General features: G+C 32.0%; 99 protein-coding genes, 5 tRNA genes, 3 rRNA genes, 2 pseudogenes and 1 riboswitch (2 of these 110 only partly in view). Of the genes and pseudogenes, 53 read left to right on the forward strand and 56 right to left on the reverse strand.

Annotation, left to right across the window (positions count from 1 at the left end; translation table 11 throughout):
• The 5 genes in view from AC2I98_RS05655 to cysD are tightly spaced (at most 57 nt apart) and all read right to left on the reverse strand, a layout consistent with a single transcriptional unit that may run on beyond the window.
• Nucleotides 1-1,376: the 5' portion of an NADPH-dependent assimilatory sulfite reductase hemoprotein subunit gene (locus tag AC2I98_RS05655; protein WP_486413653.1), read on the reverse strand. 277 nt of this gene lie to the left of the window's left edge; 1,376 of the gene's 1,653 nt are visible here — the first part of the coding sequence; it begins with the start codon at nucleotides 1,374-1,376; the stop codon falls past the left edge of the window.
• Nucleotides 1,377-1,391: 15 nt separating this feature from the next.
• Nucleotides 1,392-3,050 (reverse strand): diflavin oxidoreductase, encoded by a 1,659-nt coding sequence (locus tag AC2I98_RS05660; RefSeq protein WP_486413654.1) that lies wholly within the window; start codon nucleotides 3,048-3,050, stop codon nucleotides 1,392-1,394.
• Nucleotides 3,040-3,852: a uroporphyrinogen-III C-methyltransferase gene (cobA, locus tag AC2I98_RS05665; RefSeq protein WP_486413655.1), complete on the reverse strand. Its 813-nt coding sequence runs from the start codon at nucleotides 3,850-3,852 to the stop codon at nucleotides 3,040-3,042. Before cobA ends, AC2I98_RS05660 begins: the two co-directional genes overlap by 11 nt.
• A gap of 51 nt (nucleotides 3,853-3,903) precedes the next feature.
• Nucleotides 3,904-5,136: a sulfate adenylyltransferase subunit 1 gene (locus AC2I98_RS05670; protein WP_486413656.1), complete on the reverse strand. Its 1,233-nt coding sequence runs from the start codon at nucleotides 5,134-5,136 to the stop codon at nucleotides 3,904-3,906.
• A 57-nt stretch (nucleotides 5,137-5,193) separates the two neighbouring features.
• Entirely contained in the window at nucleotides 5,194-6,102 is a 909-nt protein-coding gene (gene cysD / locus AC2I98_RS05675) for a sulfate adenylyltransferase subunit CysD (RefSeq protein WP_486413657.1), read from the reverse strand.
• A gap of 399 nt (nucleotides 6,103-6,501) precedes the next feature.
• On the opposite strand from cysD, the gene rlmD reads away from it, so the two are divergent.
• Genes rlmD through AC2I98_RS05690 form a run of 3 tightly spaced genes read left to right on the forward strand, consistent with a single transcriptional unit; the run spans nucleotide 6,502 to nucleotide 9,164 of the window.
• The gene (gene rlmD, locus AC2I98_RS05680; protein WP_486413658.1) at nucleotides 6,502-7,920 is read left to right on the forward strand and encodes a 23S rRNA (uracil(1939)-C(5))-methyltransferase RlmD; all 1,419 of its coding nucleotides are present in this window, start codon (nucleotides 6,502-6,504) and stop codon (nucleotides 7,918-7,920) included.
• A 16-nt stretch (nucleotides 7,921-7,936) separates the two neighbouring features.
• On the forward strand, nucleotides 7,937-8,524 hold the full coding sequence (locus AC2I98_RS05685; protein ID WP_486413659.1) for a DUF6452 family protein: 588 nt from the start codon (nucleotides 7,937-7,939) through the stop codon (nucleotides 8,522-8,524).
• On the forward strand, nucleotides 8,478-9,164 hold the full coding sequence (locus AC2I98_RS05690; RefSeq protein WP_486413660.1) for a DUF6048 family protein: 687 nt from the start codon (nucleotides 8,478-8,480) through the stop codon (nucleotides 9,162-9,164). Before AC2I98_RS05685 ends, AC2I98_RS05690 begins: the two co-directional genes overlap by 47 nt.
• Nucleotides 9,165-9,216: 52 nt before the next feature.
• Here AC2I98_RS05690 and AC2I98_RS05695 read toward each other — a convergent pair whose 3' ends face one another.
• The 5 genes from AC2I98_RS05695 to AC2I98_RS05715 all read right to left on the reverse strand — a co-directional run bounded on the left by AC2I98_RS05695 (nucleotide 9,217) and on the right by AC2I98_RS05715 (nucleotide 17,763).
• Entirely contained in the window at nucleotides 9,217-10,995 is a 1,779-nt protein-coding gene (locus tag AC2I98_RS05695; protein WP_486413661.1) for a WG repeat-containing protein, read from the reverse strand.
• Between the two features lie 85 nt (nucleotides 10,996-11,080).
• The gene (lon, locus tag AC2I98_RS05700; RefSeq protein WP_486413662.1) at nucleotides 11,081-13,519 is read right to left on the reverse strand and encodes an endopeptidase La; all 2,439 of its coding nucleotides are present in this window, start codon (nucleotides 13,517-13,519) and stop codon (nucleotides 11,081-11,083) included.
• A gap of 202 nt (nucleotides 13,520-13,721) precedes the next feature.
• Nucleotides 13,722-14,858 carry an N-acetyl-alpha-D-glucosaminyl L-malate synthase BshA gene (gene bshA, locus AC2I98_RS05705; RefSeq protein WP_486413663.1) on the reverse strand — a complete coding sequence of 379 codons (1,137 nt, stop codon included), beginning with the start codon at nucleotides 14,856-14,858 and terminating at the stop codon, nucleotides 13,722-13,724.
• A 23-nt stretch (nucleotides 14,859-14,881) separates the two neighbouring features.
• The gene (locus tag AC2I98_RS05710) at nucleotides 14,882-15,964 is read right to left on the reverse strand and encodes a serine hydrolase domain-containing protein (RefSeq protein ID WP_486413664.1); all 1,083 of its coding nucleotides are present in this window, start codon (nucleotides 15,962-15,964) and stop codon (nucleotides 14,882-14,884) included.
• Between the two features lie 50 nt (nucleotides 15,965-16,014).
• On the reverse strand, nucleotides 16,015-17,763 hold the full coding sequence (locus AC2I98_RS05715) for a glycoside hydrolase family 3 protein (RefSeq protein ID WP_486413665.1): 1,749 nt from the start codon (nucleotides 17,761-17,763) through the stop codon (nucleotides 16,015-16,017).
• Nucleotides 17,764-17,877: 114 nt separating this feature from the next.
• On the opposite strand from AC2I98_RS05715, the gene AC2I98_RS05720 reads away from it, so the two are divergent.
• A complete protein-coding gene (locus AC2I98_RS05720; RefSeq protein WP_486413666.1) occupies nucleotides 17,878-18,957 on the forward strand; it encodes a TerC family protein in 1,080 nt (359 codons plus the stop codon).
• 68 nt (nucleotides 18,958-19,025) lie between these two features.
• Here AC2I98_RS05720 and AC2I98_RS05725 read toward each other — a convergent pair whose 3' ends face one another.
• The 5 genes from AC2I98_RS05725 to AC2I98_RS05745 form a co-directional block, all read right to left on the reverse strand.
• Nucleotides 19,026-19,271 carry a hypothetical protein gene (locus AC2I98_RS05725; protein WP_486413667.1) on the reverse strand — a complete coding sequence of 82 codons (246 nt, stop codon included), beginning with the start codon at nucleotides 19,269-19,271 and terminating at the stop codon, nucleotides 19,026-19,028.
• Nucleotides 19,272-19,446: 175 nt separating this feature from the next.
• A complete protein-coding gene (locus AC2I98_RS05730) occupies nucleotides 19,447-19,962 on the reverse strand; it encodes a c-type cytochrome (protein WP_486413668.1) in 516 nt (171 codons plus the stop codon).
• 111 nt (nucleotides 19,963-20,073) lie between these two features.
• Nucleotides 20,074-20,988 (reverse strand): 23S rRNA (adenine(1618)-N(6))-methyltransferase RlmF, encoded by a 915-nt coding sequence (gene rlmF / locus AC2I98_RS05735; protein WP_486413669.1) that lies wholly within the window; start codon nucleotides 20,986-20,988, stop codon nucleotides 20,074-20,076.
• Between the two features lie 67 nt (nucleotides 20,989-21,055).
• Nucleotides 21,056-21,313, reverse strand: coding sequence for a chaperone modulator CbpM (locus AC2I98_RS05740; RefSeq protein ID WP_125349027.1), 258 nt, complete (start codon nucleotides 21,311-21,313; stop codon nucleotides 21,056-21,058).
• Between the two features lie 4 nt (nucleotides 21,314-21,317).
• The gene (locus tag AC2I98_RS05745) at nucleotides 21,318-22,205 is read right to left on the reverse strand and encodes a DnaJ C-terminal domain-containing protein (RefSeq protein WP_486413670.1); all 888 of its coding nucleotides are present in this window, start codon (nucleotides 22,203-22,205) and stop codon (nucleotides 21,318-21,320) included.
• Between the two features lie 210 nt (nucleotides 22,206-22,415).
• Here AC2I98_RS05745 and AC2I98_RS05750 point away from each other — a divergent pair, with 210 nt between their 5' ends.
• Genes AC2I98_RS05750 through AC2I98_RS05760 form a run of 3 tightly spaced genes read left to right on the forward strand, consistent with a single transcriptional unit; the run spans nucleotide 22,416 to nucleotide 24,020 of the window.
• Nucleotides 22,416-23,360, forward strand: coding sequence for an ADP-ribosylglycohydrolase family protein (locus AC2I98_RS05750; protein ID WP_486413671.1), 945 nt, complete (start codon nucleotides 22,416-22,418; stop codon nucleotides 23,358-23,360).
• A gap of 52 nt (nucleotides 23,361-23,412) precedes the next feature.
• Complete coding sequence (locus AC2I98_RS05755) at nucleotides 23,413-23,634, forward strand: VF530 family protein (RefSeq protein ID WP_486413672.1); 222 nt, start codon at nucleotides 23,413-23,415, stop codon at nucleotides 23,632-23,634.
• Nucleotides 23,634-24,020, forward strand: coding sequence for a hypothetical protein (locus AC2I98_RS05760; protein WP_486413673.1), 387 nt, complete (start codon nucleotides 23,634-23,636; stop codon nucleotides 24,018-24,020). The genes AC2I98_RS05755 and AC2I98_RS05760 overlap by 1 nt, the downstream gene beginning before the upstream one ends.
• Nucleotides 24,021-24,075: 55 nt before the next feature.
• On the opposite strand, the gene purD is transcribed toward AC2I98_RS05760, so the two are convergent.
• From purD to AC2I98_RS05795, 7 genes are all read right to left on the reverse strand, one after another.
• Nucleotides 24,076-25,368: a phosphoribosylamine--glycine ligase gene (gene purD, locus AC2I98_RS05765; RefSeq protein ID WP_486413674.1), complete on the reverse strand. Its 1,293-nt coding sequence runs from the start codon at nucleotides 25,366-25,368 to the stop codon at nucleotides 24,076-24,078.
• The gene (locus tag AC2I98_RS05770; protein ID WP_486413675.1) at nucleotides 25,355-25,477 is read right to left on the reverse strand and encodes a hypothetical protein; all 123 of its coding nucleotides are present in this window, start codon (nucleotides 25,475-25,477) and stop codon (nucleotides 25,355-25,357) included. The genes purD and AC2I98_RS05770 overlap by 14 nt, the downstream gene beginning before the upstream one ends.
• Nucleotides 25,478-25,485: 8 nt before the next feature.
• Nucleotides 25,486-25,725, reverse strand: coding sequence for a four helix bundle protein (locus AC2I98_RS05775; RefSeq protein ID WP_486413676.1), 240 nt, complete (start codon nucleotides 25,723-25,725; stop codon nucleotides 25,486-25,488).
• A 57-nt stretch (nucleotides 25,726-25,782) separates the two neighbouring features.
• Nucleotides 25,783-27,294, reverse strand: a complete 1,512-nt coding sequence (gene purH / locus AC2I98_RS05780; protein ID WP_486413677.1) for a bifunctional phosphoribosylaminoimidazolecarboxamide formyltransferase/IMP cyclohydrolase — start codon at nucleotides 27,292-27,294, stop codon at nucleotides 25,783-25,785.
• Nucleotides 27,295-27,382: 88 nt separating this feature from the next.
• A complete protein-coding gene (gene purN / locus AC2I98_RS05785; RefSeq protein WP_219034718.1) occupies nucleotides 27,383-27,943 on the reverse strand; it encodes a phosphoribosylglycinamide formyltransferase in 561 nt (186 codons plus the stop codon).
• 157 nt (nucleotides 27,944-28,100) lie between these two features.
• Entirely contained in the window at nucleotides 28,101-28,601 is a 501-nt protein-coding gene (locus tag AC2I98_RS05790) for an FKBP-type peptidyl-prolyl cis-trans isomerase (RefSeq protein WP_486413678.1), read from the reverse strand.
• A 135-nt stretch (nucleotides 28,602-28,736) separates the two neighbouring features.
• Nucleotides 28,737-30,416 (reverse strand): AAA family ATPase, encoded by a 1,680-nt coding sequence (locus tag AC2I98_RS05795; RefSeq protein WP_486413679.1) that lies wholly within the window; start codon nucleotides 30,414-30,416, stop codon nucleotides 28,737-28,739.
• 174 nt (nucleotides 30,417-30,590) lie between these two features.
• On the opposite strand from AC2I98_RS05795, the gene AC2I98_RS05800 reads away from it, so the two are divergent.
• Genes AC2I98_RS05800 through AC2I98_RS05820 form a run of 5 tightly spaced genes read left to right on the forward strand, consistent with a single transcriptional unit; the run spans nucleotide 30,591 to nucleotide 34,228 of the window.
• Entirely contained in the window at nucleotides 30,591-31,574 is a 984-nt protein-coding gene (locus AC2I98_RS05800) for an SPFH domain-containing protein (RefSeq protein WP_486413680.1), read from the forward strand.
• A gap of 18 nt (nucleotides 31,575-31,592) precedes the next feature.
• Complete coding sequence (locus AC2I98_RS05805; protein ID WP_486413681.1) at nucleotides 31,593-31,793, forward strand: hypothetical protein; 201 nt, start codon at nucleotides 31,593-31,595, stop codon at nucleotides 31,791-31,793.
• A gap of 6 nt (nucleotides 31,794-31,799) precedes the next feature.
• On the forward strand, nucleotides 31,800-32,048 hold the full coding sequence (locus AC2I98_RS05810; protein ID WP_486413682.1) for a hypothetical protein: 249 nt from the start codon (nucleotides 31,800-31,802) through the stop codon (nucleotides 32,046-32,048).
• The gene (locus tag AC2I98_RS05815; RefSeq protein ID WP_486413683.1) at nucleotides 32,048-33,064 is read left to right on the forward strand and encodes a hypothetical protein; all 1,017 of its coding nucleotides are present in this window, start codon (nucleotides 32,048-32,050) and stop codon (nucleotides 33,062-33,064) included. Before AC2I98_RS05810 ends, AC2I98_RS05815 begins: the two co-directional genes overlap by 1 nt.
• An 18-nt stretch (nucleotides 33,065-33,082) precedes the next feature.
• Nucleotides 33,083-34,228, forward strand: a complete 1,146-nt coding sequence (locus AC2I98_RS05820; protein ID WP_486413684.1) for a DUF6620 family protein — start codon at nucleotides 33,083-33,085, stop codon at nucleotides 34,226-34,228.
• A 60-nt stretch (nucleotides 34,229-34,288) separates the two neighbouring features.
• Here the strand turns inward: AC2I98_RS05820 and purM are convergent, their stop codons facing one another.
• The 5 genes from purM to AC2I98_RS05845 form a co-directional block, all read right to left on the reverse strand.
• Entirely contained in the window at nucleotides 34,289-35,281 is a 993-nt protein-coding gene (gene purM / locus AC2I98_RS05825) for a phosphoribosylformylglycinamidine cyclo-ligase (RefSeq protein ID WP_486413685.1), read from the reverse strand.
• Between the two features lie 83 nt (nucleotides 35,282-35,364).
• A complete protein-coding gene (gene purF / locus AC2I98_RS05830; protein ID WP_486413686.1) occupies nucleotides 35,365-36,870 on the reverse strand; it encodes an amidophosphoribosyltransferase in 1,506 nt (501 codons plus the stop codon).
• 18 nt (nucleotides 36,871-36,888) lie between these two features.
• Nucleotides 36,889-37,611 (reverse strand): phosphoribosylaminoimidazolesuccinocarboxamide synthase, encoded by a 723-nt coding sequence (gene purC, locus AC2I98_RS05835; RefSeq protein ID WP_486413687.1) that lies wholly within the window; start codon nucleotides 37,609-37,611, stop codon nucleotides 36,889-36,891.
• Nucleotides 37,612-38,111: 500 nt separating this feature from the next.
• Nucleotides 38,112-41,819 (reverse strand): phosphoribosylformylglycinamidine synthase, encoded by a 3,708-nt coding sequence (locus AC2I98_RS05840; RefSeq protein WP_486413688.1) that lies wholly within the window; start codon nucleotides 41,817-41,819, stop codon nucleotides 38,112-38,114.
• A 103-nt stretch (nucleotides 41,820-41,922) separates the two neighbouring features.
• A riboswitch (purine riboswitch) is annotated at nucleotides 41,923-42,021 on the reverse strand.
• Between the two features lie 181 nt (nucleotides 42,022-42,202).
• On the reverse strand, nucleotides 42,203-42,448 hold the full coding sequence (locus AC2I98_RS05845; RefSeq protein ID WP_486413689.1) for a hypothetical protein: 246 nt from the start codon (nucleotides 42,446-42,448) through the stop codon (nucleotides 42,203-42,205).
• Nucleotides 42,449-42,638: 190 nt separating this feature from the next.
• Between AC2I98_RS05845 and AC2I98_RS05850 the strand changes: the two genes are divergently transcribed.
• The 5 genes from AC2I98_RS05850 (at nucleotide 42,639) to AC2I98_RS05870 (ending at nucleotide 47,789) form a co-directional block, all read left to right on the forward strand.
• The gene (locus tag AC2I98_RS05850; RefSeq protein ID WP_486413690.1) at nucleotides 42,639-44,603 is read left to right on the forward strand and encodes an LTA synthase family protein; all 1,965 of its coding nucleotides are present in this window, start codon (nucleotides 42,639-42,641) and stop codon (nucleotides 44,601-44,603) included.
• Nucleotides 44,593-45,480, forward strand: coding sequence for a diacylglycerol/lipid kinase family protein (locus AC2I98_RS05855; RefSeq protein WP_486413691.1), 888 nt, complete (start codon nucleotides 44,593-44,595; stop codon nucleotides 45,478-45,480). The genes AC2I98_RS05850 and AC2I98_RS05855 overlap by 11 nt, the downstream gene beginning before the upstream one ends.
• Before the next feature lie 5 nt (nucleotides 45,481-45,485).
• Nucleotides 45,486-46,169, forward strand: coding sequence for a response regulator transcription factor (locus AC2I98_RS05860; protein WP_486413692.1), 684 nt, complete (start codon nucleotides 45,486-45,488; stop codon nucleotides 46,167-46,169).
• Between the two features lie 115 nt (nucleotides 46,170-46,284).
• A complete protein-coding gene (locus tag AC2I98_RS05865; RefSeq protein WP_486413693.1) occupies nucleotides 46,285-47,556 on the forward strand; it encodes a sensor histidine kinase in 1,272 nt (423 codons plus the stop codon).
• 29 nt (nucleotides 47,557-47,585) lie between these two features.
• Nucleotides 47,586-47,789 carry a (4Fe-4S)-binding protein gene (locus AC2I98_RS05870; protein WP_486413694.1) on the forward strand — a complete coding sequence of 68 codons (204 nt, stop codon included), beginning with the start codon at nucleotides 47,586-47,588 and terminating at the stop codon, nucleotides 47,787-47,789.
• Nucleotides 47,790-47,796: 7 nt separating this feature from the next.
• On the opposite strand, the gene AC2I98_RS05875 is transcribed toward AC2I98_RS05870, so the two are convergent.
• Both AC2I98_RS05875 and AC2I98_RS05880 read right to left on the reverse strand, forming a co-directional pair.
• On the reverse strand, nucleotides 47,797-48,225 hold the full coding sequence (locus tag AC2I98_RS05875) for a cold shock domain-containing protein (protein ID WP_486413695.1): 429 nt from the start codon (nucleotides 48,223-48,225) through the stop codon (nucleotides 47,797-47,799).
• A gap of 706 nt (nucleotides 48,226-48,931) precedes the next feature.
• Nucleotides 48,932-49,573 (reverse strand): DUF6266 family protein, encoded by a 642-nt coding sequence (locus AC2I98_RS05880; RefSeq protein WP_486413696.1) that lies wholly within the window; start codon nucleotides 49,571-49,573, stop codon nucleotides 48,932-48,934.
• Between the two features lie 780 nt (nucleotides 49,574-50,353).
• Here AC2I98_RS05880 and AC2I98_RS05885 point away from each other — a divergent pair.
• The 3 genes from AC2I98_RS05885 to AC2I98_RS05895 all read left to right on the forward strand — a co-directional run bounded on the left by AC2I98_RS05885 (nucleotide 50,354) and on the right by AC2I98_RS05895 (nucleotide 54,690).
• Nucleotides 50,354-51,067, forward strand: a complete 714-nt coding sequence (locus tag AC2I98_RS05885; RefSeq protein WP_486413697.1) for a hypothetical protein — start codon at nucleotides 50,354-50,356, stop codon at nucleotides 51,065-51,067.
• Between the two features lie 204 nt (nucleotides 51,068-51,271).
• Nucleotides 51,272-51,895: a hypothetical protein gene (locus AC2I98_RS05890; protein ID WP_486413698.1), complete on the forward strand. Its 624-nt coding sequence runs from the start codon at nucleotides 51,272-51,274 to the stop codon at nucleotides 51,893-51,895.
• Nucleotides 51,896-52,101: 206 nt separating this feature from the next.
• Nucleotides 52,102-54,690 carry a T9SS-dependent M36 family metallopeptidase gene (locus AC2I98_RS05895; protein ID WP_486413699.1) on the forward strand — a complete coding sequence of 863 codons (2,589 nt, stop codon included), beginning with the start codon at nucleotides 52,102-52,104 and terminating at the stop codon, nucleotides 54,688-54,690.
• Between the two features lie 69 nt (nucleotides 54,691-54,759).
• Here the strand turns inward: AC2I98_RS05895 and AC2I98_RS05900 are convergent, their stop codons facing one another.
• Nucleotides 54,760-55,821 (reverse strand): 3-oxoacyl-ACP synthase III family protein, encoded by a 1,062-nt coding sequence (locus tag AC2I98_RS05900; protein WP_486413700.1) that lies wholly within the window; start codon nucleotides 55,819-55,821, stop codon nucleotides 54,760-54,762.
• A gap of 264 nt (nucleotides 55,822-56,085) precedes the next feature.
• On the opposite strand from AC2I98_RS05900, the gene AC2I98_RS05905 reads away from it, so the two are divergent.
• The 5 genes from AC2I98_RS05905 (at nucleotide 56,086) to AC2I98_RS05925 (ending at nucleotide 57,823) form a co-directional block, all read left to right on the forward strand.
• Nucleotides 56,086-56,682: a glutathione peroxidase gene (locus AC2I98_RS05905; RefSeq protein WP_486413701.1), complete on the forward strand. Its 597-nt coding sequence runs from the start codon at nucleotides 56,086-56,088 to the stop codon at nucleotides 56,680-56,682.
• A 3-nt stretch (nucleotides 56,683-56,685) separates the two neighbouring features.
• A complete protein-coding gene (gene bshB1 / locus AC2I98_RS05910; protein WP_486413702.1) occupies nucleotides 56,686-57,387 on the forward strand; it encodes a bacillithiol biosynthesis deacetylase BshB1 in 702 nt (233 codons plus the stop codon).
• Between the two features lie 116 nt (nucleotides 57,388-57,503).
• Nucleotides 57,504-57,579: transfer RNA gene (locus tag AC2I98_RS05915), tRNA-His, on the forward strand.
• 46 nt (nucleotides 57,580-57,625) lie between these two features.
• Nucleotides 57,626-57,701: transfer RNA gene (locus tag AC2I98_RS05920), tRNA-His, on the forward strand.
• A 46-nt stretch (nucleotides 57,702-57,747) separates the two neighbouring features.
• A tRNA-His gene (locus AC2I98_RS05925) sits at nucleotides 57,748-57,823 on the forward strand.
• A gap of 99 nt (nucleotides 57,824-57,922) precedes the next feature.
• On the opposite strand, the gene AC2I98_RS05930 is transcribed toward AC2I98_RS05925, so the two are convergent.
• The 11 genes from AC2I98_RS05930 to AC2I98_RS05980 form a co-directional block, all read right to left on the reverse strand.
• Nucleotides 57,923-58,549 carry an outer membrane protein gene (locus tag AC2I98_RS05930; protein WP_486413703.1) on the reverse strand — a complete coding sequence of 209 codons (627 nt, stop codon included), beginning with the start codon at nucleotides 58,547-58,549 and terminating at the stop codon, nucleotides 57,923-57,925.
• 378 nt (nucleotides 58,550-58,927) lie between these two features.
• Nucleotides 58,928-59,113 carry a hypothetical protein gene (locus AC2I98_RS05935; protein WP_486413704.1) on the reverse strand — a complete coding sequence of 62 codons (186 nt, stop codon included), beginning with the start codon at nucleotides 59,111-59,113 and terminating at the stop codon, nucleotides 58,928-58,930.
• A 162-nt stretch (nucleotides 59,114-59,275) separates the two neighbouring features.
• Nucleotides 59,276-59,384: ribosomal RNA gene (gene rrf, locus AC2I98_RS05940) — 5S ribosomal RNA — on the reverse strand.
• Between the two features lie 216 nt (nucleotides 59,385-59,600).
• Nucleotides 59,601-62,387: ribosomal RNA gene (locus AC2I98_RS05945) — 23S ribosomal RNA — on the reverse strand.
• A gap of 231 nt (nucleotides 62,388-62,618) precedes the next feature.
• Nucleotides 62,619-62,692: transfer RNA gene (locus tag AC2I98_RS05950), tRNA-Ala, on the reverse strand.
• A gap of 16 nt (nucleotides 62,693-62,708) precedes the next feature.
• Nucleotides 62,709-62,782: transfer RNA gene (locus tag AC2I98_RS05955), tRNA-Ile, on the reverse strand.
• Nucleotides 62,783-62,889: 107 nt separating this feature from the next.
• A 16S ribosomal RNA gene (locus tag AC2I98_RS05960) occupies nucleotides 62,890-64,408 on the reverse strand.
• The 16S, 23S and 5S rRNA genes sit together here with 2 tRNA genes alongside, the layout of an rRNA operon.
• An 897-nt stretch (nucleotides 64,409-65,305) precedes the next feature.
• Nucleotides 65,306-66,439 (reverse strand): efflux RND transporter periplasmic adaptor subunit, encoded by a 1,134-nt coding sequence (locus tag AC2I98_RS05965; RefSeq protein WP_486413705.1) that lies wholly within the window; start codon nucleotides 66,437-66,439, stop codon nucleotides 65,306-65,308.
• Nucleotides 66,440-66,463: 24 nt separating this feature from the next.
• Nucleotides 66,464-67,720, reverse strand: coding sequence for an ABC transporter permease (locus AC2I98_RS05970; protein ID WP_486413706.1), 1,257 nt, complete (start codon nucleotides 67,718-67,720; stop codon nucleotides 66,464-66,466).
• The gene (locus AC2I98_RS05975) at nucleotides 67,720-68,949 is read right to left on the reverse strand and encodes an ABC transporter permease (protein ID WP_486413707.1); all 1,230 of its coding nucleotides are present in this window, start codon (nucleotides 68,947-68,949) and stop codon (nucleotides 67,720-67,722) included. Before AC2I98_RS05975 ends, AC2I98_RS05970 begins: the two co-directional genes overlap by 1 nt.
• A gap of 42 nt (nucleotides 68,950-68,991) precedes the next feature.
• Complete coding sequence (locus AC2I98_RS05980; RefSeq protein ID WP_486413708.1) at nucleotides 68,992-69,681, reverse strand: ABC transporter ATP-binding protein; 690 nt, start codon at nucleotides 69,679-69,681, stop codon at nucleotides 68,992-68,994.
• Nucleotides 69,682-69,855: 174 nt separating this feature from the next.
• On the opposite strand from AC2I98_RS05980, the gene AC2I98_RS05985 reads away from it, so the two are divergent.
• From AC2I98_RS05985 to AC2I98_RS05995, 3 genes are read left to right on the forward strand one after another with little or no spacing between them, the layout of a single operon-like run.
• Entirely contained in the window at nucleotides 69,856-70,356 is a 501-nt protein-coding gene (locus AC2I98_RS05985) for a GbsR/MarR family transcriptional regulator (protein WP_486413709.1), read from the forward strand.
• 51 nt (nucleotides 70,357-70,407) lie between these two features.
• The gene (locus tag AC2I98_RS05990; RefSeq protein WP_486413710.1) at nucleotides 70,408-70,755 is read left to right on the forward strand and encodes a hypothetical protein; all 348 of its coding nucleotides are present in this window, start codon (nucleotides 70,408-70,410) and stop codon (nucleotides 70,753-70,755) included.
• Nucleotides 70,756-70,767: 12 nt separating this feature from the next.
• Complete coding sequence (locus AC2I98_RS05995; RefSeq protein WP_486413711.1) at nucleotides 70,768-71,142, forward strand: hypothetical protein; 375 nt, start codon at nucleotides 70,768-70,770, stop codon at nucleotides 71,140-71,142.
• A gap of 42 nt (nucleotides 71,143-71,184) precedes the next feature.
• On the opposite strand, the gene priA is transcribed toward AC2I98_RS05995, so the two are convergent.
• The gene (priA, locus tag AC2I98_RS06000) at nucleotides 71,185-73,644 is read right to left on the reverse strand and encodes a replication restart helicase PriA (protein WP_486413712.1); all 2,460 of its coding nucleotides are present in this window, start codon (nucleotides 73,642-73,644) and stop codon (nucleotides 71,185-71,187) included.
• A 147-nt stretch (nucleotides 73,645-73,791) separates the two neighbouring features.
• On the opposite strand from priA, the gene AC2I98_RS06005 reads away from it, so the two are divergent.
• The 3 genes from AC2I98_RS06005 to AC2I98_RS06015 are packed head-to-tail and all read left to right on the forward strand — an operon-like array spanning nucleotide 73,792 to nucleotide 75,016.
• Nucleotides 73,792-74,103, forward strand: a complete 312-nt coding sequence (locus AC2I98_RS06005; RefSeq protein WP_486413713.1) for a cupin domain-containing protein — start codon at nucleotides 73,792-73,794, stop codon at nucleotides 74,101-74,103.
• A gap of 43 nt (nucleotides 74,104-74,146) precedes the next feature.
• On the forward strand, nucleotides 74,147-74,671 hold the full coding sequence (locus AC2I98_RS06010) for a hypothetical protein (protein ID WP_486413714.1): 525 nt from the start codon (nucleotides 74,147-74,149) through the stop codon (nucleotides 74,669-74,671).
• A 36-nt stretch (nucleotides 74,672-74,707) separates the two neighbouring features.
• Nucleotides 74,708-75,016 carry a hypothetical protein gene (locus AC2I98_RS06015; protein WP_486413715.1) on the forward strand — a complete coding sequence of 103 codons (309 nt, stop codon included), beginning with the start codon at nucleotides 74,708-74,710 and terminating at the stop codon, nucleotides 75,014-75,016.
• 51 nt (nucleotides 75,017-75,067) lie between these two features.
• On the opposite strand, the gene AC2I98_RS06020 is transcribed toward AC2I98_RS06015, so the two are convergent.
• Complete coding sequence (locus AC2I98_RS06020; RefSeq protein ID WP_486413716.1) at nucleotides 75,068-76,240, reverse strand: proline dehydrogenase family protein; 1,173 nt, start codon at nucleotides 76,238-76,240, stop codon at nucleotides 75,068-75,070.
• Between the two features lie 132 nt (nucleotides 76,241-76,372).
• Complete coding sequence (locus AC2I98_RS06025; protein ID WP_180906240.1) at nucleotides 76,373-76,621, reverse strand: type B 50S ribosomal protein L31; 249 nt, start codon at nucleotides 76,619-76,621, stop codon at nucleotides 76,373-76,375.
• Nucleotides 76,622-76,932: 311 nt separating this feature from the next.
• On the opposite strand from AC2I98_RS06025, the gene AC2I98_RS06030 reads away from it, so the two are divergent.
• The gene (locus AC2I98_RS06030) at nucleotides 76,933-78,306 is read left to right on the forward strand and encodes a hypothetical protein (protein ID WP_486413717.1); all 1,374 of its coding nucleotides are present in this window, start codon (nucleotides 76,933-76,935) and stop codon (nucleotides 78,304-78,306) included.
• Between the two features lie 43 nt (nucleotides 78,307-78,349).
• On the opposite strand, the gene AC2I98_RS06035 is transcribed toward AC2I98_RS06030, so the two are convergent.
• From AC2I98_RS06035 to AC2I98_RS06050, 4 genes are all read right to left on the reverse strand, one after another.
• Nucleotides 78,350-78,814 carry a hypothetical protein gene (locus tag AC2I98_RS06035; protein WP_486413718.1) on the reverse strand — a complete coding sequence of 155 codons (465 nt, stop codon included), beginning with the start codon at nucleotides 78,812-78,814 and terminating at the stop codon, nucleotides 78,350-78,352.
• Between the two features lie 53 nt (nucleotides 78,815-78,867).
• The gene (locus tag AC2I98_RS06040) at nucleotides 78,868-79,326 is read right to left on the reverse strand and encodes a LexA family protein (RefSeq protein ID WP_486413719.1); all 459 of its coding nucleotides are present in this window, start codon (nucleotides 79,324-79,326) and stop codon (nucleotides 78,868-78,870) included.
• A 10-nt stretch (nucleotides 79,327-79,336) separates the two neighbouring features.
• Complete coding sequence (locus AC2I98_RS06045; protein WP_486414062.1) at nucleotides 79,337-80,593, reverse strand: Y-family DNA polymerase; 1,257 nt, start codon at nucleotides 80,591-80,593, stop codon at nucleotides 79,337-79,339.
• A gap of 97 nt (nucleotides 80,594-80,690) precedes the next feature.
• Nucleotides 80,691-81,119, reverse strand: coding sequence for a CC0125/CC1285 family lipoprotein (locus AC2I98_RS06050; protein WP_486413720.1), 429 nt, complete (start codon nucleotides 81,117-81,119; stop codon nucleotides 80,691-80,693).
• 271 nt (nucleotides 81,120-81,390) lie between these two features.
• Here AC2I98_RS06050 and AC2I98_RS06055 point away from each other — a divergent pair, with 271 nt between their 5' ends.
• Complete coding sequence (locus AC2I98_RS06055) at nucleotides 81,391-84,684, forward strand: cytochrome c biogenesis protein (protein ID WP_486413721.1); 3,294 nt, start codon at nucleotides 81,391-81,393, stop codon at nucleotides 84,682-84,684.
• A gap of 201 nt (nucleotides 84,685-84,885) precedes the next feature.
• On the opposite strand, the gene AC2I98_RS06060 is transcribed toward AC2I98_RS06055, so the two are convergent.
• Entirely contained in the window at nucleotides 84,886-86,931 is a 2,046-nt protein-coding gene (locus AC2I98_RS06060) for a M16 family metallopeptidase (protein ID WP_486413722.1), read from the reverse strand.
• 14 nt (nucleotides 86,932-86,945) lie between these two features.
• The gene (locus tag AC2I98_RS06065; protein ID WP_486413723.1) at nucleotides 86,946-88,268 is read right to left on the reverse strand and encodes a M16 family metallopeptidase; all 1,323 of its coding nucleotides are present in this window, start codon (nucleotides 88,266-88,268) and stop codon (nucleotides 86,946-86,948) included.
• 220 nt (nucleotides 88,269-88,488) lie between these two features.
• Between AC2I98_RS06065 and AC2I98_RS06070 the strand changes: the two genes are divergently transcribed.
• The 4 genes from AC2I98_RS06070 (at nucleotide 88,489) to AC2I98_RS06085 (ending at nucleotide 92,057) form a co-directional block, all read left to right on the forward strand.
• Nucleotides 88,489-89,292: a sulfite exporter TauE/SafE family protein gene (locus tag AC2I98_RS06070; protein WP_486413724.1), complete on the forward strand. Its 804-nt coding sequence runs from the start codon at nucleotides 88,489-88,491 to the stop codon at nucleotides 89,290-89,292.
• A gap of 8 nt (nucleotides 89,293-89,300) precedes the next feature.
• On the forward strand, nucleotides 89,301-89,888 hold the full coding sequence (locus tag AC2I98_RS06075; RefSeq protein WP_486413725.1) for a methyltransferase domain-containing protein: 588 nt from the start codon (nucleotides 89,301-89,303) through the stop codon (nucleotides 89,886-89,888).
• A gap of 138 nt (nucleotides 89,889-90,026) precedes the next feature.
• A complete protein-coding gene (locus AC2I98_RS06080; RefSeq protein WP_486413726.1) occupies nucleotides 90,027-91,466 on the forward strand; it encodes an MBL fold metallo-hydrolase in 1,440 nt (479 codons plus the stop codon).
• A gap of 78 nt (nucleotides 91,467-91,544) precedes the next feature.
• The gene (locus tag AC2I98_RS06085; RefSeq protein ID WP_486413727.1) at nucleotides 91,545-92,057 is read left to right on the forward strand and encodes a hypothetical protein; all 513 of its coding nucleotides are present in this window, start codon (nucleotides 91,545-91,547) and stop codon (nucleotides 92,055-92,057) included.
• A gap of 13 nt (nucleotides 92,058-92,070) precedes the next feature.
• On the opposite strand, the gene AC2I98_RS06090 is transcribed toward AC2I98_RS06085, so the two are convergent.
• Nucleotides 92,071-93,312, reverse strand: a complete 1,242-nt coding sequence (locus tag AC2I98_RS06090) for a glycosyltransferase (protein ID WP_486413728.1) — start codon at nucleotides 93,310-93,312, stop codon at nucleotides 92,071-92,073.
• Between the two features lie 100 nt (nucleotides 93,313-93,412).
• Here AC2I98_RS06090 and AC2I98_RS06095 point away from each other — a divergent pair, with 100 nt between their 5' ends.
• From AC2I98_RS06095 to AC2I98_RS06115, 5 genes are all read left to right on the forward strand, one after another.
• Nucleotides 93,413-93,835 carry a hypothetical protein gene (locus AC2I98_RS06095; protein WP_486413729.1) on the forward strand — a complete coding sequence of 141 codons (423 nt, stop codon included), beginning with the start codon at nucleotides 93,413-93,415 and terminating at the stop codon, nucleotides 93,833-93,835.
• Between the two features lie 92 nt (nucleotides 93,836-93,927).
• Nucleotides 93,928-94,509 (forward strand): MiaE family protein, encoded by a 582-nt coding sequence (locus tag AC2I98_RS06100; protein WP_486413730.1) that lies wholly within the window; start codon nucleotides 93,928-93,930, stop codon nucleotides 94,507-94,509.
• Nucleotides 94,510-94,634: 125 nt separating this feature from the next.
• On the forward strand, nucleotides 94,635-95,666 hold the full coding sequence (locus tag AC2I98_RS06105) for an LLM class flavin-dependent oxidoreductase (RefSeq protein ID WP_486413731.1): 1,032 nt from the start codon (nucleotides 94,635-94,637) through the stop codon (nucleotides 95,664-95,666).
• Between the two features lie 70 nt (nucleotides 95,667-95,736).
• Nucleotides 95,737-96,402 carry a DUF2490 domain-containing protein gene (locus AC2I98_RS06110; protein ID WP_486413732.1) on the forward strand — a complete coding sequence of 222 codons (666 nt, stop codon included), beginning with the start codon at nucleotides 95,737-95,739 and terminating at the stop codon, nucleotides 96,400-96,402.
• Nucleotides 96,403-96,432: 30 nt separating this feature from the next.
• Nucleotides 96,433-96,888 carry a hypothetical protein gene (locus AC2I98_RS06115; RefSeq protein WP_486413733.1) on the forward strand — a complete coding sequence of 152 codons (456 nt, stop codon included), beginning with the start codon at nucleotides 96,433-96,435 and terminating at the stop codon, nucleotides 96,886-96,888.
• Between the two features lie 82 nt (nucleotides 96,889-96,970).
• Here the strand turns inward: AC2I98_RS06115 and AC2I98_RS06120 are convergent, their stop codons facing one another.
• Nucleotides 96,971-97,210: a hypothetical protein gene (locus AC2I98_RS06120; protein ID WP_486413734.1), complete on the reverse strand. Its 240-nt coding sequence runs from the start codon at nucleotides 97,208-97,210 to the stop codon at nucleotides 96,971-96,973.
• Between the two features lie 130 nt (nucleotides 97,211-97,340).
• On the opposite strand from AC2I98_RS06120, the pseudogene AC2I98_RS06125 reads away from it, so the two are divergent.
• The 8 genes and pseudogenes from AC2I98_RS06125 to AC2I98_RS06160 form a co-directional block, all read left to right on the forward strand.
• A pseudogene (locus tag AC2I98_RS06125) lies at nucleotides 97,341-98,416 on the forward strand (IS3 family transposase); the annotation flags it as partial.
• A gap of 136 nt (nucleotides 98,417-98,552) precedes the next feature.
• Nucleotides 98,553-99,068 (forward strand): hypothetical protein, encoded by a 516-nt coding sequence (locus AC2I98_RS06130; protein ID WP_486413735.1) that lies wholly within the window; start codon nucleotides 98,553-98,555, stop codon nucleotides 99,066-99,068.
• Nucleotides 99,069-99,227: 159 nt separating this feature from the next.
• Nucleotides 99,228-100,529, forward strand: a complete 1,302-nt coding sequence (locus AC2I98_RS06135; protein WP_486413736.1) for a GEVED domain-containing protein — start codon at nucleotides 99,228-99,230, stop codon at nucleotides 100,527-100,529.
• Between the two features lie 150 nt (nucleotides 100,530-100,679).
• The gene (locus tag AC2I98_RS06140; RefSeq protein ID WP_486413737.1) at nucleotides 100,680-101,126 is read left to right on the forward strand and encodes an HYC_CC_PP family protein; all 447 of its coding nucleotides are present in this window, start codon (nucleotides 100,680-100,682) and stop codon (nucleotides 101,124-101,126) included.
• Between the two features lie 129 nt (nucleotides 101,127-101,255).
• Entirely contained in the window at nucleotides 101,256-103,502 is a 2,247-nt protein-coding gene (locus AC2I98_RS06145) for a TonB-dependent receptor (RefSeq protein ID WP_486413738.1), read from the forward strand.
• Nucleotides 103,503-103,522: 20 nt separating this feature from the next.
• Nucleotides 103,523-103,888 (forward strand): heavy-metal-associated domain-containing protein, encoded by a 366-nt coding sequence (locus AC2I98_RS06150; protein WP_486413739.1) that lies wholly within the window; start codon nucleotides 103,523-103,525, stop codon nucleotides 103,886-103,888.
• Between the two features lie 184 nt (nucleotides 103,889-104,072).
• Nucleotides 104,073-104,600, forward strand: coding sequence for a tRNA methyl transferase PRC-barrel domain-containing protein (locus tag AC2I98_RS06155; protein ID WP_486413740.1), 528 nt, complete (start codon nucleotides 104,073-104,075; stop codon nucleotides 104,598-104,600).
• Between the two features lie 10 nt (nucleotides 104,601-104,610).
• Entirely contained in the window at nucleotides 104,611-106,395 is a 1,785-nt protein-coding gene (locus AC2I98_RS06160) for an endonuclease (protein ID WP_486413741.1), read from the forward strand.
• A gap of 66 nt (nucleotides 106,396-106,461) precedes the next feature.
• Here the strand turns inward: AC2I98_RS06160 and dnaJ are convergent, their stop codons facing one another.
• Together dnaJ and AC2I98_RS06170 are read right to left on the reverse strand one after the other, a co-directional pair.
• Nucleotides 106,462-107,586 (reverse strand): molecular chaperone DnaJ, encoded by a 1,125-nt coding sequence (gene dnaJ, locus AC2I98_RS06165; RefSeq protein WP_486413742.1) that lies wholly within the window; start codon nucleotides 107,584-107,586, stop codon nucleotides 106,462-106,464.
• 14 nt (nucleotides 107,587-107,600) lie between these two features.
• The gene (locus AC2I98_RS06170; RefSeq protein WP_486413743.1) at nucleotides 107,601-108,158 is read right to left on the reverse strand and encodes a nucleotide exchange factor GrpE; all 558 of its coding nucleotides are present in this window, start codon (nucleotides 108,156-108,158) and stop codon (nucleotides 107,601-107,603) included.
• A gap of 199 nt (nucleotides 108,159-108,357) precedes the next feature.
• Here AC2I98_RS06170 and AC2I98_RS06175 point away from each other — a divergent pair, with 199 nt between their 5' ends.
• On the forward strand, nucleotides 108,358-108,858 hold the full coding sequence (locus AC2I98_RS06175; protein WP_486413744.1) for a hypothetical protein: 501 nt from the start codon (nucleotides 108,358-108,360) through the stop codon (nucleotides 108,856-108,858).
• 117 nt (nucleotides 108,859-108,975) lie between these two features.
• Nucleotides 108,976-110,174 (forward strand): annotated as a pseudogene (locus AC2I98_RS06180) (IS256 family transposase).
• A 126-nt stretch (nucleotides 110,175-110,300) separates the two neighbouring features.
• Here AC2I98_RS06180 and AC2I98_RS06185 read toward each other — a convergent pair.
• Together AC2I98_RS06185 and AC2I98_RS06190 are read right to left on the reverse strand one after the other, a co-directional pair.
• Nucleotides 110,301-112,739, reverse strand: coding sequence for a TonB-dependent receptor (locus AC2I98_RS06185; protein WP_486413745.1), 2,439 nt, complete (start codon nucleotides 112,737-112,739; stop codon nucleotides 110,301-110,303).
• On the reverse strand, nucleotides 112,687-114,378 hold the full coding sequence (locus AC2I98_RS06190; RefSeq protein ID WP_486413746.1) for a M23 family metallopeptidase: 1,692 nt from the start codon (nucleotides 114,376-114,378) through the stop codon (nucleotides 112,687-112,689). The genes AC2I98_RS06185 and AC2I98_RS06190 overlap by 53 nt, the downstream gene beginning before the upstream one ends.
• 235 nt (nucleotides 114,379-114,613) lie before the next feature.
• Between AC2I98_RS06190 and AC2I98_RS06195 the strand changes: the two genes are divergently transcribed.
• Nucleotides 114,614-115,343: the 5' portion of a hypothetical protein gene (locus AC2I98_RS06195; RefSeq protein WP_486413747.1), read on the forward strand. It continues 95 nt past the right edge of the window; 730 of the gene's 825 nt are visible here — the first part of the coding sequence; its start codon is at nucleotides 114,614-114,616; its stop codon lies beyond the right edge, outside the window.

The raw sequence follows: 115,343 nt of genomic DNA on the forward strand, positions 1-115,343 counted from the left end.
TTTTGCAGCTGATGTTTCTCTAAAAGTGGTTCTATTTTCGTCACCAATTCTGGTAAATAACGTTGCGCCTCTGCCAAAGCAAGCGGACAAGTTGGTAAAGCCACACAAGCCATCGAGTTTTTTCTTAACTCACTAATATTTTTATGGATTGAATATTTTTCGATTAAATCTTCGATTTTAGCTTTATTTTCGGTCGAAATTTCACCTAATAATAAGTTTTGATTAGCTGTAAAAATGAAGTTATTGATTTTCAATTGAGCTAATTCGTACAAAAAATCTTTTTGATTTGGCTGTACAACACCATTTTCTACAAAAAGTGTATAATACCACATTCCGTTATTCACTTGATGCCAATCATAATTATCCGAACGTTCTGTAAACTCATAAGATTTAGCTGGTTCGAGATCAAAACCAATTCGTTTTTCTAATTCTTTTTTGAAACCATCTACCGTTAATTTATCCACTGTATATTTCAGACGAGCTAATTTTCGATCACCTCGATTTCCATAATCACGTTGAATAGTCAATACTTCATAAGCAACTTTCAATACTTTTTCTTCCGAGTCTACAAAACCAATCTCTGTCGCCAATCTCGAATAGGTATTTGGATTACCATGAGTTGTCGATAACCCTCCTCCTACAGCGATATTGAAACCTTTCAGTTCATCATTTTCGATAATGGCAATTAATCCTAAATCGTTCGCAAAAACGTCTACATCATTTGTTGGAGGAATAGCAATTGCAATCTTAAATTTTCGAGGCAAATAGCGGTCTTCGTACAAATCATCTTGTTCTGTTTCGCGTTCATAAATTTTTTCACTGTCTACAAAAATTTCATAATACGCCTGTGTTTTAGGCAAAAGATGTTTTGATAATTTGTCTGCATACGCATGAATTTGAGCATGAATTGGCGAAACCAAAGGATGTGAACTTACAATTACATTTCGATTAACATCTCCACAAGCAGCGATGGAATCTAACTTCGCTTGATCGATCGATTGCAATGTTGGACGTAATTCGTGTTTCAAAATTCCATGTAATTGAATCGTTTGACGTGTTGTTATTTTCAAAACTCCAGTTCCGTATTCTTCGGAAGTTTCATGAATCGCTAACCATTTGTCTGCATCAATAATTCCACCCGGAATACGCAAACGAATCATAAACGAATACAATTTATCCAACTTTCTCTGTGCTCTTTCCTCTCTTCTATCGCGATCATCTTGCACATACATTCCGTGAAATTTCACCAATGCTTCATCGTCAGAACGCACATTACCAGTATGATTATCTAACTCGATACTTTCTTTTAACGTTCCACGTAAACCGTCACTTTTTATTTTAATTTCTTCAATAGGAGATAATTTTTCTTCGCTCATTTTGCTTGTTGTATTTTAGTAGACATCTTTTTGATAACGACCCTCTTCTTCTAATTTTTCTAAAAAATCTCGTGCAAAAATTTCATCGTTATTGGCTTCTTGTGCAATTAATTCCAACAACGTATTTTCGACATCTGTACTCATCCCATCTTTTTGTCCACAGATGTATAAATAAGCACCATCTTTCAGCCAATTGTACACTTCTTTTCCTTTTTCTTTCACACGATCTTGAACATAAATCTTTTGTTTTTGATCACGCGAAAAAGCTGTATCCAACTGATTCAGAACTCCTGTTGAAAGCCATTCTTGAATATCCGTTTGATAATAGAAATCCGACACAAAATGTTGTTCTCCAAAAAACAACCAGTTTTTACCTTCTGCACCAATTGCATCTCGATGTGCTAAAAAACTACGGAAAGGCGCAATTCCTGTTCCCGGACCAATCATTATGACAGCTTGATCTTCTTCTGGAAGTTTGAAATTTTTATTCTTATGAATATAAAAATCAATTGATTGATTAATTTCAAAATCGGCTAAAAACTGAGAACACAAACCTGTTTTTTGATTATTATCTACCTGAAAAGTATTCAAGCTAACCGTTAAATGAATTTGATTTTCATGCGCTTCATTTGAAGATGAAATTGAATATAATCGTGGAGATACTGAATGTAAAATAGATAAAATATCATCTAATTTTAATCCTAAATCAACAGTATAGTATTTATTCAATAAATCAATTAAATCAGCTTTTGTTTCTGAAATTTCAGTCTTCAAAATTTCACTCAATTGTTCGATTGACTTTTTAGTTAGGCCTCTTATATTTTTAATTTCTAATTCGCTTGCACGATTTTCTTCTCCGAAAATTGTTGCAATTTGAATTGTTTCTTTTTCGTTATTTTTTGGATACAAACCTAAAGCGTCTCCTGGTTCGTAATCAACTTGTTCATCTAACTCAATTTCGATGTGATAAGTTTCTTTTTTAGAACCTCTATCATTCAAAATCACTTTATGTTTTACAACGCCTTGATAAGATTTTTTATGAGTAGAAATCGTCGATTCATTCTTTGATTGAATTTGAACAGTTGAACCTGTATTTTGAACGATTTTCACTAAATTCTGAAACCAATTTTCAGCTAAATATTGGTAATCCAAATCGGCTTTTATCACATCTAAAACTCGATTTGCGTCTAATTTCTGAAACAATAAATCGATGTCTTCTCCTGATTTGCAAAAAAATGGATATGATGTGTCACCCAAACCAAAAACAGCAAATTTTGTATTGCTCAATTTGATGTCCAAATTATTTAGATTATCATAGAATTTTTGTGCATTCTGAGGTAAATCACCGTCGCCTTGCGTACTAAAAATCAACACAATAAACTCTTCTTTTTCAATTTTTTCTAATGGATATTGAAATGCATCAATCGCTTTTGCTTGAATTTTATTTTTCTTGAAAATACTTTGCAATTGCGTTGCTAATTTCTTCGCATTTCCTGTTTCAGTTCCATAAATAATTGTAGGTTTTATCGAAGTTAATTTCGTTTCTTCTTTTGTTTCTTCTTCTAAATTACTTGCAACCAATCCCGCTAAATAACCATTCGTCCAAATAATTTCATCTCGAGATAAATCTCTAACCAGATTTTTTACTAAAGTCAATTTTTCGTTAGCTAGCATAGGAAATTGTTGTTTTGTGGTTATCGAAATACGAATTAGACGTTTGTTGTTCATCAATCCATGCAAACGATTGATGAAGATTGACAACATGACCAACGATAATCAAAGTTGGAACAAAATCGAAGGTTGGTAATTGGTTTTCCGCAATATTCTCGAACGTAAAAACAGTTGTTTTTTGATCGGGAGTCGTCGCTTGTTGTACAACAGCTAAACCTTTTGTCAAATCAATTCCATTTGCAATTAACTGTTCAACCAATGTTTGCAATCGTTGTCCACTCATGTAAAACACTAAAGTATCTTCGGTTGTTGACCAATCCATCCATTGATTTTGTTTTACATTTTTCAAATCACAAAGTGTTAACAAACGCAAACCTTTTGCATAATTTCTTGCCGTCAAAGGAATTCCAGTATAAGCAGCCGAACCAAATGCAGCCGAAATTCCTGGTATAATTTCGTACGAAATTTGATGTTGTTTCAATGTTTCTAATTCATCCAAAATATTAGAAAAAAGTGATGCATCGCCACCTTTTAGGCGAACAACTAATTTTCCTTGCATTGCAAACTCAACCATCAACCCATTAATATCTTTTTGTGGTGTATGAATTCCTTTCGAACATTGTTTTCCGACGTAAATGACAATTGATTCTTTCGAAGCATATTCATCAATTAAAACTGGAGAAACCAAACGATCTGTTAAGATAACATCAGCGATTTTGATATAATTTAATGTTTTGAGTGTAACTAATTCTGGATCTCCTGGACCAGCACCAGCCAAAATTACTTTTCCTATAGTTGTTTGCATGTGTTGACTATTTATGTATGATTTAGAATGATTTTTTTTGAGATAATATTTTTACAAAAACATCAAAGCTGCGACTGTATTTTTTGTCGTTTCATCAATTAAAATGGCATTTCCTGTCGAAATATTATCTTCGAAAGCATCAAAAAATAAAGGTTGATTGGTTTTGAGTACCACTTGTCCGATATCATTCAGTTTGATTTCTTCTGAAGGAATAAATTCCCAATTATTAATATCCCATTGTTGTTGAATTGCTTTGATTTTTGTTCGAACCGAATGAAAACGATGTTGTAAAATATATGTTTTACCTTGTTGTAAAGCGGTATGATCCAACCAACAAATCCATGCACTTGGTTCATTTGTCGATTTCAAGTCTTCGATTACTTTTATAATAGAATCTCCACGACTGATATCAATATTATTTTCGAGGTGAATCACGACATTTTCTCCGGCAAAAGCTTCATTTACTTCTTCCAAATGACGTTCAATTTTCACGATTTTAGATTCTATATGAGATGGGAAAACTTTTATTGCATCACCAATTTTGTAACTTCCGCTCAAAATTTGTCCCGCATAACCTCTGTAGTCATGGTGTTCTTCATCTTTCGGACGAATAACCCATTGCACCTGAAAACGGGCTGGTAGATGATGATTTGTTTTAATTTCGATTGTTTCTAACGTATGCAACAAAGTTTTACCATTATACCAAGGTGTATTTGTTGATTTATCCACAACATTGTCTCCAACTAAAGCCGAAACTGGAATAAAAGACACTTCATCGTAATTCAATTGATTTTGAATTTCTTGAAAATTGGTTTTAATCGATTCAAAAATTTCTTGCGAGTAATTAACCAAATCAATTTTATTGATCGCAATAATTGCTTTTTTAATTCCCATCAACGAACCAATACTCGCATGACGTTTCGTTTGAGCTGTAATTCCTTTTCGGGCATCAACTAGAATAATAATCAATTCTGAATTTGAAGCTCCAGTAATCATATTCCGAGTATATTGCTCATGTCCAGGCGCATCTGCAATGATAAATTTGCGTTTTGCAGTCGAAAAATATTTGTACGCCACATCTATCGTAATTCCTTGCTCGCGCTCAGCACGCAAACCATCGGTAATCAATGACAAATCGATTTCGTCTTCATCATTGGATTTACGTTTTTCTAAAACACCCAATTGATCGGTGTGAATACTATTAGAATCGTAAAGTAAACGACCAATCAAAGTACTTTTACCATCGTCTACATTCCCTGCTGTTATAAATTTTAGTGTGTTCATTTTTATACTACTTAATACCTATAGTTTTTATAGAGTTTTGTTTAAAAAAATTTTGATTTAGAAATAACCTTGCTTTTTTCGATCTTCCATCGCTGATTCTGACAATTGATCATCCAATCGAGTTTGTCCTCTTTCGCTAATTCTCGTATTAATAATATCTGTAATAATATCATCAATAGTAGATGAATTGGATGGTACAGCAGCTGTACATGTCATGTCACCAACCGTTCTATAACGTACTTTTTCTATTCTTACTTCATCATCTGCATTTGGTTTGATAAAATCTGACGTCGCAATCAATTTATCGTTGTAAACAATAACTTCTCTATCATGAGCAAAATACAAGTTTGGCAATTCAATATTATTATGTTTGATGTAATTCCAAACATCCAACTCTGTCCAATTACTTATTGGAAAAACACGAACATTATGTCCCTTTTCAATTCGTCCGTTTAAGATATTCCACAATTCTGGACGTTGTAATTTCGGATCCCACTGACCAAAATCATCACGAACAGAGAACACACGTTCTTTTGCGCGTGCCTTTTCCTCATCACGACGTGCTCCACCAATACATGCATCAAATTCATTTTCTTCAATCACATCTAACAATGCATACGTTTGTAAAGCATTACGCGAAGGAAAACGACCAGCTGTTTCTTTTAAATTATATTTTTTAATTGCATCCTCTACAGAAGCTATTATCAATTTTTCTCCAATTTTATCAACTAAATAATCACGAAACTGAATTGCTTCTGCGAAATTATGACCTGTATCAACATGAACTAAAGGAAAGGGAAACTTTCCTGGACGAAAAGCTTTCAATGCTAAATGAATCAAAACAATTGAATCTTTACCACCCGAAAAAAGCAAAGCAGGACGTTCAAACTGAGCAGCAGTCTCTCTCAAAATATAGATAGCTTCGTCTTCTAATTGATTTAAATAATTTTTTTCTTGACTTGACATTCTTTTCTAACTTAATTTTTTAACAAATAAAAACTCCTCAATCATAAAAGGAGTTTTTTAATATATTTTATTCAATTTTAACAATATACTTCTCTTAAAAAAGATGAATCATACACGTTAAACTCTTGAATTTATATTCTTTCATTTCTGCTTATTAATACAATTCAAAATTATACTATTTTTCTAAATAAGCACTATATACAGAATAATTTAAATAACAAACCTAATTTACGTGTTATTTTAAGAAAAATATTCTAAATAAATTTATTAAACAAAATAATAATCTATAAAACCTATAGATTTAATTATTTAAAATTAATTATAAAATAATTAAACAAAGTTTTAATTACTAAAAGGATAAAAAATTGAATATTTCGGGGACTTCCTTACCTTTGCAAAATGTCAAGAAAAGCAAAGCAAAAAATCATATTAAATAATATAGAAGTTTTACGTGCTGGTGCAAAAGGTGTATCGGTTGGTAAAACAGAGGAAGGTAAAACTGTTCTGATAAAAGGTGCGATTCCTGGAGATGTTGTAGATGTACACGTTTTGAAGAAAAAAAGCAGCTATTTAGAAGGACAAGCGATAGAAATTCATACAAAATCTCCTTATCGTGTTCAGCCAGAATGTGAGCATTTCGGTGTTTGTGGCGGATGTAAATGGCAAGATATGAGCTACGATGCCCAACTTAAATTTAAACACGACGAAGTGGTTAATAATTTAGTTCGTATTGGAGGTTTCAAAGATTTAGAAGCTGAAATTGTTCCTATTTTAGGATCTAAAGAAAAATATTTTTACCGCAACAAATTAGAATTTACTTTCTCTAATGCACGTTGGTTAACATTAGAGGAAATTCAATCTGGAAAAGAGTTTGATAACCGTGATGTAGTAGGATTTCATATCCCTGGAGCTTGGTCTAAAGTTTTAGATGTTACGAAATGTCATTTACAACGTGATCCTTCGAATGCGATTCGTGTCGAAGCAAAACGTTTTGCATTAGAACATAACTTAGATTTCTTCGATTTAAAAAATCAAGAAGGTTTATTGAGAACGTTAATGATCAGAACTTCTCAAAATGGGCAAGTAATGGTTTTAGTTCAATTTTTCCGCGAAGAAAAAGAGAATCGTGAAGCTTTCTTACAAAACTTAAAAGATAAATTCCCTGAAATTACATCATTATTATACGCGATTAATCCAAAGCAAAACGATTCTGTTTATGATTTAGATATTGAAGTTTTTGCTGGGGAGGATCATATCATGGAAAAGATGGAAGATTTGAATTTCAAAATTGGTCCAAAATCTTTTTATCAAACAAATCCAGAACAAGCATACGAATTATACAAATTAACGCGTGATTTTGCTGGTTTAACAGGAAATGAATTAGTTTACGATTTATATACAGGTACAGGAACAATTGCACAATTCGTTTCGAAAAATGCCAAAAAAGTAGTTGGTGTAGAATCTGTTCAAGAAGCTATTGATGCGGCAAAAGCTGCAGCAAAATTCAATGGTATTGAAAATTGTGATTTCTATTGTGGTGATATGAAAGATGTCTTGAATCAAGATTTTATCAACGAACATGGAATTCCAGATGTTCTGATTACTGATCCTCCACGTGATGGAATGCATAAAAAAGTGGTTGAAAATATTTTGTTCATGAATCCTAAACGCATTGTTTACGTTTCTTGTAACTCTGCAACACAAGCAAGAGATTTAGAATTGATGAAAGATCAATATAAAATTGTTAAAGTTCAGCCAGTTGATATGTTTCCACAAACACATCATGTAGAAAATATTGTACTTTTAGAGCGAATTTAAAATTCAATCCTTGAAAATGAAAAAATTTCAAACCATCTTATCCTTTTCAATCATCGCCATTTTAACAAGTTTTGTTATCTATAGTTGCGAAGATGATGACATTTGTACAGACGAAGGCGAAGTGCCACGTATGGTTGTTGACATGTATTATAATATTGATAAAACAACAAAATTAGAAGATACAATTTTCTATTGGGCTTATGTTCTAAAAGATTCTATCCCAACTGGAACAAGTAAAGATACTGTATTAATTGACCAAGGTTCTGTAAATATGAAATCTTCTTTTGCTGCTCCGATCCGTAATAATAAGAAAAAAGAAATTTATTATACTGTAGCAAGAGGTAGAGATGTTCCGATTACAGACCCAACGAATAACAATCAAGTGATCCGAACAATTTATGCAAAACGAGATCGTTTGATTTTAACATATGATACAATAGGAAATACCTATACATCTAAAGCATGTGGTTTTGGGTTAACTTTTCAAGGTGCGAATGTGAAATTGGTGACTAATAATTGGATTAAAGAAATAGAAACTGTAAATACTGAAATAAAAGATGGTTCGACAACTGTTATTAAGCTTTTTGCTGACGAGCGCAACTAGTTTTGCTTTTGCGCAAGTAAATAAAACTGACTCAACAAAAGTCTCGGTTACAGATTCTATCCCAAAGAAAAAAAATCATGATATTTTTATTGGTATAGACGTTTTCAATCCTATTGTTACAGCTTTTAATGATAAAAAAGGAGTTAGCGCTTTTGCTTCTTATCAAATTAATAATAAATGGCATGCAGTTGTAGAAGCTGGTTTCGAGAAAAATAATTTCAATGAAATCAATTGGGATGTAGATGTTGACGGTGTTTTCGCAAAAGTTGGTGCAAATTGGTTTGTGACACAAGATGTCGAAAATCAATCGAACGGAATTTACATTGGTGGACGAATTGCCTATTCTAAATATTCGCAAACAATTAATAGCTATGCGATTCGTGATTTACAATCAAATGAAATTATCGATACCGGAAGTTTACCTAAAGCAAATGTAAGTAGTTATTGGATAGAAGCTGTTGTTGGTGGACGTGTAGAGATTTTCAAGAATTTTTATGGTGAATTATCTTTGCATCCTGCAGCGTATATTGGAGGTAAAAAAGATCAAGGAATTGATCCTTTGGTTATTCCTGGTTACGGGAAATATAGCGGACCGTTTAATATGCCTGTTTTCTGGGGAATTTCTTATAAAATAAAATAAATTACTATTTATAAAATAAACATAAAAGGAACTCTAAATTGAGTTCCTTTTTTTAATTATATTTAAAAAATTCATTCCATTCTTCTTTTGTTAAATTATCTTTTACAATATTATTTTTAAGGTCAATTAACATTCTCTTTCCCTTTTTTATAACTGCAACTCTAATTGATCTATTTTCATAATTAAAATAAAAATCACCCCAATCAAACTTCATCCCATCATAATCAAAAGGTATTATTATATTATTCTTTTTATCTACGACACCATATTTTCCTTGCTTACTAACAAAAAAATAAATACTCGCATAACGAAAGTCTTTATAAATAGTCGGAATTAAAACCTGACCTTCTCGAGTTATTAAACCAAATAATCCGTTTTTAGAAACAATGTGTTCATCTGGTCCATATTCTACCCAATTAGAAATAGAAGAATATTCTAAAGGAATAATTGTTTTCTGATTAATATCTATGATTCCAAATTTATTATTTTTCTTCACAATAAAATTATTTTTTCTATCGTAAACAGCTTCTATATCCTGATAAATTGGTGGAATTATAACAGTTCCCAAAGTGTCTACAACTCCAAATAATTTTCCTTTTTTCAATATAATATTTCCATCTTTGGTTGAATGATAAAAATCTGTAAAACCAGTCTTAATCACTAAATTTTGATTAGTATTTTGTATATTAATCTTATTATCTTTTTTTAAAACAGCAGTTTTGTTATCATTAATTAAAAATACATTTTCGTTTTCTATTTTAACATATTCTTTTCCATCAGATGTCAAAACACCAATTTTATTGCTAAAATCTTCTACTTTAAACAAAAAAACATATTTATCATCTTGTACAACACCACTCTTATATTCAATATTTTTCAACCATTTATCTCCCGTAACAGATATTAAATTTTCAGTAAGTAATTTTAATTTTCCATCTTTTTTAACGACAAATGTTTCTAATTTTTTGGTATAAGGTTCTTCATTAGAAATGGAATCATAAATAATATCTACTACAATTTTTCCTTTAGAATCTATCACACCAAACTTCAACTTATCTTCAACTATCGCAAAGCCTTTTTGATTAAATGTTAAAATATTATCATATTTCCCAAATTCAAAAACTTCTTCTAAGTTTCTATTCAAAAACCCTATTTTACCATTCTTTGATAACTTTATCGCTCCATCAATAAAATACGTTGTTCCTTTACTTTTATATTTAGGTTCTATAATAATATCTTCTCCTTGATTATCAAAAATAAAATCAGTTAATTGTTTTCCTTGGTTATTAAAAATTGCCCATTTTTCATTATTTTTTACAAATACAATACTATCATTCATTGACTGATTTACAGAAGTATAAATAGGAGGAATAATTTCTTTTGCTGTTTTATTAATAAATCCATATTTCCCATTTTTTATAATTATTGCTAAACCTGATTTATAAAAATAATCCAAGCGCTCATAAATAAACGAAATTACAACTTCACCTTTCCTATTTATTGCTCCGAACTTATCTTTAATTTGAGCTAAAGCCAAACCCTTATCAGAGAAAACACTCAAATCATCATAAATAAAAGGAATTAAAATATTATCATTAATATCAATATAACCATCCTTACCATCTTTCTTCGCAAGAATCATATTTTCTTGATCCATGGGATTCATGAACGAATATTTACCAAATGGTATTTTTATTTCTTTTGTTCTGTTATCAATAAATCCCCAAGAATCATTTTTAGAAACTCTTGAGTAAACTTTTGTTTGATTTTCTACTTGAGACAAACATAATTTAGAAAAGAATAGTATAAACAATAATAAACTTAATCGCATATAAAAGAGTTAATTATTTGATTAATATACAAAAAAAAAAGAACTCTAATTGAGTTCCTTTTTTAGTTTTTGAGAAGATTTCAGTTTAATCTAAAACCTTTGCTCCTTTTACTTTTTGATTCGTTAAAGCAATATCCAAGACTTCTTTCATTTCTTTTACGAAATGGAATGTCATTCCTTTTACGTATTCTGCTTTAATTTCTTCGATATCTTTTCGGTTGTCTTCGCACAAAATAATTTCTTTGATATTTGCACGTTTCGCCGCTAAAATCTTTTCTTTAATTCCGCCAACTGGTAATACTTTTCCACGAAGTGTAATCTCACCTGTCATTGCTAATTTCGCTTTTACTTTTCGTTGTGTAAAAGACGAAACCAAAGACGTCAACATCGTAATTCCGGCAGATGGCCCATCTTTTGGCGTTGCTCCTTCTGGAACGTGAATATGAACTTTATAATTCTCGAAAACTTCTGGTTTTATACCTAATTCATCTGCATGCGATTTGATATATTCTAATGCAATTGTCGCCGATTCTTTCATCACAGTTCCTAAATTTCCTGTAATAGAAAGTCCACCATTTTTCGCTTTCGATAAAATAGATTCGATGAATAAAATATCTCCACCAACACTAGTCCAAGCTAAACCTACAACAACTCCAGGAACCTCATTATTCTCATATTGATCTGGTGTGATAGAAGGTCCTAAAATCTTCGAAATATCTTCGATTGAATATTTAGCATTAAATTCTTCCTCTAAAGCTACATGTTTAGCAGCTGAACGAACCAATTTTGCAACTTTTTGGTTAAGATTACGAACACCCGATTCGCGCGTATAACCTGTGATTAAATATTCGATTTCTTTTTTTCCTAAAACAACATCTTTTTCATTCAAACCATGATCCAACAATTGTTTTGGTAAAAGGTGACGTTTTACAATTTCCGTTTTCTCTTCGATTGTATAACCTGCAATATTTATCATCTCCATACGATCACGTAAAGGACTTGGAATATCACCAATATTATTGGCTGTCGCAATGAAAAATACTTTCGATAAATCGTATCCAATTTCTAAGAAATTATCATAAAAATTCGAGTTTTGTTCAGGATCTAAAACCTCTAACATTGCAGAAGATGGATCACCATGCGCACTTGCAGTCATTTTATCAATCTCATCTAATACAAAAACAGGATTCGATGATTCAGATTTTTTGATCGATTGCAAAATACGACCTGGCATTGCTCCAATATACGTTTTACGATGACCACGAATCTCAGATTCGTCGTGTAAACCACCCAAAGACATACGTACATATTTACGACCAATCGCATCTGATATAGAGCGACCCAACGATGTTTTACCAACACCTGGAGGACCATATAAACAAAGAATTGGCGAACGCATATCTCCTTTCAATTTCAAGACTGCAAGATGTTCTAAAATACGTTCTTTCACATCTTCTAAACCATAATGATCGTGATCTAAGATTTTCTTCGCATGTTTGATATCAAAGTTATCTTTCGTCAACGTATTCCAAGGTAAATCCAACATAAATTCAAGATAATTACGCTGAATATTATGCTCTGGCATTTGCGGATTAAGACGAGAAAGACGGTTGATTTCTTTATCAAAATGATTGACTACATCTTCGCTCCAACTTTTCGTTAAAGCACGTTTGCGCATTTCATTGATTTCTTCTTCTGTCGAATTCCCTCCTAACTCTTCTTGAATAGATTTGATTTGTTGATTTAAGAAATATTCTTTTTGTTGTTGATCTAATTCCTTGCGAACTTTATTTTGAATGGTATTTTTCAACTCTAATTTCTGAAGCTCAACATTCATAAAACGCATCACTTCCATTGCGCGAAGTTTCATATCAGAAATTTCTAACAACAATTGTTTTTCATCTAAACTCAACGTTAAGTTAGATGCCACAAAGTTGATTAGAAATGTATTACTTTCGATACTTTTTATCGCTCCTGCTGCTTCTGAAGGCAACATCGGATTTTCTTCTACAATTTGAAAAGCTAAATCACGAATTGACTCAATAATAATTGGATATTCTTTGTTACGAGAAGTCGGAACTTTTTCATTCAAAATTTCAACTTCAGCCTTAAAATAAGGATCGTCCGTTACAAATTCTTTCACTTTAAAGCGTTTCATACCTTGTAAAATCACCGTGATATTTCCATCTGGTAATTTTATCATTCGCATAATTTTCGCTACAGTTCCTACTGTATATAAATCGTCTTGTGTAGGATCTTCGACAGCAATTTCTTTCTGTGAAAGTACTCCAATAATACGATCTTCTTTGTAAGCTTGTGTTAAAAGCTGTATAGATTTATCTCTACCTGCTGTAATTGGCGCAACAACACCAGGAAATAAGACAGTGTTTCTTAACGATAAAATAGGCAATACCGAAGAAATATCTTGCTTATTTAGCTTACTTTCTTCGTCTTTACTCATCAAAGGAATTAATTCTATTTCTTCTTCCATTACTTGTGCTAATGACAAATTGTCTATGTTCATAATTTTTTTGTACGTTCAAAGTGTCAGTAAAACTATTTTTAACTGACGTTGACTTTTCTTATAATCCGAAAAACCACATAATAGTTCTTAATTAAAGTGTTTAGAAAAGTGAGTATAAATAAGTCAAACGTTATGCCAATAAAATATATTGTCAGTTTTTCAATAAAGGTTTTGAATGAGAATAAATAAAAAAAATCGGGATTTACCCGATTTTAGATTTTGCGATTACTTTACGATATAATTCTTCATATTGTGGAAGAATATTCGTTTTATCAAATCGTATAGCTTGTTCTTTTGCCTGATGACTAAATTCTGCCAAACGTTTTTCGTCTTCTAAAATATAGATTGCTTTTTGAGCCATCATTTCTACATCTCCAACAGGACAAACAAAACCAGTTACACCATCAATGTTTACTTCCGGAATTCCTCCCGCATTCGATGAAATAACAGGCACACTTGCTGCCATTGCTTCTAACGCTGCCAAGCCAAAACTTTCTTGTTCGGAAGGTAAAATGAATAAATCTGCTGCTTTCAATACATCATTCAAATCACTGACCATTCCAAGACTTTTCACTTTATCTTGAATACCAAAATCTTGAATCATTTGATCTGCCATATCCCATTCAGGACCTTCTCCAGCAATAATCAATTTAGACGGAATTTGTTTCTGAATCAAATTAAATGCTCCGATAACATCTTCTATACGTTTTACCTTTCTTAAATTAGAGGTATGTAAAATAACTTTCTCTTTTGGTTGCGCAAAATTATTACGACAACACACACATTTTTCTGGTAGATATTGCTCGTTATCAATAAAATTTGGAACAACCTCGATTTCATTTGTAATATCAAATGCTTTTAAGGTATCTTGTTTCAAACTTTCAGAAACTGAAGTTACCGCATCCGATTCATTGATTGAAAATTCAACAGCAGTTTTATAAACAGGATGCTTTCCTACTAACGTAATATCTGTTCCGTGCAATGTTGTCACAATTGGTAACTTATACCCTTTTCTTGCCAACATTTGTTTTGTAAAATATGCTGCATACGCATGCGGAATTGCGTAATGTACATGCACCAAATCTAATTCGTAATGTAAAACTTTATCGTATAAAATTGTACTTAACGCCAAATCGTATGGTTGATATTGAAACAATGGATAAGTCTCAACATGAATACGATGAAAGTATATATTTGGTAATTTAATGTTTAATCTTGCAGGTACATTTGTGCTAAAAAAATGTACTTCATGACCTTTTTCCGCTAAATCCATCCCCAGTTCTGTTGCTACAATTCCACTACCTCCGTAGGTTGGATAGCATACAATTCCTATTTTCATTCGCGATTTTTATTTAGACAAATTTAAGGTAAAATTGCGTCATAAATTACTTGTCGAATATTTTCTCTCACTTTTTTTATCGATAAATAATTTGGTTCGACTGTTTCATTTACACGATTCGAAAGAAAAATATAAACGATATTATATTTAGGATCAGCCCAAACCATTGTTCCAGTAAAACCTGTATGACCAAAACTTTCAGCTGATGGACCTTTCGTCGAAACTTGTTGCATTTTATCAAAACCTGCACCACGATGATTTCCTTTGAATTGTTGTTTCGTAAATTCTGCAACAACTTCTGGTTTTAAATAAACCTCATCACCATATTCGCCGCCATTCAGATAGAGTTGCATCAGTTTTGCTAAATCAATCGAGTTAGAAAACAAACCTGCATGACCAGCAACCCCTCCCATCATCGCTGCGCCTTGATCGTGTACAAAACCATGCACCAATTGATTTCTGTAAGTTTTATCATATTCCGTTGGAATAATATCTTCTAAAGAAAATTTTTCCTTTGGATTATATGTTGTTCGATACATTCCAAGATTTTGATAAAATTTTTCTTGCGTCAGTTGATTTAAATCTTTTCCGAAGTCTTTTTCTAATTTCTTCTTGAAAATATAATAACCTAAATCTGAATATTCGTATGACTTACGACCAAGTGGTGATTTGTAAATATCTTCGTAAATCGTATCTTTTATAGAATTGATGATATAAATATTGTCGGTAACTTTTATTTGATGTTCCTCATCTTGTTTTCGTGAATAAAAATCCAAATAAAGACGCGCATTTTTCACATTTACAGTTTCATTGTAAAAACCAATCCAAGGTTTTAGACCAGCCTGATGCGCCAGAACTTCACGAACTTTTAAAGAAGATTTGTTCGTATTTTTAGCGTCGGTATCAATTTCACCAATTGTTTGATCGAGGTTTAGCTTTCCTTCGTTAACCTCCAACATCAACAAAGGCAACGTTGCCGTCACCTTTGTTACAGAAGCGACATCGTATAAATCTGTCCACTTCACTTTTTTTGAAGAATTTTTATCTTGTGTTCCAAAGCTTTTATCATACACGATTTTTCCATCTTTCGCAACTAAAATTTGCATTCCAGGCGTGTAACGATTTGCTATCGCTTCTTCGGCAAGTCTATCTATTTCTAAGAGTTTTTTTTTCCTAAATTCACATTTTCAGGCGCTGTAAATCCTAATCGTTTGATATGTTTTGTTACAATTCCTTGACTTTCTTTCAAATTTTGATTGATATCTACAGGTAAAGTTCCATCAGAGTCGATTGCACCAAAAATAATTTGAGCTGCAGCAGATTGCGCATCTTTCGTATTTTGATAATGAACCGTAACTGCATCTAAATTTGATAAATCTAGATCTTTCAATCCATAAGGACTTGTAAACAACGAAAATATTTTCTTTTTGTCTTTTGGTAACGCTTTCAAAATTGCTTTCGAATTATCTGACAATTTATATGGTTTGTAAACTGTTTCGTTTGATAAAAATGCACCAGAAATAACAACATCATAATCATTTAGTAAATTGATTTGATTTGGATTTGAAATCTTAACCAACTCAACATTTGTATATTTTTGTAAATGTGTCAAAAACTGATCATAATCTGTTTGTTCAAGCGGAACAAAAGCTATTTTTTGATTTAATTTTTTAATTGGTAAAAGTTTGTGTTCATTCTTTACAACTGTCGAAGCTTTTTCAAAAATCTTTGTTGTTAAAGCTAAACTCTCTGCAGGATTAAGATCTTCCAACACATTCGCAGGATTCAAAGTTTTAATCTCATTTAAACCAGTAATGTATTTTGCCATCAAGATTTTCTTTACACTTTCTTCTAAACGCGCTTCAGAAATTTCTCCTTTGCTAATCGCATCAATTATTTTTTGTTTTCCGATATGTACATTTTGAGAAAATAATAAAATATCATTACCCGCAACAAACGCTCTATAATCTACATCACCAGCAGGAAACATTTTCGCAACACCATCCATATTTAATGCATCTGTAATCACAATTCCTTTAAATTGTAATTCACCTTTCAAATAATCTGTAATAATTTTTTTAGATAAAGTTGAAGGCATTTTTGGATCTGGTTCCAAAGCAGGTACATTAAGATGAGCAACCATAATCGACTGCACTCCTGCATCAATCATTTTCTTGAAAGGTGCAATGTGATATTTCTCTAAATCAGCTTTATTATCTGGAATTAAAGGTAAAACTTTGTGCGAATCTTGGTCTGTATTTCCATGTCCAGGAAAATGTTTTGCAGAAGACAATACGTTTTGTGTACGCATTCCTTCCATATATGCAATTCCTTTTTCAGCCACACGAGATGGATTAGAACCAAACGAACGATTTCCAATAATTGGATTATTTGGATTTACATTAACATCAACCGAAGGTGAAAAATTAAACTGAACACCCATTCTGTTTGCTTGTAAACCAATTTGTTTTCCGACTTGATAAACCAAATTATTATCTCGTAATGCTCCAAGCGTCATATTCCATGGAAAACGCTCTACATCTTTTAAACGCATTGCAAGTCCCCACTCAGCATCCATTCCAATTAATAAAGGAGTTTTAGAAATTGATTGAAATTTATTTGTCAATTCGATTTGATGAGCTGCTTGATCTTGCATAAAAATCAATCCACCGATATGTTCTTCTTCAATTAACTTTTGAATATCATTTTCATGTACAGCGTCTCTATTGGTGTAAGCAGCAACAATAAATAATTGTCCAACTTTTTCCTCCAACGTCATCGAATTATATTTTTCATCAACCCATTTCATTTGAATTGAATCTTTATACAATGGAGAAACTTGTTGTGCTTTTGAAGCGATAGGTAAAATAATTGTTAAGAATACGTATGCGATAACTCTTTTCATGCTAGAATAAATTAATTTTGCGTGTTTTTTCTTTTGTAAAAACATTTTTTTATATGTATCAGTTCAGTTAGGATTGGTAAATTTATAGTAAATTGTCAAATTAAATAGAATTATATGAGTATTTTCAGTGTTGTACAGGATAGTATGTTAAATCATCCTGGACTAATAACTGTTTTTGGAGTCGCAGTCATTATTATGTTGCTACTAGATTTGGGTGTTTTCAATAAAAATGCGCACGCAGTTTCGAACAAAGAAGCACTTAGTTGGACAATTGTCTGGATATCTTTAGCAATGGTTTTTAGTGGTGTAATCTATTTTGTCTTTAAAGAAGCCGATGGACATGCATTTGCCCTCAACAAATTCTCTCAATTTCAGGCTGCTTATTGGATCGAAAAAGCACTATCCGTCGATAATTTATTCGTTTTTATATTAGTTTTCGGATTCTTTAAAATTCCGAAAGAATACCAACACAAAGTTCTTTTTTGGGGTATTTTAGGTGCTTTGTTATTTAGAGCAATCTTTATTTTTGCTGGAGTAGAATTAATTAAAATGACCTATTTACCTTCATTCTCTATTGGTGATTGGCATTTTAATTTAGGAGATGAAGCTACTCATGCAAACTTTGTAACAAAAGAATTTTTCCGCCCGAATGTTGTTTTGACTCTTTTTGGATTCTTCTTAATTGTTGCTGGTATCAAGTCTTGGAAATCGAGTAATGATGATGAAAACCAAGATTTATCTCAGAACTTTGGAGTTAAGTTAGTTCACAAGTTTTTTAAAGTTACGCCAAATTTTGATGGCGATAAATTCTTTAGTGTACAAAACGGAATCAAAATGGCAACACCTCTTTTTGTTGCTTTGATGGTGATTGAAATAACAGATTTAGTTTTTGCTGTAGATAGTATTCCAGCCATTTTTGCTGTTGCACCAGATGATCCTTTTATATTATATTCGTCTAATATTTTTGCTATTTTAGGATTACGTTCGTTGTATTTCTTATTAGCTAACTCGATGGATAAATTCAATAAATTGCATTATGGTTTGGCAATTATTTTAAGCTTTATTGGAATTAAAATGATTATTATGCCTTTTTATCATTTCGAATCAACTATCTCACTTTCGATTATTGGTGGAGTTTTATTAACAACCATTATTTGGTCACTCATTTCGAATAAATCAGAAATTAAGAAGTAGATTATTCCTTCGAAATAAATTTAAAAAAAGCCATTCTTAAGAATGGCTTTTTTTAAATTTTATAAATCTCACTTTTTATCTTCAATTGATAAATTAATAACTTTTTCTAAATCTCCATTTTCATTGTAATTATAAATAAATCCAAATTCAAAATTTTGATGAAGATATTTTTCAATCTTGATTAATCGATTATCTCTATAATATCCAATACAATAAGCATTTTTAACATTAGTTGAATCTTTCATTTCAAATTCATCATATAAATATAAAGGATGAGAATATTTTCCAAAACCATGATAATATTTTTTTACCATTAAGTCTTGAGAACCTGTTTTTGTAACCGAGTCATTTGGAAAACTTCTTTCTGCTTTATTGCAACTAAATATTGATAAAGCAACAAGAATGCATAAAAATTTAATTATACCAACAATGTTAACAAGTTTAAATTTATAAAAAAAGCTCCAAAAATGGAGCTTATATTTCTATTCTTTATTTTTTCTCAACTTTCGCCGAACCAGATGCCGGAGCTAATTTTTCTTTTGCAACATCTTTCACGTTTTTTAACTCAGCATTTATAGGCTCAATCAATGATTTTGTAGGACTTTCGTTTCCTCTGTGACACATTACACATGTTACAACATTTATCATTTCAGGATTTTTTGCATTTTCCCAATTGAAATTCTTTGCATTTAATTCACGTGTCATTACAATCATATGACGAGCAAAGTCTTTTTCCTTTTTAGCATCACTTGCAAAATCCATCTTTTTTGTTTCTGGATTTTCAGCGTGGCAAAAATTACATTTTACTCCTAATGCAGCATTGTACCCTCTCATCAACCCTTTTAGACTATCTTCTGAAATGTTTTGTGGTAATACTTTCAAATTTTTCCATTGAGGATCAGAAATTTCTTTTCCTGTATCAATATGACGCGCTGTTGTAAAAGAAAAGATACTAAACATTAACGCCACTGCTCCCAAAGAAGCTATAATTTTATTCGTTTTCATTTTGTGTTACTTTTGTAGACACAAGGTAAAACAATAATTAAACCTAAAGTATTGCTAATAAAAATTTGGAATAATTTTAAATAAATGATTTTATTTTATTAATCAAACTTATTAAAACCTCCAAACCAATAAACGAGAAACTTTATTTCCTTGTTGCATGTTTACAATTCTGTAATCTCTCACTTTTTCTCGTTTCAAAATTCCTTCTAAAATTCGAACATTTTCTTTCTTAGAAACCAATGTTGTAAACCATTTTACTTGATGTTTGAACTCAGCACTTTCTTTGATCATTTTCGTAATAAATAAACGCTCTCCACCTCTGCACCAAAGCTCAGAATTATTACCTCCAAAGTTTTGAATTGGTTTTTGATCTGTTTTTTGACCAAGATTTTTCAATTTGCGCATTGTTTGTTCCATTACTTCTTGATTCGATCTAAAAAATGGTGGATTACAAATTGTAATGTCAAATTTTTCGCCTTGTTTAATAATATTCTTAAAAATATTATTTGGATTAAATTGCATTCTAATTTCAACCTTGTTACGCAAACGCGGATTTTTCTTTACAATTTCTTCTGCATTTTTAAAAGAAGCATAATCAAGTTCTGCTCCAACAAAATTCCAATCATATTCATGGTTTCCAATTATCGGATAAATACAATTCGCACCAACACCAACATCCAATACTTTTACTTCTTTTCCACGTGGAATAACTCCGTCAAAACTTTCGCTCAAAATATCAGCTACATAATGGATATAATCTGCACGACCAGGAATTGGCGGACACAAATTATCTTTTGGTAATTCCCAATAATCGATATCGTAATACGTTTTTAATAATGCCTTATTTAACGCTTTTACAGCTTCTCTATCTGAGAAATTAATTGTTGGTTCGTTTTCTTTATTTGGTTTGATATATTTAGAAAGTGGCGAATAGATCGCACACAATTTTTCGAAATTATAGGGCGCTAAATGACGATTGCGCGAATGTAATTTTTTCAATTTACTCTTCTTTTCGGGAGTATCCATACAAAAATATTTATGCAAAAATAAGACAACCTTTGCAGTTTTCTGCAAAGGTTGCTTTTGATTTCGATTATTTAAGTTGTTTTTGTAGCGTTTCTATTTGTTTTAAAAGATGATGAATCACTTCTAAACCTTCTAAATTAACTCCCAAATTATAATGAAATTCAATAAATCGTTCAATTAATTTCAAATCATTTTCTTCAATAAAATATTCTTGGTTACGTTCATGCAAAACAACCAAATCATTTTTGTACAAATCAATCACAAATTGAGGTTCAATCTGATGATATTTACTAAACTGAATAACAGATATCGTTACATTTTTCATGGTTTTAAGCTTTTTTAAGTGAACGTAATTTCTCGAATAATTCTTTTTCTTCTGCTGATAAATTAATTGGAGTTTTTATTGAAAATGTCACATAGAAATCTCCATATTGATCATCTTTCTTATAAATTGGTAAACCTTTTCCTTTCAATTTTACCTTTTTATTATTCTCTGTTCCTTCTTTTATCGGAACTTTTACTTTTCCAGAAAGTGTATCAATCATCGCTTCTCCACCCAAAATAGCATCATATAAGTCAATCTCAACAATTGTAGATAAATCTGCACCATTCACTTCATATTTTGTATTATTTACAATATGAAATGTAATGTACAGATCTCCATTCGGACCATTGTTGTAGCCTTTTCCACCATGTCCTTTTATCTTAATTGTTTGTCCATCCTCTACTCCTGCCGGAATTGTAATTCGAATATTTTTTCCATTCACGGCAAAAGTTTGTTTATGAGAAGATAAGGTATCAGTCAAATTTAATGTCAAACTGGCATTTACATCTTGCCCTTTATAACCTGTTGATTTACTTCTACCTTCACGTCCAAACATCGAACTAAAGAAATCTGAATAGCCATCAAAATCTCCAAAGCCTTCTGCACCATTAAAATCACTATATTGATGCTGTTGTTGCTGTTGACGAGCTTTTTCATATTCTTCTCCGTGCTGCCAATTCTCTCCATACTTATCGTATTTTTTACGTTTTTCTGGATCGCTTAACACTTCATTTGCTTCATTTAATTCTTTAAATTTATGTGCAGCTTCTTCGTTATTGGGATTAAGATCGGGATGATACTTACGTGCCAATTTACGATACGCTTTTTTTATCTCATCTTGAGTCGCGGTCTTTTGCAGACCTAATGTTGTATAATAATCTATAAAAGCCATAGTAATTTATAAGTTTGTGACTTAATTTAATCAAAATCAGTTCCAATTTAATTAAAACTGACAATACGACTTATACTTTTCAGATTTTTATCATTTATTAAAAAATCAATCCTAAATAAATAAAATTATTATGATTAATTCACGAAATTTTAAAAATAATTTATAATTTTTCAAAAAAAACAAGTATTTTCAATTCATAATAATTAGGGTATGAATAGAAGAAATTTTTCAAAAAATATTTTAATTGGTTCTGCAGTCGGTGATGCATTAGGTGTTCCAGTTGAGTTTAAAAGTAGAGAATATTTACAAAAAAATCCTGTTTTAGATATGATAGGTTTTGGCACATACAATATGCCGCCAGGGACTTTTTCGGATGATAGTTCGATGATGTTTTGTTTAGCCGAATCTCTATGTAATGGGTATAATGTGAATGATATTGCCGAAAAATTTCAGATGTGGATGCACGAAGGTTATTGGACTGCTGATGGAGAAGTTTTTGATGTTGGTATTTCAACGAGAAAAGCAATTAATCGCTTGCGAGTTGTGAAACATCCGAGCGAAGCTGGTTCTAAAGAAGAAAATGACAATGGAAATGGATCTTTGATGCGAATATTGCCTTTGGCTATTTTCACGAAAGATCTATCGATAGATGAGCGTTTAGAAATAGTCAAAGAGGTTTCATCTATTACACATGCACATGATCGATCTGTTTTAGCTTGTATTTACTATATTGAATTTGCATTGAATGTTTTAGATGCTGAAAATCTTGATGAAGCTTATTTGAATACTAATTTTTGGTTGAAATTATTTCTAGAAGAAAATAAGATTTACCAAAAAGAACTCCCATATTTCGAACGGATTTTAAACGGAAAACTTTCTGATTTAAAAGAAGATGAAATAAAATCAACTGGTTATGTGATTGATAGTTTAGAAGCTTCTATTTGGTGTTTATTGCATACTAATTCATATAAAGATTGTGTTTTAAAGGCTGTTAATTTAGGTCATGACACTGATACTATTGCTTGTATTGCGGGCGGAATAGCAGGTATTTTTTATGGTATAGAGACAATTCCTACTAATTGGGTAGAACAATTGGTTCGTGTAGATGACATTTTAAATTTAGCTGATCAATTAGAAAAAAAATATGAGTTTTAAAAAGGTTATTTTATACTAAATTCAACAAAAACATTTTTTGTAATTTTGTACAATGGAAAATCAAAAAAATAATCCATTACACGGGAAAAGATTAGACGATATTATCGAAGAATTGATCATTTACTATGGTGGTTGGGAAGGTTTAGGAAATCAGATTAACATCAAGTGTTTTAATGATAACCCAAGTTTAAAGTCTTCTTTAAAATTTCTTCGAAAAACAGATTGGGCTCGCAAAAAAGTAGAAGAATTGTACATCAAAAAAATTGCAAAATAATGAGTGCAACAATTCTTGAAGAAAAAATCTTTATTGATTCCGAACTTTTAACGAATATCGAAGAAGAAAGTCAAGTAATTATACATTGTTGTATGACAGCCGACGAATATGCTAATGCAGCGCGTATTTGGCCTTCTACTTTTATTATTGATAATCAATCAGGAAAACGTTGTCAATTGGTTTTTGCAGACGGAATTACGATGTATCCTAATTGGACATATATAGAAGAAGATTCTACGTTAAATTTCACTTTAATTTTCAATGGTTTACCAAAAAGTTGTAAATCCTTTGATCTGGTCGAAATAATTCCGCAAGCTGGTGGTTTTGAATACCGAAAAATAAATCGAAATAAAAGCGATGTTTATCACGTCGAATTTTCAGAATAAATTTAAAAATGCGTTTCAAATGAAACGCATTTTTAAATAATATAAACTGTATTTTTTATTGAATTACTCCAATATCATTTCGGTAAAATTCGTAATCAAAATGTACTTTCTTAATGTTTTCGTAAGCTGTTTCACGCGCTTCTTCTAACGTATTTCCTAATCCAACTACATTAATTACACGACCTCCAGATGTTAAAATTTGTTCTCCTGATAATTTTGCACCAGCAATAAAATTAGGACAAGTAACATTTTCTAATCCGCGAATCTCAAAACCTTTGTCATAATTTCCAGGATATCCTCCCGAAACCATCACCACACAACAAGCATGTTGATTTTTAAAATTCAAATCAAAATCTTCTCCTTTAATTGCTTTATTTACAACCTCAGCCAAATCATTTTCTAACAAAGGTAAAGTTGTTTGCGTTTCTGGATCGCCCATTCTTAGGTTATATTCTAACAAATAAACACCTTTTGTTGTAATCATCAATCCAAAGAAGATAACCCCTGCAAACTCTAATCCTTCTTTGATTAAACCACATTTTGTTGGTTCCATAATTTCTTCTTCGAACATTTTAAAATGCTCATCCGTAAACAATGGATTTGGAGCAATAACGCCCATCCCACCAGTGTTTAAACCAGCTTCTCCTTCACCAATTTTTTTGTGATCTTTTGCTGAAACAAACGGAACAATTTTTTTCCCATTAAAGAAAGATAAAATAGAAGCTTCAAAACCTTCTAAAAATTCTTCGATAACGACTTCGTTTCCTGCATCACCAAAAGTTTTATCTTCCATAATATCTAAGACAGCTTGTTTTGCTTCTTCGAAATCTTGACAGATAATAACTCCTTTTCCTGCTGCTAAACCAGACGCTTTAACAACAATCGGATATTCTTGTTCTTTCAAATAATCAATCGCCAACATTGGTCCTTGAAAATTTTTATATTTTGCCGTTTTCACGCCATATTTATCCATAAAATCTTTTGCAAAAGCTTTAGAAGCTTCTAATTGCGCAGCAGCTTTATGCGGTCCAAAAACGTTTAAATTTTCTTTCTGAAAAATATCTACGATACCTTCTGATAACTCAGCTTCTGGTCCTACAAAAGTTAAATCAATTTGATTCTCTTTCGCAAAATCTTTCATTTCATCAATCGAAGAAACAGAAATATTTGTTCCGATTTGAGCTGTTCCTGCATTTCCTGGAATAAAAAACAATTCTAAATCTTGTTCTTTCTTCTTAAAATCTTCAGCAAACTTCCATCCTATTGCGTGTTCGCGACCACCTGAACCTATTACTAAGATGCGAGTCGTGGTTTGCGAGTCGCGGTTTGCGCTATTATTTTGTTCCATTGTTTTTCTTTGTTAAATAGTTTTGAAAATTTTGATTCATTCTACAATAATGATCAATTAATTCTAAAGCTTCATTTAATTCAAATTCTGAAATATACTTCAATTCCATGGCAATAATTATTTGGGCTTCAACTTCAAAGGCTGACCTTTTGAAATCGATAAAAAATTAATCATTTGTTGATTTGAATTTCTTCCAGAACCTTCAGCGACATTTGAAAGAATTGAAACAACTGCTCTACGTATTTGTACAGTTAATCCAAATTTTTCAGATTCAGGAAATTTATTAGAAAGATTATAAACCAATCTCAAAATTTCCAAACCTTTTTGCCATATGTCTAAATTTCTATAACTCCTCATTTAAACGAAGTTAAACTTAAATTCGCATTTCGCAAAACGAATATCGCACATCAAATTTTAATGCATAAAATGTCTCATACCAGTGAAAACCATTGGAATTTCACGTTCATTACAAGCATCAATTGATTCTTGGTCTTTAATTGAACCTCCTGGTTGAATAATCGCTTTGATTCCATTTTCTGCAGCAAAATCAGCTACATCACGGAAAGGGAAAAAGGCATCAGAAGCTAAAACTAAATCTTCTTCAACTTTTTCTTTTGCACGAGAAATTGCTTGCTGAGCAGCCCAAATACGATTCGTTTGACCACCTCCAATTCCGTATGCTTGACCATTCGTCGCTACAACAATTGCATTTGATTTTACCCATTTTACAATTTTTTGAGCAAAAACTAAATCCGTCATTTGACGTTCTGTTGGTTGAGTTTCTGTTACTACTTTAAGATCTGTTGAAAACTGATTATCCGTAGATTGAACAATTAACCCACCATCAACTTTTACGTAAGTTACTTTATCCGAAACAGGGTTTTTAACTTTGATGATACGTAAGTTTTTCTTTTGTTTGAAAATCTCTAACGCTTCTTCTGTAAATGATGGCGCGATAACAATTTCTAAGAAAATTTTGTTTAATTCTACCGCAGTTTTACCATCAACTTCTCTATTGAATGCAATGATTCCTCCGAAAATTGACATTGGATCACATTCATACGCTTTTTCATAAGCTTCTAAAACATTCTCTCCAATTGCCACTCCACAAGGTGTTGAGTGCTTAACCGCACAACAAGTTGTTTCTTCGAATTCTGAAACCACTTTATAAGCCAAATCCATATCACGAATATTGTTGAAAGAAAGTTCTTTTCCTTGTAAATATTCGAAATCTTTCATTGCTCCATTTTTCGTTTTATCAACGTAATAAGCTGCTTTTTGATGTGGATTTTCTCCGTAACGTAAATCCATTACTTTCTCATAAGAAGACTCCAAAAATTGAGGAAAATCTTCACCTAAAATGTAAGTAGAAATCGCAGCATCATAAGCAGAAGTTAAGTTGAACACTTTACCTGCACATAATTTACGTGTCTCGATAGAAGTTGATCCATTCTCACGAATCTCATTCATCACCACCTCATAATCGTTTACATCTGTTACAACTGTTACATCATAAAAATTCTTTGCAGAAGAGCGTAACATTGATGGTCCACCTATGTCAATAAACTCAATCATTTCTGCTTCAGAAAGACCTGTATTCATTTTTTCGAAGAATGGATAAAGATTTACAATAACGATATCAATTGGATTAATTCCGTGCTCTGCAATAGTTGCCATATGGTTTTCGTCTGCGCGACGAGCCATAATACCACCATGAATAGCAGGATGTAAAGATTTTACACGTCCATCTAAAATTTCTGGAAAACCAGTTACATCTTTTACTTCTGTAACTTCAATTCCATTGTCTTGTAAATGTTTGTATGTTCCTCCAGTTGATAAGATTTTGTAATCTTGCTCAATCAAGAATTTTGCAAATTCTAACAAGTTCGACTTGTCCGACACACTGATTAGCGCTTGTTTTTGCATTGTGTTTAGTTTTTAAAGTTTATTGTTTGTTTACTATTTTATTGGAAATGAAAAACCTCAATGTACATGACATTGAGGCATTCTATATTTATGCTTCGCTAATTTGCTTGATTGCCTTGATGTAGATTTCACTTTCTACCTCAGCAACTTTACGTTGTAAATCTGCTACTTCATCACCTTCTTCGATCTCAAAAGTTCCTTGACAAATAATTTGTCCTTCGTCTACACCAGCAGTTACAAAATGTACTGTAGCTCCAGATGTTTTTTCTCCAGCTTCTAAAACAGCTTTGTGAACTTTTGCACCATACATCCCTTTTCCACCAAATTTTGGTAACAATGCAGGATGAATATTAATCATTTTCGAGCCCCATTTCGAGGTAAATTCTGGAGATAATATGGTTAAAAACCCTGCCAAAACAATCAAGTCGATTTCTTCTCCTTCTAAATTATGTTCGGCATCTTCCGAAAAAGTTTTTCGGTCTAAGACATAAGTTCGGATATCTTTATCCAACGATCGCTCTATTGCATAACAGTCTCGGTCTGCCATTACCATCGAAATCTCGACATTTGGTAACGTTCCGTCTTCAACTGCATCAATAATATTTTGAAGATTTGTTCCGCCTCCGGAAACAAATACAGCTATTTTCATGTTTGTTTGTAAGTAAATCTTGTTTGTTCTACAAAGATAAGATTTTAGTTTAAGAAGGTGTAAAAATATAACGTGGATTTAATCTATTTATTAATGATTTATTCACAATTAAAAACAAAAAAGGCTACTTCGTATTGAAATAGCCTTTGAAATATTTTTAGTGAGATTCTGTTCCGTCAACTCCGTGAGCATGTCCATGAGATAACTCCTCTTCTGTTGCTGGACGTACATTAAGAATTTCAACATCAAATTCTAATGTTTTTCCTGCCATTGGAGGATTTAAATCAGCAATAACAGCTTCTTCTGTCACTTCAACAACTGATGCACGGAATTGATTTCCTGCGTCATCTGTTAAAGGTAAAATTGCTCCAACTGGTGGTAAACCTGATTCTTTGAACATATCTAAAGGTAATTGAGCTACTGCTTCTTCTACACGTTGTCCGTATCCTTCTTCTGGAGTGATTACAAAAGATCTTTTATCACCAACTGCTAATCCTTTTAATTCTTCTTCAAATTTTGGAATCATCATTCCTGCTCCAACTAAAAAAGTTAATGGTTCTTGTGCATTTGATTGCTCTACAAATACTTTTTCACCATTCGCTTCGATGGTATGTAATGAGTAGTTAACTGAAACTACATTGTTGTTTTCTATTGACATAAATTATAAATTATGGATGCTTTCGATATAAAAAGCGTTCATGTTTAATTTTCGTGTATTCAACAACAATTATTCCTTTCAGAAATATGACCAATTTTGTCAGTTTTATATGTAGTCAGAACTGACAATATTCTATTAATTAATAAAAAGTAATGCTTTTTTGATGTCTTCATACCCAATTTCTCCATTGTAATAATCAAAAATTGGTTTTAAAACTTTGTTTTCTTCAAACTCAATTTCACTGTATGCAAAACGAACCTTTTCTAAAATTTTGTCAGAAGGTTTAAATTTCGAATAATCCAAATCAGGTTCAGTTTCTTTGATTTTGCCAATATGATCCACAATTGCAGATGACGTTAAACCTCTCTTTTCTGCAATTTGATCCAAAGACAAACCTTCCTTTACATATTCTAGCGTAATCTCGTATGTCGATTTTTTAGGTCCTTTTTCTTTGGTTTTATTCTTTTCGATATTTTTTGCAATTTGCTTTTTATCTAACGTTCCTCCTGAATATCGTATAAAAGCAGCCCAAGAATTTTGTAATTCGCTTTCTTCTAAAAAATCATCTACTTCATTCGACAAAACTTGAAAACGTTTATCAGCCTTCATCGCCAACGAATCAATTTCTAAAGCCGTTTGATTAAGACCATGTAACATCAATGATTTTAAATCTCGCAAACGTGAAAGTGCTACATACCCTTGACCTTTTTCGAATGCTTTTGATAGATCAATAAAAGCCGAATCCAACGTCATTCCTTGCGATTTGTGAATGGTAATTGCCCAAGCCAAACGCAACGGAACTTGCGTAAAAGAAGCCAATGCTTTCCCACTTTCATCTTCTATTGCCCAAGTTTCTGGCTTCGCTACATAAAATTCTCCATCTAAGGTTTTAATTATTGGTTCGTCTTTTTCTGTATATCCTGATACATTTCCAAGTGTTCCGTTTACAAAACCTACCTCAAAATTATTGCGAACAAACATCACTTTCGCTCCAATTTTTAATTCTAAAATTTCTTCAGCTAAAACTGATTTTTTTAAGACTTCAATCAATGCAGGATTTCCAGCTACTTTTGCTTCAAATGTTTTGGAAGAAGAATCAATATTAATCAACTGACCTTTATTAATTCGATCAACATCCATATTGTGTGTGTACAGACGTGTTTGTGAATCTATTTCATCAGGAAAATATTCGATTCTAGATTCTAACAAATCAACCGTTTTTTGCGTAATATGTCCCGAGCGAATTTCATTCAAAATATCATTCAACGCATTATTCGTTTGACGATATTGCTCTGTCAAATAACAAATATGCACTTTAGATTGGACCCAAGCATCTGACATAAAACAGAATTTATCTTTCGATTCTTCCCATTCTTCACCAATTGGTGGTAGCTGAAAAAAATCTCCCGAAAATATAACTTGCACTCCTCCAAAAGGCTCATCATTTTGTTTGAAAAACTTCAAAACATAATCTACTGCATCCAATTGATTTCGGTGCAACATAGAGATTTCATCAATAATCAAGACTTTTACTTTGTCCATTTTATCTCTGAAATATTTCTTATCACGAAGTGAAGCTAAATATCGATCAGAAACATAATCTTTTATACCAATACCTGCCCAAGAATGTATCGTTTGACCATTCATATGTGTTGCAGCAATCCCAGTAGAAGCGGTAATTGCTACAGGAACACCATGTTGTTTTAGGTATTGAATATATTGATTTAGCACATAAGTTTTTCCGGCACCTGCAGAACCTGTTAAAAATACATTTCGACCAGATTTTAGAATTGCCAAAGCCTTTGATTGTTGCATAACTTATGAATGAGTTTCGAGTTTTTTGAATGAAATACAAAGATACAAAGATTGAATGAGGTAAGGAAATGATAAACTTAATATTAAACACATCCTATTTTAGCTAAAAATAGTGAGTTTTTTTGAGTGACAATTTTACAACTTTGTAAAACAACAACTTAAAAAACTATTACTATGAATTTGTCATCTTCTGGACCTTTTATAGAAGTCATCGAATGGATTGAACAAGATCCAAACTTATTGATGTTAAAATTTCCTGATCAAGACAAGGAAATAAAAAATGGTGCAAAACTAATTGTAAGAGAAAGTCAAGCTGCATTATTCTTAAATCAAGGTGTTTTTGCAGATGAATTTTCAGCTGGAACCTTTTCTTTAGCAACAGAAAATATTCCGATTTTATCAAAATTAAAAGGTTGGAAATATGGCTTTCAATCGCCGTTTAAAGCAGATGTTTACTATTTTTCTACAAAAGATTTTGTCAACTTAAAATGGGGAACTCCTGCTCCAGTTCTACTTCGTGATCCACAATTTGGTCCAATACGAATTAAAGCATTTGGGAGTTATAACATCAAAATTTCAGATGTTAAAAAATTCTTTTCCAAATACGCTGGAACTTTTCCAATCTTAACAGTTTTCGAATTAGAACATCAATTAAGAGATTTTATTGCGCCTATTTTTGCAGAAATTTTGGCTCAAGCAAATATTTCTGCGCTTGATATTGCAGGAAATCTTTCTGCGCTTAATCAGAAAATTCAACCACTTATTTCTCCTCATTTCGAGCAATTCGGAATTGATGTTACTCAATTTACGATTAGTTCAGCGACTTTACCAAAAGAAGTGAACGAAAACATCGACAAAATAAGTAGTATGAATATGATTGATGATATGAACAAATTTCAACAATTCAATACTTCTTTAGCGATAGGAAAAGATGGAAATCCCATGCAACAAAGTATACAAGATGCAGCTGCGCTTGGATTGATGATGCAAGGAATTGCGCAACAAAACAATCAAATGAATATAGCACAACAGCAAATACAAATTCAAGAAGAATCTGTTGTTGATAAACTTAAAAAATTAAAAGAAATTTTTGATTTAGGATTGATTGACGAAACTGATTTTCAGTCAAAAAAATCTGAATTATTAGAAAAATTATAATCACAAAAACTAAATATTATGAAAACTATTGGAACTTATATGGTAATTTTTGGATTCTTAGCAATCGTTTTGAATTTCTTTAACGCTGTACCTCGTCTTTTAGCTTGGATTTACAATTGGGGCGAAGGTGTTGCGTGGGGAATTAAAATCGCATTTGTTGTAATTGGTGCTATTTTGTACTTCGTTGGAAGTAAACAAAACGAAAGTCTTGCAAAATAATTTGATATGAGTGACGAGAAACCAAAATTATCATTGATTGAGAAATTAAAACTTCAGGCAGAAAATCAAACAAATCTTGGTGGAGACTTTATGAACAATCAAGCTAAATTAGAAACTATGGATTGCCCAAATTGCGGTGCTGGACGAGCAAAACAAGATGGCGTTACAAAATGCGCTTATTGCAATTACGAATTTATTAGTGGAAAATTAGATGATGGTATAAATATTAGATCAACAGATAATTCGAGAAGATAATGGATAATCGATTTATAGAATTAGAAAGTTTAATTGACCGTTTCAAAGCCTTTCTAACAAAATTAGAAAATCGCGCATTGGAATTGGAAACTGAAACTGTAGAAGCTGGACAACAGATAAATGATTTTGACGAAATCCGTTTTATCCATTTTAAAGCTGGAATTACAGGTCAATATGATGCACTAAAAGTAAAAGCGAAAGAAGTTTTTAAGGAACAGATTTATAAAAAATCGTTTGCGTATCACTACTCTGAAGAAGATGTAAGATCAGACAATTATATGTCTGCATATGATGCAAAAGTTACTGAAACAGAAGCTTTGTTAGATGTTTTTGATGACAAAATTGATTCGATTCTTGAAAATATTTTCAGTAAAATAAAAGTAGAAAGCGCAGAACAAAAATTGCAACATTTATTAGACGATTATCAAATCAATAAAAATAATTTCTGTTGTTCGCAATGTGGTGCTAATTTAAAAATTGATCAAGTTTACTTTGTTTCAGCTTATGTTACTTGTGAATTTTGTCAAACACAAAACACATTTGTTCCGTCAACCAAAATGTCACTTTTACCAGATTTAGTTCGAGAAGTTGCAACAGAAAAAACAGATGTTTTAGAATATCCAATTCCTGGAAATACAATTTTAGAAAAATTTTTGTCCAACGAAAAACACGCTCGAAAACAGTTTTTTATCAAAATGAAACTTCTACCAGAATTAACGAATTCGTATAAAGAAGTCTATAAAAGAGAGATTAATGATTTTCTCTCAAGTTATGAAAGTGATGAACTACTCGAAAAAGATTTTTACAAAACTATTTTAGATTCGTTTGGAACAAAATTCATCAATCAAAAACCGATTACAAATAGTTTGGAAGCAATAGACCAACTTAGTATAGAAATCCTTTTAAACAAAGAATTACTTGCTATGAATTTTATGAAAGAATCAGTTCAAAAAACTACAATTTTAAATGATTTAGAAAATTATTATCAATCATTAGAACAACAAAAAAATCAATAACAAATAAACTTAAAAACTATGTTCGGAAAAATTAAAAACCTTTTCAATAAAGCAGAAGAAGCTATTGAAAATATAACTGAAAACAATGCTACACAATCTTCAAATTCAGTAAATGAATCTGTTGAAAGTTCTTATCAACCGGAACCTATTTATTTCGAAGATTATATTGATTACAGTAATATTATTCCTGAAATTGATGAGCATTATGTCGATAATTACGAAAATTTCTACAATGCTTTAAATTCAAATAACCGCCAAAAAGTTGAGAAAGCAATTATTGTTTGGAAAAACGATCTTGAAAAATACAAAGAACAAGTTCGTAAAATGGGACCTTATCAAGGTGATGATTCGTTGCAACAACAAGCGATTGCTTATTTTGATGATAAAATAAAAAATATCGAAAATGATTTTGAAAAATATGCCGAAGCTTTCTTAACTGATGCTCCAAATCAGAATGAATTATACGAAAAAGCTGAAAACAATAAAATGGCTTTGTATGACAGAATCAACGATCAATTAGAAAAATTTGTTCAGAAATACGAAGACAAAAATTCTGACATTGGTATCGAACAAATGTATCAACAACACGATGCGAAAGTGCAAGAAGATGCAAAAGATAATCCTTTGTTAGAGCCTATTCATGGAATTTCTTTGTATGATTATGCTGCTGGAATGGTAAAAATTGGTTCTAATGTTCCGGAGGCCGATGTTTTAAGTGCTTTAGGCATTGATAAACCACAATGGGACGAAGCTGGTTTAATTTGGAATCAACGTATGGAACAAGATACAGAAATGACGGTGATGACCTTGTATAGTCAATATTTCTCAAAAGTTGATGAACATCCTAAATTAGGAAATAACTCAACTATTTCTGACAATATTACTACAAATCCAAATTTAGATCGTTTGAAAAATGACGAACATTTCTTCTACGATTTAGCAGCAGAAAGAGATGCTGCTATGGAAGTTGGAAAAGATGGCGCGCAATATATTTTAGATAAATATGGAATTGGAATTATCGATTTCCAATCTCAAGCTATGGTTTGGACTCGTTCTGGAAATTATTCTTCGATGATTACTTACCAATTCGATAAGAAAGAAGAATATTTAAAACAATTTCAAAATGAAATGGGCGGAACAATCGCTGACGATATTGAGTTTTAACATAAAATTAAAAAAACCGGATAAGAAATCTTATCCGGCTTTTTTAAACTATTTAATCTACTATTTCAATATAATTTTGTCCGCACCTTCTTGGATTTCTCCAATAAGAGCACTTCCATCAATAATATTCAATACTTTTTCAGCATCAGTTTGGTCAACGATGACAACCATTCCGACACCCATATTAAATGTTCCAAACATTTCGTCTTCTGCAATATTTCCGCGTTTCGCTAATTCTTGCATTACTGTTGGTACATTTATTTTTGCTTTTTCTATTACAGCAGTCAATCCGTCATTTATAATACGAGGAACATTCTCGATTAATCCACCTCCTGTAATATGAGCAATTCCAGACATTTCGATTCCAGTATCTTTAATTTTGAAAATATCGTTTTGATATAATTTTGTTGGAATTAATAAAGTTTCGAACAAAGGTTTACCTTCAAATTCTTCGTTAAAATCTGGGAAAATTCTACGAACTAATGAAAATCCATTCGAATGAAAACCACTTGATGGTAATGCGATAATTGCTTGTCCAGCTTTTATTTTAGAACCATCAATAATTTCGTCACGCTCTACAACTCCAACACAAAATCCTGCAACATCATAGTCACCAACTTGGTACATTCCTGGCATTTCTGCTGTTTCTCCACCAATTAATGCAGTTCCTGTTTCCTTACATGCTTGTGCAATTCCACCTACAATTTCTGCTGCAATATCTGAATCTAATTTTCCACAAGCTAAATAATCTAAGAAAAATAATGGTTTAGCTCCGTGACACAAAATATCATTTGCACACATTGCGAAACAATCAATACCAACTGTATCGTAAACTTTAGAATCTAAAGCTACGCGTAGTTTAGTTCCTACACCATCAGTTCCTGACACCAAAACAGGATTTTTATATCCTCCTAATTGGTAAAAAGCTCCAAAACTTCCAATTCCATTCAACACGTTTGAATTGTGTGTTGCTGCAACTGCATCTTTAATTTTCGATACCGTTTGATAACCTTCTTCCTTATCTACTCCGGCTTGTTTATATGTATTGCTCATTTTTTTGTTGTATTAGTGTAAAATGTAACAAGTATTAAGTACATTTTACATTAGACTTTTTACATTTTACAATTATAATTTACCTAATCTATATGCAAAGGTTTCTCCTCTTTACATTCTTCATTAGAATAATTTACGGGATATTTTTCTGTAAAACATCCAAAACAATGTTCTTTACTTCCTAATAAATCAATTAGATTATCAACTGTTAAGAAATCTAACGAATCTACATTCAAATATTCTTCTACCTCTTTAATTGACTTGTTTCCTGAAATTAAATCTGCTTTAGAAGGCATATCAATTCCTAAATAACAAGGTGCAATAATTGGTGGTGAAGCAGAACGGAAATGAATTTCTTTAGCTCCTGCTTCTTTTAAGATTTTGATTAAAAGTTTTGAAGTCGTTCCACGTACAATCGAATCATCTAAAACAACCAAACGTTTTCCTTTGATTTTTTCTTTGATTGGATTCAATTTTAAGTTGACCACTCGCTCACGCATTTCTTGTGAAGGAACGATAAACGAACGCGACATATAACGGTTCTTAATCAAAATTGGCTCGTAAGGAATACCCGAAGCTTCTGAATAGCCAATTGCTGATGGAATTCCAGAATCTGGTACACCAATTACAATATCTGCATCAACAGGAGATTGTTCATATAATTTTCGACCAGATTCTACACGTAAGTTATAAATTTCATTCCCTTCAATATTCGAGTCAGGACGCGCAAAATAAATATACTCGAAAGCACAAATATTGCGTTGAGTTGGTTTGTTTAAAGAATACGATTTTAAACCATCTTTATTCACAATAATCAACTCTCCTGGTTCTACATCACGAATGAATTCCGCACCTACAGCGTCTAAAGCACATGTTTCTGAACAGAAAATGTAAGCATCATCTAATTTACCTAAACACAATGGACGAATTCCGTTTGGATCGCGAAAAGCTGCCATTTGATTGTTAGCTAATAATAAAACCGAATAAGCTCCTTTTACTTTTTCTGTCCCTTTTTGTATTGCTTCTACAAGATCTAAATGCGAATATTTTTGAATAGAACGTAATAAAACCTCTGTATCCGAAGTTGCTAAAAATGGTAAACCTTCTGCTTCTAACTCAGCTCTCAATTCATCAACTTCTATTAAATTTCCGTTATGAGCTAATGAAAAGTGAGGTTTTCCATAAATATTGTACGTGTACAATGGCTGAATATTACGACGACTTCCACCTCCGGCAGTTGTATAACGTGTATGTCCAATCGCAGCGTTACCTTGGTATTCTTCGATTTCGGCTTCTATTAACTTGAAAACGTCTAATACCAATCCTGATCTTTTTACAGTTTTGATATTTCCATCTTTCAAGAAAGAAACTCCACATCCTTCTTGTCCACGATGTTGAAGCGCGAATAAGCCAAATTGTGCAATAGAATAAGTATTGATATTATTAGGAGAATAAACTCCAAAAATACCACACTCTTCGTTTACACTGTCCACAGTATCCGCTGCATATTTTTTCAACAAATTTCTTTCATAGAAATTCGTTAAATATTCAGCTTTTAATTGGCTTTTATGTAATTTTTTGTCAATCATTTCGAAAGAGAAAAATGATTATTTTAAAACTTCTGTCAAACGATTAAATACTTCGTGATAAGCTTCTGAAACATCACCTAAATCACGACGGAAACGGTCTTTATCTAATTTTTTACCTGTTTCAACATCCCACAAACGACATGTATCTGGAGAAATTTCGTCAGCTAAAATGATATTACCATCAACATCTTTACCAAACTCAATTTTGAAATCGGCTAAAATTAATCCCGCTTTTAAGAATAATTCTTTTAATGCTTCGTTGATAACATCTGTTTGATCATACATTTCTTTCAACTCATCATACGTTGCAGCACCTAATAAAACTGCGTGATGATCGTTGATCAATGGATCTCCTAATTCATCTTTCTTGTAACAGATATCGAAGATTGTAACTGGAGATTTCCCTCCTTCTTCTAATCCTAAACGTTGAGCCATAGAGCCAGCAACATAGTTGCGAACAACCATTTCAATTGGAATAATAGATACTTTTTTCACCAATTGCTCACGATCATTCAACTGCTCAATAAAGTGAGTTTTTACTCCTTTTTCTATCAAATAGTTGAAAATTAAAGTCGAAATTTTATTATTCATTTCTCCTTTGTCCTCAACAGTTCCACGCTTTTGAGCATTAAATGCAGTTGCGTCATCTTTGTAATAAACAATTACTTTGTCTGCTTCCTCTGTTGAGTAAACTTGTTTTGCTTTTCCTTCGTAAATGAAGTCTTTTTTTGTTAAGCTCATCGTTGTTTGTTTTTTTTTGAAGCTCGATTTTCGAAATTCGAAGTTAAAATTCATCTAACTTCTAGTTTCTAGTTTCTAACTTCATTACATCGTTTTTTTTTGTTTTGTTTGAAATGAAAAAGTCCACTTCGTGTTTGTTGTTTGTTTTGAAAATTAGCTTGTTCAAGGTTAACTTTCGAGATTAATTTCGATTGGTTCAGGATCGAAATATATTGTTTGTTGTTTGTTTCTTTTTATTTAGAATTGAGATTTTAGATTTTTTCTTATTCAAATCTCTAACTCCAAAATTCTTTATTTTATTTCAGCTTCTCAACCTATTTTGATGAGTTCCTGAAACAAGTTTAGGATGACTCAAACTTTATTTTTAATTGTCATTTTGAATGAAGCTTTACCGTAATGAAGAATCTTTTTTAGATTCCTCGACAAGCTCGGAATAACATTTTTATATGTTAGATATTAAATTTTCTCAAATCTAACTTCTAATATCTCAAATCTATATTTTATCCTCTAAAATACTCCACCGCATTTTTAAAAATATTCATGTATCCGTTTTCAGGAATATTTTTGAATAATCCTTCTTCGTAACGCTCTGGATGTCCCATACGTCCATATACTTTTCCACATGGCGATACAATTCCTTCTACAGCAAACGTAGATCCATTTGGATTATATGGCATTTGTCCTGCTAATTTTCCTTCCAAATCCACAAACTGAGTAGCAATTTGTCCTTTATCAATTAACTTTTCTAATTCCACTTCATTTGCAACGAAACGTCCTTCTCCATGCGAAAATGGAATCCAAAATTCTTGTCCTTCCATTCCTTTTAACCAAGGCGAATGAGATTTATTTACTCTCACTTTTGCTAACTGTGTAATGTGACGACCAATTTCGTTGAACGTTAATGTAGGTGTATTTTCTTCTAAATCTTGAATACGTCCATAAGGTAATAATCCTGATTTTATCAATGCTTGGAAACCATTACAAATTCCTAAAACCAATCCATCACGCTCTAATAAATTGTGAATTGCATTTTTGATTTTCTCATTACGTAAAACCGTTGCAATAAACTTACCTGAACCGTCTGGCTCATCAGCAGCTGAGAATCCTCCTGGTACAAAGAAAATATTAGCTTGATTGATTTCATTTACAAAAGCATCTACCGATTCTTCAACATCTTGTTGCGTTAAATTACGGAAAGGTAAAGTCGAAACAATTGCTCCTTCTCTACGGAAAGCTTTTGCTGAATCATATTCTGAATTTGTTCCTGGGAAAATTGGAATAAAAACTTTCGGATTTTCTACTTTATGATCAGCGAATGCAAAACAAATTTGTTCAGCTTTCAAATCTTTTTCTGTTACAACAGTTTCAGAAGTTGATTTATATGGAAATAATGAATTGAATGTTTCTTTCCATTGTTGTTTCAATTCTTTTAAATTGATTTCTTCTCCATTAAATTTAAATGAAGTTGAATCATTCGTCTGACCTAAAACATGATAATTTTGAGCAATTTCAGTCGGAATATTTAAATCTTCTGAATGTTCAATAATAATCGACGCTGGGTAATATTTTGCTAAATCTAAATCAGTTTTGATTTCAAATCCAATTTCATTACCAAAAGCCATATTAGCTACAGTTTCTGCAATTCCACCAAATTTAACCGTCATCATTGATTTTACATCAGAATTAATCGATCCAATAAAATCAAAAATAGCTTTTGTATGTGCTTCGTCGATTAAATAATCAGTTGTTAACGTTGGAATAAAAACAGAAAGTTTAGAATTCTTTTCAACTAAAGTTCCTTGTACAATTTTTTCAGCTTTAGAAGGCGCAACTGCAAAAGAAATTAACGTTGGTGGCACATCAATATCTTGGTAAGAACCAGACATAGAATCTTTACCTCCAATTGCAGGAATTCCGAATTGTTTTTGAGCTTCAATTGTTCCTAATAAAGCCGCAAATGGTTTTCCCCAACGCGTAGCTTCATCACGTAATTTTTCAAAATACTCTTGAAAAGTTAAACGAATATCAGCGTAATTTCCACCAGCAGCAACAATTTTCGTCATCGAATCAATTACCGCGAAATAAGCTCCGTGATAATTTGACCAACGAGAAATTGTAGGATTGTAACCAAATGAAGCAATTGAAACTGCATTTGTAAATCCGTCTGTCGGGAATTTTTGTACTGAAACATCTTCTGGTGTATCCATTGTTTGCCCACCAAAAGCATTCAAAATAGTAGAACGCCCAACGTTATTGTCAAACATTTCTACCATACCTTTTTGCGATGCATGATTTAACTCTTGCATCATTGCGATAAATGCTTCTTTACTGAAAGCTTTATTCTCAAAAGGATTTGTATATTCTTCGTCCGTAACCTCAACTTTCGCTTGTTTACGAACTCCGTTTGTATCTAAAAATTTACGGTCTAATTCAACAATCTTAGTTCCTTTCCAAACTAAAGTCATTTTATCATCTCCCGTTACCTCAGCAACACAAGTTGCATCAAGGTTTTCTTCTTTTGCTAATGCAATAAATGTTTCTACATCTTTTGCTTCAACCGCAACAGCCATACGTTCCTGAGATTCAGAAATCGCTAATTCTGTTCCGTTTAATCCAGCATATTTTAATGGAACTAAATCTAAGTCAACATTAATTCCTCGTGCAATTTCACCAATTGCAACAGAAACTCCTCCTGCTCCGAAATCGTTACATTTTTTTATTAATACTAAAACATCTGGATTACGGAATAAACGTTGAATTTTACGTTCAACGATTGCATTTCCTTTTTGAACTTCTGCAGATAAATCGTCTAATTTTAAACCATCATGTGTTTTAGACGAACCTGATGCTCCACCTACTCCATCACGACCTGTTGCTCCACCTAATAAAATAATTCGGTCACCAGCAACTGGTTCTTCACGACGAACATATTCTTTTTTTACAGCTCCAGCTACAAAACCAACTTCCATGCGTTTTGCTTTGTACCCTTCGTCATAAATTTCTTTCACAAAAGTTGTCGCTAAACCAATTTGATTTCCATATGAACTGTATCCATTTGCGGCTTCTTTCGAAATTTTACGTTGTGGTAATTTACCAGGTAACGTATCTTCAATTTTCTCTAAAGGATTTGCAGCTCCTGTAATACGCATCGCTTGGAAAACGTAAGAACGTCCACTCAAAGGGTCGCGAATTGCACCACCAACACATGTAGAAGCTCCACCAAATGGTTCAACTTCTGTTGGGTGATTATGTGTTTCGTTTTTGAATTGTAATAACCATTCTTCCTCAACACCATCTACATCGATTGGAACGACGATAGAACACGCGTTGATTTCTTCTGAAACATCTATATTTTTAACAACTCCTGTACGAGAAAGATATTTTCCCATTACAGTTGCTAAATCCATCAAACGAATTGGTTTTGTAGTTCCTAATTCTTGACGAACTTGTTGATAATAATCGAATGTTTTTTGAAGTGTTTCGTTAAATTTAGAGTTAAACTTAACATCTGTAATTTCTGTCTCGAAAGTAGTGTGACGACAGTGGTCTGACCAATAGGTATCTAAAACTTTTAATTCTGTTTCAGTTGGATTACGGTTAATTGATTTGAAATAGTCTTGAATAAAAACTAAATCGTCCATCTCTAATGATAATCCAAATTGGTTATAAATTTCTTTTAATCGATTTTCATCAGCAGAAATAAAACCTTCTATAATTGGAACTTCAGTCGCTTCTGGATTGGCTGGAATTTCCATTTTCGAAAGATCTTTCTCGCGCGATTCAATAGGATTGATTAAATAATCTTTTACTTTCTTTAAATCTTCCGCAGACAAATCATCATTGAAAACATATAATAAGCCAGATTTTACTGTCACATTTTCAACATTCATCAAAACTAAACATTGTTCCGAAGAATCATCGCGTTGATTATACTGTCCTGGTAAAAATTCTGTTGCAAAATAGTTTTTTGTATGAGGAATATTTTCAACAATTGCATCTTCTACATATTTGAAAACAACATCCGTCACAGGATCAACAAAAACCTTGTTTTGAACCTCTTGCAACTGGCTTTCTTCTATATTAAATAGATCATAAATAACAAAAACCTTGCACACAATATTAGGTACAAGGTTTTTAAGTTCTATTGTAGTCTTCTGACTGATAACGTCAAAATTCGATTTCTTCTGAATGAAAAGTCTTTGGTTCATTATTTTGTTTGCTGTACTATTTGGTTTAATTTGTTTAAACCATTTGTATCATCTACATCAACAAACAAACTATTTTCTACTTTGAGTGGTTCAAGACTCATTTTGTAGAAAAAAATTCATTTGTAGTGGCAATTTTTTATGGTCTGCCGTAGAGACGCTCAACCTTATTATGAGCTATACAAATGTTGTAAACTTTAAAAACTAAATCACCTTTAAAAGTGAACTGCAAAATTAAACATTTTAATTAGTAAAATCAAATCTAAATCAACAATATTTTATTTAATTTTTTGATCAAATGTTTTCATTAAAATTTGATGGTGATAATCAACGAAGTGACATATTTTTGAAACAAAAAATCCTTATCAAATTGATAAGGATTTTTGTTATCTTGTAATTGTCAAATCATATTCATTGTCTGATTCATCATACTTATACGTCAATTTCATGTTAAAATCTTGCATAAATTTTTTACAAAACGTTTCGATATGTAATGAATCTGGAAAAGTAGCTTTGTTAACTGTCATAAACAAAGTTGTCCAACTTGTATTGTTTTTAAAAATTATTGTGAATCTTTTCTCCCAATAAGTTAAAAACTTTTCTTCTTTCTCATTGATTAATATCTCTTCCATTATACCTACTTTATAAACCAAATACAAATTTACGATTATTTCTATTTAAATCCTCTTTTTTACTAATTATTAACTTTTTTATGAATCAACTCAATTAAGAAAATCGAAACTTAAGATTCGCTTAAGATTTATATCCCAATGTTAACAATCTATTAAATATCAAGACATTTGAACAATAATTCAAAACAAAATGTTTACAAATAATTTAAAAGGACGTTACAGTATTTTACTATTTTTCAGTTCGTTATTTATTCTAATTTCATTTATTTTACGCCTAATTTTTGCGATTTGGGTAAAAGGTGATTTCGATTGGAATATCGGTTCGTTGCTACACACCATTTTTTATGGATTAGTGTATGATATTAGTGTAGTGAGCTGTTTTACACTATTCTTGTCATTTTATTTTATGGTATTGCCTAATAAATTCGTCAATTCATTATTCGATCGAATTTTTGTGTATTTCATATATACTCTTTATTTGGTCATTATTTATTTCACATTTTTTGCAGAAGTTACATTTTGGGACGAATTCAAAAGTCGATTCAATTTCATTGCAGTTGATTATCTAATTTATACCTACGAAGTTGTTAAAAATATTCAAGAATCATATCCTTTACCTGTTTTAATAGGCGGAATTGTTCTGATTACAGGTATAACAATTTTCGCAACAAAAAAAGGGTATTTCTTTTACAATACCTTTCATAATAAACCAACAACTCGTCAAAAAGTTAGCGTTTTTGTGTTCAATTTGTTACTTGCGGTTGGCTCATTATTCCTTTTAAACAACGATACAAGCTCAACATCTGAGAATCGATACAACAATGAAATTTCAAAAGCAGGAATTTTTTCTTTCTTTTCTGCTTTTCGAAATAATCATTTAAAATACGACGAACATTACAAATCTATTCCAATTGAAGATGCTTTTGCAGTGATGAAATCTGAATTACAAGATTCGAAAACCGTTTTTGATCAGCAATTCAAAAATCCATTACGAAGAACCATTTTAGCGAATAATCCATCGCAAGCAGAACAAAAACCAAACGTTATTTTTGTGTTAATGGAAAGTATGAGCGCTTCATTTATGCAAGAGCAATTTAATGGAAAATCAATCACTCCAAACCTGAATGATATTGCAAACAACAGCATCTATTTCTCGAATATGTACGCCAACGGAACACGCACGGTTCGTGGAATGGAAGCTGTTACATTATCTATTCCTCCAACACCTGGAAATAGTATTGTGAAACGTGTAGATAATCAAAATTTGTACACAATTTCTAATGTTTTTAAAGCAAAAGGTTACCACAACATGTTTTTCTACGGTGGCGATGGTTATTTTGATAATATGAATGCGTTTTATGGCGGAAATGGATTTGATATTTACGATCGTGGCAGAGGAAGTGTTTTAAGTGATAAAATCAACACCAATCGTTTCAATATTAATGACGATGAAGTAACTTTTGAAAATGCATGGGGAATTGCCGATGATGATATTTATAGAAAAGTAATAAAAGTAGCTGACGAAAAATACAAAACAAAACAACCATTTTTTGCATTTGTTATGTCAACTTCAAACCACAAACCATATACGTACGAAGAAGGGAAAATTGATATTCCGTCTGGTACTGGTCGTCCTGGCGCTGTAAAATATGCCGATTATGCAATTGGAGATTTAATTGCACAAGCCAAAACAAAACCTTGGTTCAACAATACCGTTTTTGTGTTTATTGCAGATCATTGCGCAAGCAGCGCGGGTAAAGATGCTATTGATGTTAAAAACCATCACATTCCGGCATTTATCTATAATTTAAAATCGCATGCCAACGAAAATGTAACCAAAGAAGTTTCTCAAATTGATATTTTCCCTACGTTATTTTCGCTATTCAATTGGAAATATACGTCGCAATTTTATGGAAAAGATATTTTTGATCCGCAATATAAATCGCGCTCTTTTGTAGGAACGTATATTAAATTAGGAATGAAAAAGGGTGAAGATGTTTCGATTTTATCAGATCAAAAGAAAATCAATCAATACAAATGGGTTGACAAAAACTTGATTGACACGAAAATTGATCCTATTTTCGAGCGTTCTATTATTTCAAATTATCAAACAGCCGATTATTTATTTAGCAATCATTTATTGAATGAAAAGTAATATTGTATTTATCATCAATCCTATTGCTGGAAAGGGAAAAGGACGAATGATTGAAAAGGAAATTCAGCAATTTTTTAATTCTAAATCTGTTCCTGTTGAAACATATCTGACTGAAAAAAGTGGTCATGCAACTGAAATTGCAAATCGAGTACTTTCAGAAAACCCTGAAATCATCGTAGCTTGTGGTGGCGATGGAACGATAAACGAAGTTGCTCAAGCGTTGGTTGGTAGTAATGTTGCGTTGGGAATTATTCCGATTGGTTCTGGAAATGGATTAGCAGCAAATTTGAACATTCCTAAAACAACAGAAAAGGCTTTTGAAACAATTTTGAATGCAAAAATCGATAAAATTGATGCAGGAAAAATCAACGAAAATTACTTTTTTAGCAACATGGGATTGGGAATTGATGCCGATGTGATTAACAACTATGCACAAACTAAAACCAGAAATTTTTTGGGTTATGTGAGCGCCAGCACCAAAGCTATTTTTAATTTCCGTCCGAAAAATTTTAGCATCGAATTAGATAATCAAGCTATTTTAGATGACGATTACTATTTTTTGTTCTGCTCTAATTCTAACGAAGCGGGTTATGGAATTTCGTTTTCACCAAACGCAAAATTAAATGACGGAAAATTAGACTTTCTTGCTGTAAAAAAGCTTAATTTTATCAAACAAATTCAGTTTTCGGCTTATGTTTTAGGAAAAAGAATTGACAAAATGAAGGATGCAAAGGTGTTGCAAGTAAATTCTGTTAAATTCAAAACAAAAGAACCTAAAACCATTGCACAAATTGATGGAGAAGCTGTTATTTTTAACCAAAATTCTATTGAAGTTTCAATTGTTCCGAATGCTTTGAATGTAATTGTTCCGAATTAAAAAAAATGAACAACGCCAAAATTTTAATCGTAGAAGACGAGTTGGGAATTGCCAATTTTATGCTACAAGGTTTAGAAGAAGAAAATTTATCGCCCACACATTGCATAAGTGGTGAAGATGCTTTATTGAAAATTAACAAAGAAACTTTTGATGTTATTCTATTGGATTGGATGATGCTAAACATTTCTGGTTTAGATGTTTGTAAAACAATACGAACGACTGAAAATCTAAATAAAAGAACACCAATTATTTTTATTACTGCAAAAGATACTGTGCAAGATACCATAGAAGGCTTGAATGCAGGCGCGAATGATTACATCAAAAAACCATTTGACTTTAACGAATTAGTAGCGCGAATTAACGTTTATCTTCGTAAAAATGAATCGAATACTATTTTAAATTTCGGAAATATATCTATTAACACAACTACACATCAAACGTTTTTAGATAACAATTTGATTGATTTAACCTTAAAGGAATTTCAACTTTTGGCGTATCTTTTCAAAAATAAAAATAGAATTTGTACACGTAAAGAAATTATTGAAAACGTTTGGAACATTCATTTTGAATACGATACAAGTGTTATTGATGTTTTTATTAACGCGATTCGTAAAAAGTTGAATCTAAAAAAAGACGATCCTCGTTTACATACTATTCGTGGCGTAGGTTATATTTCAAAAGATGATTAAAAATTTATCCGTAACAAATAGAATTGCTCTTTTTTACAGCCTTACATTATCGGTTATTTTACTGATTATCTTTTATTTAATTTATTTTTCTGTTCATCAGGGCGTTAACAAAACCATGTACGAAACCTTAGAAGAAGAAATTAACAGCCATGTAGATTATGTTTTACACGAACCTACATTGAAAAATTTTGTACAAGAGCGTGAGTGGGAAGAAGTAGAACATACAGATATCGCATTAAATCCTGTTTTTATATCGATTTACGATAAAAACTTTAAACTGATTGAAAGCTCGCCCAATATGGTTCAAAATCAATTGGATTGGAACAATGAAGAACCAGAAAAAAAGCCTTTTTATACAGAATACAATCATATACGTTTATTAATATCACAAGCAAAATTAATTCATCATGGCGAAGTAGTAGGCTATTTAGTAGTTGGTGTTTCTACAAAACATAACCAATTGGCATTAGATTATTTAAAAACTGCATTGTTAATTATTTTTCCTATTTCCATTATTTTAACATTTATTGTAGCACGTTTTATTGCTGCAAAATCTATAAAACCAGTGTTTAATGTAATACATACAGCACAATCAATCACCGAAAATAATCTTTCAGAGCGCATTCAATTACCTAAAAATAAAGACGAATTATTTCAACTTTCTACTACACTCAATTCCTTATTAGACCGATTGGAATTTCAAATCGTTAAGGCAAAACAGTTTTCTGCCGATGCATCACACGAATTACGTACCCCATTAGCAATCATAAAAGGAACATTAGAAATTTTGATTCGACGCGAACGAACAGTAGATCAGTACAACGAAAAAATTGATTATACGTTGAAACAAGTCAATCGTTTGGATCGTTTGGTTGAACAATTTTTATTGCTTTCGCGTGTCGAAAATAATAGTTTAGAGTTAAAAACATCTCTCTTTGAAATCAGATCTGAAGTTTTGAAATCTATCGAACGTTTTGATGTTTTATTACAAGAAAAACAGATTAATGTTGTATCAAACGAAATTCAACCATATGAAATCGATAATTATCAAGAGTTTTTTGAGATTATTATTGATAATATTTTATCGAATGCAATTAAATATTCAAACTTAAAAGGTGAAATAATAATATCATCAATGATCAACCATAACGTTTATCAACTAACTATTGAAGATAATGGAATTGGAATGAACGAAGAGGATTTAAAATTTGTAAAAGAACGCTTTTTTAGAGTAAAAAACGATTCTACGATGCACATTTCTGGCTCGGGATTGGGATTAAATATTGCGAACCAATTAGCTAAAATGTCTGCTATTCATATGATGATTGAGAGTCAACAACAAAAAGGCACCAAAATAATTTTAACGTTGAATATTGAAGAATTTTAAGTAATTTCAATAGATTAAAATTCATCAAAATGAGTCAACACGAATACACAAACGGAGAAGTTACTATAATTTGGAAACCAGAATTATGTCAACACGCAGGTATTTGTACTAAAATGTTACCTAAAGTTTACCATCCAAAAGAAAAACCATGGATTAAAGCTGAAAACGCAACCAGCGAAGAAATTAAGAAACAAGTTTCTCAATGTCCTTCCGGTGCTTTAAGTTTAAAATAACTTAGAATTACTTTTTATTAATTTCGATTGCTCTGAAACCTTTTTCAGAAACCTCTTTCTTATAGGTAACTTTGTCGTACTTTTTCACTTCTTGTTTCAACTGACTTTGGTGAAAAAAGATACTATCGTTCGATTTATCTTCTGTAATGAATCCAAAACCTTTTTCATTCATAGAGTTAATTGTTCCTGAAAAAACTTTAGCAGGATCAACTACTTCATTTGGATTTTCTTGACGGCTCAACAAATCCTCTTCTCTATTTTGTAAATGTGGAGGAACGTCTGTTAAATTACCATTGATGTCAACATAAGCAATCATATCTTCTAATGATTTTCCTTTGTTGTTATTCGTTTTTCTTTCTTCTCTTTGAAGACGTTTTTCTTCTCTTTTCTTTTCTTTTTTCTTAATATTCTCTTTTTTAGAATACGAATCTGCCATATTTATATTTTTATGTTTTTTGAATTTAACATTGGTTTACATTGCTATCTTACTAAAAAACTAATCTCTATATGTTCATTAGTTTATTAACTTTTCTTAAAATTTTATAATCTATGTAACTAATTCAGTTATAAAAATTAGATTATTCCAACTCAAATCATCAGATAAGATTTTTTGATCAATGGAAGAAAAATTATTTTAAAACAAATAAATAGTGATAATAAAATTTAGTAGCTGAAACGCATAAACTGAAGCGAAATTTGTACAGAAAAGCAAATAAAAGAAGCTTGTAAATCAATTATAATGCAAAGGTACAAAAAAATAAGGAATTAATATTTTGTATCGGTTTTGAAATAAAAAACACTCCAATCATTTGTTTGATATTTTTCGTTAGCTAAAAAAGGATTTGTATCGAAAACGTAATGTTATTCTTATATTTCATTATATTATATAGTTTTACCTACTGATCTATCAATCACATCATCATCATTCAACTTCTATTCTTTGGTTAAACCTTATTTAAACAACCACATAGACACATAGAAATAGATGAAATAATTCGGAAATAAGTGTTGATACAACCTATCTTCATCAACGATGAATACTATTGTCAATCTCCTATTTATCACCCAAAAACAATGGTTCTATGTGGTTAAAACTTCTCGAAACTATGGTTGTTGTCATTCAGCTTGACAAAAAACACCACCTACACCACCGTATGCTCACCAAGATAAACACTGGTACTCGCCATTACACTATTTTCTCTATTGAGAAATGCCCAAAAATTAACTTTTTTGCCGGTATAGTAATTTGGTAACGAAATATCAACCATCAAACCCGAACGTGTTTCTAAACCTTGCATCACTTCATACGTATTCAATTCTTCGCAATAACAAACAAGGTTCACGATATCAGTAGTTTTCGCATTCCCTTGACCAGAATTATTTTCCCAATTCATTTGAAAAACACCTCCTCCAGAAGCATCTATCGAAAGTTGTAAAAAACCAACCAAGTCGCCTTTAGATACCAACACGCGCTCCATTATAAGAACCGGTAAGTCGTTTACCAATTCTACAGCATTGCTAATGGTGTACGACATCGCCACGTTATAGCGCGAAAGTGTTCCCGTTTTATTCCCAAAATACAGATTGAGAACGGGACGAATTGGTTGCAAAAAGTTAATCACCTTCTTAAATTTTAATCGTTGCAAAAGCTGCCGATTAGTCGGCACCCTTTTGGTTGCCTTTGGTAAACTGCGAATAATGTCCTTTCCACGCCAGTTTACGCCTACTACAGTCCCTACTTTACCTGAGAAACCGCCTAAAATTCCTTTTTTGATTTGTGCCATGACAATTCTTTTTTAAGTGTTAATAATCACGAAGTTAACACGCAAAAGCATAGATTTTACAAAATCAACTTTTTGTGTCCGAAATTGTCCACGTTTGTCCACATTTGTCCACATTTGTCCATGTTTGTCCAGTTGCTTTTTACACAATTATAGTTATAAGTAAAAATAAATTCGCAGCAAAACCACTATTCATCATAGTTAGAGTAAGAACACATTTTTAGTCGATTTTGGCTTTGTTCGACCATCGTTCGAGGATGCTTCGAGGATTGTTCGACAAACCTCCCTAAAAATGCACCTTTTCTCGAACAATTGTCGAACAAAACACGAAGATGAGTCGAAGAAAAAAGAAGCTATAAATATAAAATGATGAAAAATACGTTGTTTCGCTATCCATGCATCTATTATTACATTCTGGATAAAAAAACTTCGTGATACAAGAAAATTTTTCATATAAATAATTAATTTACAGAAATATAATTATATTTGATTTTAATTTTACGAAATGCATATATAGGTGATTTTTTACGAAACAAAAGCTATAGTAGTTTCGTGAAAAATAATGATGTGACGCAATTCTCCGCTATGCTACGAATCGCGTCACATCGGTTGACGGATTACATCCGATAATGTACACATTTCATCGCTATCGCTCCGAACTGCGTACATCATCGAATTTGCTAAATAAAAAATACACGCAACTTCGTTGCTATATTTTTTACTGTCGCAAATCCGTCAACCGTTAGTAGCAATTTAGAAAAACGAAAATTCCAAAACATTCATATGAATAAATTACTAGACGAAATAAAAAAACTAGAAACGCTTAATGATTATTGCTTGGAGTTTGAAAACTTTGAAAATGAAGATCACATAAGAAGTATAACTAATCATTATATATGTCAAACAATTCAAAATTTTATATTTTCAATTAAGTTATCTTTTAATTTACTTGACAAAGATTATTGTAAAAAAAATATATCTGACCAAATCCAAACTGAAGATTTAGAAATTTTTCAAAATAATTTTATAGTATATTCCAAAGAAGCATTTTTTATCAATTTTTCGATTGTTGTTGAAAATCATTTCAGACAAATCTCTATGCATTATGAAAATGAATCAAACAAAATTAATGTAACTCCAATCAAAGAAACTTTCAATAATTTATTCACTAAAAATAAATGCCCAAAATTCAATAATTTACTTAATGAGGATGAAATCAAAACATATTATTTTTTTCTCGCTTTAAGAAATACAATGCATAATATTGGTGTTCACACTCGAGAAGATTTTTCAATTGAACTCAATAGTTCAAACTCAATATTTTCTTTTGACAATCTTTCTTTAAACCTAAAGAAAAATGATTTTAATAATATTAGTTTTTTTGAACTAATTTTTATTATTGAACAAGTTTTTCGATTAGTTAATAAAACTAATTCTAAAATTGAGAACTCTGAATTTATTAAGCATAGACTTGTCGATGCAGGATTTAATGAATAAACTGCTACTAACAGGCGTTTGGCGCAATGGCGGTTTAAGGCTAAAATTGAAGTTTAGGCTTTCTAATCCGCAAAAAGCCAATTATATTGACTTTTTTCTTAAATTTATTCAATTAATTGGCTTTTGTTTACAGTGTCGCTAAATTGAAACTTTTCGCTTCAATTTCCGCCACGTGCGCCAAGCCCCGAACCGTTAGCTGTAATTATGAAAAGTCAAAATATCCTCAATAGTTTGAATATACTTCAAAAAGTTAATCTTGGAGATAATAATTCTATCTTATTCTATTTCGGTGACACGCCGAATTGGAATGATAACAATGTAATAAAAGATGTTATTGAACCGAAAAATCATTACGAAGTTGTTCAGGTTTTTTGCGACCAAAAACTTACCGATTTATATTGGAAATTACATAGGTATTCAGGAGAAGAAATGTTTTTACAGAAAGACAAAAACAAGATAAACATTTGGGAAGGAGAAATAAGCGACTACGAAGAATTTTGGGGAACATTTGAAGACATAGAGGAAATAGAATATAAAGATTATAAATTCTTTACAATTGAAAAATCTGCTGAAGATTGGAAAAGAGATTATGAAAATTTAAGAAAACGTTATTACTCATTGTATAAAAAGAAAACATTACAATTAAATGAATACCGAAATGCTTTACTAGAGGAGTTTAAGGCTAAAATTGAATCACGAGCCAAAAGTTTAGAAAATTTTGGACATACAATAGATTCTAGATTACTTAACCAAGTATATTCTGCTTTAAATGATGAACATAGTGGTACAAAAATATCTTCAATTGTTGATTTTATATACGAAAAATAACTACAGCTAACATAGGTAACTGTTGCACAACACTATATTTCGAATAAGAAATAAAGTAATTGATTAAGCAATAATCTTTTGCTATTTAATGACGATTGGTTTATTTTTTTGATACGCGTATAATTTAATCACATTTATTTTATAAATACAACTTTTTTCTTCAAAATGTAATTATTAATTTAGTGAATAATTAACACAATATTGAAATGAAGAAAAATTTAACGCTGTTATTCTCTGCGTTTGTTTTGTCTATGTCTGCGCATGCCCAAACGGCAGAGCAAATTGTAGACAATTATGAAACGAAAGCAACAACAAGCAACATTGAGTATAAATTTGCTCAAACAATTAATGACAATGCCACACAACGAGTTTATACTCAAAGAACTTTTCAAGGTATTCCGATTTATAACAGTTACTCAACTTATATAATCAAGAATAAACAAGTTATCTCCAAAACCTCTTCAGAGAACTTTAATATATCTTTAAAAAATGCTAACATTTCTCCTTCTCTTAGTTTAAATGACGCTTTAAATAAAGTAGCTCAAACAGAGGGATTAAAGGCTTTTTCTGATTCGGATATTAAACAAAACGGCGTATATTTTTCAAAAGATGATGCTTCTGAACTTGTTTACTATATAAATGATCAAAACCAAGCTATTTTAAGTTATGCGTTTAGTTATCAATTGGTAAAAGAGAATCAAAACGATATTATTCATGTAGTTGTAGATGCAATGAATGGATCTATTCTTGCAAAACACAATAATACATTAAGTTGTGGGTTTGATCACGGTGCTTTTCATAACGAGAATTTAGCAACCTTTAATAAAGCTGATTGGGATTGGTTATATGCAGATGTTAACACAACAGCATCTCCTCAATACAATGTGTATCAATTACCAGTAGAAGCTCCTAACCGTGGAGGAAGATCTTTTGCTGATACTTCTATCTCTAACGTTATTGCTTCTCCTAATGGTTGGCACAATACAGTAGATGGTACTGTAAAAACTAGAACTGAAGGAAATAATGTAAGAGCTGTACGAGATCATGATTCAAAAGGTTATCAGACGTATAACTCTGTAGCTAACACAGTTACATTAAAGGATACTGATTATGCAGATGGTGGAGATGCTTTAAACTTTGATTTTCCAATTAATTTATCAAACCATCCTTATACAAATTGGGAGGCTGCAACAACAAATTTGTTCTACATGAACAATATGATGCATGATATTTTTTACAATTATGGATTTACAGAAGCTAATGGAAATTTCCAAAAAGTAAACTTTGACAAAGGAGGTACTGGAAATGATGACGTTGTTGCTTTAGCTCAAACTGGAGTTTCTCTTGGATATATTAATAATGCAACATTCGCTACACCTGCTGATGGAAGATCTCCTCGTATGGCAATGTATTTATGGAGTAAAACACCAGAACCATTAATTATTAATAGCCCAGCCAATATAGCAGGTGGATATCAAGCTACAATTCCTACATGGGGTGGCGCTTTAACTTCTACTGCATTAACAAAAGATCTAACTTTACTTTTAAAAAGTGAAACAACAGGTACACCTTACGATGGTTGTGGAACCATTACAAATACAGCTGAAGTAAATGATAAAATAGCAATTATTTATCGTGGAGATTGTTCTTTTGTTATAAAAGCCAAAAATGCACAAAACGCAGGGGCAAAAGCAGCTATCATTGTTAATAATGTTGATGGAATGATCAATATGTCTGGTGACGATGCTACAATTACAATTCCTGTAATTTCTATTAGCAAAGCTGATGGTGATGCTATTATAAAAGAATTAGAAAATAAAACAGCTGTTAATGGTTCTTTAGTTAAAGGTGAAGATTCTTATATGGACGGAAGTTTAGATAACGGAATTATCGCACACGAATATGGGCATGGAATTTCTAATCGTTTAACAGGTCCTATTACAAATGCAAATTGTTTAAGTAACCTTGAACAAATGGGAGAAGGTTGGTCAGATTTCTTTGGATTAATGATTACTCAATTACCATCAGATACAAGTACAACTAAAAGAGGGATTGGTACTTTTGCGACAAGCCAAAAACCAGATGGTGCTGGAATTAGAGCAACACCTTACTCTACAGACATGACGGTAAACCCTGCTAGATATGGATTCTTGAGAACATATGGAAATGGAGATTCTCCTCATAACACTGGATATGTGTGGGCTTCTATGTTATGGGATTTAAACTGGAAAATGATTAACAAATATGGTTTCTCACCAGATTTATACAATGGTAAAGCAGGTAATAATATGGCTATGCAATTGGTAATGACTGGACTTAAATTACAGCCTTGTTCTCCTGGATTTGTTGATGGACGTGACGCTATCTTAAAAGCTGACGAACAATTAAACGACGGAGCAAACAAATGTGAAATTTGGGAATCTTTTGCTAATCGTGGTTTAGGTTACAGTGCTAAACAAGGAAGCTCTAATAGTAGAACAGATGGTACTGAAGCATTTGACATGCCTCCTGTTGATGTATTAGAATGTAAATTATCAACATCTAATATCAAAGAATCTACTTTCCAAATGTATCCAAATCCTGCAAAAGATATCGTTTACATTGTAGATAAGTCAATCAAAAATGATATCAAAGTTGATATTGTCGATATGACAGGAAGAGTTGTTTCAACTAAAACTGTAAAATTTGATGGTCAAAAAGGAAGTGTTTCTACTGAAAATTTACCAAAAGGTATTTACATTTTAAAATTTGATACTACAAACGGAACTGTTACAAAGAAATTAATCAAAAACTAATTTCAATAAATTATAATCAAAAAAGCTCATCGTATGATGAGCTTTTTTGATATTTTTAATTTAATAATTTTAGAATTTATAGACAATTGCGTTCACATTCATTCCAGCACCAACCGAAGCAAATAATACAACATCTCCTTTGTTTATTTCATGCGAAGCCAATTCGTCGTTCATAATCATCGTTAATAAAGTAGGAATTGTCGCGACGCTACTATTTCCTAATTTCTCAATAACCATCGGCATAATATGATCAGGAACGGGTTTATCATATAACTGAAAAAATCGTTTTACAATCGCTTCATCCATTTTTTCATTTGCTTGATGAATAATAATTTTATTCAATTTGTCAATCGTATATCCACTTTCATCATAACATTTTTTCATGGCTTCTGGAACATTGGACAACGCAAATTCATAAATTTTTCGCCCAATCATTTTGATATACTTTACATTTGGACAACTTTCGGTATTATACGATTTTCCAAAAAATAAATAATCCTTTTCATTCAATGTAAAGGATGCTGAAAGATGCGATTTTATTCCTTCGTCATCCTCATTATTTATTTCTAAAATAGCTGCACCAGCACCATCTGCATAAATCATACTATCTCTATCATGTATATCAACCACACGAGATAATGTTTCTGCACCAATTACCAAACAACGTTTTGCAATTCCAGATTTAATAAACGCATTTGCTTGTATTACACCTTCTATCCAACCAGGACAACCAAAAAGTACATCATAAGCAACACAATAATTATTTTTTATTTGCAACAAATGCTTAACACGTGAAGCAAGACTCGGCACCATATCTGATTGGATTGTATCAGATACAACATCTCCAAAATTATGCGCAAAAATGATATAATCTAACGTTTCTGGATCTATACCAGAGTTTTCTATCGCTTCCTTAGCAGCAATAAAACCTAAATCAGATGTAACTTGATTTTTACTTGCGTAGCGTCTTTCTTCAATTCCTGTAATTTCTTTTAGCTTTTCGGCAATTATAGTATTGTTTTGTTTTAATGTGATTCCTTTTTCATCTAGAAACTGATGTTTTTCAAAAAAGATATTTGTGATAGTTTCAGAGGGAATGTAGTTTCCTACACCAATTATTTTACTTGTCATTTAATTTTTCAGGTTTCCTAGAGTTTTTCGTAAAGAAAAAGTCATTATTTTTATTTTGAACTAAAGGTAATATTTATCCTCAAATAAGGTTGTTATTTTTGTATTAAAAGAAGAAATATTTGCGATTCATAAAAAAACAAAACGTTTTTTATGAATTTGTAAAATTTACAATCTCAAATAATCTATTCATCGTATTTCGATTTTAAAAACACTTTAACTCTTTATTTCATTCAAATTATTTAAATTTGTTTAAAATAATACGCAATGAAATACTTATTCATCGGATTTTTAGGGCTATTTATAGCTTGTAATGCACAAGAAACTAAAAAATCTGTTTCTAAAAAGCAAACAATTCATCAAACTACAAAAACACCGCAAAAAGTGAAAAAAATTTACGATTATACATTTAAAGATATCAATGATGACGACTTTAATTTCGCTGATTTGAAAGGTAAAAAAGTCTTGATTTTAAATACGGCTTCAAAATGTGGTTATACACCTCAATACGATGCTTTAGAGAAATTATATCAAGAATACAAAGATCAAGGTTTAGTAATAGTTGGATTTCCTTCAGATAATTTTGGAGGTCAAGAATTTGATAATAATGAAGAAATTGCAAGCTTTTGTAAATTAAATTATGGTGTAACATTTCCTTTGATGTCAAAAAGTGATGTTGTTGGAAAAAATCAAAACGAAATTTTCAAATTCTTAACGAAAAAATCATTAAATGGTAAAGCTGATAATGATGTAAAATGGAATTTTACAAAGTTTTTGATTAATGAAGATGGAACTTTAGAGGCTTCTTATCCATCAAAAGTAACACCAGATTCAAAAGAAATAATAGATTGGTTAAATAAATAGTAAATGAAGTTAGATATTCTTGCAATTGGAGCACATCCGGATGATGTAGAATTGGGATGTGGAGGTACACTTGCAAAAGAAATTAAAAACGGTAAAACCGTTGGTATTCTCGATTTAACAAAAGGAGAATTGGGAACACGTGGTACTGATGAAACACGTCGTGTAGAAGCAAATGATGCTAAAAATATATTAGGTGTTGCTGTTAGAGAAAATCTTGGAATTCCTGATGGTTTTTTCTTGAATGACAAAGAAAATCAATTGAAAATTGTTGAAATTATTCGAAAATATCAACCAGATATTATTTTGAGTAATGCACCACATGACAGACATCCAGATCACGGAAAAGGTTCTGATTTAGTTAATACAGCAATTTTCTTGTCCGGTTTACCAAAAATAGAAAATGGTTTGGCTGCTTGGCGTCCAAAAAAACACTTTCATTATATACAATGGTTACCTTTAGAACCTCATTTTGTGATTGATATTACTGGTTTTGTAGATAAGAAAGTTGAGGCATGTATGGCTTACAAAACCCAATTCTTTGATCCAAACTCAAACGAGCCTCAAACTCCTATTTCATCTAAAAATTTCACAGATTCTATCCGATATAGAGCATATGATTTGGGAAGATTGATAGGAACTGCAGGAGGAGAAGGATTTATTTCAAGAAGTTATATTGGCGTAAATAATTTAGATTCTTTAATTTAGAAATAAAGGTGTAAAAAACCTTTATTTTTTTGTCAAAATTATTTGCAAGTACCGATTAATAGGCTATATTTGCAGTCCAATTGAGAGATTAATTTAAAGTTAATTCCTCTAAAAATGGTGATTGTAGCTCAGTTGGTTAGAGCGCCGGATTGTGGTTCCGGAGGTCGTGGGTTCGAGACCCATCATTCACCCTAAAACTTTTAGAATTTAAGTTTAAAAAGAAAAATTCATACTAAATGGTGATTGTAGCTCAGTTGGTTAGAGCGCCGGATTGTGGTTCCGGAGGTCGTGGGTTCGAGACCCATCATTCACCCTAAAACTTTTAGAATTTAAGTTTAAAAAGAAAAATTCATACCAAATGGTGATTGTAGCTCAGTTGGTTAGAGCGCCGGATTGTGGTTCCGGAGGTCGTGGGTTCGAGCCCCATCATTCACCCTCACTAAAACTCAATTTCTTCGGAAGTTGAGTTTTTTTATTTTAAAAATATCTAAAAAAAAGACTTACAATTTGTAAGTCTTTTTTTTAGATAAATTGTTTATAAAAATAATTTAAGACCAACATTTGCTCCAAATGTATTGACTGAATTTTGTATATTTTCTTCCTTTTTATGTTTAACTTGATCATATGATAAGCCTAAATCTAAAGCAACAGAAGAAGTTATAAAGTATGAAACACCTCCTTTAACTTTCCAAATAAAAGCATCATTTTTACTAGTATCATAATAAGGATCATTATAATATTTATATTTTGAACTATTGAAACCTAGTCCTCCACTTAAATATGGATAAAACTTAGAATCGTTAGCAAAATAATAAGATACAAAAGGCATCATTGAAATTGAATTTCCCTTCGTTTTTTGTTTATCGCTTATTGGATTCCCTGTAATATCAAAACGATATGAATCCATTGTGTTTACGGAATTTCTATAAGAAACCTCTAAACCAACCGCCAGATTATTAATAACAAAATAACCTCCGTTTACATTAACATCAAACTGGCTAAGTTTATTTTTTGTTTCTAGACCATAATCACTATTATAGTCATATTGACTAGAATTAAAACCTAATGTTGAAGAAGTTCCAACAACCCAATTGTTTTTCTGAGTTTGTCCAAAACAATTTAGAGATAGAATTAAAGCTAAGAATAAATAATTTTTTTTCATAATTTCATTTAATTACAGCCAAATATAACTAAAACAATAAATCAAAAAAGTTAAATTTAAATTAAAATATTTTCTGAAAAGCTTTTCTTGGACTTTCATCAAAATAGACTTCACCACAATAATGATAGCCTAATTTTTCAAAAATTCTCAACATTGGAATATTATCAAAATTTGTATCAACTTTTATATTCTGTATATTTTTAGATTTCGCAACTTTTTATATTTCAGCCATTGTCCAAGAACCCAAACCTTTGATCTTTACATTTTTAGCTACAGCTAAACGATGAACAACAAGATAAGTCTCCTCATTTAATCATTTTCCTTCAATTGCAGTATATGCAGGTTCTATTTCGTTAATAATCGCAACATAACCTATGATTAAATTTTCTTTATTTTCCCAAATCCATTTGAAATATCATTTTGTACTACATCTAAATTTGGATAACCATTTTGCCATTGCTCACTTCCCTCTTCTTTTCTTTTCTCAATTGCTTGCTGCAAAATTTCCCAAATTCTATCTACATCATTTAAAGTAGCTTGTCGCAAGATTAATTCACTTATCATACAAAATTTTTATTTTTAAGATAAATCTTTTTAAGTGAATTATGAATTTTTGATGCATTTTTTTATAAACTAAAGAATGACTACAACTTTTTACATTTTACATTTAAAAAAGTATAACCACAAAAAAATCCTCAAGAAATAAATCTTGAGGATCTTAATAAAAACTGGCGACGACCTACTCTCCCGTAAGTAACAGTACCATCGGCGCAGGCAGGCTTAACTTCTCTGTTCGGAATGGGAAGAGGTGAGCCCTGCAGCTATAGTCACCCTAATATTTTTAAATAGGTATTAGTTCCTATTATATGTTGACATTATCAGAAGCTCTAGGCATTAAGCTTAAAGCCTTCACACAATCTTTGGTATTACATGTTTTAATCCAAATAAGATTAACTAACCTTCTCTATGACGATTAAATCAATGTTAGTATTTAATCTTTATTAATATTTTGTTGATTTGAAATCAACTTATCTGATTCGTTCTACTTTTTAAGAAAAAGTCTATGGGTAATTAGTACTACTCGACTATGACATCACTGCCTTTACATCTATAGCCTATCAACGTTGTAGTCTACAACGACCCTTTAAAGAAGTCTAATCTTGCGGCGAGTTTCGCACTTATATGCTTTCAGTGCTTATCTCTTCCAAACGTAGCTACTCAGCGGTGCACCTGGCGGCACAACTGATACACCAGAGGTTTGTTCAACACGGTCCTCTCGTACTAGAGTCAACTCCGCTCAAACTTCTAACGATCACAACAGATAGAGACCGAACTGTCTCACGACGTTCTGAACCCAGCTCGCGTGCCACTTTAATGGGCGAACAGCCCAACCCTTGGGACCTTCTCCAGCCCCAGGATGTGACGAGCCGACATCGAGGTGCCGAACCTCCCCGTCGATGTGAGCTCTTGGGGGAGACTAGCCTGTTATCCCCGGAGTACCTTTTATCCTTTGAGCGATGGCCCTTCCATACGGAACCACCGGATCACTATGTCCTGCTTTCGCACCTGATCGACTTGTAGGTCTCACAGTCAAGCACCCTTATGCCATTACACTCTACGCACGGTTACCAAGCGTGCTGAGGGTACCTTTGAAAGCCTCCGTTACTCTTTTGGAGGCGACCACCCCAGTCAAACTACCCACCATGCACTGTCCTTCCAAATGGAAGTTAGGCTCCAAGTAAATAAAGGGTGGTATTTCAACAATGACTCCACAATACCTAGCGATACTGCTTCATAGTCTCCCACCTATCCTACACATTATTTACCCGAAGTCAATACAAAGCTATAGTAAAGGTTCACAGGGTCTTTTCGTCCCGTTGCGATTAACCGGCATCTTCACCGATACTACAATTTCACCGAGATCATGGTTGAGACAGTGCCCAGATCGTTACACCATTCGTGCAGGTCGGAACTTACCCGACAAGGAATTTCGCTACCTTAGGACCGTTATAGTTACGGCCGCCGTTTACTGGGGCTTCAGTCAAAACCTTCGAGTTACCTCTAAGCTCCTTCCTTAACCTTCCAGCACCGGGCAGGTGTCAGACCCTATACGTCATATTTCTATTTTGCAGAGTCCTGTGTTTTTGATAAACAGTCGCCTGGGCCTTTTTACTGAGGCTGACATTGCTGTCAGCGACCTTTCTCCCGAAGTTACAGGTCTATTTTGCCTAATTCCTTAACCATGAATCGCTCGAGCGCCTTAGGATACTCTCCTCGACCACCTGTGTCGGTTTACGGTACGGGCTGCACATCTCGCTATTTCTTGGAACAATGTTCAGAGGATTATCACTCCAGCCGAAACCTTCGTGTACTATCCCTACTTTACGTAGGTTCAACGTACTATTCCGTCAGTACGCACCTCCTACAATCATTCGTCACTTTTATTGAGTGCAGGTACGGGAATATTAACCCGTTTGCCATCCACTACCCCCAAAGGGTTCGTGTTAGGTCCCGACTAACCCTCAGCTGATTAGCATAGCTGAGGAAACCTTAGTCTTACGGCGAATAAGTTTCTCACTTATTTTATCGTTACTCATGCCTACATTTTCTTTTCTAAAAGCTCCACCACCCATTACCAGGTGACTTCTGCGCCGTTAGAATGCTCCCCTACCAGATGTACATAAGTACAAATCCATAGCTTCGGTAATATGCTTATGCCCGATTATTATCCATGCCGGATCGCTCGACTAGTGAGCTGTTACGCACTCGTTAAATGAATAGCTGCTTCCAAGCTAACATCCTAGCTGTCAATGCAATCCAACCGCGTTTTCTCAACTTAGCATATATTTGGGGACCTTAGCTGATGGTCTGGGTTCTTTCCCTCTCGGACATGGACCTTAGCACCCATGCCCTCACTGCCTAGAAACATATATTAGCATTCGGAGTTTGTCAGGAATTGGTAGGCGGTGAAGCCCCCGCATCCAATCAGTAGCTCTACCTCTAATATACTTAACTAAACGCTGCACCTAAATGCATTTCGGGGAGTACGAGCTATTTCCTAGTTTGATTGGCCTTTCACCCCTACCCACAGGTCATCCGAAGACTTTTCAACGTCAACCGGTTCGGTCCTCCACTTTGTGTTACCAAAGCTTCAACCTGCCCATGGGTAGATCACAAGGTTTCGCGTCTAATACTACTGACTTAAGCGCCCTATTCAGACTCGCTTTCGCTACGGCTCCGGACCTGAAGTCCTTAACCTTGCCAGCAACATTAACTCGTAGGCTCATTATGCAAAAGGCACGCCGTCACACTTACGTGCTCCGACCGCTTGTAGGCGTACGGTTTCAGGTTCTATTTCAACTCTCTATTCGAGATACTTTTCACCTTTCCTTCACAGTACTAGTTCACTATCGGTCTTTGAGGAGTATTTAGCCTTGGAAGATGGTCCTCCCATATTCGGACAGAATTTCTCGTGTTCCGCCTTACTCGTTATCAACTAGATAAAAATTTCATTTACGGGACTATCACCCTCTACGGTTAACCTTTCCAGGTTATTCTATTATCTTTATAAAGTCTTTAGGGCTAATCCGCGTTCGCTCGCCACTACTTACGGAATCTCAATTGATTTCTTTTCCTATTGGTACTTAGATGTTTCAGTTCCCAACGTTCGCTCTCTAATAAATTAGAGTGACATGTCTTCAACATGCCGGGTTGTCCCATTCGGAAATCTTCGGATATAATGTGTATGTGCCACTCCCCGAAGCTTATCGCAGCTTATCACGTCCTTCATCGCCTCTCAAAGCCTAGGCATCCGCCGTACGCCCTTTGTAACTTTTTTCTCGATTTAACCGTCATATTATTGAGCGGTTATGTTAATCTTACTCGTTTTTTGATTAATTGTATACCTTTATAAAACTTTGATCTATTTCTAAATCTGTTTGTTTTTGATTGTATGCGATTATAAATAAATTTATAATCTGTTTCTAATAATGTCAATGAACTCTTCTGTTAATTCGGAAATATGATAATCTGCTAATTAGCTAATTAAATAATTCTCAAATTAAAATCGTGGAGAATATCGGAGTCGAACCGATGACCTCTTGCGTGCAAGGCAAGCGCTCTAGCCAGCTGAGCTAATCCCCCTCTTTATGTTATTTAGTAGTCTCAGGCAGACTCGAACTGCCGACCTCTACATTATCAGTGTAGCGCTCTAACCAGCTGAGCTATGAGACTCTTTAATACTCTTAAAGAGTGGTCTATATTTATATATACAGTACAGAATAAAAAGCCGAATCAAAATCAATCTTCTAACTAATAGAAGAAAATTCGTCGTTCTCTAAATATGAGATGTTCCAGCCGCACCTTCCGGTACGGCTACCTTGTTACGACTTAGCCCTAGTTACCAGTTTTACCCTAGGCAGCTCCTATTACGGTCACCGACTTCAGGTACCCCCAGCTTCCATGGCTTGACGGGCGGTGTGTACAAGGCCCGGGAACGTATTCACCGCATCATGGCTGATATGCGATTACTAGCGATTCCAGCTTCATAGAGTCGAGTTGCAGACTCCAATCCGAACTGAGATAAGTTTTAGAGATTCGCATCTTGTTGCCAAGTAGCTGCCCTCTGTACTTACCATTGTAGCACGTGTGTAGCCCAAGACGTAAGGGCCGTGATGACTTGACGTCGTCCCCACCTTCCTCGCGGTTTGCACCGGCAGTCTCATTAGAGTCCCCGTCTTTAAACGCTGGCAACTAATGATAGGGGTTGCGCTCGTTGCAGGACTTAACCTAACACCTCACGGCACGAGCTGACGACAGCCATGCAGCACCTTGCATTCTGTCCGAAGAAATTACTGTTTCCAATAACGTCATTATGCATTTAAGCCTTGGTAAGGTTCCTCGCGTATCATCGAATTAAACCACATGCTCCACCGCTTGTGCGGGCCCCCGTCAATTCCTTTGAGTTTCATTCTTGCGAACGTACTCCCCAGGTGGGATACTTATAACTTTCGCTTAGCCACTGAATCCGAAAACCCAACAGCAAGTATCCATCGTTTACGGCGTGGACTACCAGGGTATCTAATCCTGTTCGCTCCCCACGCTTTCGTCCATCAGCGTCAGTTAATGTTTAGTCACCTGCCTTCGCAATTGGTGTTCTGCGTAATATCTAAGCATTTCACCGCTACACTACACATTCCAGCAACTTCAACATTACTCAAGACTAACAGTATCAATGGCAGTTCTATCGTTAAGCGATAGGATTTCACCACTGACTGATTAATCCGCCTACGGACCCTTTAAACCCAATAAATCCGGATAACGCTTGCACCCTCCGTATTACCGCGGCTGCTGGCACGGAGTTAGCCGGTGCTTATTCTTCTGGTACCTTCAGCTACTCACACGTGAGTAGGTTTATCCCCAGATAAAAGTAGTTTACAACCCATAAGGCCGTCATCCTACACGCGGGATGGCTGGATCAGGCTTCCACCCATTGTCCAATATTCCTCACTGCTGCCTCCCGTAGGAGTCTGGTCCGTGTCTCAGTACCAGTGTGGGGGTTCACCCTCTCAGGCCCCCTAAAGATCATCGTCTTGGTGAGCCGTTACCTCACCAACTAACTAATCTTACGCATGCCTATCCTACTGCGATAAATCTTTCAAAAAATTATGATGCCATAATCTCTATTATAAAGTATTAATCCTCCTTTCGAAGGGCTATCCTTTTCAGTAGGGCAAGTTGCATACGCGTTACGCACCCGTGCGCCGGTCTCTAGTTCCCGAAAGAACTATACCCCTCGGCTTGCATGTGTTAAGCCTCCCGCTAGCGTTCATCCTGAGCCAGGATCAAACTCTCCATTGTAAATTATTTTTTTTAGTCTAAAAGACTTCTGTTTTTACAACTTCGAATTTCCTATAGCTCCATTATTCAAGGATTGACTTCGTTATTATTCGGCTATTATTTCTTCTGTATATATTATAATTTCAAATGAACTTCTCAGTTTCAAACTTACTTAAACATCGCTGTCGCAGTAAGCGGTTGCAAAGGTAAAACTTATTTCTTAACTACCAAATTTTATTTTAAATAATTTTAAAGTTTTTATTTCAATAAGTCAATTTACTTCTCATCGCAATCACTCTCGTTATTTGCGGTTGCAAAGGTAAAACTTATTTTTAAAACTAACAAAATTTATTTTTAAATATTTTTTGATCGTTTTCGTCTTACTATGTCAACTACAATACTACTCGTCTTTCGTATTGGGATTGCAAATATACGCACCCTTTTCTCGTTTTTCCAAACGCATTTTACAATTAATTTACATTTTAACCCTAACTGACTGTTATAACGTGAAATATTTTTTGATAAAAGTGATGAGTGGTGAGTTTTGAGTAGTGAGAATGGATATTTTTGATTGACGATTTTTGAATTACGAGGGAAAGTTGCGGGGATTTATGTAAAAAGATAATATTTACTTTCTTTTTTTCTTGATGCAAAACGAATCAAATCTATGCTTTCAAGATAGTCTTTCTTATTATATATGTTACGATGCGATGTTGAAACGAGTTCAACATGACTCAACGTTATATGATTTCACCGCAAGAAATGATTAGACGTTTTACTTTTCTCCCAAAAAGAAAAGTAAAACGTCTACTTTATAGGTAGCTACTCGGGAGAAATTGCGCAAAGCGGAATTATTTTTAAATAAAAAAGAGAACCTAAAAAAAGATTCTCTTACTATATTATATATATACGTTTTAATTAATGAGGTCCATCACCATTCTTGGCTTTTTCTAAATCAGTATTCCAAATTTTGATCTTATCTGATTTTGTCAAGCCTGTTTTTACCTGTACGTTTACACCGTCTGTAATTCCAAGCGTGATATATTTCTTCTCATACTTTGCATCCTGACCTTTACCCGATGTTAAAATCTCAACATACGGTTTTTGGTTTTCGTCGTAACGAACGTGCGCAGATTTTACTAACAATACATTTTTCGCTTCCTGTGTCACCACCTCAGCATTTGCAGAATATCCAGCACGAATAAAATTATCTGAATCTAATTGAACTGGCGCTTTAATTTCGAACTGCACTACTCCATTCGTTGCAACTCCTTGAGGCGAAATAAAATCAAGAATCGCTGTGAAAGTTTTATTCGGAATTGCACCAATCGATACATTAATTTTCATTCCTTCTTTTAATTTACCAACCTCAGCTTCGTCAACTTTTCCTTGGAAAATCATTTTCTTAACATCTGCCATTGTAGCAATTGTTGTACCTGTCGAGAAATTATTGATTTCTTGCACCATATTTCCAACCTCAACTGGAATATCTAAAATCATTCCCGAAGTTGTTGCTAAAATTCGAGTTGTTGCATATGCTTCTAAACCTGGAGCAATACCTGTTTGTGCAACTTTATAATCATTTTCAGCAGCTTTTAATTGTTGTAAAGCCGATTTATAGGTTGCATTTGCATTGTCGTAATCTGCTCGAGGCAAAACGCCTTGATTATATAAAGTAGATGTTCTATTAAAATTACGTCGTTCTTGATCAACAGTGATCTGAGCCGCCTGTATAGATTGACGTGCTGCATTTAACGATTGTACATTTGGTACAACTTTCAATTCACAAATTAATTGACCTTTTTCTACATATTGCCCTTCGGAAACATTAATCGATTTTATGACTCCAGAAATATTTGGTTTTATTTCAATTGTTTCCAATGGTTTTACTTCACCTGTCGCAACAGCCTTCACTTCAACATGTCCCATAAAAGGGGTGGTTGTTTCGTAAACTTCATTGTCTTGGCTATTCTTTTTACCGAAATAAGCTATGACACCAATTACAGCACCGATAAAAATGACAATCATCAAAATTTTTAGAATTTTTTTCATTCTTTTATATCTGTTAAGTTTTAGTTATTCATCTCTCAAAGCATCAATTGGTTTGATTTGAATTGCACGTTGAGCAGGAATTAATCCCGCAAAAGTTGCCATAATCACCATCACAGCCAATGCCGTAAATAGTGTTACCAAATCGATTGATGCATTATATAAAGGTATGTTTTTATTTGTAGGAATAATGAGTTCATTGAGAACCATTAATAAAAGTGCAGCAAAAATAATTCCGCCCAGACCAGCTATTAATGTCAAAACAACTGATTCTAACAAGATTTGCCCTCGAATTTGAGCAGGAATTGCTCCTAATGCTCTTCGAATTCCAAATTCTTTTGTTCGCTCTGAAACGGTAATCAATAAAATACTTGCAATCGCAATAACACCAGAAAACAACGTCATTCCTCCTACAACAATGGCTAAAAATTGCATTCCTTTTACAAATTTCACAATCTTGCCCAACATTTCACCTAAATTGAAACCTCCAATTCCTTGATCATCTTCGGGTGCAATATTTTTAATTTGTTTAAGGTATGTTTTTAATTCTTTCTCAAAAGCTACAATATCATAATTATTTGGCAAACTCAAACTTAAATACTGAATTGTTTCTCCTTGATTGTATATCTTTTGAAACGTTGTAAACGGAATAAACACTTGATCTTTGCTTTCTACTGGCGAAGAAGGTGTATCATAAACCCCAACAATTGTATAATAACTATCACTAACCCTAATTTCTTTACCAAGCGGATGTGGATTTTTACCAAAAAATTGTTCAGCAACTTCAATTCCAATTACACAAACTTTAGATTCGGTTTTGATATCATCTTCATTAATAAAACGACCTTGAATAATATCTTTCCCAAACATTCTGTTTTGATCTGGATAATCTCCATTCACTGTATAAAAATTATACTTTGTTCCATAGGTTAAAATTGAATTGGGTTTCGAATTTCGAGGTGCTAATAATGAAATTTGAGGAAAACGAGCTTGTATTTGGCGAACATCGCTCATTTTTAATTCTATTGTGCGTCCTTTCTGAAATCCTTGATAGGGCATTGATGTTGTTCCTCCCCAAACAAATAATGAGTTGGTTGCGGCATCTGCTAAATTTCGGTCAAAACCATTCTGCAAACCGCGCGTAACCCCTAACAATAATACAAATAAGAACATTCCCCACGCCACACCAATCATCGTCAGAATAGTGCGTAACTTATTTTTACGAATAGCCGCATAGACTTCGCTCCAAGCATCTGGGTCAAAAACAAATTTTATAAAGTTCATTATTCGTCTCTTAAAGCATCAATTGGTTTTATACGCGCTGCATTTAGAGCTGGAATTAATCCAGAAACTGTTCCTGCAACAAATAAAATAATACAAGCCATGACCAACGAATTGGTTTCTACGCCTGGATTATAAATAAAATATTCTTCTAAACTATCGCCAATATTTTCGACTAAAAGCGCTGCTAAAGCAATTCCTATCGCTCCGAAAATAATTGTAATCATAATTGCTTCTTGTAAAATAAGTGCTAAAACATTGGCTGGTGTTGCGCCCAAAGCTTTGCGAATACCAATTTCTTTGGTACGCTCTTTTACACTAAATACCATAATATTTCCTATACTTACAATTCCAGCAATTAAACTTCCTCCACCAATTACAAATACAATAATTGTTAAGATTACAAAAAATTGATTGGTATCTTCCATAGCATCTGCTGCATTTCTCACCCAAACTCCACCATAATCAGAAGGTGCAACATTGTGTCTAGCTTTCAGATTATATTCGATGGCATTTGCTAATTTTGAAATATCAGACAAAGCCATTCCATCTTTTGGTGTTATAATAATAGATGAAACTTTATCTGTCGCATAAATCGTTCTGAATGTTGTGAAAGGTGCATACAAAGCTCTTTCAGCATTATCTCCTCCATCTGCACTTTCAAAAACACCTACAATTTGATACATACTCGAACCGATTTGCAAATATTTACCAATTGCTATTTGATTGGGATAAAAATCTTGCGCCACTAAACGTCCAATTACAATTGATTTGGATTGATTATCCATATCTTTTTGATTAATAAAACGTCCAAGCGTCATTTTTTCATTAATCATTCCTTCGTAAGCAGGATAAACCCCAGTAATTGAATAACTTCCTGAATTTGCTTCATTTCGAATTGTATCCGTTTTAGCAATTGTACTTACAATCGATTTTATTTCATCTGGAAAAGAATGTTGAATAAAATTAAAATCTTTTACATCCAATTCTATTGTACGTCCTTGTTTGAAACCATTGTAAGGTTCTGTCGTAGTTCCTCCATTCACAGAAATATTTAATGAATTGGCTTTGAAGAATTCTTGTTGAAAGCCATTCTGCAAACCATTTCCTAATCCATACAACGTAATAAACACAAAAAGAGCCAATGCAATTGTCAAACCCGACAATGCCGTACGCAATTTATTGCTTGTAATGGACGACCATATTTCTCGCCAACGGTCTGTATCAAACATATTTTAAAATTACAATTTTTGATTTACGAATTATGAGAATTATTAAACTCTTACTTGTTCTACTTTTTCATCGCTCACAATAACACCATCTTTTAATCGAACAATTCGTTTGCACATATTCGCAATATCATCTTCATGTGTTACCATTACAATTGTTTTTCCTTCGTCGTTAATCTCCTGAATTAAATGCATTACCTCTTGAGAAGTTTTGGTATCCAAAGCTCCTGTAGGCTCATCGGCTAATAACAATTTTGGTTTCGCAGCCAAAGCACGTGCAATTGCAACACGCTGTTTTTGTCCTCCCGAAAGTTCGTTTGGCATATGAGAAGCCCAAGGCTCCAATCCTACTCTTTCTAAATAACTAAGTGCTATTTTATTTCGATCTGAACGTTTTACTTTTTGATAATACAAAGGCAAAGCCACATTTTCCAATACATTTTTGAAACCAATTAAATTATAGGATTGAAAAATAAATCCTAAAAATTTGTTTCGATAATTTGCGGCTTTTGTTTCATTCAATTTTTCGATTCTTACACCGTCCAATTCATAAATACCTGTATCATGCTCATCCAACATTCCAATGATATTCAATAAAGTTGATTTTCCTGAACCCGAAGATCCCATAATCGCAACAAACTCTCCTTCCGCAATCTCAAGGTTAATTCCTTTTAATACATGGAGTTTATTTTTTCCCATTATGTAGGATTTATTTAAATCTCGAATAGATATCATAGATTGTTGTAAATTTCAATAAAGATAACAGATAAGTCGAAAATATTAGAAAAATGTTACAGCTTAGTTTAAGATTTATCTGACAATTTATTAATGAAATATTTTTTTTAATTAATTTTCAATAATTTTTGAAAGTTTAATAATTTTTATATATTTGTATAAATAATAATCAAAATGAAGTTAGAAGAATCAAAAGAAAAATTTGTTCAAACTTGGGGAACCTTTGCAGTTAACTGGGGTATAAATCGTACAATGGCACAAGTTCATGCATTATTATTGACTTATAGTGAACCAATTTCAACCGATCAAGTAATGGAAGAATTGCAGATTTCGAGAGGAAATGCAAACATGAATTTACGTGCTTTGATGGATTGGGGAATTGTGAAAAAAGAATTGATAAAAGGAGAACGTAAAGAATATTTTGTTGCAGATAAAGATGTTTGGTATTTATTCAAACAAATTACAAAGGAACGCAGAAAACGTGAAATAGAACCGGTAATTGATTTTTTAGATACATTAAAAAATATTGATGATCAATCTGATGACGCAAAAGAATTTGCGAAATTATTAGAGGATTTATCTTCTGTTTCTACAAAAATCAATAATATAATGGACCTTGCCATCAAATCTGATGAACATTGGTTGGTAGGAAAAATCACGAATTTGATGAAATAATCAATTCGTTTTTTTTTAAACAAAAGTTTCAAAAATTATTGAAAATACAATATGTTTAATATTATTTCATATATCATTTATCTAACAATTACTTTCTATATTACCATTATTGTAGGTTGGAAAGTTTACAAGATTGGGTTTGTTTATTTAACAAATTTAATCGATAATCATTCTGTTTGTCAATCTATTAACAATCTGTTATTAATTGGATATTATTTGGTTAACCTTGGAATTTCAGCTGTTAACCTCAGTAATTGGAATCGTATTGATAACATCACAACCATGTTTTCGTCCGTATCGTACAAAATTGGATTTATATTATTAATTCTTGGAATATTACATTTTATTAATTTATCGATTATTTATATCGCAAGAAAAAGCAAAAAAATAAACTCTTAAACACAACAAATTATGACAAATTACAATCTAATTGCCTATTTGGTTTACTTACCAGTGGCAATATTAATGACAATCGCAGTTTCTAACGTTTTATTCAAAAATGGAAAAATATTTATGTACGATATTTTTCATCAAAAAAAAGATATTGCAGAAGCAACAAATTCATTGTTCAAAATAGGTTTTTATCTATTGAATATTGGTTTCGCCATGTTAATTGTTTACATGACTTCAATTTTAACAACAGAAGATTTAATTGTTAGACTAAGTACAAAAATAGGTGGATTTGCTATATATTTAGGAATAATGTTAATGCTAAATCTTTTCTTATTTATGAAAGGAAGAAGACGTTCGTTGCAACAACAATATTTAAGAAGTTTAGAATCTTAACAAAAAACCTCTCAAAAGTTAACTTTTGGGAGTTTTTTTGTTTTATACCGGATCTACATCTACATCAATTCGTACCGAACGAAAAGCTGCGATGGTATGTAATTGATCTATTTTAGACTGAATTAAATCTTTTACTTTTTGAGGCGATTGATTTGGTCGAATTTTAATCATCACATCTGTAATATACAAATTATTGATTCGTCCTATTGAAGGCGCTTCTGGTCCAAGCAAACAACGGGCATCAAAACTTGATTTAAGTAAAACAACCAATTGAGCAGCCGTTTTATCTAAACGCTCTTTATTTTTATGTTTAAAACGAAGTTTAATTAATCGTGCAAATGGAGGATATAAAAACTCTTTTCGTTCGTACAAAATATCTTTCATCGTTGGTGCATAACTATATGTCGTAACATTTTGCAAAATTTGATGTTCGGGCTGAAAAGATTGAATTAAAACTTTCCCTTGTTCTTGTCTACGACCAGCACGACCAGCAACTTGCGTTAGTAATTGAAATGCTTTTTCGTGCGCTCTAAAGTCTGGAAAATTCAATAAAGAATCAGCACGAATAACACCAACAAAATTTACATTTCCGAAATCAAAACCTTTTGTAATCATTTGTGTTCCAATTAAAATATCGATTTCTTTGTTCTCAAAATCTTCGATTAATTTTTCGTATGCAAATTTGCCACGCATTGAATCGACATCCATTCGACGAACTTTTGCTTCAGGAAAAATCGTTTGAACTTGTTGCTCTATCTGCTCAGTTCCGATTCCTTTCGTATTCAATTCATGCGAACCACAACTTGGGCATCGCAAAGGCTTTGCTTGCGCATAACCACAATAATGACATTTTAGTTGATTAGAGAATTTATGATACGTCAAACTCACATCACAATTTGGACATTCGGGCGTATGGCCGCACGTATTACACTCCATAATTGGCGCATATCCACGACGATTCTGAAACAATATGACTTGCTTTTTTTGATGTAATTGTTCAAAAATTTCGTCTCGAAGTGTATGCGAAATATCTTCTGTAATTTCTTTTTCTTTTTGTGCTTTTTTTAAGTCAACTAAATTAATTTGCGGCAAACTGATATTTCCAAAACGTTCTGTTAATTCGACATAACCATATTTATTTTGTTTTGCATTAAAATAACTTTCTGCCGAAGGTGTCGCAGAACCCAACAAAACCTTTGCATTCATCATGCCTCCAAGCAACATTGCCATATCGCGTGCATGAAAAAATGGTTTTACATCCATTTGTTTATAAGACGATTCGTGCTCCTCGTCCACGATAATCATTCCTAAATTATCAAAAGGTAAATAAAGTGCTGTTCTGGGACCAATAATAATATCGAAATCTCCGTTCAAAGTTTTTTGCCATAATTCAACACGTTCATTTTGATTGAATTTTGAATGATAGACTCCTACTCTTTCTCCAAAATGCTTTTTGATGCGATGAACAATTTGCGTAGTGACAGAAATTTCTGGTAATAAATACAAGATTTTGTTTCCTTTTGCGATCACTTGTTCCATAAATTTCAGATAAATTTCTGTTTTACCACTTGATGTTACGCCATGTAATAGAACTGTTGATTTATCTTTAAAATCTTCTTTGATTTGATTTAGAGCCTCAGTTTGCTTTAAGGTCAATTCAAAAATTTCAGTTACATCTTTCTCTTCTCCGTCTACTCGAGAAGTTTGATGTTGATAAATTTCTACAGCCCCTTTCTCTGCCAAAGATTTTAGAACCGCATTCGTTGCACCTTGTTTTACAAAATCAGCAACTTTAAGTGGTTTATCTTGTAACTGTGTTTCTAACGTAATTAATTGTAATAAAGTTTCACGCTGTTTTGGTGCTTTATTTAATTGATTCAGAATTTCGATAAAAGCCGTTTCATTTCCTTTTAAATCTGGATGTAATCTGATATAATTATCAATTTTTGGTGTATATTTTTCGTTCAATTTTTCATCCAAACGAATAATTCCTTTATCAATTAATAATTTCAGTGTTGGAATAGCAGATTTTTCATCTACAATAAGAGCCGCTTCTTCAACCGAAATGATTTCTCTAAGTTTTAACGCTTCAAAAACTAAAAACTCGTAATCATTTAACTCTTCAATTGTTTCGTAATTTGGATTAATTAATCGAACAAAAGTTTGAGATTCTAATTTTAAAGCAGAAGGAAAAGCATTTCGAAAAACATCACCCAACGAACACATGTAATAATTTGCCATCCATTCCCAAAATTTTATTTGCGTTTGCGTTACCAAAGGTTCGTCATCCAAAAAAGCATGAATCGCCTTTGTCTTGTATAATTCTGGCGCATTTTGATGAATAGAATGCACAACACCCGTATATAATTTTTGTGTTCCGAAAGGTACGGAAACACGTTGACCAACTTTAATTTGCTGTAAATCAATTTCAGAAAGATGATACGTAAATGTTCCATTTAATGAAAGTGGTAAAATAATTTCGGCAAAATAAGTTATGTTCATTTTATACGATTAAAAGGGCAAGTTAAGGATTTTTTTTCTCAGAATTTAAGATTGCCAGAGCATAAACTTTCACAAATTATTAATGTTTCATTTTCAGATAGTTTAAAGAATTAATACTAATTTTAAGAGAATTCAAAAACTATCATTATGTTACATGCTATTTTAGATCAAATTTCGAAATCAGAAAAACCAATTATTAAAATCATTTTCAGAAATAATGATACTCGCGTAGTTGCTTTTGGACTAAAAAAAGGTTTGAAATTAATTGATCATCAATTGCCTGTAAATGCAAAAATTTTGATGTTGAAAGGTGAAATAGAAATTGACTCGAAAATTGAAATCATCAATCTAAAAGAATTTGACGAATATATTATTCCGCCAAAAGTGATTCATCAAGTGACCACTTTACAAAATTCGATGATGATAGTAATTCTAAATTTTAATGAAAAAAATTTTTGATTTTCATCAATCAAAAAAACGTATATTTATAAAAATCAATCGAATGAAAACTATCTTCTTATTAATCTTAACCTCAAGTTTTATACTTTTTTCTTGTAATCAAAAAGAGAAAGTTGTTGAAAAAAGTAATCTTGAAATTGAAAATGCCGCAATCAAAACTCAAACAGAACGATTAGACTCGATGTATCACATCAACGCTGTTTCTAAATTACCAGATTATGTGAATGTCGAAATTGACTCAATGAAAGTTTTAAGCGTAATTCCAATTCATGGCGAAGATTTTAGAAAAAATCTGACAAAACCTAATTTTGAATTTGATGTGAAAAATCTTGAATCTTTAAAGAAACTTGAAAAACATATTGCTGAAAATTCTGACAAAAGTAAACCTGTTATCGGCTATTTAACTTTCTTAAGTTATTCAACCATTGTTAAAGAAAAAGGTAATTTATCAAATGAACAACTAAAAGAATTTGATAAAATAAAAAGAATAATTAATGGAAAACAGGAAGGAGTTAACTATTTAAATAAAGATTTAAAACGTCAAAATATTTTATCATTATCCTTGTAAAAAGTTCTATATTTATGATAAATAATATTTCAAAATATGAAACTACTTTTCGCATTAACAACTCTCTTTACCCTAACCCTATCCTCTTGTAGCACAGCTATAAAACACGATCGTTTATTTACTGGAACAATTGTAAGAGATTGTACAGGAACTTACATTCGTATTGATGATAAAGATGATTATTTGGTTTGTAATGCTGAAATACTTTCAGATAAAAAAGAAGGTGAAACTGTAAGTGTTATTTATGATTTTGAAAAAACATGCAAAGAACTTGAAGACAAAGCAATGTGTATGATGTATCACGAGCATAAAGGAAAAATTAAAATCAAAAAAAATAATAATTAATTAAAAAATCCACTCAAATTGAGTGGATTTCTGCTTTATATAAAATTCTGATTATTTCGATTTTTTACGACGCTCTAATTCTTTTTCAATTAACGATAATTCACGTCCTGTTTGTCCTGCAACAGATGTATTTTCTTGTGCACGACGAACCAAATAAGGCATTACTTCTTTGATTGGTCCGTAAGGTAAATATTTTGCAATATTGTATCCTAAATGCGCTAAGTTAAAAGAAATATTATCACTCATTCCGAATAATTGTCCAAACCAGAAATTTGGATTATTTTTCTCAATTCCGTTTTCGTTCATTAATTTAATCAACAATTCGCAACTTTCTTCATTATGAGAACCTGCGAATAAGCCAAAACGTTCATGATGTGCTGTAATAAATTCTAACGCTAAGTTATAATCTCTATCAGACGCTTCTTTGTTTGGTTGAATTGGAGATGGATATCCTTCGGCTTGCGCACGCGCACGCTCTTTTTCCATATATGCTCCACGTACAATTTTAAAACCTAAGAAATAACCTTCGCGCTCAGCTTTTGCATACATTTCCTTTAGATATGCTAAACGATCATGACGATACATTTGCAATGTATTCCAAACCAATGCACGTTTTGTGTTGTATTTCACCATCATTTCGTCAGTCAAATCATCTGCAGAACCTTGCATCCAAGTTTCCTCTGCATCAATCATGATATTAACATCTAAATCAAATCCTTTTTGACAAACAGCTTCAAAGCGTTGACGAATATTTGCCCAAGATTTTTCTTCTTCAGCAGTTAACGTTTGCTTTTTTCCTACTTTTTCAAATAATTCGATTCGTCCAAATGCTGTTGGTTTAAAAACTACAAAAGGAATTGATGGATTAGATTTTGCCAAATCAACTAAGTGTAACATTACATCGCGAACTTCGTCAAATTGTTTTTCTTCTGTTAATCCTTCGATAGAATAATCTAAAATAGAACTTACGTGGTATTTAAATAATTCATTTGCCACAACCACACCTTGCTCTGCTGTTTCACCTCCTACGAACTGTTTGTAGATCGTTTCGCGAATAGCAGGTTTTACGAATGGTAAATCTACTGCAAATGGTAAATTAAAAAACTTTGTTCCAAAACGTGTCAATGCGGGGCTTCCGATTAACTTGTATAGGTAATACGCTTTCTTTAAATCTTTATCTGATTTAGATTCGAAAGCAAACTGTGTATTGTCGAATAATGACATGTGAGTTAATTATTTTTTTGTGTTATACAACGTTACAAATTTATGATTAAAACCTGATTAAACTAAAAAAACCTACAAGAAATTCTTGTAGGTTTTTGATATATTTTAATGATTTGAAATAGTTTCCTATTCTTATCCTTTTTTAGCATATTTGCTTCTGAATTTGTCGATACGTCCTGCAGTATCAACTAATTTAGATTTACCTGTGTAAAATGGGTGAGATGTAGAAGAAATCTCCATTTTGATTAATGGGTACTCTACTCCGTCAACAACTAATGTATCTTTAGTATCTGCACAAGATTTTGTGATGAATACATCTTCGTTAGACATATCTTTGAATGCTACCAAACGGTAATTTGTTGGGTGGATATCTTTTTTCATTTTTTTAATCTTCTTTGTTAACTTTATTGGTATGCAAAGATAATATTATTTTGAAAATGTTGTAATCAAATTTATTGATAACAACATCTTAAACAATACGTTAAGCAAATTTAATTTCGAGTGTAATGGGCTTCTTAAAATTAAACTTGCACTTCTTGTGCATTTTTCGTGGTGCAAATATAAACATTTTAGTAATTTGTACAAATATTTTTCGCATAATATCTTCACAAAATTCTAATTTTTATCTTTGTACAATAAACAATAAATCATTGCATTTGCTGTTTATCTATTATCAATGAATCATTAATTCTATGAATGTAAAAACATTTGTCGCTGGACTGGGTATCGCTTCTTTGATTGGTTTTCAATCTTGTCGTGACGATTTTGACTATGATCCAATTAGTTCAGATTTGCGTTACAGCAAAGATACCGTTTCTGTAGACACCGTATATAATTTCTCGAAATCAGAAACTTATCTCTTAAAAATATATAATCCAGAAAATGATGATCGTGTTATTCCAAGAATTTATTTGACACGTGGAAATCAATCTTTTTTTAATATTAATGTAGATGGAAAAGCAGGTACAAGTTTTGAAAATGTGCCAATCCGAAAAAAAGATAGTTTATTTATTTTTGTTGAAGTTAACGCAAAGGAAGCTCCGTTGAATCCGCTTTATGATGACGAAATCAATTTCGAGACAACTAATTCCTCAAAAAAGATTAAATTATTATCGTGGATAGAAAAAGCTAAAATTCATCCGAAAGATGCTACGATTTCTACTGCAAATTGGAATGTGAATGAAGCGCAAGTAATTGATGGAAATTTGACGGTTACAAGTGATTTGACAATTGATAAAGGTTCGAAAATTTATTTCAAGAAAGGCGCAAGTTTAACGATTGCTAACAATGCAAAATTAACTGTTAATGGTGCTTTGAATGAAGAAGTAAAATTCCGTTCGGCTCGTCATGATAATAAATATGACTCAATTCCTGATCAGTGGAATAAAATAGAATTAGCGCCAAATAGTACGTCAAAAATTAATTATGCAAAAATTATTGGTGCAGATACAGGTTTACATGTTAACAATGCAAAATTAGATATTAGTAATGCGAAGATTGTCAATAATCAATCGTATGGTATTTTAGCTACAAATGCGACGATTACAGGTTATAATTTAGTAATGAACAATAGTAATTTAGCAACTTTAGCAATAGAATATGGTGGATCGTACGAATTTTATCATTCAACATTTGCTAATTATTTTAATTTTGCGACAGCTGCAGGACCAGCTTATTCACTTTTCTTAAGTAACGAAAACAATGATAAAAATGTTTCAGCTTTAACAAAAGCTACTTTTGGAAATTGTATTTTCTATAACGAACGTACACCAAATGCGATTTTATTGGATAAAAAAGATGGTGCAGCTTTCAATTATTTATTTGATACCAATATTATTCATAATGCAGATACATCAACATTAAATGTAATGACTGCTCCAAATTTCTTAGCAAGTATTACATTAAATCCGATGTTTGAAAATACTGATTATAATTTAAATAAATTGTGGCTGAAAAAAGATTCGCCAGCAAAAAATAAAGGTAAAGTAAGTTTTGCACAACAATATCCTTTAGATTATAATGGACAACCACGAGGAACAACTCCTACAATTGGAGCTTATCAATAACATCAAAAAGCGCTAGAAACAAAGTTTCTAGCGCTTTTTGATGTTATCTATTATTCAGTAAAACTGTAACCTTTCCTTTAAACTGATCTCCGTTAAAATTGATTTTATAACTTTTATAAGATTCTAAGTGAACGGATTCTTTTTTACTGGTTTTTCCTTTCGAAACACTTCCGATTTGAATTAATTCATTTCCGATTTGATCAGTTATTGTAAAATCTAACAATCCATTTTTTTGTTTTACTTCATACTCAACTTCAAATTCTATATCCTGATTTGTTTTTAAGAAATAATAAACTTCTCCTTGTAATTTTGAGAAATCTAAAACAATTTGATTGTTATTTCTTCTTATAATTTTAGTTGCAGAATATGTTGTTCCTTCTGTTTTGTAAATTCCATCAATACTCAAATATTTTGATGCATTATTAGTTGATATATCCGAAACAGTTGAAATTGTAATACAAGATTGAGTTAGCATTACAGCAAAACATAATAAAATAAACTTCTTCATATTCGTATCTTTTCTATAAAGATGCATGTTTTATAAAAAAGTTACAATAAAGGTTAAATTCGATTACTTTTTTCTCTTATTAATACACCAACAACACCTAAAATAATTACCTCATCTCCTTCTTCTATTTGCACACAATTTTTATAGTTCGCGTTAAGTGCAACTAATTTATTGTTTATTTTATCAAAACGCTTCAAGGTATAATCGTCATTATTTACTGAGACAATGATATCATCGTTATGTAACGGAATTAGATCTGTGCGTATCACCAAAACATCATTTTTTTGATAAATTGGATACATCGAATCGCCTCCAACAACAATTAAAAAAGTAGATTCGGGATGTGTCAAATAACGTTCGTCTAAACTTATTTTATCATCTACAAAATCCTCTGCAGGAGAAGGAAAACCTGCATTTACTTGACCAAAATTTGGAATATAATATTTTTGACCTTCGGTATTTATCTCAAAAATAGTCAACTCCTTATCTATCATTTTTATGTCTTGTTTCATTTTCTATTTTTTAATAAACAACCAATAAATCGTTCCACTTCGTTGTATAGCAAGGAGACAATTTTTTCTGACGCATTTTCCACGTTTTATTTAAATCTTGCGAAGCCAACTTTATTTTTGATGCTCCAAATTTTTTATTCATCCTATCTATCGCTTTCATTAAATTTGGATGATGTTGATTTTCTTCTTCAAAAAGTGATAATTGTTTTTGATCTGAAGAAGTTATTCCAGAAACCACTACTCCAGCCTTTTTATACTCATATCCTTCTTTATAAATTTGTTCAAAAGCTTTTATTGCGAACTTAGACAAAGTGATACTCGAATGAGATTCGTAAGGCAAATGAAATGAGATTGAACGATAGTATTGAGGTTTATTCTTATCAAAATTATTGGTCTGTATAAATACTGTAATCAAATTGCAGGACGATTTCTGCTTACGAAGTTTCTCTGCACATGAAACCGCGAAAGTAGAAACGCGCTCTTTTACATATTCAAAATCGTTGGTATATTCTTCGAAACTTCGTGTTGTTGCAATACTTTTTTTCGCCGAAATAGTTTCTAAATCTAAAACAGCTTCTCCTAATAAATCTTTTTTTAAGCGTAAACCAACAATCGAAAATTCTTTTCGAATAAAATCATCTTTCAATTGTACAAAATCTAACGCTTTATTAACGCCTATCAACCTCAAACGTCGAGACATTCTTCTGCCAATTCCCCAAACATCTTCTATTTTTAACCATTTTAAAGCTTTATGAATTTGTTCTTGGGTTTTAATTACATAAACACCTTGATGAGTTTCGGAAAACTTTTTCGCGATATGATTCGCTACTTTTGCCAAAGATTTTGTTGGTGCTATTCCGACACAAACAGGTAATTTGGTAAATTGATAAATTTTCGATTTTATTTCTTGTCCATAAGTAGTTAAATTAAACCGATCAAAACCGTTTAATTTTAGAAAACATTCGTCAATTGAATAAATTTCTTGATCTGGTGAATACAACGACAATATAGACATTACACGGTTACTCATATCTGCATATAATTGATAATTTGACGAAAAAACTTGAATATTTTTTTGGTCAAAAATATGCTGAAATTGATGCGCAGGTGCACCCATTGGTATTCCTAACAATTTAGCTTCTGCAGAACGCGATATAACACAACCATCATTGTTAGACAATACTACAATTGGCTGATGAAGCAGCTTCGGTTGAAAAACACGATGACAACTGGCATAAAAATTATTACAATCTATTAATGCGAACATGTCACAAAGTTGAGAAGATAAAACGCCACATTGTGTCATCGAAAATGTTAATTTATTACGAAAATAAAAAGCCACTCTAATTAAAGTGGCTTTCCAATTATTTCATTTTATATTTTTTGCGTAAATCTTTTATCACAACATTTGGTTCATAAACGGTTTGATATTTTAATGGTTTATTGTTTTTAAAATATTGTACTTTCAACCAAGTATCATTCGTATCTAATTTTGTGTGACTATTACTTTTTTCTAAAATTTTATCATTTACAGTACTCAATACAGCAAAATAATCAAAATTATTTCGTTGACCAACTTCTGCTGCTCTTAGTAAAGCATAATCAAAAGTCTTATCTTTTTTATTATACTCATTACCATCAAAAGTAATGATGTAGGTGTCATTATTCACTTTCTCTTCGGTATATCCTCCAGTACCATTATCTTTTTGGTATGCAACAGCTTTACTGTTATTGCAACTTGCTAAAGTCAAGACAAAAACTCCAGCAAATAAAAATTGAATTGCTTTTTTCATATTAATTTATATTGGTAAAAAAGCATTAACAAAAGTTGTTCCTTTTAAGCTCTATTTTTAAAATTTCTAAATATTTTCTTAATAAATCTTTTTCAAATAAAATAGCATTCTAAATAAAATCTTATTTAATTATATAAATATCAATTAATTAAACCTATTTACATAAGCACTTATTTAACATTCTATTAACTCATTGATTCTAATAAAAATCATTTAAGTTTTAATGCTTTATCAGATAAACTCGACTATTTTTGTAAATCAATTATAAGTAATGAGTAAATTAGAAAAATATCTATTTTCTACCAGAACCATGACGGTCTTGCTGTTTATATATGCAGTCGCTATGGGGTATGCCACTTTCATTGAAAATGACTACGATACGGCTACTGCAAAAGCTGTTATTTACGAGGCAAAGTGGTTTGAGGTTTTAATGATTTGGTTAATCGTTTTGTTCTTAATGAACATCAAGCGATACAAATTATGGTCAAAGGAAAAATTGCCTTTGTTAGTTTTCCACTTAGCATTTTTGTTTATTTTTATTGGAGGAGGAATTACTCGCTACATTAGTTTTGAGGGTGAAATGCCTATTCCAGAAGGAGGTACAAGTAACGAAATCACCTCTTACAAGTCATATTTTAAAATGATGGTTGATGACGGTACACAACGTTTGGCGTACGACAACCATCAATACAACATGACGTATTTTGACCGAAAAGATAGTACAAGCTCGTTGTTCTACAGACAATTTGAAGGTGAATATCAATTCAAAGATAAAGTGATCAAACTACGTACATTTGATTTTGTTCCTCATGCATTGGATACAATTGTAAGAAGAAAAGATGGAATTAACGTTTTAGAAATTGTTACAGTTGGACAAACAGGACGTAACTCGGTTTTTATTCGTAACGGTGAAATTAAAAGTGTCAACGGAACGCTTGTCGCTTATAATAGACCACAAGATGGTGCAGTACAAATTACTGGAGAAGGGGAAAATTTAGTAATTAAATCACCTTTCGAAGGAGAATATGTGCAAATGGCTGGACAACAAGTTGGACAAATTACAGACATGCAAAAATTGCAAGAAGGAGCTGGTAAAGTCGAATTTAATATTCCTACTCCACTTAAACTTCGTTCGTTATACACAATAAACGGAGCGCAATTTGTGGTTCCAAATCCTGCTTTTAAAGGTGAGGTTTTATATAGACAAGGTTCTAAATTTAAAGCAGAAGAAAAACTTCTTCCTGGTGCAATTAGAGCTGAAGTTATTGTTGGCGACAAACGCGATACAGTAACAATTGTTGGAGGAAAAGGTACAACAAATTATACGGCAGATGTACAAATTGATGGAATGAATATTTCGTTAGGATATGGTTCTAAAATGGAGAAAGTTCCGTTTAGTATTCGTTTAGATGATTTTATTTTAGATCGTTATCCTGGTTCTACTAATCCATCTTCTTTCGAATCTAATATTACAGTTATTGATGAAGGAAAAGAAACAAAACATCATATTTATATGAACAATGTAATGGATTATAAAGGTTATCGTTTCTTCCAATCGAGTTATTTCCCAACAGAGGACGGAACAATTTTATCTGTAAACCAAGATTGGTGGGGAACTAATATTACTTATTTAGGTTATTTCTTATTATTTGGAGGAATGTTTGTTTCATTGTTCTGGAAAGGAACTCGTTTCTTACAGTTGAACTCTTTATTGAAAGGTTTACATACAAAGAAATTAAATATTTTACTTCCATTATTTTTATTGTCGGGATTCGCTTTTGCGCAAAACCCTACCACGACAGATGGTAATAAATCATCTCATCAAAAAATCACTACAGATTCTGAAAAAGGAAATGTACATTCATCAGAGCATATCGGAAGTTTTTCTACGAAAATGGCTGATGGAGACGAATTGGCAAAAGGTATTAAAATTCCTGACGAACATGCCGAAAAGTTTGGACATTTGCTTATTCAAGATATCGAGGGACGTATAAAACCTGTTAATACGCACTCTTTAGAGATTCTTCGTAAAGTTTATAAAAAAGATAAATTTCATGGTTTATCTGCTGATAAATGGTTTATTTCTTTACAATTAGATCCTGCTTATTGGGTAAATGCGCCAATGATTGAAGTGGGTGAAAAAGGTGGAGATCGTTTAAAGAAAATTACAAGTGCAAATGAAGAAGGTTACACTTCTTTAATGAATTTGATTGATCCTAAAACAACTCGTTTCAAATTAGATAAAGCTTACAATGAAGCTTTTTCAAGAAAACCATCTGAGCGTACAAAATTTGATGAAGAAGTTATTAAGGTAACAGAACGTTTCAATATTTTAGATCAAACGGCAAAAGGGTATCAATTAAAAATTATTCCTGTTCAAAATGATCCATCAGAACGTTGGACTTCTTGGATATATCAAACACAAGAAAATCCAGTAGAAATTGATACAATGGCACTTGGATTAGTTAGTGTCTACTTTAATATGGTTTCAAAAGGTCTTGAAAATGGAGATTGGACACCTGCAGATAATGCTGTAAAATATATCGATGACTACCAACATAAATGGGGAAAAAATGTAGTACCCTCTCCAACTAAAGTAGAAATAGAAGTTTTATATAATAAATACAATGTTTTCTTTTGGGTGATGGTTGCTTATTGTATGGTAGGCGGTGTTTTAATGATATTATCTTTCATACAACTATTCTCAGAAAGTAAAGCTCTACATCGAATCATCAACATTTGTTTAGGTTTATTAGTTGTAATATTCATAATACAGGCAATTGGACTTGGCGTTCGCTGGTATTTAACAGGACATGCTCCTTGGTCAAACGGATACGAAGCAATTGTATTTATTTCTTGGATAAGTGTTTTAGCTGGAATGTTATTATACAAAAACCGAAATGCTTTTATTCCAACAACAGGAGCTATGGTTGCTGTAATTATGATGGGATTTGCACATGGAGGTTCTATGTTAGATCCTCAGATTACACCATTAGTACCAGTTCTTAAATCGTATTGGTTAATTGTACACGTTGCAATTATTGTATCATCTTATGGCTTCTTTGGTTTAAGTGCTATTTTGGGAGTTTTCTCTTTAATTATCATGATGATTAAACCAAACAAAAAGATTGAAATTTCTTTGAAAGAAATGACTTATGTTTCTGAAATGTCTCTAACAATCGGAATTTACCTACTTACTGTCGGTACATTCTTAGGTGGCATGTGGGCAAATGAATCTTGGGGGCGTTATTGGTCATGGGATCCAAAAGAAACATGGGCTTTCGTTTCTGTAATTGTTTATGCAGTGGTTTTACACATGCGTTTAGTTCCTGGACTAAGAGGAAAATTTGCTTTTAATGTTGCAGCTATGTGGGCTGTTTGGACTGTTATTATGACGTATTTCGGTGTTAACTATTACTTATCTGGATTACACTCATACGCAGCAGGAGATCCAATTCCAATTCCATTCTGGGTACCTGCAACAGCAGTTGGTATGCTCCTATTGTCAACAGCAGCTTGGTACTTACAAAACAAGGTTTACCATGTAAAAAATAAAATAGAATAATTATTATTCATTAAAGAACGAAAAAAGCTCATCATACGATGAGCTTTTTTCTTTTATTTATTTAAGTTATACTACTTGATACTATTTTGCTTCAAAAGATTATTATTCATATAGTAAAATTTAATCATTAAAATCCACTAAAAAAGGTAATCCCATAACAGGATTACCTTTTAATTTGAAAAATATTTAAAAGAATGGTTTCTATTTAAAATCAGCTTCAGTTACGTTTTTGTTCACTTCTACAGTGTCTATAACTATTTTGATGATTTGTGGTCCTGATTCTGAAATTGTTTCAATAGGAAGTTGTACTCCTTCATAAACTTTGTAATTTTTGATTTTTGTACTTACAATTACATCACCTTGAGGTGTTTTTTGAATCTCTTCTGTCTTCTTTAATAAACCTGTTTTAACATCATAATAATCTGTACGTGAAATTTCTGGTGCAGAAACTTTATAATAGTCTACTCCATCTTCAGAAACAATACCTTCTACTTTAGCTGTTTTATACCCTTCTGATAAAGCAAAAAACAATGGATTTGTTTTCTTTAACGAAGCTTTCATTTCAGCAGGAAGATCCATTTTCTGACCAGCTTGCGACATATAACCATTTTGTCCATCAAAAACTTGTTTAATCGTCATTCCCATAATCGTAAATGACGTTGCAATTTTATTTGGTGTTGATGCTTTTACAATATAATCACCACTCATTCCCATTGTCTCAATTTTTCCTTTCTGAACCAATGACTTTATAGCTTTTGCTTTATCTGCTCCACCAATTGCTTTTAGATAATTATCTGTAATTTGAGCAACAGTAACAGTTGTCGTTTTTGCTCCAGATGTTGGTTTTTCCGTTTTATTACCATACGAATCATAGTAATTTACTGGATAACCTAATTTCTCTAAAGCTGGTGCAATTTGTTCTAATTTTCCTGTAACATTTATCTTTGCTTGATCTGGACGGAAATATTTTTTAGAAACACGCAAAACATCATCAACTGTTACTGCATTTATATTTTTGATATAATCTGCATAAAAGTTATCCGATAATTGATTTGTTTTTTTCGTTAAAGCTTGATTCGCTACTGTCGAAGGGCTTTCTAATGTCAAAATAAAGTTTCCTAAGAATTTCGCTTTTACATCGTCCAACATTTTTTGGTCGATTTTATTTACCGTCATTCCTTTTATTTCTTTCATCGTTTCTACGATAGCAGAATCCGTTACTTCATTACGAACTGTCGCATTTGTATTGAAACGCCCAATGTAGCGAGAATCAGAAACTCCTCCACGCGCTCCGTATGTCCAACCATGTGCTTCACGAAGATTCATGTTTAGTTTCGAATTGAAATCTCCACCCAAGATAGAAGAAGCAATCAAAGCTGCATAATAATCAGGATCTTTCTTTGTTAATTGAACTGGATACGAAACTGAAACTACAGATTGAACTGCATTCGGCATATTAATCGCGTTCAATTCTGTTTTTGTTACTTCATCTACTTTTGGAAAAGCAGGAATATTTAATTTTCCTGTTTGCCAAGTATTAAAGTTTTTCTCTGCTAATGCTTTTACATCTTTTGTAGAGATATCTCCAACAACAATTAAATAAGCATTATTTGGTTTGTAGTAGGCATTGTAGTAATCCTTCACATCTTGTAAGGTGATTTTCTCGATTTGCTCTGGAGTATCAAATTCAGAAAATGGATTGTTTTTTCCATAAACTAAAATATTAGAAACACGAGAAGCAGCACTTTCTACAGATTTTTCATTTGATTTTAAACCTTCGATATAACGTTTTTTTACATCAGCAAATTCTTTTTCTGTGAAATTAGGATTCATAGCGCCATCTGCCATGTAACCAAATATTTCGTTGAAGTATTTCGTTAAAGAACTTGCTGAAGCTCCTTCTTCCCAAAAATTAACACGAGCACCTAAAAACTCAATTCTTTTATTAAATTCGTCTTTCGATTTTGTTGTTGTTCCTGTTCCTAACATTTCGCTCAATAAAGATTCTGCACCTTTTTTAGCACCTAAAGCGAACGGAGGATTATCTATTGTTAAAGTCGCAGAAACACGTGGTAATTTGTGATTTTCTACAACTATAACTGTTAATCCATTTTTTAATTTAAACTCGTTTGATTTTCCTAGATTAACCGTCGGCGCAGGACCTGGTTTTGGCATAGGAATATTAACTTGAGCACTTAAGCTAACTGCCATAAAAGCAATCGCAAGAGATAATATCTTTGTTTTCATAATTGAGTCGTTTTTTATTTTGCAGCTTTTTTAGATTCTGGTAAATAGTGTATAATTACACGTTGGTTTTTGTTTAGATACTTTTTCGCAACGTTTCTGATATCTTCTCTCGAAACCGATTGATAGATTTTTAATTCTTCGTTGATTTTATTTGTATCTCCACCCAACATATAAGCATCTGCCAAAGCGTGCGCTATATTTTGAACACCTGATTTTGAAGCCACAAAACTATTTTCAATTCCATTCAAGATTTTTTGGTAATCTTCTTCTGAAATTAAATTTGTTTGTACCTTTTCTATATCTTGTTGTAACTCATTTTCTAACTTATCAAAAGGCACTTCTCCTTGTGGTAAAATTCCGATTGAATAAATTCCATAGTCTTCCATTTGACGATTGAAAGCAAAAATTTGTAAAGCTTCTTTCTTCTCATCAACATATTTTTTATATAAAACAGACGATTTTCCTCCTGTTAAATAACTTGATAACATTTCTAACGCATACGCATCTTTCGATTTGTTATCTGGTGTACGATAATTGATTGCTAATAAAGGAATTTGAATATTAGAATCATATTCTGTTGCACGAATTTCAGAAGTAATAGGATCTTCTTTGATCACCGTTTTTACAACTTCTTTTCCTCTTGGAATTACACCAAAATATTTCTCGATTAATTTCTTCGCTTCCTCTTTATTAAAATCTCCAGCAACAACTAAAACAGCATTATTTGGAACATAATATGTTTGACTAAAGTGTTTGAAATCGTCTAATTTAGCATTGCTCAAATCTTCAAAGGAACCAATTACACTCCAACGGTAAGGATGTTTTTTGAAAACGTGAGGATTAACTGCTTCTCCGTAAGAAAATTTACCATAAGGTTGATTGTCTAAACGAGAACGTTTTTCCTCTTTCACAACTTCTTTCTGTGTATCAACACCAATCTGATTAATAATTGGCTGACGTAAACGATCAGATTCCATCCATAAACCTAATTCTAAATTATTTGATGGAAATGTTTCGTAGTAATACGTTCTATCTGTCGTTGTATTTGCATTGTTAGAACCTCCGTTAGAAGAAACGATTTTGAACCATTCTCCTCTTTTGATATTCTCTGTTCCTTCGAATAATAAATGCTCAAAAAAGTGTGCAAAGCCTGTTTTACCAACTTGTTCGTCTTTTGATCCTACATGATACATTACGCCAGTTGTAATCACTGGAGCAGAACTGTCTTGATGAAGGATTACGTGTAATCCATTTGGAAGAGTATACTCATCAAATTTTATTTGCTGACCAAATAAAGCTGATCCCGCAAATAACATAGACATAAAAATTTTCTTCATTTAGTAGTTTTTAAGTTTTTTATCTATTATGCTTATGTAACATTAGTAGCAGTTTTTTTGAAAATGTTACACCAAATTTGCATAATAATTTAAAAAAGTAAAATAATACATGTCTATTGATTTAGTAGGCATTTGTATTAATTTACAACATTATTTCATAATATACCTATAGTAAATGTTGTTCTATTTGCTATAGATTTGTAAAAATCGAGAGAAAAAAATGGATTTTATAGAGTTTTTTGGTTTTGTAGGTGCTTTTTTCATTGGACTTATTATGGGAGTTCTTGGTGGTGGGGGATCTATATTAGCAGTTCCTATCTTAGCGTATATTTTTCATTTCGACGAAAAAATTGCAACTGCTTATTCATTATGTATCGTTGGATCTACAGGATTGATTGGAGGAATAAAGCAAGCTACTCAAAAAATGGTCGATTGGAAAGTCGTTACCCAATTTGGTTTTCCAGCAGTAATTGGAATCACATTGGTTCGTGCTTTCTTAATTCCTGCTTTACCAAGTAATTTATTTCATATAGGTGATTTTATAGTCACTCGTCGAATGGCAATGTTCGGATTATTTGCTGTACTTATGCTTTTTGCAGCAATGTCTATGCTAAAAGGTAAAAAAGAAGTAGAAAGCATTCAGAAAAATGATAAACTTAATCCAATCTTATTAATTCAAGGATTTTTAATCGGAGGATTAACAGGTATGGTTGGTGCTGGTGGAGGTTTTTTAATTGTTCCTGCATTAATGATGGTTGCAAAATTAGACATGAAAAAAGCTTCAGCAACTTCATTGGTTATTATCGCAATCAATTCATTAATCGGATTTTTTATTGGAGATGCTTTACACATTAAAATTGATTGGGGATTTTTAAGTATTTTCATTGGAATTTCAATGGTCGGAATTCTTGTAGGAACATACATTAACAAGTTTTTACCTGTACAATTTTTAAAACGAACATTTGCTATATTCATTATCTTAATGGCTATATTCATGTTCATTGAAGAATTTATAATTCAATAATTTATAATATGGAATTCAACGAAAATTTTTGGAACAATAAATACAACAATAATGAAACGGGCTGGGATCTTAAAGCTCCTTCTACTCCGTTAAAAGAATATATTGACCAATTAGAAGATAAAAATATCAGAATTTTGATTCCTGGTTGTGGAAATGCTTACGAAGCAGAATATCTTTTGGAGAAAGGTTTTACAAACATAACACTAATTGATATTGCTGAAATTGTAGTCGAAAAAATCAAAGATAAGTTTAAAGATAATCCTCATATTAAAGTTCTACACAAAGATTTTTTTGAGTTGGAAGATCAATTTGATTTGATTTTAGAACAAACTTTTTTCTGTGCTTTAGATCCTAAATTACGTTCACAATACAGTATCAAAATGAATCAATTACTAGCTGAAAACGGAAAGTTAGTTGGTGTTTTATTTAACCGAGAATTTGGCAATGATACACCTCCTTTTGGTGGAGAAATAGCTGAATATCAAACTTATTTTAACGATTATTTTGATTTCAAGGTGATGGAAAATTGTTATAATTCGATTCCTCCACGAGCAGGAAGTGAATTGTTTATCAATTTAAAAAAGATGTCGAAATAACCTATGATTTCATTCATAGTTTTAACTATAACTATCAATCTTATTTGATTTTAAATAGAAGAAAAGTATCAGAATTCGTCCTTTTGCGGAAAATTCTAATTTTAATTATTTGTATTTTTACACACTAAATTCATTCTTATGAAAATTGAACAAATTTACACCGGATGTCTTGCACAAGGTGCTTATTATATAGAAAGCAATGGCGAAGTTGCTATTATTGATCCTTTGAGAGAAACACAATCTTACATCGATCAGGCAACAAAAGATAACGCAAAAATTAAATATATTTTTGAAACGCATTTCCATGCAGATTTCGTTTCTGGACATGTCGATTTAGCACAAAAAACAGGTGCAACAATCGTTTACGGTCCAACTGCTGAAACAAATTTTGATGCACATATCGCCACTGATGGAGAAGTTTTTGCTTTAGGAAATATTACCATCACAGCTTTGCATACACCTGGTCATACAATGGAAAGTACGACATATTTATTGAAGGATGAAAACGGAAAAGATTACGCAATTTTTACAGGTGACACTTTATTTATTGGTGATGTTGGTCGTCCAGATTTAGCACAAAAATTAAATACAGATTTAACGCAAGAAAAATTAGCAGGTTATTTGTTTGATTCGTTACGTAACAAAATTATGCCTTTGGCTGATGACATCATTGTATATCCTGCACACGGAGCGGGTTCTGCATGTGGAAAAAATATGAGCAAAGAAACTTTTGACTCTTTAGGAAATCAAAAAAATGTAAACTACGCGTTGAATGCTAATATGACAAAAGAGGAATTTATCACTGAGCTAACTTCAGGTTTAATGCCTCCTCCATTCTATTTTCCAGAAAATGTAATGATGAATAAATTGGGAGTAGAATCTTTGGATGTTGTGAAAGAGCGTGCAAATAAAGCTTTATCTCCTGACGAATTTATTCAAGTTGCTGAAGATACAAATGCTTTAATTTTAGATGTACGTGATCCACAAACTTTCGCAGCAGGATTTATCCCAAACTCGATTAATATAGGTATCAAAGGAGGTTTTGCTCCTTGGGTTGGTACTTTAATTACAGATATCAAACAACCTATTTTATTAATTGCAGAAGTTGGTGCAGAAGAAGAAACTGTAACACGTTTAGCACGTGTTGGGTACGATAATGTGATTGGATTTTTGAACAATGGTTTCCAAGCTTGGCTTGATGCTGAAAAAGATTTTGATGAAATTGTTTCTGTTTCTCCTGAGGAATTTGCAGAATTGGTTGACGAAACAGAATTAAAAGTTTTAGATGTTCGTAAACCAGGTGAATTTGAAACTGCTCATGTAGAAGGTGCAATTACTGCTCCTTTAGATTTCATTAACGAATCAATGAAATTAATAGATCCTGAAGAAACCTATTTAGTACATTGTGCTGGTGGATATCGTTCGATGATTTTCACTTCTATCTTACGCGCTCGTGGTTATGAAAATTTAATTGATGTTGCCGGAGGTTTTGGTAAAATAAAAGAGGTTGAAGGAGTAAAAATCGTAGAAGGAATTTCTCCATGTCAATCAGGAAATAATTCTTGCTCAATGAAATAAACAATTTTTATTTAGAAATAACGTTATAGCCTTGGAACACCAAGGCTATTTTCGTCTTAGTTCATTCAAACTCTATTCATGAAAAATATAGTATACATTTGTGCCTTACTCTTTTGCTCAACCCTGTTTGCTCAACAAAAAATACGTGGAGCAGAATCGTTTGTATTAACGATTCCAAAAGATTTTCAACGTACAATTGGTATAAATGATTATGCCGCTATTCAATTTGAAAGTGTTGCTCCAAAACCAAATTCGTACGGTTTTTTAATCTTCGAACACAAAGATGAATTAAAATTAAGTGATACAAAACTTGATATGATTGATTATACATTAAATTCAATCGAGCCTTATACTACACAAAACGGGTTTAAATACATAAAAAAACCATACGTTTCTTACGAACAAGGATTTAATTTCGCTTATTCTGAATTCGAAACAAACGAACCAGAATCTGGTCATATTTATTTCTTACAAACAGTTATAGAAACCAAAGAATTTGTGTATCAAATTTTACAATATTGTAGTTTCGAAAATCAAGAACTCATGAAAAGTGATTTTGTCTCTATTGTTAATAGTTTCAAATTAAAATAAACAAAAAACCTTCCTATTTCGGAAGGTTTTTATTTTTCTGTTCTATCCAAAGAGACATATATTTTGTACTTTGATTGGTATGATGTTGTAAAATTTGACCAATAAAATTCTGATTTCGATGCAAAGTTAAATTCTCTTCAATTGATTTAATTGCAGCTAAAAAATCAGCTTCAAATTTATTTTTATTGTAATTTTCATTCAGAATTTTAATTCCGTTTTGTTGTGCAATTTTCCACTCATTCTCATTATTGTAAAGTAAAACTGCTTTCTCTACAAAAACTTCAAAATCATCTTCTACAAAACCATTCCAAGCGAAATTATTTTTCATTGCTTCTGCACCAATCGTTGTCGTAACCGAAGGAGTTCCTGTTTGCATCGCATCTACAAACTTTCCTTTTACACCAGCGCCAAAATTTATAGGAGCTAACAAAATTTTGTAATTTGACATAGTTTCTTGCGCGTTTTCTGCTCTACCTTTTATAAAAAATCGTTCAGACGAATTATTTAATTGCAAAACTTTTTGCGTCGCATAAGCGCCATAAATATGCAATTCGGCTTTTGGGAGTTTCTTTCTCAAAATTGGCCAAATCTCTTTCTTTAAAGTTTGAATACAATTAAAATTAGGCTCATGAATAAAATTTCCTATAAACATAAAATGTTTTCTTTCTTCGAAACTTTTCCAATATTTTATTTTCTCTTCAGTGATTTCAGCTTCTAAAAAAGGAAGATAATACAAAAGGTTTTCATCAATTTTGAATTGTTTTTGAAGAATCTCAATCTCTTTTTTCGAAATCATCAACGATAAATCGCAACGTAAAATTGAAGCTATTTCTCGTTTAGCTAAATCAGAAAATAATAATTCAGCAGTAAATTCAATTCCTTTTTTACTTGCTTCTTGTCGTGCATTTCGAAGAAAATGTAGATCTTCTGTATCCAAAATTTTCAATGCATTTGAACATTCTTTTGATACACGCCAACCATATTGTTCCTCAATCATAAAACGATCAAAAACAACAAGTTCTGGTTTAAGTTCACGAACAAAAACATCAAAACTTTCATCATTTAATTGAATATCAACTTCTTTTACACCTTTCGAAATCAAATCAAAACTAAAATCTGATTTTGAAGCTGCACAAGCAAAAGTAATCTCTACATCAAGTTTTTTGAAACAATCAATTAACTGAATCATTCGAGTTCCTGCTGCCGAAGAAGTTGGTTCTGGCCAAACTTGACCAATGATTAAAAGTTTTTTCATCCAACAAAATTACACTTTCTGTCTATTTCTAGGAAGAATAAATATTAAACAAATAATTTGGTTTATTTTAATGTAAATTTGCAAGCTAAAATTATATAAAATGTCTTATCAAGCTGTATTTGCTGAGTTTTACGAAGAAGTAAAATCAAGTATCAAAGAAGGAACTTTTGCTAAACTTACAATGGCTAAAACTATTGGAGATACTGATCTTAAGAATATTTTCGTTCGTTTGCATTTTTTGGAAGATAATACATACAATTTTGCTTTCACTTTTCGTTATAAAACTGAAGAAGTTGAGCAATTTCATAGCATCGAACAAACTTTTCTAATTTTGAGTTCATACATCAAAAATCCCTTTACAAATGCGTTATTGTTTACAACTGAAAAAGATTTGGTCTTTAAAGTAAACAAAAAAAATGCTGCAAGTTTAACAGAGCAAGCTCCAACTTTTAAACACGCATCAGATGTAATGATTGAAATGATTGAGAAAAAATCATCTAATAAAATTGTGTTCAATTTATGAAATTACTCGATTCTTGAAAAAATGATAAGAATCTTGACGTGCCATTTTACACAATATAATTTCGTAAATTTGAGCTTTAAGAATTTTTGAAAATGCTTGGATTAAAACTTTTAACAGACCCGCGTTGGGCTGATATTGCGGAAAGAAATTTAGAAGAAATTTTAACAGATCATGCTTGGTGCGAACAAAAAGCAGCGACAAATGCGATAACAATGATTGCATATAATTCTGAACATGACGAATTTATTCAGGAAATGTCTGATATCGCAATAGAAGAAATGCAACATTTTAAAATGGTTGTGGAAATTATCGAACGTCGCGGTTATAAATTAGGTCGCGAGCGAAAAGATGATTATGTTGGTCAATTGATGAAATTTTGTAAAAAAGATGGTTCTCGTAATATGGCTTTTATTGATCGTCTGTTATTTGCAGCGATGATTGAAGCAAGAAGTTGCGAACGTTTTAGAGTATTATCTCAAAATATAAACGACGAAGAATTAGCAACATTCTATTACGATTTGATGGTTTCGGAAGCAAATCATTATACCACTTTCTTAAATTTTGCACGAAAATTATCGACTGATGTTGATGTTGATAAACGTTGGAAAGAATGGTTAGATTTTGAAGGAAATTTGATTCAATCTTATGGAAATAAAGAAGCAATACATGGATAGAATCCAGTTAAAAAATATAAAAAGAGTTCTTTCAATTTAGATTTGGAAGAACTCTTTTTCTTTCCTACCCTACATCAATTTAAATCAAAATTTCTATGCGTAAATTTGACTAAATCTAAAATAGTATGGAATTAGGAATAGGAATGTTTGGTGATCTACACATTGATCCAAAAACTGGTTATACGCAAACTCCTCAACAACGTATGGCTGAGATTATAGAGGAAGTAAAATTAATGGACGAAGTAGGATTAGATTTCTTCGGAATTGGAGAACATCACCGTCCTGATTATGCAGTTTCTTCGCCAGAAATTATTTTGGCAGCTTTGTCTACAGTAACCAAAAATATTAAGTTGGGAAGCGCCGTTTCGGTAATTAGTTCTACTGATCCTGTAAAGTTATTTCAAGATTTTTCGACTGTCGATAATTTATCAAACGGACGAGCAGAAATCATGGCAGGACGTGGTTCTTTTATCGAATCTTTTCCTCTTTTTGGTTATGATTTGAATGATTATGATACACTTTTTGACGAAAAGCTTCGTTTGCTTTTAACGTTAAACGAAAATGAAGTGATTAATTGGCGTGGAAATTATAGAATGCCGATTATCAATCAAAGTGTATATCCTAAACCTGTTCAAGAAAAATTACCAATTTGGATTGCAGTTGGTGGAACAAAATCATCGATTGTACGAGCTGCAACATTAGGTTTACCTATTATTTTTGCAATTATTGGTGGAAATCCAGCTGATTTTAACTTCTTATTTGATATTTATAAACAAGTTTATCTCGAAAATGGACACGACATAAATAATATGCAAATTGGGGTTCATATGCATTCATTCTTTGGAAATGACAGTGAAAAAGTAGCCGAAGAGTATTTCCCAATTTATGGTGCTCAAATGGATAGAATTGGGGCAAGCAGAGGATGGCCAAAATATACAAAACCACAATTTGATTATGGACGTTCTACAAAAGGACATCTGGTTGTTGGAGATGCTACGTTAGCAATTGATCGTATCTTAAAATACCACGAAATGTTTGGTTTAACTCGTTTTTCTGCACATATGGATGTTGGGGCTCCAAATCACTTAGATATGATGAAATCTATCGAGATTTTTGGAAAAGGAGTTTTGCCAAAAGTAAAAGAAGCGACAAAATAAATTTAACATATACTGACAAAAGACACGAATCATTTTCGTGTCTTTTTATATTTTCGTACAAATTGGATGAATGAAACATTTTTTAACGAGTATCATTGTTTTAGCAGGAATTAATCTACATGCACAAGAAAGTGATTTTAGAACATGGAATGCTTTAAATATCAACCAAAAGATTAATCAAGATTTTAGTTTTCAATCCGATATTCAATATCGCTCGTACGAAGATGTGGATCAATTAAATCAGCTTTTGATTCGTGGTGGAATTGGTTACAACTTAACAGAGAATAACAACACTGTTTTAGCTGGTTACGCTTATATTTTAAACAGAACACCTTCTAAAACTGACGGTTATGCACATAACCACGAACATAGATTATTTCAGCAATTTAATACAAAACATGCGTTACAACGTTTTAATTTTGCACACCGATTTCGTGTAGAAGAACGTTTTTTGGAACATGATACACAGTTTAGATTTCGCTATCAATTAACAGCTACAATTCCACTAAATAATTCTAAACTAATTGAAAATACATGGTATTTGAAAGCTTATGACGAAATATTGTTACAAGCTGTAAAAGATAAGACGTTTGATAGAAATCGAATAGGTTTGAGTTTAGGTTATGTTATTTCGCCAACTTTTAGTTTAGAAGCTGGTTATATGTTACAAAGTCAAAAAACATCACACACAGATCAATTGATGATTGGCTTGACGATAAATAATTTGATAAAATAAGATTTTATATTACTTCTAAAAATACAGTTCATGAAAAAAATAACATTCTTTTTACTTTTCATATTTTCATTTGCATTCGCGCAAGAAAACCAAACAGAAACAATGCTAATTTATCCAAAATGTGAAAAATTTGTAAAAAAAGGTAATGAGAGTTTACAGAATTGCTTTTTAGAAAAATTAGTTAATGAACTAGCTGAATCTGCTACTTATATTCTGAGTAGAGATAAAATTCTTTATGCAGATTTGAAAGTTGAAATCAGATTTATAATTGATAAAAATGGGAAGTTTACTTCTTTAGAGTATTTTGGTAGTCCTGAAAATCAAAGAATAACGAAAGAAGCTTTTGAACGTTATCTTACTAATTTAGATAAAAAGAAAAAGATTATTATCCCTACAAAAGATGAAAATGGAAATTCTATTGCGAAATCATTTAGAATCCCATTTCAATTCAAATACAACAAACAATATATCAATAATATAAATTAAAAAGATTTAATCATTAATGATAATTCTTTTCAATTTTAGTACTGAAATAACCTGCTCCTTTATAATAAAATGTATCGTAATATTACTTTACAAAATAATACCAAGGTATGTCAAATTTACCTCGTTTTTGAGCAATTTTTATTTTTTCACCCTCAAAACTTGAATAATACTTTTTATAATCAACTTTAATTTTTTTTGAAAGAACTTTATTATTCCAACCTTCATAGACTAAATAGTAACTTGATCCTCCTTTACTTTTCCTTTCTTCGATTTTTTGCGAAATAGTCGTTTCGTAAATTTCAGGAATAGATTTATCATACATACAATTTATTGGAATGATTGATGAAACACTAAATATTTCAATTAAAACAATTATAAAAAGATTATAAATTATGTAATCTTCCCCAAAAAAAGCTACGAATAAAAGTAGAATATTTTTTAAATTAGGAAGTATGAAAAAAAGCAAATTTTCAGAAGTACAAATCATCAAGATTATCTCTGAACAGGACAAAGGCAAAACCTTTATGGACATTTGTCGTGAATACGGAATCAGTCAACCGACTTTTTATCAATGGAAGAGTAAATATTCGGGAATGGATGCTAATAAACTCAAACAGTTGAAAGAAATGGAGAAAGAATTAGCCCAATATAAAAAGATCGTTGCAGAATTAACCCTTCAAAACACGGTTTTAAAAACTGTTATCGAAAAAAAGCTCTAATGCCTGACGAAAAACGTGAATTGGTTGATTTCTCTCGCGAGGAGGTTAAACTCAGTCTTCGTCAGGCCTGTATTTTGTTCTGTATCAGCACATCGGTGTTTTATTATCGTCCAAAACGTAACAATCAGGACGATTTAATCATTCAAGAACTCTCTGCGTTAGCAGATTTAAACAAAACATGGGGTTTTTGGTTGACGTTTCATCGGTTTAGAAAATTGAATTATTCTTGGAACCATAAACGTGTTTATCGAGTTTACAAAATGATGCGTTTAAATTTGAGAAATAAACGTAAAAAACGATTGCCTACACGTGTAAAAGAGCCGCTTTTGCGCCCGATTAATCATAACATTACGTGGAGTATTGATTTTATGCAAGATGCTTTGCAGAATGGTAAAAAAGTGCGTTCATTAAATATTTTGGATGATTTTAACCGAGAAATTTTAGCAATCGCCGTTGATACAAGTTTACCTTCTGCGCGAGTTGTAAGAGAGCTTGAAAATTTAATCGAATGGAGAGGAAAACCAGAGCGAATAAGAGTTGATAATGGACCAGAATTTATTGCAAACGCTCTAAAAGATTGGTGTAGAAAGCATTCTATCGAACTAAGCTATATTCTACCAGGTAAACCAACGCAAAACAGTTTGATCGAACGTTTTAACAGAACATTTCGACAAGAAGTTTTGGATTGTTTTATGTTTTCAACAATCAAGCAATTCAAAATATTCTCTCAAGCTTGGATGTGGATGTACAATAATGAAAGACCGCACGCGAGTCTGGGATACCTTACTCCACACGAGTTTTTATTGAAATATGAAAAAATCAATAAACAGAATACAAAAGAATTTCCAACATTTCAACAGGATAATTGTAGTAATAATCAATGGAAATCTTTAGTTTTGAATGTAGCTAGTTGAGGGAAGGTTACACAATTAAAAATTTAACCTTATGAAAAAGTTGATTCTTCCTATTCTTATTTTTAGTATTTTTTCAAGTTGTCAATCAAAAGAATCAAATCATCCGACAGAAAAAAAAGTTGAAAGTAAAGTAAAAGATTCTTTGAAGGAAAACACTACAAATTATAATGTAGCACTTGATTTTGCAAATAAATATGTAGATTATATAAATGATACGATAGGAAAAATTAGTGTTGATGAGTATGTGAAACAAGACGAATTGTTGACAAAAAATTTTAAGGATCGATACAAATTTATTCAAGATTCTGCTTATAAAGCAGAACCAGAAGTTGGTTTAGATTTTGATCCAATTATTGACGCACAAGATTTACCTGATAAAGGATTTAAAATAAAATCGATTGATAAATCTTCGGGATTTGTAACCTTGCAAGGAATAGATTGGCAAGATTTTGAAATGGTTTTGAAAGTTGTTAACGAAGATAATAAATCTTTGGTTGATGGTTCTGGAATAATTAATATCCCAACAAATAAACAAGCGAAGAGGTAGATTTATTTGATTAATATAGTTGGTGTATTTTTAACAACATGGTTAAATCGATTTTAAAAGTATTTACTGGACAGTAAAATAGAATTTCTTAATAGTTTTATGATGATTTGTAAACGAATTATTGTAGTTTTAAAATAATTAACACTAATAAATATGATTATGAAGAAAAATTCTACATTTTTAAAATCTTTTTTCTTGCTGTCTTTTGGTTTTTCTGGATTTTGCGCTAATGCGCAATATTGTATTCCAGAAGAATTGATGTGCGAGTTTGGAGATAAAATAATTAATGTAAATATTAATGGACAACTTAATGCTACTGATTGTTCTGAGAATGGTTACAATGATTATACAACTTCTGTAACACCTTTTGAATTGAAATCTGGTGGTGTAAATCAATTTGATATTACTGTAGAAGACGGAAATTATGAAGAAACTGTAATGGTTTGGATTGATTTTAATAAGAATAATAAATTTGATACAGACGAATATTTTTTGATTGGTAGTGCTGTATTTGATGATTATGGAACAGGAGAATCTAAAATTATTTCTAAGTCTATCCAAATTCCGTCTACAGTTGAAGATGGTCAATATAGAATGCGTGTTAAAGTTTTAGACGGATTAGATGAAGATCCAAGTTATTCTTGTGATGTGTATTTTTGGGATGACGAAGGACAAGAAGAGTTTAGATGGCCATTTGGAGAAGTAGAAGATTATTTGGTTAATGTAACAAAACAACAAGAAGTAACGTATTGTAGTCCTGTTGATATAATGTGTGATGATGATGATGCAATTCACAAAGTAACTTTTGGTTCAATCAATAATTCATCTACTTGTGAAGATGGAGGAATTTCTAATTATACAAATCAATCAACAAAAGTAGAAAAAGGAAAATCATATCCAATTTCTGTTGTAATAGGAAGTGGATGGAAATATGAATCTGTAGGCGCTTGGATTGATTATAATCAAGATGGTGTTTTTACACAAAACGAATTTACATTAATTGGAACACATGTTTATCCTTCTAATTCTAATAATGGCTTAACAGCTGAACTTAAAAAAGACCTTACAATTCCGTCAGATGCTTTACTAGGAAGTACAAGAATGCGATTACGTATAAGAGCTACAGGACCAGATCAGCCAGATATTACTTACGATGCAATATGTGAAGATGAAGACTTTGGAGAAATTGAAGATTACACAATTATAATAGAAGATAAATTATCAGTATCTGAAGTTACGAAGTCATCATTCAATATTATCAGAAGAAATAACGAAAATATCGTTGTAAGTACTGATGTATTAACTGAAATTAATTTATATTCAATTAATGGACAAAAAGTAAACACATATAAAGTTTCAACAAAAGAATTTACTCTACCAACATCTACTCCAAAAGGAGTTTACGTTTTGAAAGCAAAAACTATAGATGGAAAAGAGTTTACTAAAAAAGTTTTATTTTAGAGCTTATAGTTAAAAATAAATAAAAAGAGAAGGCTTTTATGGTCTTCTCTTTTTGTATAAATCAGATAATTCTATAAACAAGTCAGAAAATCATGTAAATTTTCTATTCCTTATGTTTCAAATTTTTGTTTATTTTTGTCCAATATGAAAATGCAACAGTACATAAAGTATGTTTTGTCGGTGGTTTTGATTTTTTCAAATCTTAGCTACGCATTTTCTATGCATTTTTGTCAAGGAGAAATAGAACAAGTGACGATGAATCATTTGGATAATAATTCGTGTGAAATGGAAGTTTCTACTTCGTGTTGTCCTCCAAAAACAGAAAAAAAACATTGCGAATTACCAGAAAACAATAAATCTAAAAAAGACGATTGTTGCAAGGATATTTCGTATTCGGATAAGTTTGTAGAAAAGCAAACGGTTAAAATTCAGAAAATTGTTCCAATTGATTTTATTGCAAGCGAGGCTCTTCAGATTCAAATTCCTGCAGTAAATAAAGAGGAAAACAATCAATTAAATTTTCTTGATTTTTATGTTGCGTCAAATGCACCACCAAATTATATACTTAATTCTCAATTAACATTTTACGAAGGATAATAGAAATTTTTTCTAATTAATAATTAATTAGAAAGCAATACGCTATTATTTTGAATATTAAAGTACTTAATCAAATTACAATCAAAAAGTACATAATAATAAATAGGCATTATGCCTTAAATCGTAAAAATGAAAAAAATATTCACTTCAGTATTTATACTAAGTGCAGCGTTAACTTACGCGCAATCTACTTTAAAAGGAAAAATAACAGATCAAAATCAACAACCTATTGCAGGAGCAGAAGTGTTTTGGCAATCGTCAGATATTTCTGTTATAACAGATGAAAAAGGGAATTTTGAAATAGAAAATTATCAACCAACATCTATTTTAAGTGTTTTTTATGAGAATGAAACAACAACTTTTAAAGAGTTGAAAGATGAATTTCAGAATATCATAATTAATGTAAAAGATCAATTCAGTGATACATCATTAAAAGAAGTTGTGGTTCGTGATGTAAGTAGTTCACTGAAAAAATCGAAGTTTGCAACAAATATGACAACGATGACTGGAAAAGAATTGTTGAAAGCTGCTTGTTGTAATTTAGCCGAATCTTTTGAAACTAATCCATCAATTGATGTTAATTTTTCGGATGCTGTAACTGGAAATAAACAAATAAAAATGTTGGGATTAACTTCGCCATATATTTTGATTGCCGAAGAAAATATTCCGAATGTTCGTGGAGCTTCACAAGCTTTTGGACTTAGTTTTACGCCAGGAACTTGGGTAGAAAGTATTCAGGTGACGAAAGGTGCAGGAACTGTGATAAATGGTTACGAAAGTATTTCGGGACAGATTAATACCGAATTAATTAAACCTTCAAATGACATTCCATTATTTGTCAATTTATTTGGTTCGACAGATTCGCGTTTCGAAGGAAATGTGCATTTAAACAAAAAACTGAACGATAAATGGAGCTCGTCTTTGTTTCTACATGGAAATGCGCGTGTTTCGAAGAATGATATGAACGATGATGGATTTTTAGATAATCCGCTTGGGCATCAAGTGAATGTGATGAATCGTTGGCAATATCAAAACTTAGAAAAAGGTTGGGTTGGTTTCTTGTCTGTACGATATTTGAATGATCAAAAACAAGCCGGACAAGTAGATTTTGATAGAGATCGAGATAAATTGACAACAAATTATTGGGGATCAGAAATTAATACAAATCGTGTTGATGTTTCGTCAAAAGTAGGGTATGTTTTTCCAGAAATGCCTTATCAAAGTATGGGATTACAAACAGCGTTTAGTTATCACAAACAAGATTCTTATTTCGGATTGAATCAATATGATATCGAGCAACAAAGTTTTTATGCAAACTATATTTTCAGTTCGATTATTAGCAATACAAAAAATAAATTCTCGACAGGAGCTAGTTTTACTTATGATAAATTCAAAGAATTTGTAGCACTTCCGACGGGTGCAAATTATGATCGAATTGATAATTCTGCTGGAGCTTTCTTTGAATATACGTTTGATAATATGAAGAATTTCAACATGATTGCTGGACTTCGTGCGGATTATCATAATCGAATGGGCTTCTTTTTAACGCCTCGTTTACACACACGTTATACACCTGTAAAAGGAACAACTATAAAAGCATCTGTTGGTCGAGGAAAACGAATCAATAATATTTTTGCCGAAAATCAAAATTTATTTGCTTCGTCAAGACAATTTAATATTATTGGCGATGGTGGAAAAATCTATGGTTTGGATCCCGAAATTGCTTGGAATTATGGATTTAGTGTAACACAAGAATTCAAACTATTTGGTAAAAATGCTGATGTTACAGCCGATTTTTATCGTACAGATTTCGAAAACCAAATTGTGACTGATATCGATTATTCAGCTCGACAAGTAAGATTTTATAATTTAGAAGGAAATTCTTATGCAAATTCTTTTCAATTTGATTTTAATTATAATCCTTTTACACATTTCAAAATTAGAGCATCTTACAAATATTATGATATCGCAACTGATTATGAAAATGGTAAATTAGAACGTCCATTACAAGCGAAGCATCGTTTCTTTACAAATTTAGAATACGAAACACACGAAAGAAATGGTAAAAATTGGCGCTTTGATGTAACATATAATTGGATAGGAAAACAACGTTTACCAAATACTTCGGATAATTTACCAGAGAATCAATTAAACGATTATTCTAATCCTTTCGGAACTATGAATTTTCAAATTACTCGAGTTTTCTCAAAACGATTTGAAGTTTACGTAGGTGGAGAAAATGTGACGAATTATCAGCAACATCGTGTAATTCTAGGAGCAGATAATCCATTGGGATCAAATTTCGATAGCTCGATTGTTTATGCACCAATTTTTGGTCAAATGTATTATGCAGGATTACGATTTAGTTTAAAATAAAAAATCATAAATAAATAACAATGAAAAAATTATTAGCTTTTGCTTTGGTTGCGACGTTAGGAATAAGCGCACAAGCACAAAATAAAAATGCAAAACATGATTTGCATGTAAAAGGAAATTGTGGTCAATGTAAAGATCGTATAGAAAAAGCGGCTTATGGTGTAAAAGGTGTGAAATCTGCTGAATGGGATAGTAATACGCAAAATTTACATATAATATTGAATGAAAAAAAGAGTAAAGTGGATGATGTAGAAAATGCTGTAGTAGCGGTTGGGCATGATACAGATAATAAACGTGCTGAAGATAAAACGTATGGTAACCTACCTTCTTGTTGCTCTTATGATCGAGAAGGTGCTGTTGGTGAAGCGAACACACATAGTCATTAAAAAATAAAGATTATAGAATCATCAATATATAAAAATCCATCTGTTTTTAAGATGGATTTTTTTGTTTATAAAGTGTTAATAGTAAACGAATAAATATTTACATCTTTAACGTTTAATTAACATTACGTGCTTATATTTGTAACCTTTCCTTTATTGAAAAAAATAATAATAAAGAAAATATGAAATGAAAATTGGTCAAATTGTAGAAATTCCTGAAAATTCTCCGATATATTATAGAGAAAAACCATCTTTTAAATCAAAAGAAGAAGAACTTTCATGGAAAGTAGCTCAAAGAAAATATTCTCTTTTTGATGGTTTTATAGTTGGACAGCATGATGGAATTGAAAAATTTGAAATTGGACAACGAAAAGGCTTGAATATTAGTGGTAAAAAATTACCTATTTATGTAATTGACATTGATATGATTGAGAATAGGATTTTTGTTGGACAAGGAAAAAATCATCCAGGTTTATTTTCTGATGTTTTATTGTTTACTGAACAAAATATAGAATTTAAAAAAAATTCGATATTAATAAATGATAGTATTGTAAAAGTTGATTCTTCAATTTTAAATCATTCAGTAAATGCAAAATTTTACCAATTTGGGAAAAACTATTTTTTGGAATTTAACGAACAAATTCCGTTGATGATTGAAAATTACACAATAGGACTTTCTTATGAAAATAAGGATGTTATAATCTTAAATAAATAATTATTTGAAAATGAAATTGAAATTTACTTTTTTTTCTTTGGCTTTGGCACTATTTGCACAAGCTCAAAAAGCTCCAACTTATTATTCGAGCATAAATTTTAATAAGACTAAAAATGAGTTAAAAAATGACTTGGCTACTCTTATTACTTCTACTCATAAAAATGAAATTGCATATTCTGCTGGATTAGCAAATCTTTTTAAGACGAGTGATGCAGATTTAGAAAATCCTTCGAATTTATTATTAATCTATGGATCACAAAGTTCTGGAACTCATCAAAGAAGTCGTCCTTATTCAGGGTCATGGAATAGAGAACATGTTTATGCAAAATCTAAAGGAACACCTAACTTAGGTACTTCTGGACCTGGAGCGGATGGACATCATTTACGCCCTGCAGATGTAACACTAAATAGTACAAGAGGAAATTTATTATTTGATGATGGCGTTGGTGCTATGGCTATGAAAACTGCTCGTGGAGGTTGGTATCCAGGAGAAGAATGGAAAGGAGATGTAGCTCGTATTTTGATGTATATGTATGTTAGATATGATAAAAGAACTTTACCTCTTAATATTACATTCGGACCAAGTACTTATTCATCTGATTTTCCGGATATTCTATTAAAATGGAATATAGAAGATCCAGTTTCTCCATTGGAAATTCAAAGAAATAACGTTGTAGCGAATGTTCAAGGAAATAGAAATCCATTTATCGATAATCCATATTTAGCAACTGTTATTTGGGGAGGTCCTAAAGCGCAAAATAATTGGCCAGAATCTTTTGGTGAAGGAGGAGGTTCTGAAGAGGATACTGAAAAACCTACTGCACCAACAAATTTAGCTTCAACAACGATTACGTCATCAAGTGTGTCGTTAATTTGGACAGCTTCTACAGATAATGTAGGTGTTAATAGATATGATATTTATGTAGACAATACATATAATACAACTGTTTATAGTAATAACGGAACAGTTTCTGGATTAAATTCTTCAACAACTTATTCTTTTTATGTTGTTGCAAAAGATGCAGCTGGAAATAAATCGGATAATAGTACTGCAATTCAAGTAACAACAAAAGAATCTAATACAGGAGGAGGTTCAGGAGAAGGAACAAGCTGTGGAACAGAGGATTTTGAAAATATTCCATCTACAGGAAGCACACCTCCAGCATCATCTTATACAGATAGAACTTGGTCGAATAGAGGAATTGTGTGGACTGCAACAAATGCAAGAACAGACAAGCAAATTTATATCGATGGAGATAGTAATAAAGCAATTTGTATTAGAAAAGGAAATTTAAAATCATCTACAATTTCTGGAGGAATCGGCTCTTTATCTGTTAAAGCATATTTACCTTTTTCTGACTCTGAAGGATTTTATACTTTAAAAATTAACGGAGTAGTAAAAGGACAGATTCCTTATTCTAAGACAGCTAAAACAACAAAAATAGATAATATTAATGTTGAAGGGGATGTTGTAATTGAGTTAGTTGATGAAACTACAAGTAATCGAGTATCTTTTGATAACTTATCTTGGACTTGCTACGAAAAATTAACGACAGAGGATGTTCAAAAACAAGATAATAAATTGGTTGTTTATCCAAATCCAGTTAAAAATCATGAATTTATCATCAACGGAATCGAGAATAAAGAAACTATTCAAATTTATAATTTAAATGGACAATTGGTTCAAACAATTCAAAATGTAACTAATAATTCTAAAGTTAGATTGAATAAATTACCAAAAGGAGTTTATATTATTAAGACTAAAAATCAATCAAATAAGATTATTGTAAATTAATCAATAATCTTATTTATAAAAAAAACTCCACTCAATTTGAGTGGAGTTTTTTTATACTATTTTCAATTACTGAAACATATCTTTTACACGTTCAAAAAATGATTTTTCATTTTTAGAAGGTTCTGGTGAGAAATGATCATCATCTCTCATTTTTTCAAAATACGCTTCTTGATCTTTTGACAAATGAGTCGGAGTCCAAATGTTAACATGAACAAATAAATCACCTTTTCCGTAACCATTCAAATCAGGTAAACCTTGACCTTTCAAACGTAATACTTTTCCAGATTGAGTTCCTTTATCAACTTTAATTTTTACTTTTCCATTGACAGTAGGAATTTCTTTTGAAGCTCCTAAAACAGCATCAGGAATAGAAACATATAAATCAAAATGTAAATTGTTTCCATCTCGTTTTAAAGTATCGTGTTCTTCTTCTTCAATTAAAACAAGTAAATCACCAGGAATACCATCAAAAGGCGCATCGTTTCCTTTTCCACGAACTTGCAATTGAATTCCTTCTCTTGCACCAGCTGGGATTTTAAGGTCGATTGTTTCCTCTACTTTTATTAAACCTTGGTTGTTTGCTCCCGAAGGAATTTTATCCGCAACTTTTCCTACACCTTGACATGTAGAACAAGTTGTAGCAGTTTGCATTTGTCCTAAAAATGTATTGGTAACACGAACTTGTTGTCCAGAACCGCCACAAGATGGACATGTTTTAGATGTTACGCCATCAGCTTGTTTGAAACGCTTAACTTTTACTTTTTTCTCGCAACCGTTTACCATTTCTTCCAAGTTCAATTTTACGCGAATACGTAAATCAGAACCTTTCATTCGACGTGGACCACGAGATTGACCTCCGCCAAATCCGCCACCGAATCCTCCGCCAAAGATATCGCCGAAATGAGAGAAAATATCTTCCATATTCATTCCGCCACCGCCGCCGAATCCTCCGCCAGCAGCTCCACCCATTCCTGCATGTCCGAATTGGTCGTAACGTGCACGTTTGTTATCGTCGCTTAAAACTTCGTATGCTTCTGCAGCTTCTTTAAATTTTTCTTCTGCCTCTTTGTCACCAGGATTTTTGTCAGGGTGATATTTAATGGCAAGTTTACGATAGGCTTTCTTGATATGTTCTGATGTTGCAGATTTTTCGACCTGCAATATTTCGTAATAATCTCTTTTTGATGACATTTTTCTAATCTAAATTATAATCCAACAACAACTTTTGCGTAGCGAACTACCACATCATTTAATAAATAACCTGTTTCTATCACGTCAACAATTTTTCCTTTCAAATCCTCTGTTGGAGCAGGAATTTGAGTGATTGCTTCGTGCAAATCAGTATTGAAATCGTCTCCAGCTTTGGTTTCCATTTCTTTTAAACCTTTTCCGCGTAACGTTTCTACTAATTTATTATTGATTAATTCAACACCTTGATGTAAGCTGTCGTCTCCAGACTTTTCAATTTGATTTAAAGCGCGTCCAAAATCATCTAAAACAGGTAATAAAGACATAATCACTTCTTTATTTGCTGTTTTGAAAATGTCCATACGTTCGCGCGAAGTACGTTTTTTATAATTGTCAAACTCAGCAAATAAACGTAAATATTGGTCTTTTTCTTTTGCTAATTGTTCTTTAACAACTTCTAATTCTGACTTTCCAGAAGTTTCTTCTTGTGGTTGTTCTACAGTATTTTCCGTCTCTTGAACGTTTTCTTGAAGATTTTCGTTCTCTAATTCTTCGTGTATATTTTGGTCAGACATAATCTTATTCGTTTTTTTGTTTCTGAGAGAATCAAATAGTTTGCCAATGCGCATTGTGTGTCGTTTTGTCAGATTATTGATAAAAAAGAAGCACTTCTGTCGTGAGAAGTGCTTGGTAAAAGTATGAAGTTTTTTTGATTAGAACAGTGGAAAAAATTTGGTATCTTATCTAAAGTTTCAAGAAATATAAAAATGAATTATGAAAAAAATAGTTGTTTTTATTCTCCTATCACTTTTTTCATGTGAGAAGCCAATCGCTAAGAATAATCATATTGAAAAGAATGATTTAGAATCAGATAATTTAGATTTAGGAACATTAGTTAAATGGGACACACTTTTTCTTTCAGCGAGATTTGATGAATGCGGAGAATGGGGAGGACACAAAGAGCTGATAGAAATATTTAGAAAAGACAAGAAAGTTTATTTGAATTATAAAAGAAATAATATTGATTGTAATAAAGTGGATGAAATTTATGGAGTAAAATTATCTTTAATTAAAGAAATTGAAGTAAGTAATCAACATCAAAAAAGTATTAATGATTATATGTTTCAATTGTTGCAAAATAAAATAAATGAAGGACCTCAAGATCATTCTGGGAATGAATTTGAAATTTTAAAAGGAGATTCAACTTTTTTAATTAAGGTTTATGATTATAATCTTAAGAATGTAATTACTTATAATAATCTATTAAAAAAATAAGCTGGTAGTATCACACAAACTGTGTAAGAAGAAAAGTTATTCTGAAAAATTATGAGCCTTACAGCTCAAATAATTTTTCGGAGATAACTTTTTATTATTTTTAAACGTTACATAGTTATGATCGACAAAGAAGATTTATTAAACAGTAAGGATACAAGTCCTTTAAGAATGGAGAGGATTTAACATCTTTCTTCAAGGAGCTGCACAAGAAAGCAGTTGAACATATGTTGGATGCTGAACTAGATAGTCATCTAGACAATGAAAAACATGCCAGAAGCAAAGATGGAAATTATCGAAACGGACATGACTCCAAGAAAATAAAATCCGCTTTTGGTGAATCAGAAATTAAGGTTCCTCGTGATAGAAAAGGCAGTTTTGAACCTGCTTTAGTTCCCAAAAGACACAATATTATCGATGGTTTAGAAAATATTATTATTTCATTTTATGCCAAAGGAATGAGTGTTTCGGACATCGAAGAACAGATTCGCGAGATGTACGATTTTGATATTTCAACATCAACAATATCACGAATTACTAACGCTGTTGCTAGTGAAGTTGTTGCTTGGCAAAACCGACCATTAGACGACTTATACTTGATTGTTTGGATGGATGGAATTGTTTTTAAAGTTCGAGAAAATTCAAAAGTCATCAATAAAACCATTTATTTAGCCGTTGGTTTAAACCGAGAGGGAAGAAAAGAAGTGTTAGGCATGTGGCTTGGAAAGAATGAGAGTTCCAGTTTTTGGATGAGTGTTTTGACCGATTTAAAAGCTCGTGGTGTTGAAGATATTCTCATTACAGCAACCGATAATTTGAATGGATTTACCCAGACCATTCGCTCTGTTTTTCCAGAATCTCAAACTCAAATTTGTGTAGTTCATCAGATTAGAAATGCGTGCAAATATGTGGTTTGGAAAGACAGAAAGGAGTTTTCTGCCGATATGAAGCACATTTATACAGCACCCAACAAAGACGCCGCAAAAGCTGCTTTGGATGATTTTGCAACAAAATGGGAAAGTAAATATTTATACGCCATTCAATCCTGGAGAAATAACTGGGATGAGCTCACTGTATTTTTTGAATTTCCGCTAGAAATCCGTAAAATCATTTACACCACTAATTTAATTGAAAATCTAAACGGAAAAATTAGAAAATACACTAAAAATAAAATGTCATTTCCTACCGATGATGCTGTCTTAAAGTCTGTTTATCTGGCACTCAAAGAGTCCACTAAAAAATGGACTATGCCAATCCATAATTGGGGAATTGTTTTAAACCAATTTATGCTTATTTTTGAAAATAGGCTCAGATTATAAAATCTAAGCCCTAACTTTTCTACTTACACACTTGATGGGATAGTGTCATTAAGCTTAAAATAGTTCTAACTTTTGCTAGAACTATTTTAAGCTTTTTATTATTAAATGTTTTTATTTTTTTTTTCATTAAAACTTAAAATTAATCTTCCCATTAAAGAATCGTCCTGTCAAGTAATTTGGCATCGTATAAACACGGTTAGAGTTTACGTCACGAATCCATGAATTACTGATTTCGTTTTTAATATCAAACACGTTGAAAACATCTACACCAATCGATATTTCTTTGAAATTACTCCAAAATGTTCCGCTTGAAGGTTTTAATTCTTTTTGATTAATAATCTCTTTTACAAAACCAATGTCCACACGTTTGTAATCTGTCAATGTTGTTTGATATTGATAAGGATCTGCAAACTGAGGAGCTCCATTTGGTAAACCAGATGCATAAATCAAATTAACATTTACCTTGAAAGATGGTAAAAACTCCATATAATCTTGGAAAAATGCTGATAATTTGAATCGCGGATCTGTTGGTAACGGAATATTTCCTTTGTCATCAATGTTTTGATAAGCGCGTGCATAGGAAGCCGAGAACCAAGAATCGATTCCTGGAACAAACTGTCCAAATAAACGCATATCAACTCCGTAAGCATAACCTTTTGAGTTATTGTCTGCTGTATAACGAATTCTTACATTGTCTACATAATACGGATTCAGGTCGTTTAAGATTTTATAATAAACCTCAGATGTTAACTTGAACGGACGATCCATCCACTTGAATTCGTAATCGTTTCCAAGTATAAAATGAATAGATTGTTGCGATTTTACTTTGTTATTTAAACTTCCATCTAAACGACGAATTTCACGATAAAATGGAGGCTGATAATAAATACCCGTCGAAAAACGGAACAACATATCACTTTCCCAATCTGGTTTAATTGCGATTTGAGCACGAGGCGAAATAGTTGTTTCGTCGTTGAAATCCCAATAAGCCGCACGTACACCAGCATTGAACAATACTTTTGCATCGTTCCACATAAATTTGCTCGTGTATTGTGCGTAACCAGAAATACGATTGGTTTTTAAATTATTTTTAGAATTAACATAATAACTTAAATTCAAACCATTTCCTGGATTTGGATTCACAACATATCCAGTTGAATCTATTGCTTGCCATTCACCCAATAAATCGCGAATATCTTCTTGTTGAAATTTTGCACCCCATTCAATATCATTATTTCCGTTGATTTTGTATTTTCCTTTGTGCTGAATTCCGGCAACTAATGCGTCAAAATTATTTCGTGCATGATCAATTTGAGATCCTACATCATTTGTTGAGGTTGCGTTGCCATTTGTATCAACTTCTGAAATGAAATAAGAGCCTTGTATGTCAAAATATTCTCGTTCTTTAGAATGATACGCAAAAACGTCTAAACCTAAATCTAGCTTAGAATTCGGTTGATAAGTGAACGATAAACTTCCTGTTTCTGTTGCAAATTTGTCATCTTCTTTTCCGTTATAAAAAACAGTTAGCAACAAAGGAGTATCCATTGTATTGATGTAGGTATCACGTTTTTTTGGAAACATTTCGTAACGAGAACGAGACATTGTTCCTAAAAATGCAACATTCCATTTATCATTTAATTTATAATTGATATTTGCTTGTAGATCATAATATTCAGGATTAAAATTAGTATCACCTTTTAACGTGTTTAAAATTAAATTCCTGTTCTGATAACGGGCACCAATAATTGCCGAAAGTTTTTTGTCTTTAGAAGCTCCACCTAATGTTAAACTTCCGCCCATTAAACTTGCTTCCAATTGTCCTTCAAATTTCTTAGGGCGTTTGTATGTTACATCTAAAACAGAAGACATTTTGTCGCCATATTTAGCTTCCCAACCACCAGCAGAAAAGTTAATAAATTCTGTCATCGCAGGATTTACAAAGCCTAAACCTTCTTGTTCACCAGCGCGAATAAGTTGAGGTTTATAAACTTCTATTCCGTTAACGTAAATTAAGTTTTCGTCATAATTTCCTCCGCGAACCATGTATTGTGAACTTAATTCGGTATTCGAATTAACGAAAGGTAATGTTTTCAATAAATCAGCAACTCCACCAGTTAAGCTTGGCCCTTGTTGCATTTGCGCTGCACTTAAAACAGTACTTTGTAAAGGTTTGTTTTTATTGGATTGAAAAGAAATAGTTGCTTCTCCCAATTGAATGGCATTGGTTTGATCTGGAACCAATTGAACAAAAACTTCCTTTTTATTTTTATCCTTTAACGTAAAAGTTTGAGCAAACGAATGATATCCATTGTTATTGAATGTTATTGTTATTGATTCATTAGAAGGAATATCAATCTTGAAATTACCATTTTGATCCGTAAAATACGATTGATCATTTACAATAATCTCTGCTTCGCTAATCGGAATTCTATTTTCATCGACAACTTTACCATTAATTTGCGCTGTTTGAGCAAATAAAATTCCACCCAAAAGAGATAAACTTACGGTACTAAGAAATCTTTTTGAATGTTGTAGTGTACGTTGCTGTGTTGTTTTTTTCATCTTTCACGTTTAATTCTAATTGATGGTCACCAACCGAAATCTGTTCTTTATTCAAATTAATTGTTAATCGTTTAATTTTTTGATCATATTCGGCTAAAACCCACTTACCATCGATATAAGCTTTATAGTCTTTTATTCCAGATTGTGCATCATCAATTGTAAACTTGATAATACTATTAGCTTGAGTAAATTGACTACCTGATTTGATATTTAACGGAGTAATTGTCGGTTTAGTATTATCGATTAAAATAGAAAAAACACCAAAATCTTTTGGATTTGCAACAAGCTTTCCATTTTTCAGTTCTGTTGTTAAATAATCTTTTTTCCAAACGCCTCTTTTTTGATATTCACGAACAATGATCGCTTTGTCTAATTGCGCAGTCGCGATTTCAGGAGTTGGTTCTATCACAAGTGTGTAAGACTGATGAACTGGCATATAGTAATCGCCAACCCAATGTTTACCATTTGAGAATTTATACGCTAAATCAAAATCTTCGTAGAAGATATTTTTCGGGAAAAAGATTTCGATTCCTTGATTTTTGAAATGATTTTCTTGGTTCCATAACATCGGATTTGTTTCAGGAAGTTTAGCTGAATCAACAAAAGGTTTTCCATTCACGGTAAACGATTGCGAAGATGAGTTACCTGCATAATCAGAAACATCAATTCGTACTTTATACGATTTTCCGTCTTCAAGCTCTAAAATTCCATTATTTTTCAAGTTCGAATACATTCTGACAGGGTTTCCATCTTTAACAAATCCTTGATACACCCAACTATTATTTTTCTGAATATCCCCATAATCACAAACACTATTTATAGCTCGCGCTTCGCCAAATGAAAAACGGTTTGAGGTAAATGTATAAATTGGTTCATCATTCACATAAATATTAATTTGGTGAACACCGTTGTTATTTTCCGCACCATTGTGTTTATCATATGCTTTTACACCAAATCCAATTGCGCCCGAAGCTGAAATAGTTCCTCCATTTGCTACAACAACTCGATTTGTTTTTTGGTTAACATCACCATAAATTGGATAAGCATATAAACCTAAAATAGATGGTTTTCGAGTATCTGGCAAATCAAAACCAAAATAAAAAGGATTAATTGGTTCTTCCGTTTTGGTATCACGAATCTCGAAATGTAGGTGTGGACCACCAGAACCTCCAGTATTTCCAGAAAGCGCAATCAAATCGCCCATTTTTATAGGAAGTTCATTTGGTTTTGGATGCAATTCTATTTTAAAGGTTTCATTCGCATATTGTTGTTTACGTACATATTCTTGCAATTCTGGAGAAAACTCTCTCAAATGCGCATAAACAGAAGTATATCCATTTGGATGATCAATATAAAGTGCATTTCCATATCCCGTTGGCGAAATATTAATACGAGAAATATAGCCATCTCCAACAGCTTTCACTTTAAGACCTTCTCGTTGTTGCGTTTTGATATCAAGTCCGGCATGGAAATGATTGGTACGTAATTCTCCAAAATTACCAGCTAAATAATTGGTAATTTCTAATGGATTTTGGAATATATTTTTTGGATATGTTTCGGGTTTTAGTTGTTCTGCTCGTTGCCCAAAAACAACAGAACTCAGTAGTAAGTTTAGGAAAATTGGCTTAATCACTTTCATTTTTTCTTTTCAATAATTAACAAATCAGTTAAAATTAAACTAAATCTTTTACAAAGCTCTTTAATCTTTTGAATTTCTGAAAATTATTTCAGAATAATTCTTTGTAAAATAAATATAAGTAAATGATTATTAATATTTTGTATTTGTAAAATAATAAACAAGCAAAAGAAAATGATTTTGGTGAATGATTGAGAAATGATGCAACTAATTTTAAATCAAACATAAAAAATCAAATATGAAAAAAATTATTTTAGCATGTAGTATTGTTGCATCAATAGTTAGTTGTAATCAGTATAAGAGTTCAGAAAGTAATGTAGAATTGGCTGCGGATGCAAAAGAAGAAGTTACAGTTTCTAATGCTGCAAATCCTGAAGTTGAGGGAAAAACGTTTAAATCAAATGCATTAATCGAAATGAAAGTAAAAGATGCGATGAAAGATGCGCAGTTAATAGAAGAAAATGCTATTGGCTTAAAAGGTTTTGTTTTGAATAGTGAGATGACAAACCAAATTTTAGATTCTGATAAAGTTGAGTTGTCTGAAGATAGTGTAAAGAAAATAGAAAAAATTCAACGTAATTATTTAATTGAGCTTAAAGTGCCATCAAATCAGTTGCGCGAACATGTCAAATTTGCAGTTGAGAAAGGAATTATTATCGATCATATTTTAATTAATAACGAAGAAATGACTTTTCAGAAATATGAAAATCAATTGAAAAATGAACAAAATAATTCGGTTAAAATTTCACAACAAATCGAAAATAAAGTGAATAAAACGTTGATAAATGACGCGACATCTTATGCGACTATTGCGTATCAATTATCAGAAGAACCACTAGTTGTAACGAATATTTTACCACAAACAGATCTGAAAGCTTATAGAGAAATCAACTTAGGATATGAGTTAAAACAAAGTTGGCAAGATGGAATGTATTATTTCAAATCAATCTTGATTGTTTTCTGTCAAT

This window comes from Empedobacter sp. EJD.6dd (assembly GCF_057369435.1).

What these genes read in the sequence shown, in the direction of transcription:
- AC2I98_RS05660 (WP_486413654.1), bottom strand. Translation starts at nt 3,050, where the DNA reads ATGCTAGCTAACGAAAAATTGACTTTAGTAAAAAATCTGGTTAGAGAT.
- cobA (WP_486413655.1), bottom strand. Translation starts at nt 3,852, where the DNA reads ATGCAAACAACTATAGGAAAAGTAATTTTGGCTGGTGCTGGTCCAGGA.
- AC2I98_RS05670 (WP_486413656.1), bottom strand. Translation starts at nt 5,136, where the DNA reads ATGAACACACTAAAATTTATAACAGCAGGGAATGTAGACGATGGTAAA.
- cysD (WP_486413657.1), bottom strand. Translation starts at nt 6,102, where the DNA reads ATGTCAAGTCAAGAAAAAAATTATTTAAATCAATTAGAAGACGAAGCT.
- rlmD (WP_486413658.1), top strand. Translation starts at nt 6,502, where the DNA reads ATGTCAAGAAAAGCAAAGCAAAAAATCATATTAAATAATATAGAAGTT.
- AC2I98_RS05685 (WP_486413659.1), top strand. Translation starts at nt 7,937, where the DNA reads ATGAAAAAATTTCAAACCATCTTATCCTTTTCAATCATCGCCATTTTA.
- AC2I98_RS05690 (WP_486413660.1), top strand. Translation starts at nt 8,478, where the DNA reads ATGGTTCGACAACTGTTATTAAGCTTTTTGCTGACGAGCGCAACTAGT.
- AC2I98_RS05695 (WP_486413661.1), bottom strand. Translation starts at nt 10,995, where the DNA reads ATGCGATTAAGTTTATTATTGTTTATACTATTCTTTTCTAAATTATGT.
- lon (WP_486413662.1), bottom strand. Translation starts at nt 13,519, where the DNA reads ATGAACATAGACAATTTGTCATTAGCACAAGTAATGGAAGAAGAAATA.
- bshA (WP_486413663.1), bottom strand. Translation starts at nt 14,858, where the DNA reads ATGAAAATAGGAATTGTATGCTATCCAACCTACGGAGGTAGTGGAATT.
- AC2I98_RS05710 (WP_486413664.1), bottom strand. Translation starts at nt 15,964, where the DNA reads ATGCAAATTTTAGTTGCGAAAGATGGAAAAATCGTGTATGATAAAAGC.
- AC2I98_RS05715 (WP_486413665.1), bottom strand. Translation starts at nt 17,763, where the DNA reads ATGAAAAGAGTTATCGCATACGTATTCTTAACAATTATTTTACCTATC.
- AC2I98_RS05720 (WP_486413666.1), top strand. Translation starts at nt 17,878, where the DNA reads ATGAGTATTTTCAGTGTTGTACAGGATAGTATGTTAAATCATCCTGGA.
- AC2I98_RS05725 (WP_486413667.1), bottom strand. Translation starts at nt 19,271, where the DNA reads ATGGTAAAAAAATATTATCATGGTTTTGGAAAATATTCTCATCCTTTA.
- AC2I98_RS05730 (WP_486413668.1), bottom strand. Translation starts at nt 19,962, where the DNA reads ATGAAAACGAATAAAATTATAGCTTCTTTGGGAGCAGTGGCGTTAATG.
- rlmF (WP_486413669.1), bottom strand. Translation starts at nt 20,988, where the DNA reads ATGGATACTCCCGAAAAGAAGAGTAAATTGAAAAAATTACATTCGCGC.
- AC2I98_RS05740 (WP_125349027.1), bottom strand. Translation starts at nt 21,313, where the DNA reads ATGAAAAATGTAACGATATCTGTTATTCAGTTTAGTAAATATCATCAG.
- AC2I98_RS05745 (WP_486413670.1), bottom strand. Translation starts at nt 22,205, where the DNA reads ATGGCTTTTATAGATTATTATACAACATTAGGTCTGCAAAAGACCGCG.
- AC2I98_RS05750 (WP_486413671.1), top strand. Translation starts at nt 22,416, where the DNA reads ATGAATAGAAGAAATTTTTCAAAAAATATTTTAATTGGTTCTGCAGTC.
- AC2I98_RS05755 (WP_486413672.1), top strand. Translation starts at nt 23,413, where the DNA reads ATGGAAAATCAAAAAAATAATCCATTACACGGGAAAAGATTAGACGAT.
- AC2I98_RS05760 (WP_486413673.1), top strand. Translation starts at nt 23,634, where the DNA reads ATGAGTGCAACAATTCTTGAAGAAAAAATCTTTATTGATTCCGAACTT.
- purD (WP_486413674.1), bottom strand. Translation starts at nt 25,368, where the DNA reads ATGGAACAAAATAATAGCGCAAACCGCGACTCGCAAACCACGACTCGC.
- AC2I98_RS05770 (WP_486413675.1), bottom strand. Translation starts at nt 25,477, where the DNA reads ATGGAATTGAAGTATATTTCAGAATTTGAATTAAATGAAGCTTTAGAA.
- AC2I98_RS05775 (WP_486413676.1), bottom strand. Translation starts at nt 25,725, where the DNA reads ATGAGGAGTTATAGAAATTTAGACATATGGCAAAAAGGTTTGGAAATT.
- purH (WP_486413677.1), bottom strand. Translation starts at nt 27,294, where the DNA reads ATGCAAAAACAAGCGCTAATCAGTGTGTCGGACAAGTCGAACTTGTTA.
- purN (WP_219034718.1), bottom strand. Translation starts at nt 27,943, where the DNA reads ATGAAAATAGCTGTATTTGTTTCCGGAGGCGGAACAAATCTTCAAAAT.
- AC2I98_RS05790 (WP_486413678.1), bottom strand. Translation starts at nt 28,601, where the DNA reads ATGTCAATAGAAAACAACAATGTAGTTTCAGTTAACTACTCATTACAT.
- AC2I98_RS05795 (WP_486413679.1), bottom strand. Translation starts at nt 30,416, where the DNA reads ATGCAACAATCAAAGGCTTTGGCAATTCTAAAATCTGGTCGAAATGTA.
- AC2I98_RS05800 (WP_486413680.1), top strand. Translation starts at nt 30,591, where the DNA reads ATGAATTTGTCATCTTCTGGACCTTTTATAGAAGTCATCGAATGGATT.
- AC2I98_RS05805 (WP_486413681.1), top strand. Translation starts at nt 31,593, where the DNA reads ATGAAAACTATTGGAACTTATATGGTAATTTTTGGATTCTTAGCAATC.
- AC2I98_RS05810 (WP_486413682.1), top strand. Translation starts at nt 31,800, where the DNA reads ATGAGTGACGAGAAACCAAAATTATCATTGATTGAGAAATTAAAACTT.
- AC2I98_RS05815 (WP_486413683.1), top strand. Translation starts at nt 32,048, where the DNA reads ATGGATAATCGATTTATAGAATTAGAAAGTTTAATTGACCGTTTCAAA.
- AC2I98_RS05820 (WP_486413684.1), top strand. Translation starts at nt 33,083, where the DNA reads ATGTTCGGAAAAATTAAAAACCTTTTCAATAAAGCAGAAGAAGCTATT.
- purM (WP_486413685.1), bottom strand. Translation starts at nt 35,281, where the DNA reads ATGAGCAATACATATAAACAAGCCGGAGTAGATAAGGAAGAAGGTTAT.
- purF (WP_486413686.1), bottom strand. Translation starts at nt 36,870, where the DNA reads ATGATTGACAAAAAATTACATAAAAGCCAATTAAAAGCTGAATATTTA.
- purC (WP_486413687.1), bottom strand. Translation starts at nt 37,611, where the DNA reads ATGAGCTTAACAAAAAAAGACTTCATTTACGAAGGAAAAGCAAAACAA.
- AC2I98_RS05840 (WP_486413688.1), bottom strand. Translation starts at nt 41,819, where the DNA reads ATGAACCAAAGACTTTTCATTCAGAAGAAATCGAATTTTGACGTTATC.
- AC2I98_RS05845 (WP_486413689.1), bottom strand. Translation starts at nt 42,448, where the DNA reads ATGGAAGAGATATTAATCAATGAGAAAGAAGAAAAGTTTTTAACTTAT.
- AC2I98_RS05850 (WP_486413690.1), top strand. Translation starts at nt 42,639, where the DNA reads ATGTTTACAAATAATTTAAAAGGACGTTACAGTATTTTACTATTTTTC.
- AC2I98_RS05855 (WP_486413691.1), top strand. Translation starts at nt 44,593, where the DNA reads ATGAAAAGTAATATTGTATTTATCATCAATCCTATTGCTGGAAAGGGA.
- AC2I98_RS05860 (WP_486413692.1), top strand. Translation starts at nt 45,486, where the DNA reads ATGAACAACGCCAAAATTTTAATCGTAGAAGACGAGTTGGGAATTGCC.
- AC2I98_RS05865 (WP_486413693.1), top strand. Translation starts at nt 46,285, where the DNA reads ATGTACGAAACCTTAGAAGAAGAAATTAACAGCCATGTAGATTATGTT.
- AC2I98_RS05870 (WP_486413694.1), top strand. Translation starts at nt 47,586, where the DNA reads ATGAGTCAACACGAATACACAAACGGAGAAGTTACTATAATTTGGAAA.
- AC2I98_RS05875 (WP_486413695.1), bottom strand. Translation starts at nt 48,225, where the DNA reads ATGGCAGATTCGTATTCTAAAAAAGAGAATATTAAGAAAAAAGAAAAG.
- AC2I98_RS05880 (WP_486413696.1), bottom strand. Translation starts at nt 49,573, where the DNA reads ATGGCACAAATCAAAAAAGGAATTTTAGGCGGTTTCTCAGGTAAAGTA.
- AC2I98_RS05885 (WP_486413697.1), top strand. Translation starts at nt 50,354, where the DNA reads ATGAATAAATTACTAGACGAAATAAAAAAACTAGAAACGCTTAATGAT.
- AC2I98_RS05890 (WP_486413698.1), top strand. Translation starts at nt 51,272, where the DNA reads ATGAAAAGTCAAAATATCCTCAATAGTTTGAATATACTTCAAAAAGTT.
- AC2I98_RS05895 (WP_486413699.1), top strand. Translation starts at nt 52,102, where the DNA reads ATGAAGAAAAATTTAACGCTGTTATTCTCTGCGTTTGTTTTGTCTATG.
- AC2I98_RS05900 (WP_486413700.1), bottom strand. Translation starts at nt 55,821, where the DNA reads ATGACAAGTAAAATAATTGGTGTAGGAAACTACATTCCCTCTGAAACT.
- AC2I98_RS05905 (WP_486413701.1), top strand. Translation starts at nt 56,086, where the DNA reads ATGAAATACTTATTCATCGGATTTTTAGGGCTATTTATAGCTTGTAAT.
- bshB1 (WP_486413702.1), top strand. Translation starts at nt 56,686, where the DNA reads ATGAAGTTAGATATTCTTGCAATTGGAGCACATCCGGATGATGTAGAA.
- AC2I98_RS05930 (WP_486413703.1), bottom strand. Translation starts at nt 58,549, where the DNA reads ATGAAAAAAAATTATTTATTCTTAGCTTTAATTCTATCTCTAAATTGT.
- AC2I98_RS05935 (WP_486413704.1), bottom strand. Translation starts at nt 59,113, where the DNA reads ATGATAAGTGAATTAATCTTGCGACAAGCTACTTTAAATGATGTAGAT.
- AC2I98_RS05965 (WP_486413705.1), bottom strand. Translation starts at nt 66,439, where the DNA reads ATGAAAAAAATTCTAAAAATTTTGATGATTGTCATTTTTATCGGTGCT.
- AC2I98_RS05970 (WP_486413706.1), bottom strand. Translation starts at nt 67,720, where the DNA reads ATGAACTTTATAAAATTTGTTTTTGACCCAGATGCTTGGAGCGAAGTC.
- AC2I98_RS05975 (WP_486413707.1), bottom strand. Translation starts at nt 68,949, where the DNA reads ATGTTTGATACAGACCGTTGGCGAGAAATATGGTCGTCCATTACAAGC.
- AC2I98_RS05980 (WP_486413708.1), bottom strand. Translation starts at nt 69,681, where the DNA reads ATGATATCTATTCGAGATTTAAATAAATCCTACATAATGGGAAAAAAT.
- AC2I98_RS05985 (WP_486413709.1), top strand. Translation starts at nt 69,856, where the DNA reads ATGAAGTTAGAAGAATCAAAAGAAAAATTTGTTCAAACTTGGGGAACC.
- AC2I98_RS05990 (WP_486413710.1), top strand. Translation starts at nt 70,408, where the DNA reads ATGTTTAATATTATTTCATATATCATTTATCTAACAATTACTTTCTAT.
- AC2I98_RS05995 (WP_486413711.1), top strand. Translation starts at nt 70,768, where the DNA reads ATGACAAATTACAATCTAATTGCCTATTTGGTTTACTTACCAGTGGCA.
- priA (WP_486413712.1), bottom strand. Translation starts at nt 73,644, where the DNA reads ATGAACATAACTTATTTTGCCGAAATTATTTTACCACTTTCATTAAAT.
- AC2I98_RS06005 (WP_486413713.1), top strand. Translation starts at nt 73,792, where the DNA reads ATGTTACATGCTATTTTAGATCAAATTTCGAAATCAGAAAAACCAATT.
- AC2I98_RS06010 (WP_486413714.1), top strand. Translation starts at nt 74,147, where the DNA reads ATGAAAACTATCTTCTTATTAATCTTAACCTCAAGTTTTATACTTTTT.
- AC2I98_RS06015 (WP_486413715.1), top strand. Translation starts at nt 74,708, where the DNA reads ATGAAACTACTTTTCGCATTAACAACTCTCTTTACCCTAACCCTATCC.
- AC2I98_RS06020 (WP_486413716.1), bottom strand. Translation starts at nt 76,240, where the DNA reads ATGTCATTATTCGACAATACACAGTTTGCTTTCGAATCTAAATCAGAT.
- AC2I98_RS06025 (WP_180906240.1), bottom strand. Translation starts at nt 76,621, where the DNA reads ATGAAAAAAGATATCCACCCAACAAATTACCGTTTGGTAGCATTCAAA.
- AC2I98_RS06030 (WP_486413717.1), top strand. Translation starts at nt 76,933, where the DNA reads ATGAATGTAAAAACATTTGTCGCTGGACTGGGTATCGCTTCTTTGATT.
- AC2I98_RS06035 (WP_486413718.1), bottom strand. Translation starts at nt 78,814, where the DNA reads ATGAAGAAGTTTATTTTATTATGTTTTGCTGTAATGCTAACTCAATCT.
- AC2I98_RS06040 (WP_486413719.1), bottom strand. Translation starts at nt 79,326, where the DNA reads ATGAAACAAGACATAAAAATGATAGATAAGGAGTTGACTATTTTTGAG.
- AC2I98_RS06045 (WP_486414062.1), bottom strand. Translation starts at nt 80,593, where the DNA reads ATGTTCGCATTAATAGATTGTAATAATTTTTATGCCAGTTGTCATCGT.
- AC2I98_RS06050 (WP_486413720.1), bottom strand. Translation starts at nt 81,119, where the DNA reads ATGAAAAAAGCAATTCAATTTTTATTTGCTGGAGTTTTTGTCTTGACT.
- AC2I98_RS06055 (WP_486413721.1), top strand. Translation starts at nt 81,391, where the DNA reads ATGAGTAAATTAGAAAAATATCTATTTTCTACCAGAACCATGACGGTC.
- AC2I98_RS06060 (WP_486413722.1), bottom strand. Translation starts at nt 86,931, where the DNA reads ATGAAAACAAAGATATTATCTCTTGCGATTGCTTTTATGGCAGTTAGC.
- AC2I98_RS06065 (WP_486413723.1), bottom strand. Translation starts at nt 88,268, where the DNA reads ATGAAGAAAATTTTTATGTCTATGTTATTTGCGGGATCAGCTTTATTT.
- AC2I98_RS06070 (WP_486413724.1), top strand. Translation starts at nt 88,489, where the DNA reads ATGGATTTTATAGAGTTTTTTGGTTTTGTAGGTGCTTTTTTCATTGGA.
- AC2I98_RS06075 (WP_486413725.1), top strand. Translation starts at nt 89,301, where the DNA reads ATGGAATTCAACGAAAATTTTTGGAACAATAAATACAACAATAATGAA.
- AC2I98_RS06080 (WP_486413726.1), top strand. Translation starts at nt 90,027, where the DNA reads ATGAAAATTGAACAAATTTACACCGGATGTCTTGCACAAGGTGCTTAT.
- AC2I98_RS06085 (WP_486413727.1), top strand. Translation starts at nt 91,545, where the DNA reads ATGAAAAATATAGTATACATTTGTGCCTTACTCTTTTGCTCAACCCTG.
- AC2I98_RS06090 (WP_486413728.1), bottom strand. Translation starts at nt 93,312, where the DNA reads ATGAAAAAACTTTTAATCATTGGTCAAGTTTGGCCAGAACCAACTTCT.
- AC2I98_RS06095 (WP_486413729.1), top strand. Translation starts at nt 93,413, where the DNA reads ATGTCTTATCAAGCTGTATTTGCTGAGTTTTACGAAGAAGTAAAATCA.
- AC2I98_RS06100 (WP_486413730.1), top strand. Translation starts at nt 93,928, where the DNA reads ATGCTTGGATTAAAACTTTTAACAGACCCGCGTTGGGCTGATATTGCG.
- AC2I98_RS06105 (WP_486413731.1), top strand. Translation starts at nt 94,635, where the DNA reads ATGGAATTAGGAATAGGAATGTTTGGTGATCTACACATTGATCCAAAA.
- AC2I98_RS06110 (WP_486413732.1), top strand. Translation starts at nt 95,737, where the DNA reads ATGAAACATTTTTTAACGAGTATCATTGTTTTAGCAGGAATTAATCTA.
- AC2I98_RS06115 (WP_486413733.1), top strand. Translation starts at nt 96,433, where the DNA reads ATGAAAAAAATAACATTCTTTTTACTTTTCATATTTTCATTTGCATTC.
- AC2I98_RS06120 (WP_486413734.1), bottom strand. Translation starts at nt 97,210, where the DNA reads ATGTATGATAAATCTATTCCTGAAATTTACGAAACGACTATTTCGCAA.
- AC2I98_RS06130 (WP_486413735.1), top strand. Translation starts at nt 98,553, where the DNA reads ATGAAAAAGTTGATTCTTCCTATTCTTATTTTTAGTATTTTTTCAAGT.
- AC2I98_RS06135 (WP_486413736.1), top strand. Translation starts at nt 99,228, where the DNA reads ATGAAGAAAAATTCTACATTTTTAAAATCTTTTTTCTTGCTGTCTTTT.
- AC2I98_RS06140 (WP_486413737.1), top strand. Translation starts at nt 100,680, where the DNA reads ATGCAACAGTACATAAAGTATGTTTTGTCGGTGGTTTTGATTTTTTCA.
- AC2I98_RS06145 (WP_486413738.1), top strand. Translation starts at nt 101,256, where the DNA reads ATGAAAAAAATATTCACTTCAGTATTTATACTAAGTGCAGCGTTAACT.
- AC2I98_RS06150 (WP_486413739.1), top strand. Translation starts at nt 103,523, where the DNA reads ATGAAAAAATTATTAGCTTTTGCTTTGGTTGCGACGTTAGGAATAAGC.
- AC2I98_RS06155 (WP_486413740.1), top strand. Translation starts at nt 104,073, where the DNA reads ATGAAAATTGGTCAAATTGTAGAAATTCCTGAAAATTCTCCGATATAT.
- AC2I98_RS06160 (WP_486413741.1), top strand. Translation starts at nt 104,611, where the DNA reads ATGAAATTGAAATTTACTTTTTTTTCTTTGGCTTTGGCACTATTTGCA.
- dnaJ (WP_486413742.1), bottom strand. Translation starts at nt 107,586, where the DNA reads ATGTCATCAAAAAGAGATTATTACGAAATATTGCAGGTCGAAAAATCT.
- AC2I98_RS06170 (WP_486413743.1), bottom strand. Translation starts at nt 108,158, where the DNA reads ATGTCTGACCAAAATATACACGAAGAATTAGAGAACGAAAATCTTCAA.
- AC2I98_RS06175 (WP_486413744.1), top strand. Translation starts at nt 108,358, where the DNA reads ATGAAAAAAATAGTTGTTTTTATTCTCCTATCACTTTTTTCATGTGAG.
- AC2I98_RS06185 (WP_486413745.1), bottom strand. Translation starts at nt 112,739, where the DNA reads ATGAAAAAAACAACACAGCAACGTACACTACAACATTCAAAAAGATTT.
- AC2I98_RS06190 (WP_486413746.1), bottom strand. Translation starts at nt 114,378, where the DNA reads ATGAAAGTGATTAAGCCAATTTTCCTAAACTTACTACTGAGTTCTGTT.